Origin of the sequence: Solibacillus sp. FSL R5-0449 (genome assembly GCF_037975215.1) — a bacterium.
Classification (GTDB): Bacteria; Bacillota; Bacilli; order Bacillales_A; family Planococcaceae; genus Solibacillus.
In genome coordinates this window covers 3,410,001-3,525,343 of the sequence record NZ_CP150239.1, presented here as the reverse complement: position 1 = coordinate 3,525,343, position 115,343 = coordinate 3,410,001, and the positions used below count along the sequence as shown (strand labels likewise).

The following is a 115,343-nucleotide window of genomic DNA, read 5'->3' as shown; positions in this document are numbered from 1 at the left end:
TTGGAGACTATTTTCGTGCGGCAGGCTACCGTACATTTTGGAAGGGGAAATGGCATGCGAGCCCTCAGGATATTTTAATTCCTGGAACTCAAGATGCATTGCCTAGTTACGACTCAAATACAGGTATTCCTGACCGAAAACTTGAAAACTTTTACTTGGAATCTGATCGACTAAATGAATTCGGCTTTTCTGGCTGGCTTGGTCCAGAACCACATGGATCAAATCCCCGAAATTCTGCTTCATCTGCTGCCATCGGAACGAGTGGGCGTGATGAAGTGTATTCAAGAGAGGTAGTTGATTTACTTCATACACTTGAAGCAGATAGCATTAATGAAGGTCAGCCTTGGTTGATCGTATCTTCATTTTTAAATCCACATGATATTACATTGTTCGGCCAAACAACTGAATACCACCCGCTATTCAACTTTGAAGTAGACCCTTCTGTACCTTTTATTCCACCTGCTCCTACATCGGATGAATTACTGCACACAAAGCCAACTGCGCAACAAAGCTACAAGGAAACCTATCACAAAGCCTTCCAGCCAACAAGAGACAGTCTTTTTTATCGTCAGCTTTATTTTTCTCTCCATAAAAAAGTCGATCAAGAAATGGGAAAAGTATACGATAAATTAAAATCGAGCAAGTTTTATGATAATACGATTATTATTTTTACTTCTGATCACGGGGATTTATTAGGTGCTCATGGGGGATTATTTCAAAAGTGGTATAACGCATACGAAGAAGCGACTCATGTACCATTTATCATTCATAGTCCGAAGTTGTTTTCAAATAGGCAAACTACAGATATGCTGACGAGTCATGTAGATATTTTGCCAACTCTGCTGGGATTGGCAAAAATTGATGCCAAAAAAATTCAGCAGGAGTTAAGGAAAAATCATACTGAAGTACATCAACCAGTAGGAAGAGATTTAACGCCACTTCTCCATGGGGAAGATGCTTTCCTGAGGAGAAATGAACCAGTGTATTTTATGACCGATGATGATGTAACGAGAGGATTATCTCAGGTTAGTATTACTGGTCAACCGTATAATTCTGTTACCCAACCAAATCATATAGAATCAGTCATTGCTTATCTTTCAACAGGTCAAAATAGGGAAAAGGAGCTCTGGAAATTTTCCAGATACTTCGACAACCCCCAATTTTGGAGTAATCCCGGAGTAGAAGATCAAGTAACGGAAATCCAGAGCCAAACGCCAATTAATGAAGAGGTCACTGTTTCTCTGTCAAAAATAGTAACCAAAACAATTCCTGTGCCCGAACAATATGAGCTGTATAATCTTACGAAAGATCCTCTTGAAAGAAAAAATCTTGCAAATCCTATACACGCAAATGTCGTAACAAAGTTGATTCAATCATTAATGATGAGTCTTCTGGAAGAACAGCGGGAGCAAAAAAGGCTTATTCCAACGAACGGCACTGCAACGTGTATGGAAGATAGCGCTGGTTAATAAAAATAACATAAAAAAGCTTAGAGGAAATTAAATGCTAATAACCTCTAAGCTTTTTAAATTTTTCTGCAAAAAAAAGACAGCATCTCACTTGGAGATGCTGCGGTAGAATTCTTTGTTCCTGAAGAACTCTAATGGGTTTGGCACCCAATAATGCTGATTTAACCATTTTAAATAAACATTTTCGATGTCAAAAGAATGCTGGTCATTTACTACTATTCCAATATAACATAGGGAACCGCGGAACCTTTAATAATTATGTATTCTGTGTTTAAGTTTATAAGAAAAAATGTATCCGATAAAATAGGAAATAAACTATATCATAAGTTGGGATATTTTTAATGAAAACCACCTGGAACGTTAATTTTTCTTCGTACTAGGTGGTTTTAATTTTTGAAGCTTGTCTTTTTTAGTTATCCCTACTCAAATGATTTTTTTATTCTATAGTCGTTTTATCCTGGACATTTTTAACATACATTAAAAAAAACATAAAGACATAGGGGGAATTAGTTGCTTCTATTCATTATTCTTTTCTCCATTTGCTGTCTTGCTTATGGACTAATAAAAAAACGTTTTATCGCGCTCACCTTTCCTATAATAGGACTTATGATTTTAATGGTTGTTAAGGTGATTTTAGTACCACTTCCTTTAAAGGAAACAATTCTTTTTATTTTTGATTTACGATAAAAATTTGAAGAAAGAAGGTCTAGATGAAAAAAATTGACAAAAAAGTTGCTGATGCCTATTTCCGTGAGAAAAATAAGTACATGGCCGTTTATTTTGCTATCTGGTTTTTAGTGTCCTTTGTTATGGTAGCGCTTGCAGACTCATTAACTGATATTGAGTTTTTGGGATTCCCGTTCCACTATTTTATGGGGGCAATTGGAGCTTTGCTTACTTTCATTATTTTACTCTTTGTTAATGCAATTGTTGGGGACAAAATTGATAAAAAGTATGGTATTAGTGAAGCACGAAATGAAGAAATTGGCGCAAACAATATGATTAATCACTAATGGGGGGAGGTAATTCATGGATACTCAATTTATAGTTTCGATGTTAATTATACTGGCTACATTTGCTTTATATATTTGGATTGCCGTTTATAATACGGCTAAACAAACATCAGACTTCTATGTTGCAGGTCGTGGAGTTCCACCGATTTTTAATGGTATGGCAATCGGGGCAGACTGGATGAGTGCAGCATCCTTCATCGGGATGGCTGGTACGATCATGCTGCTTGGTTATGACGGATTGGCTTATATTATGGGATGGACTGGTGGTTATTTATTTTTAACGATATTACTTGCACCGCAACTTCGTAAATTTGGCCGCTATACTGTGCCAGAATTCATCGGAGACCGTTTCAATAGTAAGGCAGCACTAATAATAGCAGCTTTATGTACAATTATTATAAGCTTCACATATTCAATCGGACAGCTATCAGGTTCTGGTGTAGTAATCGGACGTCTCTTTGAAATTGATGCGAAAATAGGAACAATGATCGGCGTTGTACTCATTGCATTTTATGCAGCATTTGGTGGTATGAAAGGTATTACTTGGACACAAGTAGCCCAATATTTGATTTTAATTATCGCATATTTAGTACCTGTTATTTTTATGTCATTCCATTTGACTAGTAATCCATTACCATGGATTTCTTATGGTGAAATTTTAACGAAAATGGGTGAACTCGACAGGGAGCTCGGTATTTCGGAGTATTTTGCACCTTTTACAAATGGAACTAAGTGGCAGTTTTTAGCTCTTATGTTTACGTTAATGTGTGGTACGGCTGGACTTCCGCATGTAATCGTACGTTTTTATACAGTTGGTACTATGAAGGCTGCTCGCTGGTCAGGTGCATGGGCATTAGTGTTTATCGGGCTTTTATATTTTAGTGCACCAGCTTATGCAGCTTTTGCTCGCTTTATATTAATGACGGAAGTTGCCGGTAATAAAATTGCGGAGCTACCTGCTTGGACTCAATCATGGATAGATACAGGGAAATTGGGGATAGCCGATGCAAATGGTGACGGCATTCTTCAATGGCCTGAACTGCAAATTGCCAATGATATTGTTGTAATGGCTACACCTGAAATTGCAAATCTTGGTGTATTTGTTATTGGACTTGTGGCTGCAGGCGCAATGGCAGCCGCCTTATCTACAGCTGGTGGTTTAATGATTTCTATTTCCTCTTCATTTGCACACGATATTTATTACCGCATCATCAATCCACAAGCATCTGAACAAAAACGCCTGTTAATAGGACGTATTTCAATTGTTGTTGCAACATTATTGGCTGGTATTATTGCATTAAACCCTCCTGGTGCCATTACTCAAATTGTTGCATGGGCATTTGCGCTTGCAACAGGTACGTTCTTCCCGGCACTCGTATTAGGTGTATGGTGGAAACGAGCTAATGCAAAAGGAACAATAGCGGGAATGCTAGTTGGTTTAGCGGTAACACTTATTTATATCTTCAGTGCGAAGTATGGTGGCTATACAATATTAGGCATCATTGATACGGGTGCAGGTATTTTCGGAGCCATTGCTGCCTTCGCTACTAATATCATTGTTTCGCTTTCAACACGGGCACCATCACAAGAACTTCAAGATGCCGTTATAAATCTGCGTTACCCAGAACAAATGGTTTATAAAGGCGGCGAAGTTTATTTAAATGACGGATCAGCGAAAGAATAAAAATTGAGGGAAATAAAAAAACGTTATTTTGCACCGAATGCAAAATAACGTTTTTCTATTTGTTAGTTTTGTTGTTCTTTCACTTTTACTGGTTTGAAAACAGACAGTAAGAAAATAACTAAACCTGCAATGCCAATTCCTAAAATTGTATTGAAGGAAGCACCCGTGTAAAATCCGCTGCCGAAGTAGAAAATTTCTCGTAAACCTTCAGAAGCAAAGCGAATTGGTACCCAAGGACGAATGAAGTTTACAAAGAAACTTGGAAGCATTTCCTGTGGTGTCATAAGAACACCCATACCTAAAAGCATGACGACCATGAATAATGTAATCGCTGGTTTGCCGATCCATGCAGTAATTGCAGATACTAATAAATAGAAACAGAATGCCGCAAATGATACAAAGAAGGCAACCAGGAAATAGCCTGGCATATTAATTCCTGCGATTTGTGCAAGTGTTGCAACAGTAAAGCCCGAGAATAGGGCAATAATTACGCCGAATAAAATTTGCCCGCCTATGAGACGTAATGATTGTTTACGAGTTAACAGTTCTTTTTTCAAGATACCTGACGTTGCTAAAAATACAATGAATCCACCGATTAGCGCACCTACCCATGCAGGTACTGCCAATAAAGTTGGGGCACTCCCGTTAGCAGTGGATGCTGTAATAGGATTGTATATTTTTTCTTCAGCAACAATTGGATTTACTAAGATTGCAGCTTGTGTAGCATCAATTTTATCAGTACCAAGCTGTGCTAAAAAGTTTGCCGAATATTGGTCATTCACTCCAGAGACAAGCCCGTTTAAAGCAGTTTTCGCATAGTTTGCGCCTGTCATATTAAAGCCTTGGTTAATAGATATTTGCAGTTTGGCAGCTTCGTTATTCGATAGTGCATTTTGCAATGTGTCGTTGTAGCCTTCAGGGATGACAAGTGCTGCATAATACTTTTTATCTGCAAAAAGTGACTCAATATTTTCTTCCTTTTCATTTGTAAATGCCATAACCGGTTCTGTACCATCTACACCTTGACTCATTTGCTCAACGGCTTCAAGAATCGTATCAACGTGTTGACCCTCATCATTAACAATAAGAGCAACCGGCAGATTTTTTACTTGCGGATTCCCTTGTGCGAATAGGTTTACTGAAAATAGAGCAATAATTAATATAACAGCAATAGGAGCAGCCCATGCTAATTTTTCTTTAAATAATCTCATTTGAATTTCATCCTTTCTCAAATTTCAACATGTTGTTTATTATTACTCATTTATTTTATAATTTAAGGGGAAATCAAAGCAATCAACAAAATAAACAGATTGTTCAATTTTGAGGAAAGAGGGTGTTTTTTTGAGCGTTTATACGGAAAAAAATCGACGAACAAAAGAGCTTATTCAAAAATCATTTATGGAGATGCTGGAGAAGAAAACTTTTGATTCGATTACAGTGGGGGATATTGCGAAAACAGCCAAGATTAATCGTGGGACGTTTTATTTACACTTTATCGATAAATTTGATTTGTTGGATCAGATTGAAATACAACTATTTGAAGAGCTAGGGGATCATATTGATGAATTGCAATCGAACTATTCATCTACACATACGTTTGAAAAAGGACAGGAACAATTAGCTTCCTCGTTATTTAATTCGATAAAAATGCAGGCACCACTTTTGAAAATCTTTTTAAGCGAACATGGAAGAGCGGGCTTCCACCTTCGATTTAGAGCAGCATTTTCAGAAAAAGTACGAGTAAACCTGGAGGGGAATGAAAGCTTCATCGCAAACTTAAATGTGCCGATGGAATACTTTTTAGCATTTATCACATCTGCTTTCCTAGGATTAATTGAACAATGGGTTCAAAATGATTTAGACAAAACCCCTGAAGAGATGACTGCTTTATATATTAATATTATCTCCTTTATTAAAAGGAAGAGTACTTAAGGTACAGTTGATATATAGCTAATAGAACAAAATAAAAAAGAAGGTGCGATACCTTCTTTTTTTAAATACTGCTTGTACGTTGCTTTTTAATGAATCGGACTGCAACGATAATGGCTGCAATTGCAATAAGCACATAAAAAAGTTGTCTATATTGCTGTGAGACAGAGACAATTCCATAAGAAATAGAGGCTAATACTAGTCCATAAATCATGTTGCCAATTGTAGTAGCTGAAATAAAATACGATATTTTCATTTTGCTTAAACCGGATACGATGTTTATTAAATTCGTAGGAAGGAATGGCAAAATACGCCCTGACAGAACAAATAGGAATCCATTTTTATTAATTTGCTGCTCATATTTTTGTAGTTTCTCAGAAGTGAATAAATTTGCGAAAAAATAGCGAATCGAAAGGAAAATGGATGTACTTCCAATAACACTGCTGAATGTACTAAATAAATAACCGCGCCAAAATCCAAACAATGCAATATTAATCGTAATGACTAAAATTAACGGGATAAATGTAAATAAGTTCTGTAGGAACATTAATAATAGCATTATTAAAATAACGATAGTTAGATTGTTATGGGCAAGCTCCAAAATAAGCTGGGGTGACAGGTCCGAAACAGAGATACCGCTTTTGAAAAGTGCAAGGAACAAACCTATTATAATTGTTGCAAATAGAGCCCCTCGTATAAACAACGATTGTTTTTTCATTTTGTAACCTCTCTTAAAATAATTCCATTCGATAGTTTAAATGTATTTGATGAAAATTGCTATTAACAAGATTTGAAAAATATGAAAAGGATTACACATCGGCCGATATATGTTGTAATCACCTTTTATAATCTAACAAAAGTAGATAATTTGATATGATATTCTAGTATAAATATGGAAATTATAACTTTCCTCAATACAATAAGGGAGGAGGAGACGCCTTGAGTAAAAAAGATGAAGCATTAACACAAATTGAAAAAATACTGCAGGAATTGAAAAAGAGTGAGCAAGAAAGTGCTGCCACTGCGGTTATAGGACAACGCAGTGGAAACTCCAATATTTCCGGAGCAATATTTAAAGTTATATTTAAGTTTTGGGGATTTAAAATTTTATTAATTGCATTGCTCCTTATTCTTTTCACATTCGGGGGTACTTGGTTATTTTTCGGTACTACTTTTAAAAAAGAAAGTACAGTATTTGTGGAACAGGTTCAGGAATTAGCAATGCTCGCAACCGCTGAAGCTCATATGAAAGTAATCATTGAGCAAGAGGATAATAAACTGTTTGGGAACGATATTTCGGTTAATTTACCAGGTACAAAAAGAGAGTTATTATTGATAGTTCCTGCGACAGTCATTGCAGGCGTTAATCTGAAAGAAGTTACATCAGATGATATTAAAGTGAATGAAGATACCAAAGAGATAGAGATTGCCCTGCCTCATGCAACATTTATACAGGAACCTGCGATTCAGATGGAAGATGTCAAAACTTTTTCGGATGAAGGGCTGTTTCGTGGGGAAGTGAAATGGGATGAGGGATTTGACCTGGCAACGGAAGCGCAGAAGAAAATCAAAGATGAAGCTATGGAAGTAGGTTTGTTGGAGTCAGCAGAAAAAAGTGCCGAGAAAGTTCTCGCAGGTTTTTTCCGGAATCTTGGCTATACGGTGAAGATAATATTTAAATAAATTTTAGTTTAATATGTTGTAATAGAAGGATAAAATTTTCTGCTTCAAACAGTCTAATTACTATGATTAGGCTGTTTTTTTATGTAATGAAATACAGAATAGTCCGAAAAGGTTGCGAAGCATTTCTAGAATTATAAAAATCACTATTCATTTATCACGAATGTTATTATATAATCACTTTGTTAATGTTCGTAAAAATAAAATATTTAATCCGTAAATTACTTTTTATTATTAATAATTTTGGTAATATACGAACTATATTATAAAATATTGGTATAAAGTTCGTGTTTTGGATTGAATGAATAATGAGGAGTTTTGAAGTGGGAAAGTTTGATAACAAATGGGTGCGTGCGGTCATTCCAGCTTTATTGATTCATTGTAGTATTGGTACGGTTTATTGCTGGTCGTTGTTTAAGGGGGATATTGCCTCTTATATCGGCAAACCAGTCAGTGAAGTGGAATGGGCGTTCAGTATAGCGATTTTTGTTCTTGGTATGTCTGCGGCATTTGGCGGAAAGTTTGTCGAAAAGGATATTCATAAGTCTTCTTTGTTAGCGGCAATATTTTTTGTTGCAGGGATGGCAGCAACAGGTTTCTTTATTTATCAAAAATCATTGATCGGTATTTATATTTCTTACGGAGTTGTGATGGGGATTGGACTTGGAATTGGCTATTTAACACCTGTAAAAACACTGATGCTCTGGTTTAAAGAACAAAAGGGATTGGCAACTGGTCTTGCTGTTGCCGGCTTTGGTTTGGCAAAAGTGATTGCAAGTCCATTAATGGAAAAGCTACTCGGTAATCGAAATAGTGAAGGGGTGTTAGTAGACCCTACGAATATCTATACAATGTTTTACATTTTAGCAGCAATCTATTTAGTCATGATGGTTATCGGACACTTAATTTTAAAGAAACCGGCTGGATATGAAGAAGAAAATATTGAAATGCATAGCTTTAGTTATAGAAGAGTATTGACGAATAAAACGTTTATCGGTATTTGGTTAATGTTCTATATCAATATTACATGTGGTTTAGCGTTAATCTCACAGGAAAAAGGTATTTTAGCATTCATTGGTTTTGGAGCGATTGGGTTAGTTAGTTCGCTTACTGCCATTTTCAATGCTGGTGGAAGAATTGCATTTTCTGCATGGGGAGATCGTTTAACAGATCGTAACTCTATTTATAAAATAATTTTTATTTCTTCTATTAGCATTATTTTATGTACGGTTGTATTTGATGGAATAAATAACTCTATGGCCTTTCTGATCATTGCTTTACTTTGTATTGTGAATGCAGGTTACGGTGGAGGGTTCTCATCTTTACCGCCGCTATTATCAGACCGATTTGGTATCGACAGTATTTCAACTGTACATGGTTTAGCTTTATCTGCATGGGCATTTGCAGGATTGACGGGCAATCAGCTAAGCGCAATTATTCTTGAAAAAACACAATCATACGACATGGTATTATACGTAATTGCCGCTTTGTTCGCGGTTGCGACTTTAATTAGTATATTTGTTGTGAAGCCTGAAAAAGTGAACTTGGAGAATGAAGAGTTTAGTAAGAAAAAAGAAATAGTAATCGGATAAAATTTCGAAAGGGTGCTTTAATTTAAAGGCATCCTTTTTCTTAAGGATAAAAAAAGCTAAGTTTAAGCTCCATCGAGGGATGAAGTCTTAAACTTAGCAATACTAGCTAAAATATTAATTAAATTTCATATTCTGTAACGTCATTGTTATTTTTAGGTCCTTTACCATTGCCGTTGCCATTGCCATTGCCATTGCCGTTGCCATTGCCATTGCCGTTGCCATTGCCATTGCCATTGCCGTTGCCGTTGCCATTGCCGTTGCCGTTGCCGTTGCCATTGCCATTGCCATTGCCATTGCCATTGCCATTACCATTACCATTGCCATTGCCATTGCCAGGCTTTACAACGTTGACATCAAATGTAAGGGTATGCTCACCATATGTTACTGTAACAGAGGTAGTACCTGGGCCTTTACCTTTTACAGTACCTGCATTTACAGTAGCAATCTTATCGTTTTCAACTTGGTAAATTGCAAGGTTTGTAACATCTTTTTCTGTTGTTTCACCGTTTAATGTTGTTACTTCAGTAATTTTAACAGAAACTTCTTTACCAACTCTTGTCTCAACTTGAGCTTGGTCGATTTCCAGAGTTACAACTGGTTCTTCCACTACAGGTGCTTTAACAGTAACCGTTACTGTTGCTTCATTTTCGCCATGTGAAACAGTAATTGTCGTTGTGCCTTCTGCTACTGCAGTTACTAAACCATTTACAACTGTTGCGATATTTTCATCTGCCACACTATACGTAGCTTTTGAAGTTACGTCTTCTTCTGTTGCATCACCTTCAGCAGGTGTTGTTGTTTCTGTTACCGCAAGCTGTGCAGTTTCTCCAGCTGTCAGGTCTAGCTCAGTCGGATTTACAGAAAGTGTTACAACAGGTTCTACTACTTCATTTTCAAAGATAATCGCTTCGCCAACATTACCAGCAGCATCTGTAATAACTACTGTTACAGCATTTGTTTCTGCTGTTACCGGGAATGTGAAGCTGCCGTCCTGATTTAAGTTGAATGCAACTGGTGCTTGTACTTCGCCGTTTACAGTCGCAACATATGAAGCTTTTAGTTTGTCATTTAAATCATAGTCTAAACCGTATAAAAACAGTTCTTCATTGTAGTCGATATACTTATCTGTTACTTGTCCTGAAACAACACCTTCAGTTTCTGAACCTGTAATTTCTGGTTTTGTCGTTTTTACAACAATCGGTCCTACATAATCTGAAACTACTCCTGTAGCTGCCATACCAGTAAAGTCGATTGTATATAATCCATCCGGAATCGTAGTTGCCGGTTCATCGCTCCATGGTTTATATTGTCCACCGACATTCAGCGTGTAAGATCCTTTTCCTAATGAAGCGCCAGCATGCAGATAACCGATGTAGCCATCTCCATATTCTCCGCCTTCAGGATTCATAATATCCCAAAGCTCGATATAGTTCGTTCCAACATCACCCGTTAATGTGAATGAAAGTACAGCAGAATCCTTAATACCGTCACCGTTAAATGACAAATCAGTTTCTGTGATTTTTAAATCTTTAATTTCCGTTGATGCTGCCGCGCTGCTGAAATCGGCTGCGAATGGCAATGAAGCTTCCGTAGATCCACCGTTAATGTTGATGAAACCTAAAATCTCAGAACCGTTTGGTGCAACAGCTTGTGAAGCCGTTAATGTAATGTTTAAAAGCTGCTCACCAGCTAAAGTAAATGATGGCTGATCCACTGTAATAGCTGCATCGCCAAATGTTTTAGTCACATCTACGGATACGTTGTAGTTACCGCCGTTTCCTTTAATGTCTTTTACTAGTACTTGTTTTGTTACAGAAATATTTCCGTCCTTTAATGATTGAGGACCAAAAGTAACTGTCCCTTTTTTGTTTTCTACAATTGCACCATTGCTGTCTAAAACTGCCGTATCAAGTGCATATGCAAGAATTTCCGGATGAGCCGCCGCATAAGCATTGACGCGTCCAGCACCTTGAGAGAATACATCATATTTTGTAGTATCCAATACTTTTGCAGTATTCGAAAGTGCCACTTTTACATCGAATGCATTCCAATCCGGATTTGCCTGTTTTACTAATGCCGCGATACCAGCAATATGTGGTGTTGCCATAGATGTTCCCGTTTTACGATCATATGCTTCAGTATAAACCGCATCAGGGAAGTCCGATTTATACATAGGAATCGTTGACATAATGTTTGTTCCAGGCGCTGTTACGTCTGGTTTAATATCGAAATTCGGTGTAGAAGGACCACGTGAACTTGAAGAGTTTACATCATCTCCAGTTGTCGTAGTTGAAGCAAACTTGCCGAAGCTTACTTTTCCTGTAGCCCCTTCTAATGCCACGCGAATTGCCTCGCCGTCTGTTACTGACATATCAAATGTTGGCAGGAACTCAAAAGAATCACCAAGGAATGTGCCTGAAATGTTAGGTGCATTCGTTCCGCCTGCAAAGTTATGAATAATTGTAGCTACCGCCCCGTTTGCTTTAGCATTTGCAATTTTATCGACAAATGCGATATTACCACGGGAAATTAACGCTACTTTACCTTCAACATCAATTCCTTCAAAATCTTTTACTTCGCCGTTTCCAGGAATCGCAACTAAATCAAATTCACCTTGAAGCTGTGTTGATAAGTTTTTACCAAAAGTTGTTCCCATTAAAGGAAGCTGTTTAGTTAAGTTGTAGTCGCCTGCTGTAACGTTAACTTCACCGTTATACATTGTTTCGGGGTTTGTTGTATTACCGACTGCAATCCCTAAACGAGCAGTTGCAGGTGTGCCCATTGTTCCACGGTTTGGACCAGAGTTACCTGTTGCAACAACACCGATTGTTCCAGCCATCATGGCGTTATTGATTGCAAATGATCCTGCATCTGTTTCTGTATTTGCGCCACCGCCAAGTGAAAGGTTAATAACGTCCATTTCTTCTTGAACAGCTGTTTCAATTGCTTTAACAATACCTGATGTTGCACCGCTGCCGTATGCTCCAAGAACACGGTAAGCATAAAGGTCTACTTTTGGTGCAATCCCTTTAATGCCGAATTCGTTAGCACCAATTGCCGCAATTGTTCCGGCAACATGCGTACCGTGAGATGTATAGAACGAGCTTCCGTTAGCATTAAATTCAGGTGTTCCTGCTGGACGCTCTGAAGGTAATGTTTCCGATGCATCGTCATCTGCACGTGGTTTAGAGTATGTTGAAGAGTTAGGAATAAAGTTTTTTCCGCCTTTATAAATGCCGGCAAATTCAGGGTGATCAGCATCGATACCTGTATCAAGCACTGCCACTTTTACTCCTTGTCCTTCAATGCCTTCATTCCAAAGTTTTTCGATACCAAGGAAAGAAATACTTGTATTCATTTGTGCTTCCACAGGCACATCTTTAATAAGTTCTGATGGGTTTTTTGATTTTATTGGTTTTTTTGTAACCTCTTCTGATGCGTATACTGTTGCATCCGGTTCAATTAAAGTGATTCCCTCTACTGAAAGCAGTTTTGGAATATCATTTGCTTTAATTGTTGCAGCAAATCCGTTTAGTACCGTATCAAATGTGTATCCTTGTGTCATTTGCACTTGTTTGGCAGTTAATTCTTTTTTAACTTTTGCCTGTTGTGCTTTTACATTTGAACGTACTTCATTTGCACGGGCATTCGAGAATTTTTTGCCTTTAACTTGGCTGATTCCTTGTTCTAATGCCACCGGTTTTTCGGATAAATGAACGATGACTGCAACCTCTTGATTACCTGAAATATTTTGCAGGCTTTCATGAAGGACTGGGCCATCTTTAGACAAGCTAAGTTGTTCAGCGATTGCCGCCTTTAGCTGAATGATGCTTTCACTTTGTCCATCCTGTTTGAATGGTTTTGATTCTTCAGCGCTTGCATTCGAGAATGGTACCGATAAAGAGAGCACCATGACGAAAGCTAAAATACTACTGAAAAATCTCGTAAAATTAAACTTCTTCAATTCACATTTCCCCTTTGTATTAAATTTTCGCACTATTCTGTTTAATGCGGTATTACCAATTTATCACAATGGAAATTATCCGAATATCGAAACTTCTACTTTTTCCAAAAGATTGATAAAAAGTATTGGTTTGGTAGAGGTAGGTTAAAACTATCTTCCTACAAATTTTGTGAAATAGTAGAACTATCTTATGAGAGGAGGAGAATTGAAGGACCCCTAATTCACTAATAGGGGAAAGGAGATTGTATATTTCTTTAATAAAAGGAGTTAAGAATGGTTAAACTTTTTAATGAAAAGTTTAAAGCTGAAAAGGCTTTTATACTTTTCAATAAATTCAATGGGGGATGGCTATGTCAAATATGGATTTTAAACGCAACAATGCAAAAGCAAGAGGCAAGCAAAGTGCGAATAAGCTAGAAGTAAATCAAAGTCGTAAAATCTCACAGCAAGAAGAGTATTTATCAGAACTTGATTTTATTTTTAATGCAGCTCCGGCAAAAGAAAACAACGTTCCTTCTAAACGTAGTAAAACAGGCATGAACGAGCCTGAAAGTGAACGAACTGCCTGGAACTAATTTATATTTGATATCTATTCATTACATTGAGGTAAGAACTAAGGCTTTGACCTTGGTTCTTTTTATTTGAATGGTTTTTATTAATGTTTAATAGCTACTGGATCAGTCATGATTTTTCTTTTTTATTTTCTCTTCTGTTTCTTCAATCTCTTTCATGTATTCCTGATATTCAGTCTCCACCTCGGTTGTAGATGGGAGGAAATGTTCTTTTGATGCATCAATCCGCTGGCCGTAGCGAATCATTTTATAAATTATCATGCCGTTATTTGGTTTTCCGCTAAACGTGGTCATCGGGACGGCATCGAATAAAACATAATAAAATGCATAAAAGACAAACCGATCCCAAAATGTTTTATAATCTTCAATGATTCCGTTGGCAATCAGAGAATTAATTGTAAGACCGAATACTAGATTGATTAATATTGGCGCGGAATAAATACTAATAAAGGCAAATTTATTTTCATGCTTTAATTTGTCATACGAAAACCAGCTATAAAAATGATAGTATCTGCGGATATCGAACATACCAAACTTAAAAATTCTGCGCCCGGAACCAATCGTTACCCTTGGTTGAATTACGCCAAACAGCCGGCTGACAATTGCATATCCTAGCTCCCTAAGAAATACGACAGCAGGCAAAATAATAAATGCAGAAATGACTAATGAAAAGAGATCGGATATGCCAAACATATTGCTATCCCCTCCCAACGAATACTTGTAAGTTGATACCCCTCATTTATAAAACAAAACATAAGCAACCGTTCTGTTACCAACACTTACAATGTTTAGATTCCAGGCTTTATTACAGGAAAAACAGTATATAAAAATAGTATTAGAGGCACGAATTCCTACAGTTTCAATTTCATAGCCACAGCTTTCGATCCCCTTTTTTGGCAAAGAAATCGGCCTGAACTGAATAATTTCTTGCTACTTAGTATGGAAATTAACAATTAATTAACATTAAATACTTTTGAAAAAAGAAAAAACCGGGTAAGGATATGTTGTATTTAAAAACGAAAGGTGTGGAAGTGGAATGTCTGAAAAATTATTTACTGCGATTGCAACTGCTTCGGGAGGACGTGAAGGGAAAGTACAGTCGGATGATGGGGTAATTCAATTTGAAACAGCAATGCCAGGTACACCGAGAGCAAAAAAAATCGAAAATTCAACAAATCCGGAACAGCTGTTTGCTGCAGGGTACGCTGCTTGTTTTGACAGTGCCCTTCAATTAACAGCAAGTAAAGCCCGTGTTAAATTCACGTCTGAAGTAACAGCTAATGTCAGCTTATTAAAAGATGAAAAAGACCAAGGATTTAAGCTTGGTGTTGTGCTTCAAGTGAAAGGGACAGATATTGAGCGTGAACAGTTGGAAGAACTTGTGCATAAAGCGCACGAAGTATGCCCGTATTCAAAAGCAACAAGAGGCAATATTGAAGTTTCACTTGAAGTGATTTAAGTGATCTGGACTAAATACACTCATTATAGGTATTTATAACTGATATTGATTAATCTAAATAATAATAAAGTAATATTTTTGGTGGTTTTTAGAATATTTTGTTTAATTGTCAGTCAATCAGGGAACTTATCAATCGAGCTAAAAATTATTATTTCTTATAAAACCGTAAAATTCAACGTCCTTAATCTCTCTTCTATTATTTGCTAGGTAGTGTGAGGATGTTTGAATTTATCGAGAATAAAGGACAGCTTAAGAAGTTATAAATACTACCTAGCTAATGAAGAGTAATTTATGAAAAGTTACCATCATTTCATTAAAATCAGCAAGACAGCAGTAAAGTTTTACAGCTATGATTCGCTGCTTAAGAACGAAAGGATGAGATTTCATTTGAGAAAGATATTATTTATTTCTGATCATGGCGACCCTTTAATTCCGCTTGGAAGTAAACAAGCAGGTGGACAAAACAACTATGTAAAACATCTGGCCCTACAGCTTGATGGACTTGGCTACAGTGTGGATATTGTTACACATTGGAGCGATGAACAAAAACCGGCTGTCGAACAGTTGGGTGAGCACAGTAAAGTATACCGTTTTGCAGGTGGTCATAAAGGCTTTGTTGATAAGCGACAGATGTTTACTTTACTTCCTCGTTTATACGAAGAAATGACAGAAACCCTGGATATTAGCAGTTATGACGTTATTCATACTCATTACTGGCTATCAGGAGTACTTGCATATAATCTGCAGAAGGAATATTCATTCTTCTGGTGTCACACAAACCACTCCCTTGCAATTGCAAAAGAGCAAGGTACAGGCTTTATAGAAAATAAGCGTAAGCACTTTGAAAAGCTGATCATGGAACAAGCTGATGTAGTAATTGCTACTACGCCAAATGAGAAGCAACAGATCGAAGTTTTTACAAAGAAAAAAAGTACAGTTTCAGTTGTACCCGTAGGAGTTTCACCAGTGTATCTGGCTTCTACTGAAGAAGAGGAACAGTTTGCATTTCCGTACTATTTTTATGCCGGCCGTTTAGAAACATCAAAAGGGATTTTTGATCTTTTAAAAGGTTTCAGACATATGCTGGAAACGGAGGAAGTTCCTCAAAACGTGAAGTTACTAATTGCAGGTGGCTGTGGGGAAACGGTAGATGTAAAAAACTATCGCCCAAAAAGCGAACCGCTAAAAGAAGCGATTAAAGGAATGGAAGATCGTGTATTATTCCTTGGCCCCAAAAATGAAAAACAGTTAAAAAATCTTTATGCCGGTGCATTAGCCACTATTATGCCTTCACATTATGAATCGTTTGGTATGGTAGCAGCAGAAGCGCAGGCTTGTGGTTGTCCTGTAATTGCGACCCATGTAGGTGGACTGAAAAATGTCATTAAATCCGGGGTGACAGGTCTTCACATACCTAAAGCAGATGTGCAAAAAATAAGCGACAGCATGGCGTATTTCTTAAAGAACTCACCTAAACTATTAAAAATGCGTCGTGATGCAAAACAATATGCACTAAAAGAATTTAACTGGTCTCTTATTTCCCGCAAAGTAAAGGAGCTGTATGAACGAAAAAATGCTTACATTTCCTTACCTTAAACCTCGTGTTTTAGCAACAGATTTAGATAATACGATTGTTAGTGATAAGATTCCGCATACTGAACTGTGGGACACGCTGGCTCTTGAAAATACATCTCTTATATATATTACAGGAAGATATAAACAGTCCGCGATTGATTTAATCGAACGTGAACAACTGCCTAAACCGGACATTTTAATATGTGATGTTGGAGCTTCGATTTACCTTGGTCCCACATATGAGCTTGATCAGGAATGGGCAGGCAACATTAAGCAGGAAGACTTTGAACAGGTTAAAACGATAGCTAAATCCATAGACATTGCCAGACAGCCAATAGACACACCTTGGCGACTGGCCTATTTTGCAAGTAAAATGCAAGTTCAAATACTTAACCAAGCAATCAAGCAAAATGATTTAGCAGTTGACCTTATTTTCAGCAGTGAAAGGGATGTAGATATCCTGCCTGCAAATATTAATAAAGGTGCTGCTCTTAAATATGTACTTAATAAATGTCAATATAATGGAGAGGTTGTTGTAGCCGGGGATTCAGAAAATGATCTCAGTCTTTTCCAGCTCGGTTATCCAGCAATTGCTGTTGGAAATGCATGTGATGCTATATTAGCATTATCGGAAAATGAACATATCCATTATGCAAAGGGACATGCCTCTGCCGGTGTAAAAGAAATATGGGAAAAACTTTACACACCATTATCACAAAAGATTCAATAGGTTTTTACTAGAAATTATTTTTCCGATTTTACTTCCCTCTTTTGCATATTAATGCATATTCTTAAAATTTTTTTTTTAACAATAGGCAAGTAAATAGGTTATTCCGAATTCCCTTCATAAGTTAGTAGAGATACAACAACATGAAGGAAGGAGGATAAAATTGACTAATAGAAACTGGTTTAATTCATTTAATGATGAAAGAGGTCAATCGTTTTACAATAATGCTCAGCAATTGCCAACGCAAACATCACCAACACAATACGCATCACCGCAAATATCACCAACGAGACAATATGTTCAAAGAAATGTATCAAACACGGTGGTGCCACATGTGCATCCGTCCCACTTAACTACAGTCAACCAACATTATATTAACAACCAACACTATTTCCCTCATACACAATCTGTTGTGAATGAGTGTTTCGAAACTAATACGATGTGTGGAACACCGTTTAGACCGAATACTGGCGGATGTGGTTGTTCAAAACGAAGAGGCTGGTAAGTCATTCTTCAATCGTTGTGACTTATGTTAATAAAAAGATAATAGCACCATCCACTTAATGGATAGTGCTATTATTCATGGACAAGCCTTAAAATTTCCATCTATATCTGTATATTTTTATGACTTTATCAATACATTGAAATAAAATAACTCGTATAAGGAGAAATTACTATTCCAAAAATTGCTTCAGTTAGTACTCATACACCGCCTTTCACATTAGCTCAGACAAATATTGAGCAATTGACGAAAGAGCTTTTCCAACATAAAATTCCGAAGTTAGAACGATTATTGAAAGTTTTTGAGAATGGTGAAATAAAAACACGGAATTTATGTGTTTCACCTGAATGGTACCGTGAAGTACATACATTTGAAGAACGCAATGAGCTTTATATAAAACTGGCTACCGAATACAGTGTCGAAGTTATAAAAAAATGTTTATCAAACCGTTCCTTTTTACAACAGGACCTATCTACAGAAGATATTGATGCCATTATTTTCATCAGTAGTACAGGCATATCAACGCCAAGTATTGATGCCCGTGTTATGAATGTACTCCCTTTTTCCAATGAAGTGGTCAGAATTCCGATATGGGGGCTTGGCTGTGCAGGGGGAGCGGCAGGTATTAGCAGGGCGTATGACTATTGTAAAGCACATCCGGACGCCAAGGTGCTTGTCGTCTGTGTTGAACTATGCAGTCTTACATTCCAGAAAGATGATTATTCTAAAAGTAACCTCGTTGGTACTTCCTTATTTGCTGATGGAGCGGCTTGTGCCCTTGTATGCGGCGATGATGTCGAGCTAGAGCAGAATGGACCAATTCCATATATTAAAGGACGTGGCTCAAAGTGGATGCCGGACTCTGAAGATGTAATGGGTTGGGATGTAAAAAATAGCGGTTTGCATGTTGTATTTTCAAAGAGCATTCCGGTCATTATTTCTAAGTGGCTTGGGCCGTTTATTCATGAATTTTTAAATAAGCACGATGTTTCACCAGAACAAATTGTAAATTTTGTAGCACATCCCGGGGGGAAAAAAGTGTTACAAGCTTACGAGGAAACGTTGAATTTAACAACGGAACACACAGATGTTTCACGTGAAATATTACAGAAAAATGGAAATATGTCTTCTCCGACAGTTCTGTATGTTTTGGAGCAATTTATGTTAAATGAAAAAAGAGCGGATACTCTAGGACTATTAGTTGCACTAGGGCCTGGCTTTAGTGGAGAAGTCGTATTGTTGGAATGGAGGGAGTAAGCTGGTTTTTTATATTGTACTAGCTTTTGTAATTATTCAAAGATTAGTTGAGCTGGTTGTTGCAAAGAGAAATGAAAAATTAATGCTTGCTAAAGGAGCATACGAAGTAGGTGCTTCTCATTATCCATTCATGATTTTATTGCATACGAGCTTTTTCGTAAGCCTTCTTATTGAAGTAGTATTTTTCAGCGGACAATTTACACCCCATTATATTTGGCTCGTTTTATTTTTATTGCTGCAGATGTTAAGAGTATGGTGTCTAGTTTCACTAGGGTCTTTCTGGAATACGAAAATTATTATTTTACCGGGAGCGAATGTAGTTGCAAAGGGGCCATATTCTTTTATCCGTCATCCGAACTATTTGGTCGTATGTTTAGAAATTGCTATATTGCCACTAATGTTTCAGGCGTATTTTACAGCTATTTGTTTCACCATATTAAATTTTATTATCCTGTCTGTTCGCATTCCGATGGAGGAAAAAGCTCTGAAAGAAGGCACAGATTATACAACTTACTTAGAACGTAATAATGTAAAGCAATCGTAAATTGAAGCACGAATCCAATTAAACTGTTCCTCAACTGTTAGACACCTTTAATAATTGAGAAACAGTTTTTTTATGTTTGGCAATCGGTCAAACAACCATTAATAGTATGTATATTTTTTTAACTGGGGGGTATATACATACAGAATGACTTTACGAAGTTTAATTCTAATACTTTATCTACCAGGAGGGGTCTTTTTGAAAGCAGTAACGTATCAAGGTGCCAAAAAAGTAGAAGTAAAAGAAGTTCCGGATGCAAAAATTGAAAAGCCAGATGATATTATTGTACGCATTACCTCAACTGCCATTTGCGGATCGGATCTGCATATTTATCGTGGAGCTGTTCCGGCGCGAGAGGATTTTGTAATTGGACATGAGCCTATGGGGATTGTGGAAGAAGTAGGACCTGACGTAACAAAGGTTAAAAAAGGGGACCGTGTTGTTATTCCTTTTAACGTTGCTTGCGGCGAGTGTTTCTACTGTCAAAATCAGTTGGAAAGTCAATGTGATAATGCCAATGAAAATCCAGCACTTGATTCCGGCGCATATTTTGGATATACAGAGCGCTACGGTAACTTCCCGGGTGGGCAGGCAGAATATTTGCGTGTACCATACGGAAACTTCATACCATTTAAAGTACCTGACAACTGTGAACTGGAAGATGAGGCATTGCTATTTATATCTGATGTATTGCCTACAGCCTATTGGAGTGTGGAACATTCAGGTGTTAAAAAGGGCGATACGGTTATTGTATTAGGTTCTGGGCCAATCGGGTTAATGGTTCAGAAGTTTGCATGGATGAAAGGTGCGAAGCGTGTAATGGTAGTGGATCCTTTAAACTATCGTTTAGAGCATGCAAAACGTACAAATAATGTTGAAATCTTCAACTTCGATGATTTTGACGATGTAGGAAGTCATCTGCATGAGCTTACACATGGAGGAGCCGATGTAGTTATTGACTGTGTTGGTATGGATGGGAAAATGTCTCTTGTAGAAAAGGCACAGCAAAAGCTGAAACTTCAAGGGGGAACACTTAGTGCCATTGATGTTGGAATTAAGGCTGTCCGAAAATTCGGTACAATCCAGCTTACAGGTGTGTATGGTTCAAAATATAATATGTTCCCATTAGGCAATATTTTCGAACGTAATGTAACCGTGAAAACAGGACAAGCACCGGCAATTCATTACAGTCCGATGCTTTATGAAATGGTTGCTGAAGGGAAGATTGATCCAACAGAAATCATTACTCATAAAGTACCATTATCTGAGGCAAGTGAAGCATATAAGAAATTCCATGACCATGAAGATCAAAGCATTAAATTTATTTTAAAACCTTAATTCTCTTTTCAGTGAATTTAAATAATAACATTCTCTATAACATCTAAAACATTGCAACGGTTATGTTTTAGATGTTTTTTATTGAAAATGATGTTTCCTGGAGATGCCTGCGTTTATACTTCCGTAGTATGATGGAAGTATGTTGGAAAAGGAGATGAATTTAAGTGAAGAAGTTTTATCAGATGGTTTTATTTACAATGCTAATCGCCATTTTAGCAGCATGCGGTAAGGAAACGGCGGACAATAAAGAGCAGGAAAGTACTGTGAATTATGCTGAGGAAGTCGCAGAAAATCCAATTGTTACGATTACAATGGAAAATGATGAAAAGATTGTTATTGAGCTTGAACCAAAAACAGCTCCAAATACAGTGGCCAATTTTATCACACTTGTGGAAGATGGATTTTATGATGGCCTGATTTTCCACCGTGTCATTCCCGGTTTTATGATACAAGGCGGGGATCCGGATGGGACAGGTATGGGTGGTCCTGATTATGCAATTAAAGGGGAATTTACATCAAACGGATTTGAAAATACATTAACACATGAGCGTGGTGTAATTTCAATGGCCCGTTCCCAAGATCCGGATTCGGCAGGCTCACAATTCTTTATCATGACGGAGCAGGCAACACATTTGGATGGTGACTATGCAGCATTCGGCAAGGTAATTGAAGGAATGGAAACGGTCGATGAGATTGTTTCTGCTGAACGCGGAGCTAATGATAGACCGATGGAAGATCAAAAGATGAAAACAGTTGAAGTAGACACGAAAGGCTTTGATTATCCGGAGCCTGTCGTTCAAAAATAATATGTAAGGGAGTAGCCGTAATGAATTATTCGGTTACTCCCTTTTTCCATCCTGCACCTTCCAGCAAACTATGTGATGGCATGGACAGCAATTGTTTTACGTCATAAGGGCCTTTCTTTTGTAAAAAAGCTTCAACTAACCGATAACCAGTACAATATCCGATCCAAGGGGGTAAATTTAATGCCGTGTCCCCGAATAAAAAAGCTTGATGTGCATGTAAACCCGGTACATGTAAAGCTTTGGTGAAATGAGTATCCCAATAACTTAATACTTCCTCCATAGAATACCGCTTCGTCCAGGAACTTAATGCATATTCTCCATACAAGCTTTCCACCGCATGCTCGGCAAGTCCTTCCATAAGCAATGAATCAAGCAATGTAGGGGGTTCTATTAAAAATCTGCGCCTGCAAATATGATGATATTCATGGGTAAGCAGGGCATGAAGTTCTTTTATTGTGACGCGGGGTGAAACATACAAACAAATACCATAAGGATAGGCAACACCATTTTTCACAAACCCGTTTTTTATCGGCAAAATCGCAACTGGTATATCAGGTCCATCCCATAAACGTATCAACTCTTCTAATAATCTTTTTGATATTTGCCAAACATCCAGTGTTAAGTGGAGCTCATCATGTTGAAGCAACCCTTGCTGTAAAAGTTCAAATTGAACGGCCTCTGGCGGAAATCGAGGGAAAATGGATTGGATGATCGGATAGGCTGCCAGTTCACGGTGTTCTGTTTTTTTAAATAATAATTTTGTATCAAGAATAGGCATGACATTCTCCTTTTTCTTAGTGTATGAACTAGACGATGCGCATGTATGTGCAAAAAGCTTGAACATATAGTAGAAAAACTTACAGAAAGGAGGAGAACTTATGAGTCACCAAGAGGCGTATGATTTGTGCTGCAAACATCACGGGAAACGTGTGAGAATAAATGATAATAAAGGAAATGTCCATGTTGGAAGAATTACAAAAGTAGACAATCGTATGGTTTGGATTATGCCTGATAGAGCGGGCTATGGGATTGGATTCTGGGGATTTGGTGGAGGATATGGAGCACCAGGATTTGGTTATGGCATTGCATTAGGAGCAATTACAGGCATTGCTTTAGCATCAATCTTTTTCTGGTAAAAATAAAAAGGCTGACACAAAAATTGTGCCAGCCTTTATGTTATTTATCATTTGTAAAGTAAATTCCGACTGTGCCGCGGCCGACATGCGCACCGATTACAGAGCCGATTGTTGTTGTTTCAATTGCTTTAGGCTGAATCTTTTCTTCAATTGCAACTTTCACTTCATGCATCAGTTCCTCATCGTTACTATGAGAAATACCGACAATCTTATTCGTGAAGTCACCGCCACGTTCTTTCATAATATCTGTCATACGATTAATCGCTTTTTTGAATCCACGTGTTTTTTCTATTGGTACAAGCTTGCCATCATCCATATTTAAAATAGGCTTAATATTAAGCAATCCACCCATAAATGCGCTCGCTTTTGAAACACGGCCGCCTTTAGCTAAGTGGTTTAAATCGCCTACTGTAAATAAATGTTCCATTGAATTGGCCATTGCTGTCAATTTTTCAACAGCTTCATTAAATTCAATACCAAATTTATTTAAACGTACAGCTTCTTTTACTACTAAGCCTTGACCATAAGAAGCACATTTCGTATCAATAACTTCTAATTTCAAGTCCGGATAACTTTCCAATACTTGATTTTTTGCCAAAATAGCTGTTTGGCAAGTACCAGACAATTCAGATGAAAAGGCAATATAAACTCCCTCTTCTCCGGATTTTGCTAATTCTTCGAAAGCGTTAATAAATACTTCTAATGAAACTTGTGATGTTTTAAGTTGCTCACCTTCAGCAATTGCCGCATATACCTGGTCAGTTGTGATGCCAATAATGTCATCATACTCTACACCTTTCACTAATACGCGTAACGGAAAAAGATGCACTTCTTCAGTATCAAAAAATGATTTCGGTAAGTCAGAACCACTGTCCGTAAATATTTTCATAAACATCCCCCTTATCTCACTCTGATTGATTTTAGTTTTAAATTAAATTATGAACTATTTACATTTGTCATGTATTTCTTATGATAACTGTACTTATTATATAGTTTATGCAAAGAGCGATGCCTACTATTCTTACAAAATATTGCCGATATTTCAAGTTGATCTTAATAGAAATTCCATTAAATAAAAAGTATAGTCTTCTCATTGTAGCATAACTTAAAATAGACAAAATAGTTAGAAAAAAGTTGTTGGAAAATAAAGAAAACATAAATAAATGATTTTTGAGCTTCTACAAAATATGCTTAAAAATGTTTTACCTTTTCTCGCAAAAGACAACCTTTTCACTTGCTGGGCATGTCGCAGTTTGTATATATTTTAATCTTTTCACAATTGTGTTACACTACAATAAGGTAATAAATGATATAGAATCAATGGAATCGTCTCCTATATAGGGTTGTCGATAATAGAATAGAGCGCTTACATTATTCTAAAAATCTTAATATATATGTAAGGGAAGGTAAAAATGAGTAACAAGCATATCAAATCAGACGTTATCTTAATTGGTGCCGGAATTATGAGTGCTACTTTAGGTACAATGCTTAAAGAATTAGCACCGGATTGGAAGATCAAAGTATTTGAGAACTTAGCTAAAGCTGGTGAAGAAAGCTCTCACGAATTAAACAATGCCGGAACTGGGCATGCCGCTTTATGTGAGCTTAACTACACAAGCGAGAAGAAAGACGGAACAATCGATATTACTAAAGCGATTAACGTTAACACACAATTCCAAGATTCACTACAATTTTGGACTCACTTAGTTAACACAAAGCAAATCGAGAAACCGGAAGAATTCATTATGCCATTGCCACATATGAGTATGGTACAAGGTGCTAGCAATGTTGAGTACCTTAAAAAGCGTCATGCAGCAATGACAGCGAATCCATTATTCGAAGGTATGGAATTCTCAGATGATCCTGAAACACTAAAACAATGGATCCCTTTAATTATGAACGAACGTACATCAACTGAACCAATTGCTGCAACGAAAATTGATTCTGGTACGGATGTTAACTTTGGGGCGTTAACTCGTACGTTAATCTCGAACTTACAAAAGCAAGATGTAGATGTAAACTACAACCATAATGTTTTAGATGTAAAACGTTTAAAAGATGGTTCTTGGGAAGTAAAAGTTCACAACAAAGAAAACAGCAAAGTTGAATACCACACTGCGAAGTTTGTATTCCTTGGTGCTGGTGGTGGTAGCCTTGAGTTACTACAAAAATCTGGTATCCCTGAATCAAAACATATCGGTGGATTCCCGATCTCTGGTTTATTCTTAGTTTGTAACAATGAAGAAGTTGTTAACCAACACCATGCAAAAGTATACGGTAAAGCAGCGGTTGGTGCGCCACCGATGTCTGTACCACACTTAGATACTCGTTATATCGATGGTAAAAAATCATTATTATTCGGACCATTTGCAGGCTTCTCTCCGAAGTTCTTAAAAACAGGTTCAAATATGGATTTATTTGCTTCAATCAAACCACATAACTTAATGACACTACTTGCTTGTGGTGTGAAAGAAATGTCGTTGAGCAAATATTTAGTTTCTCAATTAGTTCTTTCGAAAGAAGCACGTATGAACGAGTTACGTCAATTCATTCCTACTGCTAAGTCAGAGGACTGGGAAATCAGTGTTGCTGGCCAACGTGTTCAGGTTATTAAAGACACTGACGCTGGTAAAGGTACATTACAATTCGGTACTGAAGTTGTAACTGCACACGACGGTTCAATTGCAGCATTATTAGGTGCATCTCCAGGTGCTTCTACAGCTGTATCTGTTATGTTAAAAGTGATCAACCAATGCTTCCCAGAAGAAATGAAAGCATGGGAGCCTAAGATTAAGGAAATGATTCCATCTTACGGTGAAAACTTAGTCGAAAATACAGAACTTCTTAAAGAAGTACATGAAACAACAACGAAAGCTTTAGGTTTAAACAAAGCATAATTGTTAATAGGAAGAACCTTTAATCATTGTCGGATTAAAGGTTCTTTTTTTAATGAAGAAATTACGCTATAGTAAATTTGTAGAAAAGAAGGAGGGATACGATGTATAAATTAGATTATGCTTCACCAATAGGTATTATTGAAATTACAGGCACCGAATATTTTATAACATCGGTATTATTTGCAGAACGAGAAGAAATGCTCAACCTCCCGGCTGATGATACCCCTCAGCATTTACTGGACTGCTATACAGAACTGGATGAATATTTTAAAGGCCAGCGCAAAGACTTTTCGGTACTTTATAAATTACAGGGAACAATGTTTCAAACGTCAGTATGGCAAGCATTAACTACTGTTCCTTACGGAAATACCGCATCCTATAAAGAAATTGCTCTAAAGATTGAAAATGAAAAAGCAGTTCGGGCAGTTGGGATGACAAACAGTAAAAATGTGATAAGTATTATTGTCCCTTGCCACCGGGTTATCGGACAAAACGGGAAACTTACAGGATATGCAGGCGGTTTATGGAGAAAGCAATGGCTGCTTGAACATGAGCTAAAATACAGCTTTAATTTAAATTAACGTTATAGTAACATAAAATTTCAATATACTTGTGAGGTGAACGAATGAACGAACAGCAATATGATCATATGCTAAACATTCAAACAACCGGTTATCAATACGGTTTTCCAAAACTAGCAAAATACCATCGCTATGAACCAACACCTTACAGCGGGCTTGAACAATTATTCGAATGCTACGAGTTACCGGATAATGCACGTTTTCTGGATATCGGATGCGGCAAAGGGCGAGTTCCTATTTATATATATCATCGCTTCCATATTCCCGTTATCGGTATTGAAATGGATCAGAAGTTTTTTACGGAAGCCATGCATAATGCAGAACAATACTTAAGAAAGGTAAAGAAGAAGCAAGCACCGATCCGATTTTTGAATATCATTGCCGAAACATATGAAATTACGAAGCACGATAATGTCTTTTTCTTCTTTAACCCCTTCTCAATCCATGTATTTCGTGAGTTTATGAAACATGTTATGGACTCAATCCTTGTTAATCCCCGATTGGTAGATATTATTTTATATTATCCATCTCCTGAATATATGGATTATCTGCAACAAGAGCAGTCACTTCAATGCTATTTAGATATAAAATTACGCCATGAAAAAAATGAAAATGAACGTATCGTCGTTTTTCGGATCCCGGAAAAATAAACGGCGATTTTTTTATTACCAGAAACTATTAGACTGTAAATTTTGAATACATAAAATAAACAGAATAATCGTACTAGACTAATAATTGCTATTCGTTTACAATACAGAAGTTGGAATAATTGTTTATATTATTCTCGTAAATTTTATTCTGAATATTGAAAATTTAGATTGTACGAATGTAGGGTATTAGTTATAATTATCAGAAATATCAAACATTTGGAGTATGACTAAGGGGGAAATGATGATGACAAATCACAAAAAGACAAAAAAGTATGGTTCATTATTCATGGCAACAGCATTATTAACAGGGGTATTAGCTGGATGCGGTGATGATACCTCTAGTTCTTCAGGATCAGGTGGCGGCGGCAATGCAGCTGGCGACACAATTAAAATCGGAGCAAACTTAGAATTATCAGGTGCTGTAGCTTCTTACGGATCATCGATTAATGATGGTGCAAAATTAGCGATTGAAGAAATTAATGCAGCAGGCGGTATAGATGGTAAAAAACTGGAGTATATTCCAGTCGACAATAAATCAGAAACAGCTGAGGCAACTTCTGCTGCGATGAAATTGGCAGAACAGGAAAAGGTAGTGGCAATGTTGGCGCCGGCTACTTCAGGTAACTCGGTTGCAACAGTACAAATTGCAGCACAGCATAAAGTTCCAATGGTTACAGGCTCAGGTACTGCGCCAAATGTAACGGTAAATGATGACGGTTCAATTAATGAATATGCATTCCGTACATGTTTCATCGATCCATTCCAAGGGACGGTAGCAGCAAACTTCGCGACTAATGAACTAGAAGCGAAAAACGTAGCTATTTTCGCGGATAACGCTTCAGATTATGCAAAAGGTTTAGCGGCATCATTCAAAGAGACGATTTCTGCAAATGGTGGAACAGTAGTCGCTGAAGAGGCGTATGTTGCAAAGGACGTAGACTTTAAATCTCAATTAACAAACATTAAAGGGAAAAATCCTGATTTCATTTTCATCCCTGGATACTATGAAGAAGTAGGGATTATCGTAAAACAAGCCCGTGAATTAGGTATTACCGTTCCGTTAATGGGTGCTGACGGTTGGGATTCGCCAACATTAATCGAATTAGCTGGTGCTGACGCGTTAAATAATACGTTTATTACGAACCACTACTCATCTGAAGATCCGGATTCAAAAATTCAGGACTTCGTTAAAGCATTTAATGATGAGTACAGCCAATCACCAAATGCTTTCCATGCATTAGGCTATGATTCTATTTACTTTATCGTAGATGCGATCAAACGTGTAGATGGAGACATTACAGGTGAAGCGATTCAGAAGCAGCTTGCAGCAACGAAAGATTTAAGCTTAGTAACAGGTACTTTCACAGTTGACGAAAACCACAACCCAGTAAAATCAGCAACAGTTCTAGAATTCGTAGACGGCAAACAACAGTTCAACTCTAAAGTTAATCCTTAATTTTTTACGAGTAAGGGGGGCGGAACTAGCCTCCCTTTTTTTTTTCATACATTAATAGAGAAAAAAGGAGTGAACTGTATGGAATGGATTCAACAATTAGTGAATGGTATTTCGCTAGGTAGTATTTATGCTCTAATCGCACTAGGCTATACGATGGTATACGGAATTATTAAGCTCATCAATTTTGCCCACGGTGACGTTTTCATGCTTGGTGCTTTTATCGGCTTTTATGCCATTGCACGTTGGGAAATGAATGTCTTTTTAGCACTTATTCTTGCAATGATATTATGTGCTGTCATCGGTGTAATTATAGAGCGTGTCGCTTATAAACGACTGCGTAACGCAACCCGAATCGCAGCTCTTATTACGGCAATCGGTGTCTCACTGTTAATCGAGTATACGGTAATTTTCTTTAGAGGTCCTTCTCCAGAGGCGTATCCGACAGTATTTGCAACGAAGAACATTGAAATTTTCGGTGCACAGATCAGTACACTGGCAATTTTTATTTTATCGGTTTCGATTTTCTTAATGATCTTATTACAATTCATTGTTCATAAAACAAAAATCGGTAAGGCGATGCGCGCCGTTTCCCATGATGCAGATGCAGCTCGCTTAATGGGCATTAACGTAGATAATACGATTTCAGCGACATTTGCAATTGGTTCTGCATTGGCAGGAGCTGCAGGCGTAATTTTTGGTATTTACTACACACGTATCGATCCGCTAATGGGGATTATGCCTGGTATTAAAGCTTTCATTGCAGCTGTTTTAGGTGGTATTGGCATTATTCCTGGGGCAATGGTAGGCGGTCTTGTACTAGGGGTTGTTGAAACAGTTGTTTCGGCGCTCGGATATTCATTATGGCGAGATGCAGCCGCATTTGTCATTCTGATTTTAATTCTAATATTACGTCCAGCGGGTATTTTCGGTAAAAATACGCGCGAGAAAGTGTAGGTGAACAGCATGAAAAAATCGAAAATCTTTTGGGGTTATGCCGTCCTAGCACTTGTGATTTATGCAGTTGTACAATTAATGATTTCCAACGGTGTCATCCAGTTCTACTATCAAAATATGTTCATCGCAATGTGTATCAATGTTATTTTAGCGGTAAGTTTACACGTCATTATCGGGGTTACAGGTCAGTTTTCGATAGGGCATGCAGGTTTCCTGGCTGTCGGAGCTTACATATCGGCTATTTGTACAATGAAATTTGGCATGCCATTTATTACAGCCATTTTAATCGGTGCTATTGTGGCAGCACTTGCCGGATTACTTGTAGGTATTCCATCGCTTCGTTTAAAAGGCGACTACCTGGCGATTGCAACGCTTGGGTTTGCTGAAATCATCCGTATTGTATTTGTAAATACAGATTATGTAGGTGGTGCAGCAGGCTTGCAAGTTGCCCATCAGTCTACATGGACATATGCCTTTTTCGCGACATTCATTACGATACTCGTCATCTCCAACTTTACGAATTCACGCCATGGTCGTGCGTGTATCTCGATACGGGAAGACGAAATTGCCGCAGACGCAATGGGAATCAACACAACGTATTACAAAGTTGTCGCATTTGCAATCGGTTCGTTCTTCGCCGGAGTGGCAGGTGCCATCTATGCTCACAACTATTATATTATCCAGCCGACTGCGTTCGGGTTTTTAAAATCATTTGATATTTTAATATTCGTTGTATTGGGTGGTTTGGGAAGTTTATCCGGTTCTGTTATAGCAGCAATCTTACTGACTTTCGTTTCTACGTATTTACAGGACTTCCCGGAAACGAGGATGATTATTTACTCACTGATTTTAATTTTAGTTATGCTTTATCGCCCAACAGGCTTATTAGGCTCAAAAGAGATCACAGCATACTTAAAATTTGGTAAAAAAGGAGGTTCACGCGTATGAGCAGTGCACTTCTAAAAGTAGAAAATCTGGGTATTCAGTTTGGCGGTTTAAAAGCTGTTCAAAATGTAGAAATGCATATGAATCAAGGAGAGTTGATAGGTTTAATCGGTCCGAATGGTGCAGGGAAAACAACAACGTTTAATATGCTGACGGGTGTATATGCACCTACGGAAGGCACGATTCTATTCAATGGAAAGTCAATAGGCGGCTTGGATCCATTTAAAGTAACACGACAAGGGATTAGCCGGACATTCCAGAATATCCGCCTGTTTAAAGAGTTATCAGTACTGGATAATGTAAAAGTCGCAAACCATGGTTTGGCAAAACATAATTTAGTTTCGAGCATATTCCGTTTACCTAGTCATTTTAGTGGCGAAGAGAAAATGGAACAGGAATCCTTGGCATTTTTGAAAATATTCGGGCTTGATGTATACCGGGATGAGCTTGCGAAAAACTTGCCTTACGGAATGCAGCGTCGTCTGGAAATCGCACGGGCATTGGCTGCTGCACCAAAGCTATTATTGCTGGATGAGCCTGCAGCCGGAATGAATGCAAAGGAAACACACGATTTAATGGAGCTTATCGCCTTCATTCGTAAAGAATTTGATTTAACGATTTTATTGATCGAACATGATATGAACTTAGTTATGGGGATTTGCGAACGGATTTACGTGCTTGATCACGGACAATTGATTGCTGATGGGACACCTGATGAAATACGTTCAAACCCGAAAGTTATTGAAGCGTACTTAGGTGAGGAGGTTACAGAATAATATGCTAATAATCAATGATATCGATGTCTTCTATGGTAATATCCAAGCATTGAAAGGAATCTCCCTCGAAGTAAAAGAAGGTGAAATAGTCACACTGATCGGTGCCAATGGGGCAGGGAAAAGTACATTGCTCAAAACGATTTCAGGTTTACTGAAACCTAAGCGCGGCTCGATTGAATATTTAGGTGCGGCAATTGATGGAAAGCCGGCACAGTCCATTGTGAAGGCAGGAATTTCCCATGTACCGGAAGGCCGTCGTGTATTCTCGAATATGACAGTGGAAGAAAATCTGGAATTGGGTGCCTATTTACGAAGTGACAGAGAGGCTATAAAGAAAGATTTAAACCATGTATTTGAGTTATTCCCTCGTCTGTTAGAACGACGCAAGCAGCTTTCAGGAACGTTATCAGGCGGTGAACAGCAAATGCTTGCGATGGGCCGGGCTCTAATGGCTAAGCCGAAGCTGATCATTATGGATGAGCCATCAATGGGTCTTGCACCGCTCATGGTAAAAAATATCTTCAACATTATAGAAATGGTAAACAAGGAAGGTGTGACGGTACTCCTTGTGGAGCAAAACGCACATATGGCGTTATCTGTTGCCCACCGCGCCTATGTTTTGGAAACAGGCAAAATCGTCCTGACCGGTTCAGCAAAAGAACTGCAGGAAAGCGATGAAGTAAGAGCCGCTTATTTAGGCGGATTATAAAATGAAAACAAGTCCGCTACTTTCAAATCGAAAATAGCGGACTTCTTTTATTTAGACTCTTTCAAGGGCTACCAAACGATCGTATCCTTTTCCGGATATTTAAATGTAAGCTCCACTTCATGGAATGATTGCTTTGAAATGCTTGTCACCCCTAAAAGCTGCTGAACAAGTACTTTATACGTCTCATCCTCTGCCAGAAAGCGAAAAGCAAACGATGTCATATGAGCTGCACGCTCTTCTTTGGTTAATGATAAATACTCCAAATTTAAAATATCAACATACTGCGTTGCATACTGATGGAACATAGGAGATTTTGTATGAAGCCTCGTTAAAAATGCCACGTAATGTTCCTTGGTCATGAAAGAGGCAATCGCATCAGCAACGAGTGCCTGAAATTTACGGACCGATGTCACCGCGATGCTCCACTCCGAATTATTTATCGTCTTTTTATAAAGTGAAATAAAATCATTTAATGCCAGTACTGCAAAAATAAGTTCAGGTAATAAAAAGTTGACCCCGTAATAAATATTTCGCTCTGGAATAATGGCATTCATTTTCTTTTTCGTCTCTTTATTCACACCATTCGGCAAAAAATCGATATGGTGTTCGCCTTTGGAAGCCTGGCGCAATTTTAAGCAAAACGATAATAGGCGTTGTCTTACTCCCTCATAATGAAAGTAGCGCTTTTCTTCCCCGATTACTTCATAAATTGCATGAATAATATCATCTAAATCCCAATAGTCTCCACTTACCGTTAATCCTGTTAAGTTTTCGGTTGGTTTAATTGTCAGCATGATGATACCCCCTTTGCATATAAAGGAACCTTCACAATATAAAAAGTCCTTATTGCTTTGGTGTGTAGTTCAGTAACTGGAACAGTTCATTTCGTTCTTTATCTGTAAGGTCACGCCACTGTCCGACTTTTAAATTGCCGATATGAATATTCATAATACGAATGCGCTGTAATCGCTGTACAGAATAGCCGAGAGCAGAACACATGCGGCGAATTTGGCGATTTAACCCTTGCTCTAAAATAATTTTAAATACTTTCGAGGAAACCTTTTCTACTTTGCAAGGTAATGTCGTTGTATCTAGAATTTCCACACCCGAGCTCATATCACGGATAAACTGATCGGTAATCGGCTTGTCCACCTGTACAACATATTCCTTTTCATGATGATTTTCTGCCCGCAAAATTTCATTGACGATATCACCGTCATTTGTAAGAAGCAGTAAGCCTTCTGAATCTTTATCCAGACGTCCGATATGGAAAATACGCAAAGGGTGGTTTACAAAATCCACGACATTTCCTTCGATATGTTTTTCCGTTGTACTTGTAATTCCAACAGGCTTGTTCAGTACGATATAGACTAATTCTTCCTGTCTCTTTACAGGCTTGCCGTCAACTAATACTTCATCGCCTGTTTCAACTTGGCTGCCGTTTGTCGCCACAACCCCATTGATTTTTACACGGCCGTCTTCTACCCATTTATCTGCACCGCGACGTGACACGATACCTGTTTCTGCTAAAAATTTATTGATTCTCATAATTTTTCACCTACTAATAGAATATCTTCAGTATACATGAATATATCTTTAATTTTGTATTACTTCATTTAAAATGACACTTGTTTCTATAGCGAACAAACCTATCTTTACTGGAATTTACCCGTTTTATACATTTTTATAATAGTATTCTCTTTTTTCAGTATAACAGAGTGGCGAATAATAAAATAATCAGAAAATTGTAGTTTAATATTTGAAATGATTCCACTTTTCTGACAATATAGTAGATGAAGATACCTCTCACAGAAGAGTGAGCTTTACAGCATGGATTTCAGCATAACCTTTTTATGAGAAGGTATGGTCACCATAATTTGTGCAAAGGGGAGAGATTTCAATGGCAGCAGTGTATCAAAATCCAAACACGGATGGCGCATTAGTAAATTTCAAGGAGCGTTACGACAACTTTATCGGTGGTAAATGGACACCGCCAGTAAAAGGGGAGTACTTCGACAATATTACTCCTGTAACGGGTAAAGTATTTACCAAAGTGGCGCGCTCTACGGAAGAGGATATCGAGCTTGCTTTAGATGCAGCACATGCAGCAAAAGATGCGTGGGGTAAGACATCAGCAACTGAGCGCTCGAATATTTTACTTAAAATTGCAGATCGTATGGAGCAGAATTTAGAAATGCTGGCCGTTGCAGAAACATGGGATAACGGTAAGGCAGTACGTGAAACATTGAATGCAGATTTACCTTTGGGCATTGATCACTTCCGCTATTTTGCGGGTGCTTTACGCGCACAGGAAGGGTCTCTTAGTCAGATTGATGAAAATACAGTGGCCTATCACTTCCATGAGCCGATTGGTGTCGTTGGACAAATTATTCCATGGAACTTCCCGTTATTGATGGCTGTCTGGAAATTGGCACCTGCATTAGCTGCAGGGAACTGTGTCGTATTAAAACCGGCTGAGCAAACACCGGCATCCATTTTAGTACTTGTTGAGCTAATTGAAGATTTACTTCCGCCAGGTGTGTTGAATGTTGTGAATGGCTTCGGTCTGGAAGCAGGTAAGCCGTTAGCATCAAACCCGCGCATTGGCAAAATAGCGTTTACCGGTGAGACGACGACAGGTCGCCTTATTATGCAATATGCATCACAAAATCTAATTCCGGTTACTCTGGAATTGGGCGGTAAATCACCGAACATTTTCTTTGAAGACATTATGGATGCAGACGATGCATTTTTGGATAAAGCGGTGGAAGGCTTTGTATTATTCGCTTTAAACCAAGGTGAAGTATGTACATGTCCTTCGCGTGCACTTATTCAGGAGTCAATTTACGAGAAATTTATGGAGCGCGTATTAAAGCGTGTAGAAGCAATTAAAACAGGTAACCCTTTAGATACAGATACAATGATGGGTGCTCAAGCATCATCAGAACAAATGGAAAAAATTCAATCTTATTTACAAATCGGTAAAGAAGAAGGGGCAGAATGCTTAATCGGCGGCGAGAAAAATAATCTAGGCGGCGACTTCGCAGAAGGCTACTATATTAAACCGACTGTATTTAAAGGTCACAATAAAATGCGTATTTTCCAAGAGGAGATTTTCGGTCCGGTTGTCGCTGTTACAACATTCAAAACGAAAGAAGAAGCTTTGGAAATCGCAAATGATACATTATACGGATTGGGATCAGGTGTTTGGACACGTGATATGAATACCGCTTACCGCTTCGGCCGTGGTATTCAGGCAGGGCGTGTATGGACAAACTGCTACCATGCATATCCGGCACATGCTGCATTCGGCGGCTACAAGATGAGTGGTATTGGACGCGAAACACATAAAATGATGTTAAGCCACTATCAGCAAACGAAAAACCTTTTAGTAAGCTATGATGAAAACCGCCTAGGCTTCTTCTAAGAGAGGGGGTGCGAAATTTGGTTGAACGCGTTATTGCAACCGATGCAGCACTGCAATTAATCGAGAAGTTGAAAGAACGTCACGGACCGATTATGTTCCATCAATCCGGGGGGTGCTGTGATGGTTCGTCCCCAATGTGTTATCCGGATGGCGATTTAATTATCGGCAACCAGGATATATTGCTTGGTCATATTGGTGGCAGTCCGTTTTATATGCACAAAAACCAATACGATTATTGGAAGCATACACAGATTATTATTGATGTCGTCGATGGACGCGGTGGAATGTTTTCATTGGAAGGCGTGGAAGGGAAGCGCTTTTTATCTAGATCACGGGCCTTCACAAAAGAAGAGCTTGATGAGCTTCAAGTATAATGGTGGAAAAGGGAATGCTGTTGCGACAATCAGCATTCTCTTTTTTTATTGGACATAAGCAAAATTTTTTTACTTCAAAATTTTAGGCGTATAATCATAAGTAGGAGTGTGAACTGATGGATCAAACAGCTTTTATACAATTACTTAAAAACAATAATGAGCGGATGGAGCTATTTTTCGGGTCAGATGTCCAAAGCAATGCCCGCATACCGCTAGCGGTACAATTTACATTTTCACGTGAAACATTTAATGGTCCTTTATTTGAGAAAAATGTAAAAGGTATACATAGTCAAAAATCGAAGCAATCATTTTTTGAGTTTTTCTCTACACCATCAAATAAATCGGTATTAACGTATAAAATGTTAGGGCATTTCGTATTGCATCCGCAGCCTGAACAGGAGCTTCACCGAGTAAGGTCCAATGAAAAGGCATTATTGAGCGCAGGGTTTAAAAGCAGCGGCTATCTACACATTGCATCCCTTTTTTTAACGGACGAAGCACATGCGAAAAGAGCAAAAATTTTACATAATGAGATGAAAAAGCATCATTACTTCCTGACGGGAAAAGATGATATCCCCTACGCGGTTTTACTGACAAAGAAGCAAAGTAATCCAGTTAATCTTGCCGAAACAATGCGGAAATACTATGATGCATTGCACAGCGAAGGATTTAAAAACGGTGATGCCCTGCAGGCAATGACTCAGCTATTGTCATTGTATGATGAAGAATTTCAGCCTGTATTGACTGAATATGTAGTTGCGATGAGGCAGTCATTTATAAATAGTGGTGTGAAAGTGAAGAAAAGATTTTATCCGTATATAGCGTTGCTTGCTGTAGCAGGCGCTACATCAGAAGTTGTCGATGAAATTGTAGAAATGGAAAGGATGCTCGCCAAACTTTCGATGTTTATGGGGATGCAACCGTATGCTTTAATGGTCGCTGTACAATTTGTGCTGAAAAATTTGATTGAAAACGATACATTATCTAATTTCAACGATAGTTTATTATTTATGCAGGCTCTTACAATGAGCGATTATATAGGCGATTTACCATTTCTATTGGCAATCGATATTCTCGATATAATTTTTTAAATTGGGTAAACAATAGTGAGGAGTGATTTAAATGAAACAGACTAAATTATGGATTAATGGCAAATGGGAAAGTACAAAAGAAACAACAGAGTTAAAAGCACCTTACACGGGAGAAGTGCTTGCAAATGTGGCAAAAGCTACAGCAGCGGATGTGGAGCGTGCGATTGAAGGTGCCCATCAAACATTCCAGTCATTCAAAAAAACGACTGCTTATGAACGTGCGGAAATTCTATATAAAGTTGTAACGATTATGCGTGAACGTAAACAGGAACTTGCAAAAATATTGGCGGATGAAGCGGCTAAACCGATTTCAGCAGGTATTGCCGAATTGGACCGTACGATTGCAACATATCAGTTCGCTGCAGAAGCGGCAAAACAAAGTACGGGCGAAACGATTCCGATGGATGCAGCACCTGGCGTTAAAGACAGAATCGGTTATACAAAACGGGTTCCATTAGGTGTAGTATCTGCAATTACACCGTTTAATTTTCCTTTTAATCTTGTAGCTCATAAATTAGGCCCAGCCTTTGCTGTAGGGAATACAGTTGTATTAAAGCCTGCCTCTCAAACGCCGTTAAGTTCTCTTGTAATGGCTGAAATTTTCAAAGAAGCAGGTTTACCGGATGGCGCATTGCAAATTGTGACAGGCAGCGGCGGCGAATTGAGCGAAACAATTGTAACACATCCACTTGTAAAAAAAGTGACATTTACAGGTAGTGGTGCGGTCGGACTGAAAATTAAAGAAAAAGTCGGCCTCCGAAAAATTACACTGGAGCTTGGTTCAAATGCGGCGCTCATCGTAGAACCTTCAACACCGCTTGAAAAAATTATGAAGCGCGGTGTAGGCGGAGCATTTGGGTTTGCCGGACAAGTATGTATTTCATTGCAACGCATTTATGTTCATAGTTCGATTTATGAGAAGTTCACAAAATTATTTGTTGAAGAGACAAAGAAACTCGTTGTCGGAGATCCGCATGATGAAAAAACGGATGTAAGTGCAATGATCCATCCTGATGAGGTTAGCCGTATAAAAAACTGGATTGAAGAGGCGAAACAGCATGGGGCAACCGTTGCAGCAGGAGCTGAATTTACAGAGCGCACATGCTCACCAACTGTCATGACAAATGTGAAGCCTGATATGAAAATTGTTTGTGAAGAGACGTTTGCACCGATTGTATCCATTGTACCTTATGAGACATTGGACGAAGCGATTGCCCTTGTCAACGGATCAGAACTTGCACTAAATGCAGGGATTTACACAAATGTGTTAACCGATGCGATGAAAGCTGCCGAAGAGATTGAAGCAGGTGCAGTCATCATTAATGATATTCCGACATTCCGTACAGATAATATGCCGTATGGAGGCGTCAAAATGAGCGGTTACGGTAAAGAAGGCATTAAGTATGCTGTGGAAGAAATGACCGATTTAAAATTTATTACAATGAAGTTGAATTATGAATAGTTTGGACTAGCACTTCCATCTTCTGAATAGTAACATGGAGTGTAGTTCAGAAAGGAGGAAGGTTATGAAAAATACTCTGCCGATGAGCTTTTCAAAATCTATCCAGACACGATTAGTACTACCTCCTGATACAAATCATCATCAGTCGATATTCGGAGGAAAAGTGTTAGCATATATTGATGAAATTGCAGCGATTGCAGCAATGAAACATTGCCAAGGCGAAGTCGTTACTGCTTCTTTTGACTCAGTCGATTTCGTATCCTCTGCCTATGCAGGTGATATGATTGAGTTGGAAGCTGTTGTTTCCGGGACAGGCCGTACTTCAATGGAAGTGTATGTACGGGTCGTATCAAGAAATATTAAAACAGGTGCAAAGAAATTAACGACGGAATCTTTCGTAACGATGGTTGCGATTGACGAAAACGGCAAGCCGAAAGAAGTGCCGGGTGTTGAACCAGAAACAGATTTCGAACGCCATTTATTTGAAACAGGCCCGATTCGTCAGGAACATCGAAAACAAAAGCGGGCATTATCAAAAAAACGCCGTGCATAATAAAAGGGATACCAAATGCAAATTAACATTTGGTATCCCTTTAGTATTTAAATAAAATTAATCATGCAGCTCCTGAACAATATGGAGCAATGAATCCGATGAAGTTAATACATTGTTTGTTGTATGTGTTAAACCGGTAATAACAGACGAAATGGCATGAATGTCTTCATTTGTATTTTCATATTGCGTTTTGATACCATGTACGGCTTCTGTGATGGATGTAAAGGAATCCGCCAAGCTTTTTTGTGTATCCACGCTCATTTTTACTTGTTCATCAACACTTGATACAGAATCGGACATTTGTGAAATACTCAGTTCCGTTTCTTTAATTAAATGGGAAACGTTCTGTACCGCATTTTTAGTTTCCTCAGCAAGCTTTCGAACTTCATCAGCTACTACGGCAAATCCTTTTCCGTGTTCACCTGCACGTGCTGCTTCAATAGATGCATTTAATGCAAGCAAGTTTGTCTGATCGGCAATTCCCGTTACTAATCCAACAATCTCGGCAATTTTTTTAGATGATTGACTCAGTTTAACCATTGATGATTCAAGTGTATCCACACGATCTAAAATGTTTGTCATAATAGCTGTTTGGTTAATTAAATAGGTAGTACCTGTCGTTGATTTATTTTCCGTTTCCGCAACAAAATTTAAGCCTTGAGTTGTATTCGAAGCAATTTCTTCAGATTGACTCGCGATTTCCTGTAACGAGGCATTTGTCTGATCACTAATATGCGTTAATTCTTGTGCTGTTTGTTGAATTCGCTCAACAATTCGGGATTTCATTTCCAAACTTTCAGTACTAATGCGCTGTTCTTCTTTTTCATAGGCTTCAATTACAAGCTGCTGCTCGAGGTTGATTAGCTTTGAAAAGGCATCTATAGCTTTAGCCATTTCTCCATTCGACATTTCAATTTTACTGATAAAGTCGATAAACGTTGTCATTAGCGATTGGAATGATGCAATATACCACTTTGATTGCAATCCGATTTTGACATGGACATGCGCAATCGTTTGTCGTTCCTCTATGTATTTAGAATCGATATTACAGTTGAACATCGCTTCTAAATGCTTTGTTAAAGTACCTTTAAGTCGCTCCATTCGAGCTGAGCTTCCTATAATATCTACGAGTTCAGGACTTAAGCTAATTGCACCGTAAAACTTTTCCACCATAACCGGAACTACCTGTTGTGCAAAAGGCTCCAGCTGTTTAATCACGGCTAAATCCTCTTTCGTTAATTTTAGTAATTGAAGCTGTTTATGTAAGTTAGGATAGTTTGAAACATCCAAATTTACTTGCTGACTGTACTCAGCTATATCAAAAAATGGCTTATTTGAAACTTTTGTTGCTCTTGAAAACAGAATACCCATGTTCTTCCTCGTTTCGTATATTTATTAAATAATACTATTTTACTGTTTATATCGGTTAGTATCAGTAATATTTCTATAAAGAATTAAAATTTACAGTAATTTGTATTTAAGGTAAGATAATAACTATTAAAATAGATGCAGTAAATAGTGAAAGGCGTTGTAAAGATGAAGTTTCATAAAGGGCGTTTGAAATTTGTTTTACCTTTGTCCCTAGGGGTGGCGATTGCATCGTATATTATGCTGGTTAATAATTACGCAGAAGTAGGCAGTCGTGACCGCATATTAATAGTTATCGGAGCAACAATCCTAACCGCGGTTATTTCCTACTTTTTATTTCCTCAGGAAGGCGACAACCCGAAGGATAGAGGCCCATACTGATTAAATATCGACGTTATTTAAAAATCTCGAAATAAAATTCGGGATTTTTGTCCTCTCTATGAAACTTTTATGAATATTATCCGTAAATAAGCTAATAAACTAAAGTGAGGTTGATATCAAATGGAATCTAAATGGTCGAAAATCATCATACATGCCAGTGCATTCTTTGCACCATTCCTAGTACCGATTCTGTTTTTCTTAATAAGTTCTGAAGATGAAGTAAAACGTACAGCAATCCAGGCATTGCTTTTCCAGATTGTATTCGGAATTTTAATAGCGATTGCAGGAGTTCTTTCTGTAGTTTTAATTGGTTTACCATTCCTGTTAGTATTTTTGGTCATCTTCTGGATTGCACCGATTATCGGTATTGTAAAAGCATTATCTGATCAGCACTGGAATTATCCAATTGTCGGACGCTGGGTATAATTTATCCTCATTCTGGCAAAGTTCATAAAAGCGGTAAGGTTTGTTTAAAAACACCTTATCGCTTTTTTTACATAAATAGGGATTTATTAATGTAAAAATAGGGAAACCTAAAACAAGAGTGATTAGTTGCATTACAAAAAATAAATGTTGTATATTTAAGTCAAAGATAGTCAAAGTCAGTTGATGAGAGGTGAGAGACAGCATGAGGAATATATCTGACATAATTGAAGGGTATTTGAAGGAAGTTATTGAATTAGAGGGACAGGGACTTATTGAAATAAAGCGTAACGAATTAGCTAAGCAATTTGCCTGCGCTCCTTCTCAAATCAATTACGTTATCAATACACGTTTCACGACCGAGCATGGCTACTATGTAGAGAGTAAGCGGGGTGGTGGCGGTTATATTCGGATTTTGCGTGTAACAATCCACTCTAAGAAAAATTTACTGGACGAAATGGAAACACAAATAGGTAATGCCATTGCTCAGACTAATGCTGAACGTATTATTTTCCGGTTATTGGAAGAGGATATTATTACAGAGCGAGAAGGAAGCATCATGAAAGCCGCTTTAGATCGGGTCACATTACAGGTAGCTTTACCGCTGCGTGATCAGCTAAGAGCACGTATTATGCATGCGATGCTACAAACGATTTCTTTTGAAAAGTAGAGGTGGATTATTATGATATGTGAGCATTGTAAACAGCGTCATGCCAATGTTACCGTTACTCAAGTTCACAATGGGCAAAAAGTAGAACGTCACTACTGTGAAGTATGTGCTACTCAATTTCATCCATTTCAATTTGATGTAAATGAAGAGCCAGCATCTCTTCAGCAGCTTATTTCAAATTGGTTCAATTTTGTACCTGTGAATGCAAAAAAAGAAAGTACGACAACGAATACAAACAGCCCAAAATCCTGCCCTTCCTGCGGGTTTACGTACCGGCAGTTTTTAAAGCAAGGTAAATTTGGATGCGGCCAATGTTACGAAACATTTAGCGAGCAATTACCACAGCTACTTGAACGACTTCAGGCAGGTACTCAGCATGTAGGGTATGTGGAAGAAGGGCCTTCAAAAGAAAAAGTAGAACAACAAATCCAAGAGCTCCGATCATCACTGCAGCAAGCTATTGCGGAAGAGCGTTTTGAAGATGCAGCTTCCATACGTGATGAGGTAAGGGAATTGGAAAGTAAAATAAAACAGGAAGGTGAGGGGAACGCATGAACATCGAGCATTTTTTAACGAATGCCAGTCCCAGCTGGATGCAGCACGAAAGCGATTCAGATATCGTCATTAGCACGCGCATTCGGCTTGCTCGTAATATTGCCAATACTCGATTTCCGATTAGTTTTACAGAACAGGAAGCACAACTGATTGAAGAAAAAATGATGCAGTCATTATTATCTTCGGATAACAATCCATATCAGTTTTCCTATTTCCAAATAAAAGATATGCCGGTTTTACAGCGCCAAATATTAGTGGAAAAACATTTAATCAGCCCGAATTTGGCACGAAGAAAAAAAATTGGATCATTTTTTTTAACAAAAGATGAATCCATTAGCATATTAGTAAATGAAGAGGATCATATTCGCATCCAGAGTCTTATGCAAGGCATGAACTTAAAAGAAGCATTTGATAAGGCTCGTAATATTGACCGCTTCTTAAGTAAGTCAATTACGTATGCATATGAAGACCGCTATGGTTATTTGACAAGTTGCCCAACAAATGTCGGAACAGGACTTCGAGCTTCTGTCATGCTCCATTTACCGGCACTCACAATGATGAAGCAGATGAATCCGTTAATTCAGATGATGACAAGATTAGGAATGGTAGTGCGGGGTATATATGGAGAAGGCAGTGAAAATTTAGGAAATATTTATCAAATATCAAACCAGATTACTTTAGGTAAATCAGAAGAAATGATTTTGCAGGAGCTTCAGGATGTTGTCGAGCAAGTAATCAAAAAAGAAGAACTTGCCCGCAAAAATTTGCTGATGCGTGCCCCTTCCGTGTTGGAAGACCGCCTAAGCCGCTCACTCGGTACTTTGAAGTATGCAAAAATTTTAACGAGTGAAGAAGCCGCAAGCTGTTTATCAAATGTGCGTCTTGGGGTAAGTTTAGGATTATTAGAAACAATTTCCCAGCGTAAACTAAATGAGTGCATGCTTATTATGCAACCTGGACTCATTCAGCAATATATTGGTACTACGTTACAACCGGCTGAGCGCGACATGTATCGTGCGAAGCTGTTGCAAGAAAAGCTAAACGAGCAAGATGAAGCTACAAACAATGGGGAAAAAGGAGAGGATTTTCTATGATGTTTAATCGATTCACACAACGTGCTCAAAAGGTATTACAACTTGCTCAAGAAGAGGCAATTCGTCTTAAGCATAAAGAAATCGGAACTGAACATATTTTACTTGGCTTAATTCGTGAAGGTGGCGGAATTGCCGCTAAAGCATTGGAAGCAATTAATATTAGCCCGCAAATGATTGAAAATGGCATTGAAGAACTCGTTGGAAAAGGAACTGAAGATGTAGGACCTATCGTACATTACACACCACGTGCTAAAAAGGTAATCGAGCTTTCATTGGATGAATCGCGTAAATTAGGGCATGCATATGTTGGAACAGAGCATATTTTATTAGCTTTAATTCGTGAAGGTGAAGGGGTTGCTGCCCGCGTATTGGCCAATACTGGTGTAAGCATCAATAAAGCACGCCAACAAGTTTTACTGTTATTAGGCAATAACGACTCAAATAATAGCGGTAATTCAAGCATGACGCAAACAGTGAATACACCAACTCTTGATAGTTTAGCCCGCGATTTAACAGCGGTAGCACGTGAAGGTTCACTTGACCCGGTTATCGGCCGCTCAAAAGAAATTACACGTGTTGTTGAAGTACTGTCACGCCGTACAAAAAACAACCCGGTACTGATCGGGGAACCTGGTGTAGGTAAAACGGCTATTGCAGAAGGCTTGGCACAACAAATCATCAATAATGAAGTACCGGAAACACTTCGCGATAAACGTGTAATGACGCTTGATATGGGTACAGTTGTAGCTGGTACGAAATATCGTGGGGAATTTGAAGACCGTCTGAAAAAAGTGATGGATGAAATTCGCCAGGCAGGCAATATTATTCTATTTATCGATGAGCTTCATACATTGATCGGTGCAGGTGGCGCGGAAGGTGCAATTGATGCATCGAATATTTTAAAACCATCATTGGCACGTGGCGAACTGCAATGTATCGGTGCGACAACATTGGATGAGTACCGCAAATATATCGAAAAAGACGCCGCATTAGAGCGTCGTTTCCAACCAATCCAAGTTGATGAGCCATCTGTTGAAGAAACAATCCAAATTATTAACGGTTTACGTGACCGCTATGAAGCACATCACCGTGTGAAAATTTCGGATGAAGCGGTAGAAGCGGCTGCGAAATTATCGGATCGCTACATTTCAGATCGTTTCTTACCAGATAAGGCAATTGATTTAATTGATGAGGCTGGTTCAAAAGTGCGCTTACGCTCTTACACTGTTCCACCTAATCTAAAAGAGCTGGAAGATAAGTTGGAAGGCATTCGATCTGAAAAGAATGCTGCCGTTTCAGGTCAGGAGTTTGAAAAAGCTGCTGCATTGCGTGATACAGAGCAGAAGCTGAAACAAGAGCTTGAACAGCTGAAAAAAGAGTGGAAAGAAAAGCAAGGCAAAGAAGAGTCTACAGTATATGTAGACGACATCGCGCAAGTTGTAGCGATGTGGACGGGAATTCCAGTTTCAAAAATCGCTCAGGCAGAATCTGCGAAGTTATTAAACCTTGAAGAAGAATTACACAAACGCGTAGTTGGTCAAGGTGAAGCAGTAGAAGCGATTTCCCGTGCAATCCGCCGTGCCCGTGCAGGCTTAAAAGACCCGAAACGTCCAATTGGTTCATTTATTTTCCTTGGTCCTACAGGTGTCGGTAAAACAGAATTGGCACGAGCACTTGCTGAAGTAATGTTCGGTGATGAAGATGCGATGATCCGTGTAGATATGTCCGAGTACATGGAGAAACATTCGACTTCACGTTTAGTCGGTTCACCTCCAGGTTATGTAGGATTTGACGATGGTGGCCAATTAACAGAAAAAGTCCGCCGCAAACCATATTCGGTTGTACTGTTGGATGAAATCGAAAAAGCACATCCGGATGTGTTCAACATTTTACTGCAAGTGTTGGAAGACGGACGCTTAACGGACTCTAAAGGTCGTGTTGTCGATTTCCGCAATACAGTTGTCATTATGACATCGAATGTTGGGGCAGATGCCCTGAAATACCGCAAACACGTTGGATTCGGTGCTGGTGTAAATGCATCGAAAGATAAAGACATGAAGAGCACAATGCTGGAAGAACTGAAAAAAGCGTTCCGCCCAGAGTTCTTAAACCGTATTGATGAAATGATTGTGTTCCATTCATTAGAAAAGGATCACTTAAAAGAAATCGTATCCTTAATGGCGAACTCTTTAACGAATCGCCTGAAAGAGCAGGATATCGAACTGCAGCTTACAGATGCAGCGCTTGAGAAAATTTCTGAAGAAGGCTATGATCCACAGTATGGTGCGCGTCCATTACGTCGTGCATTACAAAAACATGTGGAAGACCGCTTATCCGAAGAGCTGTTAAAAGGTACATTGGATAAGACGCAAACAGTCGTGCTTGATTATGCAGATGACGAGTTTGTTGTACGTACACAAGAAAAAGTAGCAACAAATTAATGTTAAACAGACGAAGCTGGATATTTCCTGCTTCGTCTTTTTTTGAAAAAATTGTTGGGGAAATGAAACTTTTTTTAAAATAATCCGTCAGTACAGGAATTTAAATTTCTCCAAATAAGGAAGGGTGACTGAAATGAAGAAATTAATAGGGGTATTCTTAGCGGTTGCGTTGATGACCATTTTCGTTGCACCAACAAGCATTAAGGGTAGTACTACAGATCAGCTGAGGTATGAAATTGTTGCAGGTAAGGAAATACATATTTTAGGCTGTAAAAGCGACTGTCCTGAAATATTGAATATCCCGGAGACAATCGAAGGGCTGCCTGTAACAGAAATTGCGGATGAGGCATTTTATATTCAGCGTACAGATTATGCAGATACAGACATAAAACCAACTTATATAAAGCAGGTCACGTTACCGAAAAGTTTAAAGCGAATTGGTCAGCGTGCATTTTACTGGCAAGATTTACAACACGTGATTTTACCTGAAGGGTTAAAGGAAATCGGACATCATGCATTTAGTGAAAATGAACAATTAGCAAATACAACATTGACTATTCCCAAATCGGTTGAAAAAATAGAGCTTCGTATCGGTCAATTTAAAAAAGTTGTATTTCCGTCTCAGTTTACAGATCAAATTGCAAAAACCTCAGGAGATTTTTATTATCAAGTATTCAAAAATAACGGTAAATCTGAAATACGTATTACAGACTACAAACGTCAGACATCGAAGACAACGATAACCGTTCCTGCTAAAATTGATGGTTTACCTGTAACCGAAATTGGCTTTGCGGCATTTTCAGAGGAGAACCGGTTCAATACGACCGATATGGTTTCTCCAGTCCGTACAGTCATATTACCGGATTCCATCAGAAAAATTGATGACTATGCGTTTTATACTTTTACCGGCAGAGAGAATGGAATAGAACTGAAGTTACCCGCTTCGCTGCAAAGCATCGGGAAATATGCATTTTACTATAACAGTATAAAGGGCACATTAACTTTACCGAAATCCCTGAAGACAATTGGGGAAGGGGCATTTATGTTAAACAGAATCTCTGCTGTATCCATCCCGGACAGCCTAACAAAAATTTCGGAAAAAGCTTTTTTTGAAAATGAAATAAAGGCATTAACGATTCCAAAATCAGTAACAGCGATTGAACCATATGCGTTTGCCAACAATCAGCTGTATGAATTGACAATTCCTTCAACAGTTAAAGAGCTGGGTGAGTATGCCTTTAATAGAAATCGACTGAACACCGTGCATATAAAAGGTGATATTAAAGTGATTCCAAGCGACGCCTTTTCTGAAAATCGGATTAGCGAATTATCTTTACCAAAGCGCTTGCAAACAATTGAAGATAACGCTTTTAGATTTAACCTTCTTGAAAATTTAGTTCTGGGAGAAACGGTGACAAAAGTTGAGTCTCATGCTTTTTACGGTAACAAGATAGGCGGGATTACACTGTTTGCGAATAATGCGCATATTGAAGAAGATGCCTTTTCATATAATGAGCTGAATATGATTGATGTAAGAGGAGAGAATGTTATTTTAGGCCGACAATCACATCCGGAACAATCGGAATTGATTGCATATGCTGATTATGAACTGAAAAAACCTTTTACAAATTGGGGAAGTGTCAATAAACAGCCGTTTAAAATTTACTTTTCTAAAAACGGAGAGAAACCGACAGAACCAACACCAACACCAGAACAGCCGCAAGTACCAGTTTTACCAACATTACCTGAAGAAGAACAGCCGATTCCGGCAAAACCGGTAACATTGAAAGATATTAAAGGCAACTGGGCTGAAGAGACAATTATTGAATTTGTCCAAAAAGGTATTGTTTCAGGCTATCCGGATAGTACATTCCGTCCAAATGAGCCAATGAAACGTAAACATGTTGCGGCATTGCTTGCAAAAGTATATGCACTCGAACCGGTAGTACCGGCTGTGACGTTTAAAGATGTATCTGCGAAGCATCCGAATGCGGCCGCAATTACAAAGCTGCAGCGTGCGAATGTAATTCATGGTTCAGATGGATATTTCAATCCGGAAGATACGTTAACACGTGGCCAATTTGCAAAAATTTTAAGTTTAACTATGGGAATAGAAGCGAAGGGGACTGCTACATTCCAAGATGTAAAACCGGATTATTGGGCAGCGGGCTACATTAGTGCTTTGGCAGATCGTAATATCGTTGGTGGAGATCGAGGCAATTACAAGCCTAACGCTCCTGTCACTCGTGCACAATTTGTAGCAATGCTGAAACGGGCTTTACCACAATAACTTTTCATGCAAAACGCTAACCGAAAAAGAAGTTTGCTGCAGATTAGTGGGTATTCGATATTGTTTCGTGTACAATTATAGGAACAAACATTCGAAGGAGCTAGCAAAATGGCAAAAAAGAAGTCTAAATTTATGTGCAGCAGCTGTGGCTATGAAGCGGCAAAATGGATGGGGCGCTGTCCTGGCTGTGGTGAATGGAATACGATGAATGAAGAAGTCGAAGTCATCACAAAAGGGCCGCGTGGTGCGTTCCAGCATTCTACAACGGCGACAAAGGCAACACCGATTATTCATGTGGAAGTACAGGAAGAAACACGTATCGCTACAGAAATGAATGAGTTCAACCGCGTACTTGGGGGCGGTATTGTACCAGGCTCCCTAGTACTAATAGGCGGCGACCCGGGTATTGGGAAATCGACTTTATTACTGCAAGTATCGGCGCTTCTTTCCAATCAGGGAAAACGTGTTTTATATATCTCGGGTGAAGAATCCGTACGTCAGACGAAGCTGCGGGCTGAACGTCTAGGGGTACATACGCCGGAGCTTTATATTTACTCGGAAACGAATCTGGAGTTTTTAAATCAAACAATTGATGAAGTACAACCGAAATTTGTCATTGTCGATTCGATTCAAACGGTTCATCATCCGGAAGTGACAAGCGCACCGGGCAGTGTTTCGCAAGTACGTGAATGTACAGCGGAACTGATGCGTATTGCAAAAACAAAAAACATCGCAATTTTCCTTGTTGGTCACGTTACAAAAGAAGGTCAGATTGCCGGTCCGCGTATTTTGGAACATATGGTAGATACGGTGCTTTACTTTGAAGGGGAACGCCATCATAACCACCGGATTTTACGCAGTCAGAAAAACCGTTTTGGATCTACAAATGAAATTGCGATTTTTGAAATGCTTCACGGGGGGCTAAAAGAAGTATTGAATCCATCCGAACTGTTTTTACAGGAACGATCGCAAGGTGCTCCCGGCTCAACGATCGTTGCATCGATGGAAGGGACACGTCCAATCCTGGTGGAAATACAGTCTCTTGTTACACCAACAAGTTTCAATTATCCGAAGCGTATGGCAACAGGGGTCGATCAAAACCGCGTACAGCTATTAATGGCGGTATTGGAAAAACGGATGGGCATGATGCTTCAGGCACAGGATGCATATATTAAAGTTGCCGGTGGCGTAAAGCTGGATGAGCCGGCGATTGATTTAGCTGTATTAACAAGTATTGTTTCAAGCTTTAAAGACCAGACAGTACGTCCGACAGACTGCTTTATCGGGGAAGTCGGGTTAACTGGTGAAGTACGCCGTGTTTCAAGAATTGAACAGCGTGTACAGGAAGCGGCAAAGCTAGGATTTAAACGCGCCTTTATTCCAGCTTCCAATATTGGGGGCTGGGAATTCCCGCCGGACATCCAAGTTGTTGGTGTCGAAACAATCAGTGATGCACTGCGGGAATCTTTCCAGAATTTATAGGGAATATGTTTTTAGTAAACCATTCAAAAAAAGGCATGAAAAGTGAAAATACTTTTCATGCCTTTTTACAGTTATGCTTTTACCGCTTTTTCTTTCTTTAAAAATGCTTCTCTTGTGAAAATGCCAAAAGGTTTGCCGATCGGCAGGAAGTTAAAGCCGAAATGCTTGTTCAGTACATTGGCTCCCGCACCGTAAAATGATAAAAGAGCAATGATTAACTCTGAGTAGGCAGCAAGTAAATGCATGCCGTGCTCCATAATTCCAAATGAGCTCAATGCCAGACCGATAAATAGGAAGTCGATCATTACAAAGATGGCGAATAGAACTTTATTTGTTTCAGCTGCACCAATCGTCATAAATAGGGTAAAGATTAAATAACCTAAATACACAACACCGAGCTGAGTTGTATCAGCAGATGCCTGCAATGTTGCACCAAATACACCGGCCTGAACGAACCAGCTCATACCTACACCCATCCAAAACAAGCCATATGCGCCAAATGCCGTCGTACCAAATGTATTATTATGCTTTGAGTCTAAGACCGATGCGTAAAATTGTGCAATACCGCCTAAAAATATTGCCCAAGGAATAACCAAACCTAAGCCTTCTGTCCAGCCTAATTTTTGAGTGGAAGCTACAAATGTTACAATCGCCAAACCGAATAAACCAATTGCAGACGGGTCAGCAGTAGAAATTTTTACTTCTTTTGTATTATTCAAACCGAATTCTCCTCTTCTAAGTTGAAATTTACTATTATAGTCAAATAATATATACATTAATTTTATTAAACTACAGGTTGTGGGGATTTAGAGTGAAGTACGTCATATTTGAATTAATATCGCGTAAATCTAACTAAAAAATAGAGAATACTTTAAAAAAATCGGGTAAAACACTAATATTGGAATTTAGTTACATTTTGTTGATTATTTGCCCTTGCTTTTGGTACCTGGGCTTCGCATGAATGAAACTTTAGATGTATAATTATTAGTAGGAGGTGAAAAAAATGTTGAAGAAAATAATTCAAGTAGCATTTTTATTTATCGGTGGAGCATTAGGCCTTATTTTCTTACCGCCCTTATATGCATTCATGAACTTATCATCCAATCCTTGGCTTAATAATCCATACTTCAGTGTTGCGATAGGTGCTGCTTTGTTATTCGTTTTATCGTTTGCGTTATCTGATTACTTTGTAAAATTAATTACTTGGTTAGAGGAAGTATTATTTAAATTACCTGCAGCGGATTTACTGTTTGGTACACTCGGTTTAATCGTGGGACTATGCGTAGCAACATTGGTCGGTGTCGCAATCAACCAAATGAACATTCCTGTTATTACCGATGTTGTTCCAGCTATTTTATCCATTGTTCTCGGCTATCTCGGTTTCCGGTTAGGATTCAGTAAACGGGATGAGCTGTTGCAGATCTTTTCCGGGAAGTCCACGAAAAAGCGTCAAAATGACGGTTCTATCAAGGAAGCTCAGGAGCAGCAGTACAAATTACTTGATACGAGTGTCATCATTGATGGACGTATTGCCGATATTTCAACAACAGGCTTTGTTGAAGGGATTTTGGTCGTGCCTCAGTTTGTATTAACGGAACTGCAGCATATTGCGGATTCGTCTGATACATTGAAGCGTACACGTGGCCGCAGAGGACTTGATATTTTAAAACGTCTTCAGGATGAACGTGCGTCTAAAGTGCTTATTACGGAAGTTGATTTTGAAGATGTATCTGAAGTGGACTTAAAGCTTGTTCGCTTAGCGAAAAATATGAGTGCTCAAATACTGACGAATGATTTTAACTTAAATAAAGTTTGTGAACTGCACCGGGTACAAGTATTGAATATTAATGATTTGGCAAATGCGGTGAAACCGGTCGTTATTCCGGGTGAAGATATGCAAGTTGTTGTCATAAAAGACGGAAAAGAACACAATCAAGGTGTTGCCTATTTAGATGACGGAACAATGATTGTTGTAGAAGGCGGCCGCAGTTATATTGGACAGGCGATTACAGTTACGGTAACAAGCGTCCTTCAGACATCAGCGGGGCGTATGATTTTCGCCAAGCCAAAAGAAGATTAGGATGTGAAGCATTTTGCGTTATGAAGTCGTTTTGCCGGCAGCAGGAAGCGGAAAGCGCATGGGTGCCGGGCAAAATAAACTATTTTTAAACTTAGTTGATAAACCAATTTTAATTCATACACTTCTTGTTTTTGAACAAGATGAAAACTGTACAGGAATTTGGCTTGCTGTTAAAGATGAGGAACGTCCATTTATTCAGTCGCTCATCGAAAAATATAATATTGCTAAAGTAAAAGGTATGCCTACAGGTGGTGAAGAACGCCAACATTCAGTGCATTCATGCATTAAAGAAATGAATGCAGTGGATGTTGTCCTTGTTCATGATGCGGCAAGACCGTTTATTACGATTCCGAAGATTGCCGAGCTTGCAAAAGTTGCATATGAAAAAGGGGCAGCGATTGCAGGGGTTCGGGCAAAAGATACGATGAAGGTCGTCCATAATGGCCTAATTAAAGAAACGGTTGACCGTGAGTCGTTATGGATGGTTCAAACACCGCAAGCGTTCCGTTACGATTTATTGGCAGAAGCTGAAGATGCAGCTGAAAAGGCAGGTTTTTTAGGGACGGATGAAGCGATGCTCGTCGAACGTTTAGGTCATGATATTCATATCGTGGAATGCAGTTATGAAAATGTAAAAATGACAACGCAGGAAGATCTGATTTTTGGGGAAGCTATTTTAAAACAGCGAAAATAAAAGTTACCTTGAAAAGAAAACAGCTTTGCGAAGGCTTTTTCAGCACAAGTCGATTATACTAATGATAATGAGATTACCAGAAAGAAGGTGAAGGCTGGCTTACTATGTAGGCTGGCAACGATATGTTTCGAATTGGACAAGGATTTGACGTTCACGAATTTGCAGAAGGACGTCCATTAATTTTAGGTGGTATTACAATTCCTCATGAGCGCGGCTTAGTAGGCCATTCGGATGCCGATGTACTTTTACATACAGTTACAGATGCTGCATTAGGTGCAATTGGTGAAGGGGATATAGGTCGTCACTTCCCTGATACAGATCCGGAGTGGAAAGATGCGGATTCGGCAAAGTTACTTGAATTCATTTGGAAAATGGTTGAAGAGCGCGGATACAAATTAGGGAATGTAGATTGTACGATTATGGCACAGCGTCCGAAAATGGCTCCATATATTTCACAAATGCAAAACCGAATCGCACAACTATTGAATGCGGAACCTTCGCAAGTAAATGTAAAGGCGACAACAACAGAGAAGTTAGGTTTTGTCGGACGTGAAGAAGGAATCGCAGCAATGGCAACAATTCTGTTAGTTAAAGCATAAAGTGAAAATTCCCTTACCGTTAATACGGGGTAAAATTGCGGGCGTGTGTCAAAAATCGGCACACGCTACTTTAATTTAATAACTTACAGTGGTAGAATGGTTAAAGTTTAAAAGACATCTATTGTGCCGATATTGGACAATATAATGTCCGGTTATATACATATAAAAGTAATTTTTTATATGTGAAAAAGGTCGAGCGTTTTTGACGCTAAAATTAGGAGGCAATATTTATGACGAAAACAGTTCGCGTTCGTTATGCACCATCGCCAACAGGATTTTTACATATCGGTGGCGCACGTACAGCTTTATTCAACTATTTATATGCAAAACATCACAACGGTACTTTTGTAGTACGTATTGAAGATACAGATATTGAGCGTAATGTAGAGGGTGGGGAAGCTTCTCAACTTGATAATTTACGCTGGTTAGGTATTATGCCGGATGAGTCTATTGATATCGGCGGACCATATGCACCTTACCGTCAAATGGAGCGTCTTGATATTTACAAAGAGCATGCAGAAAAAATGCTTGAAAACGGACAAGCGTATAAATGTTTCTGTACTTCAGAGGAGCTTGAAGCATCACGCGAAAAACAAAAAGCGCAAGGTGTTGCTGCACCTGCATATGATGGAAAATGCCGTCATTTAACAGCAGAGGAAGTTGCTGAAAAAGAAGCTGCTGGTATCCCGCACACAATTCGTATGCGCGTTCCTGAAAATGTTACGTATCAGTTCACTGACTTAGTTCGCGGTGAAGTATCGTTCGAATCAAAGGATATCGGTGACTGGGTACTTGTTAAAGCAAACGGTATCCCAACATATAATTATGCGGTAGTGCTGGATGACCACTTCATGGAAATTACACATGTATTCCGCGGAGAAGAGCATTTATCAAACACACCAAAACAAATGATGATCTTTGACGCATTCGGATGGGAATATCCGCAATATGGTCATATGACATTAATCGTAAATGAAGAACGCAAAAAATTATCAAAACGTGATGAGTCAATCATCCAGTTCGTTACACAATATAAGGACTTAGGTTTCTTACCGGAAGCGATGTTTAACTTCTTTGCATTACTTGGCTGGTCACCTGAGGGAGAAGAGGAAATCTTCTCACACGATGAATTTGTAAAGCTTTTTGATGAAAAGCGTTTGTCGAAATCACCATCAATGTTCGATAAAACAAAACTGACATGGATGAACAACCAATATATTAAAAAAATGTCTCATGAAGAGGTAGTTGCTTTAGCGTTACCACATTTACAAAAAGCAGGCTTACTTCCAGCAGAGCTATCAGAAGAACAACATGCATGGGCTTCTGAATTAATCGCTCTTTACCATGAGCAAATGAGCTTCGGGGCAGAAATCGTAGAATTATCGAGCCTATTTTTCACAGAAGAAATTGCATATGATGAAGAAGCAAAAGAAGTGTTAGCTGGTGAAACTGTGCCGGCTGTTATGGCATCATTTAAAACACAATTAGAAGCTTTAGAATCTTTCGATGCCGCTTCAATTAAAGCAGCTATTAAAGCTGTACAAAAAGAAACAGGCGTAAAAGGTAAAAATCTATTTATGCCAATCCGTGTTGTGACAACTGGTCAAACACATGGTCCGGAATTGCCGAATGCGATAGCTTTATTAGGCAAGGAAAAAACAATTGCTCGTGTTGAAAAATTTGCAGAGTAATTCATTTTAAGGTTTGGAACTAAACATCAAATTTTTAGAATGGATAAAATGATTGATTTTTCTGAAAATAGATGTAAAATGAATGTAAATTCCATAAGTGATAGCACGTTGAGAAGGAGAAGTATGCTGCGCACCCCTTGTTAGAGAGGATCATCACCGGCTGAAAGTGATCCAGGTTAAGGCAAAGCTGAAATGCACCTTTGAGTATTTAACTGAACTTGAAGTAGGTTAAATCGACTTGTCCACGTTACAGGACTTTAAGCGGAAAAAGTATTCGTACTTTTTCAACCAGAGTGGAACCGCGCATCGAGCGTCTCTGTCACCTTCTTGAGGTGATAGAGGCGTTTTTTTATTAAAATGACAATTTAAACCAATGACATTTAAAGAGTACTACGAAAAAGGAGAGGCAATATGACGATTCAAATTTTCAATTCGTTGACAAGACAAAAAGAACCATTTATTCCGTTGGAGGAAGGTAAAGTAAAAATGTATGTATGCGGACCAACTGTATACAATTACATTCATATTGGAAATTCCCGCCCGGTAATCGTCTATGATACTGTACGCCGCTATTTACAATATGCAGGTTATGAAGTGAAGTTCGTTTCAAACTTTACCGATGTAGATGACAAAATTATTAAAGCAGCGAATGAGTTGGGTGAAGAAACTTCTGTATTAACAAATCGTTTTATTGCTGCTTATTTTGAAGATATTACGGCACTGGGATGCCAAAAGGCGGATGCCCACCCGCGTGTAACAGAGCATATGGATGATATTATCGCGTTTATTAAAGTGCTGATCGACAAAGGCTATGCATATGAATCGCAAGGTGATGTTTATTACCGTACACGTAAATTTAATGGTTACGGAAAGTTAAGTCACCAATCGATTGATGATTTAAAAGTAGGAGCGCGTATTGAAGCGGGTGAGAAAAAGGAAGACCCGTTGGATTTCGCATTATGGAAAGCTGCAAAAGCAGGTGAAATCAAGTGGGCATCACCATGGGGAGAAGGACGTCCTGGATGGCATATTGAATGTTCTGTAATGGCGCGCGAGCACTTAGGCGATACAATCGACATTCACGCAGGCGGACAGGATTTAACATTCCCTCACCACGAAAACGAAATTGCCCAATCCGAAGCGCATAACGATACAACATTTGCGCGTTATTGGATGCATAACGGCTATATTAATATTGATAATGAAAAAATGTCAAAATCACTTGGTAACTTTATTTTAGTGAATGATATTCGCAAGCAAATCGATCCGCAAGTATTGCGTTTCTTTATGCTGTCAGTACATTACCGCAACCCGATTAACTTCGCTCAGGATTTGGTGGAAGCAGCGAAAAGCGGATTGGACCGTATTCGTACATCGTATACGAATGTCGAGCACCGTCTGTCTTCTTCTGCAAGTTTAGGGGATAACAGCGAACAGTGGCTTGAAAAAATCAGTCAGATTAAAGTTGATTTTGAAAATGCGATGAACGATGACTTTAATACAGCCAATGCGGTTTCGGCATTATTTGAACTTTCCCATATTGCTAATGTGTATTTAAACGAAGCGAATACGGATAAAGAAGTATTACAGGCAATTTTAACGATGTTTGATACAATTGGAAATGTATTAGGTATTCATATAAAAGTAGAAGCAGGCTTACTCGATGAAGAAATCGAGGCATTAATTGAAGAACGTAACCAAGCCCGTAAAAACCGTGATTTTGCCCGTTCAGATGAAATCCGCGACCAGCTTTTGGGCATGGATATTGTTCTTGAAGATACTCGTCAAGGTACACGCTGGAAACGAGGACAGTAAATGCAAAATTTAACACCACATGATGTCATACAGTTAAATGCACTGGCGCTCGCTTATATGGGCGACGCCGTGCTTGAACAAAGAATTCGTGAACATTTAATATTGTCGGGTCGTGCCAAGCCTAACACATTGCATAAAGAAGCAACGAAATACGTTTCGGCCAAGTCCCAGTCCAATATTGTGCATCGCATGATCGAAGAGAAATATTTAACAGAAGAAGAGCAAGCTGTATTCCGTAGAGGACGCAATGCCAAATCAGGATCTGTTCCGAAAAATACAGATGTCCGCACATACCGTAATAGTTCTGGATTTGAAGCGGTTTTAGGCTTCTTATTCCTGAGCAAAGAACATCAACGCGCAAATGAAATAATCGATTACGCAATCGAAATTGTCGAACAGGCAAAAGGAGTGTAACTATGGCAGAGAAAAGACAGCAAAATCGTAAACCAAGAGATTTTAAAGGACGCGATAAAAAAGCAGATACTTTTAAAACTCATGAGAAAAAGCAACAAGAAAAACCGCAATCTGCCCAGGAAGAACTGACAGGAGAAATGATTGCAGGGAAAAATCCGGTACTTGAGGCACTACGCGCAGGCCGAGAAATCAATAAATTATGGATAGCTGAAGGCGTCAAAAAAACAGGTGTCCAGGAGCTGATGGACTTAGCAAAAGAGCAAGGTGTCCTTGTTCAGTTTGTACCGAAGCAAAAAGTAGACAAGCTTGCAGAAAATCATCAGGGAATTGTGGCATCGGTTGCGGCATATGACTATGCAGAATTGGATGATTTATTTAATGCGGCGAAGGCAAAAAACGAAGACCCGTTCTTTTTAATTTTGGACGAATTGGAAGATCCGCATAACTTAGGGTCGATTATGCGTACAGCCGATGCGATCGGTGCGCATGGTATCATTATTCCAAAGCGCCGTGCAGTCGGTTTAACGGCAGTTGTCGCCAAAGCTTCCACAGGTGCCATCGAGCATGTCCCTGTTGTGCGGGTTACCAATTTAGCCCAAACAGTGGATGAGCTGAAAGACCGCGGTGTATGGATTGCTGGGACAGATGCAAAAGGTTCGGCTGATTATCGTAAAATGGATGCAACATTACCGCTTGCATTAATTATTGGTAGTGAAGGTAAGGGAATGAGCCGTCTTTTGAAAGATAAATGTGACTTCTTATATCACTTGCCAATGGTTGGTCATGTAACATCATTGAATGCTTCCGTAGCAGCGGCATTACTTATGTATGAAGTGTACCGCAAACGACAAGAAGCTAACGGATGAGGTCATGCAAAACATATTGCTAGTAGACGGCTATAACATGATCGGTGCATGGAGTGAGCTTCGTCCGTTACGCGAGCCTCACTTCGAAGATGCACGTGACCGGTTAATTGAACGAATGGCGGAGTATAAAGCACATACTGGCTGGCGTGTTATCGTTGTATTTGACGCCCATCTAGTACCGGGCACGGAGCAACTGTATATTCAGCATGCCGTGGAAGTGCTTTATACCCGTAAAAACGAAACAGCGGACGAGCGCATTGAAAAATTATCGAACGAATTAAAAGGACGGAAAATCCAAATACACGTCGCAACTTCAGATATGACTGAACAAAATGTTGTATTTGGTCATGGTGCATTAAGGAAATCGGCCCGTGAGCTTGAAATTGAAATGCAAATTATTCAATCTAAAATTTCATCCAAAGTAAAAGAATCAACCGACGAAAAACCGGCCTCAAGGATTAAGCTATCAAAAGAAGTAGAACTGCAGTTTGAAAAATGGAGAAGAGGGCTCAAGTAATAGATTGCCCGTAATTTCCAATTAAGTTATACTATTCCTAATTATTCTAGCGTAACTGAGGTGATTTTCATTGCTTAAAAGTGAGAAGTTACAAATGGTACTACGTTTTGAACATTTGACAGATGAAGAGCTTGTAGAACAAGTGCATCTTGGCAATACAGATGCGCTAGATTTTTTAATTTCAAAATACCGATTGTTTGTTAAGGCAAAAGCGCGGTCGTATTTTTTAATTGGTGCGGATAAAGAAGATATCATACAAGAAGGAATGATTGGCTTATATAAGGCGATTCGGGATTTCAAGGAGGACAAGCTGGCGTCGTTCCGTGCCTTTGCGGAGCTTTGCATTACAAGGCAGATCATTACCGCAATTAAAACGGCTACTAGACAAAAGCATATTCCGCTAAATTCATATGTTTCCTTAGATAAGCCAATTTACGATGAAGAGTCGGAGCGTACGCTTATGGATATTATTACGAGTCCGATTTCGGACGATCCGGAGTATTTGATGATCAATCGTGAAGATTATCTTTATTTGGAAGAGAAGATGGGTGAAGTATTGAGCGAACTCGAACAGCAAGTGCTGGTTCGTTATTTGGAAGGACAATCCTATAATGAAATTTCTGAAGAATTGGACCGCCATGTAAAATCCATCGATAATGCATTACAGCGAGTGAAGCGTAAATTGGAGCGTCATCTTGAATTAAAAGAAATGACTTAAACTCCACGAGCCTTTATTGACAGTGGGAAATTTAGGTGTTAGTCTTTAAAGGACAAACTGCCGAAAAGGTGATAAACATGGCAAAGAAAGTCGTTTTAAGTTGTGAAAAATGCGGTTCAAGAAACTACAATGTCCCGAAAAAAGAAGGGGCAACCGAGCGTTTAGAACTGAAGAAATTTTGCTCTCATTGCAATGAGCATACAATGCATAAACAAACGTTATAAATGAAACATAGATTAATTCGTTGTTCGGAGGTTAGCCAAAGATGAGTAAAGTAACAAACTTTCTGCAAGAAGTCGGCTCGGAAATGCGCAAAACAAGTTGGCCGAAACGTAAAGAGTTAACGAAGTATACGGTAGTAGTTATTTCAACGGTTATCGTGATGGCGTTATTCTTTACTGTAATAGATTTAGGAATCTCAGAATTATTCCGTTGGTTCTTGTCTCTGTAAGCAATATCATGTTAATATTTCGAAATAGCCCGTCCATGCCATATAACGGGTTTTTTCATTTGTTAAAAAATGCTGACAGCTTAATTTAAGAAATAGATTATTGAAGTTTTGTGAAAAGGGAAATATATACCCTAACACACTTAATGTAAAGGAGGGACGGACGATTTAGTCCTACCTATATGGAGAAAAATTGGTATGTAGTTCATACGTATTCTGGTTATGAAAACCGAGTAAAAGCAAATCTTGAAAAACGTGTTGAAACGATGGGAATGCAAGATAAAATTTTCCGTGTAATCGTAGCTGAGCATGAAGAAATCGATGTAAAAGAAGACGGTAAGAAAAAAGCGGTAATGCGTAAAATCTTCCCTGGTTACGTTTTAGTAGAATTGATTATGACAGATGATGCTTGGTATGTCGTTCGTAATACACCTGGTGTTACAGGATTTATCGGTTCTTCAGGCGGCGGTGTAAAACCGACTCCATTATTACCGGAAGAAGCGGAACGCCTGCTTGCGCAAATGGGTATGAATGAAACATTATTAGGTGAAGTTGAAATTACTGTTGGTGAAGTTGTGGAAGTTCTTGAAGGACCATTTGCACATTTCCAAGGCCGCGTAGAAGAAGTAGACGTAGAAAAAGCGAAATTAAAAGTTCTTGTTGATATGTTCGGTCGCGAAACGGTAATGGAACTGGACTTTAACCAAGTTCAAAAAATATAGAATTATTTAGACTTGATTAAGTAATTTAAAAGTGTTATCATTTCAAAGGTCAGACTGTCCAAGTTTTGGACGTATGATTATAATTAGTTTTAATGTTATCGGCAAGTTAGCTGACGAACAGATATTTGAGTGGGAGGGGCAACCCAGTTACCACATCACGGACTTAAGGAGGTGTGTCTCGTGGCTAAAAAAGTTATTAAAGTTGTAAAACTTCAAATCCCTGCTGGTAAAGCAAACCCAGCGCCACCGGTTGGTCCTGCATTAGGTCAAGCAGGTGTAAACATTATGGGATTCTGTAAAGAATTTAACGCTCGTACTGCTGATCAAGCTGGTCTTATCATTCCAGTTGAAATTTCAGTATTTGAAGACCGTTCATTCACTTTTATTACAAAAACTCCGCCAGCTGCAGTACTACTTAAAGTAGCTGCTGGTATCCAATCTGGATCTGGTGAACCAAATCGTAAAAAAGTCGCAACGGTTAAACGTGATAAAGTTCGCGAAATCGCTGAACAAAAAATGCCAGACCTTAACGCTGCTTCAGTTGAAGCTGCTATGTTAATGGTTGAAGGTACTGCGCGAAGCATGGGTATTACGATCGAAGACTAATCCCATCTTCAACACTTGATGATGTTTTTGTTTTTGGAAGGTTGCTGCACTCGGATACTTGTTTGATGAGTGCGCAACCTTTATTCGTGGGAGGTCAAATCCGTTACAACCACAATCAAGGAGGAAATTATAATGGCTAAAAAAGGTAAAAAACTGCAAGAAGCAGCTAAATTAATCGACCGCGCAACTTTATACTCTGTTGAAGAAGCAGTAGCATTAGCGCAAAAAACAAGCACTGTAAACTTTGATGCAACTGTAGAAGTAGCATTCAAATTAGGTATCGATACTCGTAAAAACGACCAACAAATCCGTGGTGCGGTAGTATTACCACACGGTACTGGTAAAACTCAACGCGTATTAGTTTTCGCTAAAGGCGAAAAACTTAAAGAAGCAGAAGCTGCTGGCGCAGACTATGTAGGCGATGCAGAATACATCCAAAAAATCCAACAAGGTTGGTTTGATTTCGATGTAATCGTTGCAACTCCTGACATGATGGGTGAAGTTGGTAAATTAGGTCGTGTATTAGGTCCTAAAGGTTTAATGCCAAACCCTAAAACAGGTACAGTTACATTTGACGTAACAAAAGCTATCGAAGAAATCAAAGCTGGTAAAGTAGAATACCGTGCTGAAAAGTCTGGTATCATCCACGCTCCAATCGGTAAAGTTTCTTTCGATACAGAAAAATTAGTAGAAAACTTCTTAGCTGTATTTGAAGTAGTTCAAAAAGCTAAGCCAGCTGCAGCAAAAGGTACTTACATGAAGTCTGTAAACGTTACAACTACAATGGGTCCTGCTGTAAAAGTTGACGCTGCTAACGTAACAGTTAAATAATTTCCGGTTTTTTAAAACCGTTTTATAAAATTTGTTGACAACGCGCTTCTTACTTGGTAAGATGAATGCTGTTGTGAATCATCCATTTGTACCGTAGACAGTAGGGGTGCCATGTAGCACTTAATGATCCTACCGAGGACATAGGAGTTCGGATTCTTTTTAAGATGATGTACTTTCAGCCTCTATGTCTATTATTGATATAGAGGCTTTTCTTTGTCGGTATAAATGACTCATTCTAATAGGAGGTGTCATCATGAGCAAAGCAATCGAAACTAAAAAAGTTCAAGTTCAAGAAATCGCTGATAAATTCTCTGCTGCTGGTTCTGTAGTAGTAGTAGATTACCGTGGTTTAACTGTAGCGCAAGTAACTGAATTACGTAAGCAATTACGTGAAGCAGGTGTTGAGTTCAAAGTTTACAAAAACACTTTAACTCGCCGTGCTGCTGAAGCTGCTGGTTTAGAAGGAATCAATGAATTTTTAACTGGTCCTAACGCTATCGCATTCTCTAACGAGGACGTAGTAGCTCCTGCTAAAATTATTAACGAGTTCGCTAAGAAAAACGAAGCGTTAGAAATTAAAGCTGGTATCATCGAAGGTACATTGGCATCAGTTGAAGACGTTAAAGCTCTTGCAGAACTTCCATCTCGCGAAGGTCTATTATCAATGCTTTTATCTGTACTTCAAGCTCCAGTGCGCAACTTCGCACTTGCAACAAAAGCTGTTGCAGAACAAAAAGAAGAGCAAGGCGCTTAATAGTAGCCTCATAACTTCAAAAATCAGGCAAACTGCCTAAAACTAATAAACATTCCATAGGAGGAAATTAAAATGAACAATGAGCAAATCTTAGAAGCTATCAAAGCTATGACAGTTCTAGAATTAAACGATTTAGTAAAAGCAATCGAAGAAGAATTCGGTGTAACAGCTGCTGCTCCAGTAGCAGTAGCTGCTGGTGGTGCTGCAGGCGCTGCTGAAGAAAAAACTGAGTTTGACGTAGTACTAGCTTCTGCTGGTGGAGAAAAAATCAAAGTAATCAAAGTGGTTCGTGAAATCACTGGTTTAGGCTTAAAAGAAGCTAAAGAAGTTGTAGATAACGCTCCTAAAGCTCTTAAAGAAGGCGTTTCTAAAGACGAAGCTGAAGCTATCAAAGCTAAACTTGAAGAAGTTGGCGCTTCAGTAGAAGTTAAATAATTTCAGTTTAACTTTAATTGCTAGGCTCTGAGCTTAGTTTAATAAGGAAAGCTCGTCACATTTTTGCGGCGGGCTTTTCTTTATTTAACTTTTGTGGATATGAAAATATTGATTTTTTATAGTAATCCACATGAAAAGACATCATTTTGCACAAATTACCGCAAAATGTATTTTTTCTAAGGAGGCGTGTTGCATGTCTGAACATTATTATTCAAATAAGCCTCAAACTGAGAGTAAACCACGCCAATGGAAATTCACTTTATTAGGCAATACATTTACGTTTGAAACGGATACGGGTGTATTCAGTAAAAGCGAAGTAGATTTTGGTTCCCGTGTACTAATCGATGTGTTTGAAATGCCTAAAATTGATGGTGTTTTGCTTGATGTAGGTTGTGGCTATGGACCGATCGGATTATCGATTGCAAAAAACAACCCTGATCGTGAAGTGTACATGATGGATATTAATTCACGAGCAGTTAGTTTGTCTCAAAAAAATGCCCAGCTTAACGGGGTTCAAAATGTACGTATTTTTGAAAGCGATGGATTAGCCGCTGTAGAACCTGGAACAAAAGTAGCCGCAGTATTAACAAACCCTCCAATTCGTGCTGGTAAAGAAACGATTTTCAAGTTTTATGACGGTGCATACGAATTGTTGGCGGAAAATGGTGAGCTGTGGATTGTCATTCAGAAGAAGCAAGGCGCTCCATCAACTATGAGTCATTTAGAAGGAATGTTTTCAGAAGTAGATGTCGTTGAGAAGAAAAAAGGATACTGGATTATTCGAGCAAAAAAATAAGTAAGATTAGTTTCCATTATTGACTTGACAAATCGAGTATGATAACATAATAAAATGCAAAATTATTATTTTGAGGTAGTATGCCCTTTTGCATTAAATATTCAAAGTTACGGGTATACTGCTAAGAATAAGTTGAGTTTAACCGAAAATGAGGTTTAAAAAAAGTCTCGTTTTCTTTTTGTCTTTCGAAATCATACACTATTTGTATGTTTTTGCAAAGACCTATTATCGCTTTATTGAGGGGTGAATGAGTTGACAGGTCAACTAGTTCAGTACGGACAACACCGCCAGCGTAGAAGCTTTGCGCGTATTAGTGAGGTGCTGGAACTTCCGAATCTAATCGAAATCCAAACAGCATCTTATGAGTGGTTCCTTGAAGAAGGGTTGCGCGAGATGTTCCACGACATTTCTCCAATCGAAGATTTTACAGGTAATCTTTCATTAGAATTCGTCGACTATACTTTAGGAGATCCTAAGTATGATGTGGATGAGTGTAAAGAGCGTGACGTTACTTATGCTGCACCATTACGTGTAAAAGTGCGTTTGCACAACAAAGAAACAAACGAAGTGAAAGAGCAAGACGTCTTTATGGGTGATTTCCCATTAATGACAGAAACAGGTACGTTTATTATTAACGGTGCTGAGCGTGTTATCGTTTCACAGTTAGTTCGTTCTCCAAGTGTATACTTCCACGAAAAAACGGATAAAAACGGTAAAAAAGGCTTTGGTGCAACGGTTATTCCAAACCGCGGTGCATGGCTTGAATATGAAACAGATGCTAAAGACGTTGTATATGTACGTATCGACCGTACACGTAAATTACCGGTAACAGTACTTTTACGTGCATTAGGTTTTGGCTCGGATCAAGAAATTTTAGATATCATTGGTGACAATGAATATTTACGTAATACGTTAGAAAAAGATAATACAGAAGGTACTGAAAAGGCCCTTCTTGAAATCTACGAACGTTTACGCCCAGGTGAACCACCAACAGTCGAATCTGCGAAGAACTTATTATATTCTCGCTTCTTTGACGCAAAACGCTATGATTTAGCAAATGTTGGTCGTTACAAAATGAACAAAAAGCTTCACATCAAAAATCGTTTATTCAACCAAACGATTGCAGAAACGTTAGTGGATCCTGACACAGGAGAAATTATCGTAGAAGCAGGTACATTATTAGACCGCCGTAATTTAGATAAGTTAATTCCTTATTTAGAAAGTGGTGTTGGATTCCGTACATTAAACCAAGTTGGTGGAGTATTGGAAGATGATATTACTATTCAATCGGTTAAAATCTTTGCACCAAATGATGAAGCACAAAAAGAAATTAACGTTATTTCAAACGCTTATGTAGATGAAGAAGTGAAAAACATTACTCCGGCCGATGTATTGGCTTCTGTATCGTACTTCTTCAATTTATTATATGACGTTGGTAACACAGATGATATTGACCATTTAGGTAACCGTCGTTTACGTTCTGTTGGTGAATTACTACAAAACCAATTCCGTATCGGTTTATCTCGTATGGAGCGTGTAGTACGTGAGCGTATGTCAATTAACGACACAGCTGCAATCGTACCGCAACAATTAATCAATATCCGTCCTGTTATCGCTTCAATTAAAGAGTTCTTCGGTAGCTCTCAATTGTCTCAGTTCATGGACCAAACTAACCCATTAGCAGAGTTAACGCACAAGCGTCGTCTATCTGCATTAGGGCCTGGTGGTTTAACACGTGAGCGTGCTGGTATGGAAGTACGTGACGTTCACTACTCTCACTATGGTCGTATGTGTCCAATCGAGACTCCAGAGGGACCGAACATCGGTCTTATCAACTCATTATCATCATTCGCAAAAGTTAACAAGTTTGGCTTCATCGAAACTCCTTACCGCCGTGTTGATCCAGAAACAGGTGCTGTAACGAGCGAGATCCATTACTTAACTGCTGACGAAGAGGATAACTATGTAGTTGCACAAGCGAACTCAATCTTAAATGAAGACGGTACTTTCGCGAATGAAGAAGTTGTTGGACGTTTCCGTGGTGACAACACTGTATTCTCTAAAGACCGTATCGACTACATGGATGTATCACCTAAACAAGTAGTATCTGCTGCGACAGCGTGTATTCCGTTCTTAGAAAACGACGACTCAAACCGTGCGTTAATGGGAGCGAACATGCAACGTCAAGCTGTTCCATTACTATACCCAAATGCACCATTCGTTGGTACAGGTATGGAGCACGTAGATGCACGTGATTCAGGTGCTGCTGTAGTAGCGAAATTCGATGGTATTGTTGAACATGTAGAAGCACGTTCAATTCACGTACGTCGTATTGAGCTAGTAGATGGTAAAGAAGTAAAAGGCGATTTAACAAAATATAAATTACAAAAATTCATTCGTTCTAACCAAGGTACTTCTTATAACCAACGTCCAATCGTAAAAGTTGGCGACCGTGTAAAACCTCGTGATATTTTAGCTGATGGTCCATCAATGGAAAAAGGCGAATTAGCACTTGGTCAAAACGTACTTGTTGCGTTCATGACATGGGACGGCTTCAACTACGAGGATGCTGTAATTATGAGTGAACGCCTTGTTAAAGACGATGTATATACTTCTGTTCATATTGAAGAATATGAATCAGAGTCTCGTGATACTAAGCTTGGACCTGAAGAAATCACACGTGATATTCCAAACGTGGGTGAAGATGCACTTCGTAACTTGGACGACCGCGGTATTATCCGTATCGGTGCAGAAGTTCGCGATGGTGATATTCTAGTAGGTAAAGTTACGCCTAAAGGAGTTACAGAGTTAACTGCGGAAGAGCGTTTATTACATGCTATCTTCGGTGAAAAAGCGCGTGAAGTACGTGATACTTCTCTACGTGTACCACACGGAGCAGGCGGTATCATTTTAGATGTAAAAGTATTCAACCGTGAAGACGGCGATGAATTACCACCAGGTGTAAACCAATTAGTTCGTGCTTATATTGTTCAAAAACGTAAAATTCGCGTTGGTGACAAAATGGCCGGACGTCACGGTAACAAAGGTGTAATTTCACGTATCTTACCGGAAGAGGATATGCCGTTCATGCCGGACGGAACACCAGTTGATATCATGCTTAACCCACTAGGGGTACCTTCTCGTATGAACATCGGACAAGTGCTTGAGCTACACTTAGGTATGGCTTCTCGTTACTTAGGTATTCATATGGCGTCACCAGTATTCGATGGTGCCAACGAAGCCGATGTTTGGGAAACAATGGAAGAAGCTGGTATGAACCGTGACGGTAAAACAATTCTTTATGATGGACGTTCAGGTGAGCCATTCGATAGCCGCGTTTCTGTTGGTATCATGTACATGATCAAACTGGCGCACATGGTTGACGATAAACTTCATGCACGTTCAACTGGACCTTACTCATTAGTAACGCAACAGCCGCTTGGTGGTAAAGCACAATTCGGTGGTCAGCGCTTCGGTGAGATGGAGGTTTGGGCACTTGAAGCATACGGTGCTGCTTACACGTTACAAGAGATTTTAACTGTAAAATCAGATGACGTTGTAGGTCGTGTGAAAACATACGAAGCAATCGTAAAAGGTGAAAGTGTTCCAGAACCAGGTGTTCCAGAATCATTCAAAGTATTAATTAAAGAACTTCAATCATTAGGTATGGATGTGAAGATGCTTACAATCAACGACGAGGAAGTGGAATTACGCGACCTTGACGATGAAGATGAAGTAGCTGCACCAGTCGAACGATCTAATGACAAAGAAGAAGACCCAGTAGAATCATTTGAATAACTTCAATTGAATCGGGCAGGTATATGCCCTGCCCGGTTTTTCTATTTTCATTCTTAGAATGAAAATAGGCTCTGGCAGATGTCGCAGATTTTATAAAGGAAACTTTATGAGTAAACTCATAAAAATCTGGACGCAATTATGCCAAGGCATAATTGAATAATTTTAGATACAAGTTTCATTATGGCCTAATATGAAATTTTGTAAGTGTAGAGCTACATTAAAAGTCGTTTATGACTTATAACTAAAGGGAGGTAGGCTCCTTGATCGATGTTAATGAATTTGAATATATGAAAATTGGTTTAGCTTCACCTGACAAGATCCGTTCTTGGTCATACGGAGAAGTAAAAAAACCAGAAACAATTAACTACCGTACATTAAAACCAGAAAAAGATGGTCTATTCTGTGAACGTATTTTCGGACCAACAAAAGACTGGGAATGTCACTGTGGTAAATATAAGCGTGTACGTTATAAAGGTGTCGTTTGTGACCGTTGTGGCGTAGAAGTTACACGTTCAAAAGTTCGCCGTGAACGTCAAGGACATATCGAACTAGCAGCACCTGTATCACATATTTGGTACTTCAAAGGTATTCCAAGCCGTATGGGTCTTATTTTAGATATGTCTCCACGTGCTTTGGAAGAAGTAATTTACTTTGCTTCATATGTAGTAGTTGACCCAGGTCAAACGTCTTTAGGCTATAAAGACTTACTTTCTGAAAAAGAATACCGTGCATACCGTGAAAAGTATGGCAACGAATTCGAAGCAGCGATGGGTGCTGAAGCGATTAAACGTCTTTTAGAGAAAATTGACTTAGAAGACGAAACACAAGTTTTAAAAGAAGAGTTAAAATCTGCACAAGGCCAACGCCGTACACGTGCGATTAAACGTTTAGAAGTAGTAGAATCATTCCGTAACTCGGGCAACAAACCAGAGTGGATGATCTTAGATGTACTACCTGTAATTCCACCAGAGCTTCGTCCAATGGTGCAATTAGATGGTGGACGTTTTGCTACATCTGACTTAAATGATCTTTACCGTCGTGTTATTAACCGTAACAACCGTTTAAAACGTTTACTTGACCTTGGTGCACCAAGCATTATCGTTCAAAACGAAAAACGTATGTTACAAGAAGCGGTTGATGCATTGATCGATAACGGTCGTCGCGGTCGTCCTGTAACAGGTCCTGGTAACCGTCCTTTAAAATCACTTTCACATATGCTGAAAGGGAAACAAGGTCGTTTCCGTCAAAACTTACTTGGTAAACGTGTAGACTACTCTGGTCGTTCAGTTATCGTAGTAGGTCCTAACTTAAAAATGTACCAATGTGGTCTTCCAAAAGAAATGGCGATCGAACTATTCAAACCTTTCGTAATGAAAGAGTTAGTAGAACGTGGCCTTGCCCATAACATTAAGAGTGCAAAACGTAAAATTGAGCGTTTACACAATGAAGTTTGGGATGTTTTAGAAGATGTAATTCGTGAGCATCCGGTTTTACTTAACCGTGCACCGACACTACACCGTCTTGGTATCCAAGCATTTGAGCCTACACTAGTAGAAGGCCGTGCAATCCGTCTTCACCCATTAGTATGTACAGCTTATAACGCTGACTTCGATGGTGACCAAATGGCGGTTCACGTTCCACTATCAGCTGAAGCACAAGCAGAAGCTCGCTTACTTATGTTAGCAGCACAAAACATCCTTAACCCGAAAGACGGGAAACCGGTAGTAACTCCATCTCAGGATATGGTATTAGGTAACTATTACTTAACACTTGAGCGTGAAGGTGCTCGTGGTGAAGGAGCAATATTTAATGATTCAAACGAAGTGTTAATCGCCTACCAAAACGGTCATGTACATTTACACTCTCGTATTGCGATTAAAGCAAGCTCATTAAATAACCCGACATTTACTGAAGAACAAAATAAAATGTTCTTATTATCGACTGTAGGTAAAGTTATCTTCAATGAAATTTTACCAAGCTCATTCCCTTATATTAATGAGCCAACAGCATTTAACTTAGAGCAAAAAACACCTGAGAAATACTTCGTAAACTTAACAATTGACGAAGAATTACTGAAAGAAATCGAAGCGACAGAAGGCTATGCTGATTTATCTGAATCAGAAAAAGTTGAAGCACAACGCCGCGCTATTTTAGCGAAGCACTTCACAAATATGCCTGTAGTAGATCCTTTCCGTAAGAAATTCTTAGGAAATGTTATTGCTGAAGTATTCAAAGAGTTCCACATTACAGAAACTTCTAAGATGCTTGACCGCATGAAAAACTTAGGTTTCAAATATTCTACTCGTGCTGGTATTACAGTAGGTGTATCTGATATCGTCGTATTACCTGATAAAGGTGTCATCTTAGAGGAAGCCCAAAGCAAAGTAGATAAAGTAATGATCCAGTTCCGCCGCGGTTTAATCACTGAGGAAGAGCGTTATAACCGAGTTATTAACGTATGGACAGCTGCCAAAGATGAAATTCAAGGCAAGCTGATGAAATCTTTACAAAAAACGAACCCAATCTTCATGATGTCTGACTCTGGTGCCCGTGGTAACGCATCGAACTTTACACAGTTAGCTGGTATGCGTGGTCTGATGGCCAACCCGGCTGGTCGTATTATCGAGTTACCAATCAAGTCTTCATTCCGTGAAGGTTTAACAGTATTAGAGTACTTCATCTCTACACATGGTGCGCGTAAAGGTCTTGCCGATACAGCACTAAAAACTGCCGACTCAGGTTACTTAACTCGTCGTTTAGTAGACGTAGCACAAGATGTTATCGTTCGTGAAGATGACTGTGGTACTGACCGCGGTTTATTAATCGGTTCATTAATGGAAGGAAACGAATTGATCGAAGCGTTAGACGAACGTATTGTTGGTCGTTACGTGAAGAAAACAGTTCGCCATCCAGAAACAGGAGCGGTTATCGTAGAGCGTGATGGTTTAGTTACACAAGATATTGCTCGTGTAATTATCGATGCTAATATCGATGAAATTACAATCCGTTCTGCATTTACATGTAATACAAAACACGGCGTATGTAAAAAATGTTACGGTATGAACTTAGCTACTGGTGAAGAGGTAGAAGTTGGTGAAGCAGTTGGTATTATTGCTGCACAATCTATCGGTGAGCCAGGTACACAGTTAACGATGCGTACATTCCATACAGGTGGTGTAGCCGGTAACGATATTACACAAGGTCTTCCACGTATCCAGGAAATTTTCGAAGCGCGTAACCCTAAAGGTCAAGCGGTCATTTCTGAAATTACTGGTACAGTAATCGAAATCGAAGAGATTCGTGAAGGTCTTAAAGAAGTAACGATCCAAGGTGATGTGGAAACACGTAAATACCAAGCACCTTACAATGCGCGTCTGAAAGTAGCAGAAGGCGACACAATTGTAGCGGGTCAAACATTGTCTGAAGGTTCTATCGATCCGAAGCAATTATTAAAAGTAAAAGATGTATCGACAGTTCAAGAATATTTATTAAAAGAAGTACAGAAAGTATACCGTATGCAAGGGGTAGAAATCGGAGACAAACACATCGAAGTAATGGTTCGCCAAATGCTTCGTAAAGTGCGCGTGATTGAAGCGGGTGACACAGAGTTATTACCAGGGTCACTTCTTGATATCCACCAATTCTCTGAAGCAAATGCTGAAGCCGTATTAAGCGGAAAAACTCCAGCAACTTGCCGTCCTGTCATCTTAGGTATTACAAAAGCTTCTCTTGAAACAGAATCATTCTTATCAGCTGCATCATTCCAGGAAACAACACGTGTGTTAACGGATGCTGCAATTAAAGGTAAACGTGATGAGCTTCTAGGTCTGAAGGAAAACGTAATTATCGGTAAACTAGTTCCGGCTGGTACAGGTATGCAACGTTACCGTCAAATCCGTATGGAGCAAGAAGAATCAGCAGAAGTAATTACAGCTGAATAGCAGTATATATTAATGAAGAGATCCCGACAGAGACCATTTTCTGTCGGGAGATTTTCTTGGAATTTCCTTGGATTAAATATTAACCAACATTCTTTCATAAGAAATCTGTTGACAGTGTAAGTTTGGAATGATAATATATTGAAGGTTGATAGTTAACTGTCTGTACTTAGGAGGATATGAAAATGTCTTACGATCAAGTAAAACAGGCCAGTAAAACAATCATAGGTATAAAGCAAGCAGTGAAAGCAATGTATGCTGGACAAGTAACAGCTCTTTTTGTCGCAATCGATGCAGACAAATGGGTAACCGATCCGGCCATTCTTCTCGCGAAAGAAATCGGTGTACCAGTTAATTACGTCGATTCAAAGAAAGAACTTGGTAAAGCTTGCGGCATTCATGTTGGAGCTGCAGTTGTTGCGATTACTGCGATGTAGTTTTTGTGTGAAATACACAAAGACTTTGTTTTTACCCAAAAAATGAACCACCTGGATGTGTGGTATTGAAACAAGGAAAAAATGAAGGGAGGACAAATCGATGCCTACAATTAACCAATTAGTACGTAAGCCTCGTCAATCTAAAAGCACGAAATCAAAATCTCCAGCGTTAAACAAAGGATATAACTCATTTAAAAAATCTTTAACTGACGTTAAGTCTCCTCAAAAACGCGGAGTTTGTACTCGTGTAGGTACAATGACACCACGTAAACCGAACTCGGCTTTACGTAAATACGCTCGTGTACGCTTAACTAACCAACTTGAGGTTACTGCGTATATCCCAGGTGAAGGTCACAACTTACAAGAACACAGTGTAGTTCTTATCCGTGGCGGACGCGTAAAAGACTTAGCTGGAGTACGTTACCACATCGTTCGTGGTGCACTTGATACAGCTGGTGTTAACGGTCGTTTACAATCTCGTTCTAAATACGGTACTAAACGCCCTAAAGAAAAAAAATAATTTAAGTTTAAATATACAACGATTTGAAAGGAGGAAAACACATGCCTCGTAAAGGTCCTGTTTCCAAACGTGACGTGTTACCAGATCCACTTTATAATTCAAAACTAGTAACTCGTTTAATCAACAAAATGATGATTGATGGTAAAAGAGGTACTTCTCAAAAGATTTTATACGGAGCTTTCGAATTAGTTCAAGAGCGTTCGGGTCAAAATGCTTTAGAAGTATTTGAAGCTGCATTAAACAACGTAATGCCTGTATTAGAAGTACGTGCTCGTCGTGTTGGTGGTTCTAACTACCAAGTACCAGTAGAAGTTCGTCCAGAACGTCGTACAACTTTAGGTTTACGTTATTTAGTAAACTACGCTCGTCTTCGTGGAGAAAAAACGATGGAAGAGCGCTTAGCTAACGAAATCTTAGATGCATCTAACAACACTGGTGCTTCAGTTAAGAAACGTGAAGATATGCACAAAATGGCAGAAGCGAACAAAGCATTCGCTCACTACCGTTGGTAATTTGATCTTTGCTCTAGCAATGCTGGGGCCAAGATTTTTACCATCTATACAGTTAACCCAATATGGAAGGAGAAATTTCCTATGAAACGCGAATTCTCTCTAGAGAATACTCGTAATATTGGGATCATGGCTCACATTGATGCTGGTAAAACAACAACTACTGAGCGTATCCTTTATTACACTGGTAAGATTCACAAAATCGGTGAAACACATGATGGCGGTTCTCAAATGGACTGGATGGAGCAAGAGCAAGAGCGTGGTATCACGATCACTTCTGCTGCAACAACAGCTCAATGGAATGGTCACCGTATTAACATCATCGATACTCCAGGACACGTAGACTTCACTGTTGAAGTTGAACGTTCTTTACGCGTACTTGATGGTGCTGTAACAGTATTAGATGCTCAATCAGGTGTTGAGCCTCAAACTGAAACAGTATGGCGTCAAGCTACAACATACGGAGTTCCTCGTATCGTATTCATCAACAAGATGGATAAAATGGGAGCTGACTTCCTATATTCTGTAGGTACGTTACACGAGCGTTTACAAGCTAATGCTCACCCAATCCAATTACCAATCGGTGCTGAAGATGCATTCTCAGGAATTATCGACTTAATCGAAATGAACGCAACGTTCTATGGTAACGATTTAGGTACTGAAGTAACTGTAGGAGAAATCCCTGCAGAATTCATGGACCAAGCTGAAGAGTACCGTGAGAAACTAATCGACGCTGTTGCAAGTGTTGATGAAGAGCTTATGGAGAAATACTTAGAAGGCGAAGAAATTTCAAAAGAAGAATTAAAAGCGGCAATCCGTAAAGCGACTATCGCGGTAGAATTCTACCCAGTACTTTGTGGTACAGCATTCAAACACAAAGGTGTTCGTAAAATGTTAGATGCTGCTGTTGATTACCTTCCAGCTCCAACAGACGTAGAAGCTATTAAAGGTACTGACGTTGACGGCGAAGAAGAAATCATCCGCCATTCTTCTGATGAAGAGCCATTCGCAGCTCTTGCATTCAAAGTAATGACAGACCCATTCGTAGGTAAGTTAACATTCTTCCGTGTGTACTCAGGTACATTAGAAGCAGGTTCTTACGTACAAAACTCTTCTAAAGGTAAACGTGAGCGTGTAGGACGTATCCTGCAAATGCACGCTAACTCTCGTGAAGAGATCGCAAAAGTATACTCTGGTGATATCGCTGCTGCTGTAGGTCTTAAAGATACTACAACAGGTGATACTCTATGTGACGAGAAAAACCTTGTTATCTTAGAATCAATGGACTTCCCAGAGCCAGTAATCTCTCTTTCTGTAGAACCAAAATCTAAAGCTGACCAAGATAAAATGGGTCAAGCATTAGCTAAACTACAAGAAGAAGATCCAACATTCCGTGCACATACTGACACTGAAACAGGTCAAACAATCATCTCTGGTATGGGTGAACTTCACCTTGATATCTTAGTTGACCGTATGAAACGTGAATTTAAAGTTGAAGCTAACGTGGGTGCTCCAATGGTATCTTACCGTGAAACATTCCGTAGCGAAGCGAAAGTTCAAGGTAAATTCTCTCGTCAATCTGGTGGTCGCGGTCAATACGGTGACGTAACGATCGAGTTCTCTCCAAACGAAGAGGGTAAAGGTTTCGAATTCGAAAACGCTATCGTTGGTGGTGTTGTACCTCGTGAATACATCCCTGCAGTAGAAGCGGGTCTACGTGACTCTCTTGACCGCGGTGTTGTTGCGGGTTACCCACTAATCGACATTAAAGCGAAATTAGTATTCGGTTCTTACCATGATGTTGACTCAAGTGAAATGGCGTTCAAAATCGCTGCATCTATGGCTTTAAAAGAAGCAGCTAAAAAATGTAACCCAGTAATCTTAGAGCCAATGATGAAAGTGGAAGTTGTAATTCCAGAAGAGTACCTTGGTGATATTATGGGTAACATTACTGCTCGTCGCGGTCGCGTAGAGGGTATGGAAGCTCGTGGTAACTCTCAAGTAGTACGTGCTATGGTTCCACTATCTGAAATGTTTGGATATGCAACAACTTTACGATCTGCTACTCAAGGTCGCGGTGTATTCTCAATGACGTTCGATCACTATGAAGAAGTACCAAAATCAATTGCAGAAGATATCATCAAAAAAAATAAAGGTGAATAATTGAAATTTCACCTTGCATCAAGTATAAATAATTTGTAAGCTATGATTGACTGACTATAGATGGGGCCCGTTTATAGTCGGCATCTTAGAATAAATAATTTCAAAAAAATAAAACATATCTCTGAGGAGGCATTTTCTAATGGCTAAAGAAAAATTTGACCGTTCAAAAACGCATGCTAACGTTGGTACAATCGGACACGTTGACCATGGTAAAACAACTTTAACTGCTGCTATCGCAACAGTTCTTTCTAAAAAAATGGGTGGTGCAGCTAAATCTTACGCTGACATCGACAACGCTCCAGAAGAAAAAGAGCGCGGTATCACAATCAATACTTCTCACGTAGAGTATGAAACTGCAACTCGTCACTATGCACACGTTGACTGCCCAGGTCACGCTGACTATGTTAAAAACATGATCACTGGTGCTGCACAAATGGACGGCGGTATCTTAGTAGTATCTGCTGCTGATGGCCCAATGCCACAAACTCGTGAGCACATCTTACTTTCTAAACAAGTAGGTGTTCCTTACTTAGTAGTATTCATGAACAAATGTGATATGGTTGACGACGAAGAATTATTAGAGTTAGTAGAAATGGAAATCCGTGACTTACTATCTGAATATGACTTCCCAGGCGACGATGTTCCAGTAATCAAAGGTTCTGCATTAAAAGCTTTAGAAGGCGAAGCAGAATGGGAAGAAAAAATCGTTGAATTAATGGACGCTGTAGACTCTTACATCCCAACTCCAGAACGTCAAACTGACAAACCATTCATGATGCCAGTAGAGGACGTATTCTCTATCACTGGTCGTGGTACAGTAGCAACTGGCCGTGTTGAACGTGGTCAAGTTAAAGTTGGTGACGTTGTAGAAGTTATCGGTATCGAAGAAGAAGCTAAAACTACAACTGTAACTGGTGTAGAAATGTTCCGTAAATTATTAGATTACGCTGAAGCTGGTGACAACATCGGTGCTTTATTACGTGGTATTGCTCGTGAAGATATCCAACGTGGTCAAGTATTAGCTAAACCAGGTTCAATCACTCCACACACTAACTTCAAAGCTGAAGTTTATGTATTATCAAAAGAAGAGGGTGGACGTCATACTCCATTCTTCTCTAACTACCGTCCTCAGTTCTACTTCCGTACAACTGACGTAACTGGTATCTGCATGTTACCAGAAGGCGTAGAAATGGTTATGCCTGGCGACAACATCGAAATGACTGTTGAATTAATCGCTCCAATCGCTTTAGAAGAAGGTACTAAATTCTCTATCCGTGAGGGTGGCCGTACTGTAGGCGCTGGCGTAGTAGCATCTATCCAAAAATAATTTTAGCTAATCGCTAATTTTCAAAAACACCTTGCAGGGACGCTTGCAAGGTGTTTTTTTGTACCCTTTATAGCGTAAAAGCATAATGTTTATTCAATATATGTATTTCATTTATATATCATGACTCTTGTATAATGAAACGTAAGAACAGGGGATTCTAATGAATTATTAGAAATGTTCATTTAAAAGGGGGATTTATAGTGACAAATTATGTGCAAGTGGGAAACTTACAAGTAGCAGAAGTATTATTTCAGTTTATTAATGAGCGAGTTTTACCGAATAGCGGAGTAGAGCAAACGGCATTTTGGAACGGATTTGATCAGCTTATTCATGAGCTGGCACCGGAAAATAAGGCATTGCTTGCTAAACGGGATACACTGCAAACACAAATTAATGAATGGCATAAAGGAAATAAGGGGAATTTCCAATTTGCCGACTATAAATCATTTTTAGAAGAAATCGGTTACTTAGAACCAAAAGTAGAAGATTTCAAAGTGGAAACAGAGAATGTGGATACAGAAATTGCATATCAGGCAGGTCCGCAGCTCGTTGTACCTGTTAGCAATGCACGTTATGCGATCAATGCAGCAAACGCACGTTGGGGAAGTTTCTATGATGCCCTTTATGGTACGGATGCTATCAGTAGTGAAGATGGTGCAGAAGCAGGCAAAGGTTATAATCCGATTCGTGGTAATAAGGTAATTGCGTATGCTAAAAAGTTTTTAGATCAAGCTGCTCCTTTAACAGCAGCTTCACATAAAGAAGCGACATCCTATAAAATTGTAGAAGGTAAACTAGTCATTACACTTACAAATGGTGAAACAACGTCATTGAATGAACCTGAAAAGTTAGTTGGCTATCAAGGAACGGCAGAACAGCCGACTGCAGTTTTACTGAAAAATAATGATTTACACATTGAAATTCAAATAGACCGTAACCATCTAATCGGAAAAGATGATGCAGCTGGTGTAAAAGATATTTATTTAGAGTCTGCAATCACAACAATTATGGACTGCGAAGACTCGGTAGCGGCAGTAGATGCAGAAGATAAAGTGGAAGTTTATGCGAACTGGTTAGGCCTAATGAAAGGCGACTTGACGGCAACTTTTGAAAAAGGCTCTAAAACCGTAACACGTACATTAAATCCTGACCGTGTATATACGGGAGTTAATGGTGAGACAGTAACATTAAACGGACGTTCGTTAATGTTTATCCGCAATGTAGGACACTTAATGACAAATCCGGCTATTTTAGATAAAGATGGCGGTGAAGTGCCTGAAGGAATAATGGATGGTGTCGTAACGAGCTTAATCGCGAAGCATGAAGTGATTGGCAATGGTCAGTATAAAAACTCGCAAAAAGGTTCTATTTATATCGTAAAACCGAAAATGCATGGCTCAAAAGAAGTAGCCTTTGCGAATAAACTGTTTGAGCGTGTAGAAGATTTAATTGGGTTGGAACGTTTCACTTTAAAGATTGGTGTTATGGATGAGGAGCGTCGTACATCACTTAACTTGAAAGCATGTATTCGTGAAGTGAAAAACCGGATCGTATTTATCAATACCGGATTCCTGGATCGTACTGGTGATGAAATTCATACATCGATGGAGGCAGGCCCAATGATTCGCAAAGGCGATATGAAAACTTCAACATGGCTTACTTCATATGAGAAATCGAATGTCATTGTTGGGTTAAATGCAGGCTTGCAAGGACGTGCACAAATCGGTAAAGGAATGTGGGCAATGCCGGACTTAATGGCGGATATGATTGAGCAAAAAATCAATCATCCGAAAGCAGGGGCAAATACTGCCTGGGTACCATCGCCGACAGCCGCAACGTTACATGCAACGCATTACCACGAAGTAAATGTAAAAGATGTTCAAAAAGGTATTGTGACATCGGAAGATTTACAGGATGCGATTTTGGAAATACCGGTAGCGGCAAATACAGACTGGTCACCGGAAGAAATTCAAAACGAGCTTGATAATAATGTACAGGGAATTCTAGGCTATGTTGTTCGCTGGGTAGAACATGGAGTGGGTTGTTCGAAAGTGCCGGACATTAATGATATTGGCTTAATGGAAGACCGTGCAACACTGCGTATTTCAAGTCAGCATGTAGCAAACTGGCTGCATCACGGAATTTGTACGAAAGAGCAAGTAGAGGAATCATTGAACCGCATGGCAAAAGTTGTTGATGAACAAAATGCCGATGATCCGGATTACTCGCCTATGTCAGCAAACTATGAAGGTTCCGTAGCATTCCAAGCGGCAAGTGAATTGATATTTAAAGGTTATAATCAGCCAAACGGCTATACAGAACCGATTTTACACAAAAAGCGTATTGAAGCTAAAGCAAAACAAAAAGTAAACGCGTAATTTTCTATGTGACTACTATTTCTTCTGAAATAGTAGTCTTTTTCATTTAAATGATAAAAATAAGTGCGGATTCACTTAATATATAGGTGAAATGGTATAATAGTCATAATATAGTAATTTAAGTAATAGGAAAGAAGAGGATCAAAATGCAAAACAGAATAGAATCCTTAGGTGCGCTTATTTCAATGATTTCAGTTATGAAAGAAGCAATTCCGACAGAATTATCAATTGCCGTATGTGATCTTGAAAAGTTTATAGCCTATTTCCCTGCAAAAGATTTAGATCTGAAAATACAAGTAGGTCAACAATTGAATCATGATGAACCGCTCATGATTGCATTGAAGAAAGGCCGACGTTTAGAAGCAGTTGTACCCGCGGATTATTATGGTTTTGAATTTATCGGAACTGCAACGCCATTATACGATCAAACAGGTAAAACCATTGGAGGAATTGCTGTCCAAGTAAGAAAGCATTCGGAATTAATAGAAATTTCCCAAGCAATAACGGGTTCTTTAACAAATGCAAATGAACAGATCGTAAATATAGCGGGTGGTTCTACAAGCTTAAAAGAGTCGGCAAATGAGTTACTGCAACAATCGAAACAGGCTGAAAAGAATGTTCAACACACTTCCGAAATTTTATCATTGTTGAAGCGTATGGCAGACCAAACGAATCTGCTCGGTTTAAATGCCGCAATAGAAGCTGCCCGTGCAGGCGAAAAAGGGAAAGGTTTTGAAGTCGTAGCGACGGAAATCCGAAAGTTTTCAAAAGAAACAATTGAATCTACACAAAAAATTAGAGAAACGATGGATCAAATCAACGAGGCTACACAAAAAATTACAACCTCCATTGCTCAAATTTCCACTATCGGAACATTACAGAGCGAGTCCATTCAACAAGTTTCCGATTTTGTGAAGGAAATTCAAGTAATGTCTACACAGTTAAATGAATATGCCAATAAATTATAAAATGGTTGCCTAGAGATACTGAAACTTTCTAGGCAACCATTTTATTTAGAAACGAATTCACGGGCAAGTTTAATAAATTCCCGTACTGCAAAAGGTAAGTATTTATTTTTCTTCCACGTAACCCCCAGCTCAAGATAAATCTCTTCTTCCTGAAAAGGGATGCATTTAATCGATGTGTAAGGGATTTTTTCAGCTAGCTTTTTCGGAAGCAGCGCAATCCCCAGTTTTGCCTGAACCATTTCGATAAATAAATCTTTTTGCGTTGTTTCACAGGCAATTGTAGGGAAGAATCCATGTTTTGAGCATTCCTCGATAATGCGGTCATATAAAATGAAATCTTTCCGGTAAATAATAAAAGTTTCGTTTGCCAGTTCACTTAGCTGGATCGTCTCCTTTATTGCCAAAGGGTGACTCTCATGGACGATTAACATTAATGGATCTTTTAAAAATCGGATCGTTTCCAAAGACTCGTTCGTCGAAGTCACACTGCATACTAATCCGACATCCAGTTCACCTGCTTCAATTTCCTGGCGTATGCGCTTTGTTCCGACTTCTGTTAATAAAATTTCGATATATGGATTAAGCTCTTTATAATAGCTGATTAATTTTGAAAAAAATTCGGCGCCTACGATTGGTGGTATCCCAATGCGAATTTGGCCTTTCTTTAATTCCATCAAATCCGTTAATTCGGAGCGCAGGTTTTGAAATGATTCAAGTACTTGCATCGAATTCACGAGAACGGCCTGACCGGCATCCGTCAGCTCAAGCTGTTTGGATGAACGGTAAAATAAAGGTACGCCCAGTTCTGACTCAAAGTTTTGAATTGCTTTACTAATGGATGGCTGTGATACGTGCAGGGTTGCCGCTGCCTTCGTAAAACTTAAATGCTTGGCTACTTCAACAAAGTATTCGATTTGGCGTAAGTCCATTTTTCTTTTCCACCTCTTCACCTGTAATTCCTTTAATTGAATTGATTATAGCAAAGTTTGTAACGGTTGGATTGCTTGTTTTTGTATAATGGGAGTATATAGAAGGAGTGATGTTCTTTGAAGGTACTATTAATAGAAGATGATGTCTCCATATTTGAATTGATAGGCGAACGATTAGCACAGTGGAATATACAAGTAATTGGACCGAAAGATTTTCAACATATAATGGTAACTTTTAATGAAGAAGAGCCTCAGCTTGTTATTATTGATATTCAATTGCCAGCATTTGACGGTTTCCATTGGTGTCGTGAAATAAGGGCAGTATCGAACGTCCCTATTTTATTTCTTTCCTCACGTGATCATCCAATGGATATGATTATGGCGATGCAAATGGGAGCGGATGACTTTGTGCAAAAACCTTTCCATACTGAAGTATTAGTCGCAAAAGTACAAGCGTTGTTGCGTCGTGCTTATAATTATCAGGAAACACAGCAAAGTGATTTTGAAAGATGGAATGGTGCCGAAATTCATTATGACCGCGCGACTGTTCATTATAAAGAGCAACAGATCGAGTTAACAAAAAATGAGCTGTTTATATTAAAGGTGCTGGTCAAGGCAAAAGGACAAATCGTCTCCCGTGATGAACTTATGCGTAAATTATGGGATGATGAACGCTTCGTAAATGATAATACATTAACGGTCAACGTAAACCGTTTACGCCAACGTTTAGAGGATATTGGTCTTTTCAATGTCATAGTGACGAAAAAAGGTCTTGGCTACATGGCGGTGAATGAATGATCCGTTTGTTTATAAGACAATATTTATCCGCCATCCTCTTTGTTATCCTGCTTCAGCTGCTGATGAATCTGATATTATTCCTCGACACTGGATTCCATGGGGTTTCTTTACTTTATTTAAACATTATCTGGTTTACACTTGTAGCAGGTTATTTCAGTTTACGCTATGTGAAAGACAGGAAGTTAATGAAGCCCTATTCGAAGTATAGTGGAACTTACTATGATGTTATTCATGAAGATTATAAAGAACAGCTCGCTGATAAGAATATAAAAATACAAGAACAAAAGCAGATCGTATTAGAAAGACAGGACGAGCTTTTAGCATGGGTTCATGAAATGAAGTCCCCATTAACAGCAATGCAGCTGTTGATGGAAAAAGTCGAGAATGGTGAAGTGAAGGAGCGCATCGAAAATGAATGGCTGCGCCTTTATTTATTATTAGATCAGCAGCTTCATGCAACACGTCTAATGACGATCGAGCTTGATAACCGTATTGAAAAAGTAAAGGTGAAGGATGTACTGATTCAGGAAATTAAAGCATTGCGCAGCTGGTGTTTTGAAAAGCAGCTCGCCATTGATCTGGAAGTGGATAATCTAACTGTACATTCAGATGCAAAGTGGCTAGGTTTTATCGTAAGGCAAATTTTATCGAATGCGGTTAAGTATAGCCATATCGGGGGAGAAATTAGAATATCATCTCAAATCGTTAAGGAGCAGGCAGTTCTTATCGTTCAAGATGACGGAATCGGTATAAAGCGTGAAGATTTGCCGCGAGTATTCCGGAAATCCTATACGGGAACAATTGGTCGTGAAACGAGTGCTGCAACAGGAATGGGGCTATACCTTGCTAAACAGGCAGCACAATCACTGCTTATTGTTCTGGCAATCGAATCAACAGAAGGGGCAGGTACCACTGTTAAGATTACTTTCCCTATTATGAATGACTATCAAAAAACGCTTGGAATGTGACGAACTTGTCACTTACCACGCGTTTTTGTCATGTAAATCAAACGATTTCAGGTAACGGAACATGTAGAATGAAAGTAACAAGAAAGGGTGGAAACGATGAGCATTTTAATCGCACGTAAAGTTCGAAAAACATATGGCAAGCGCTCTCTTGCACAGGAAGTTTTAAAGGGCATAGATTTGGAAGTGGAAAAAGGTGAATTTGTCGGTATTATGGGTGCTTCAGGCTCAGGCAAAACAACATTATTAAATGTACTGTGCTCCATAGACCAGGTGACAGACGGATTTGTTGAAATCAATGGACAAAAGCTCCAAGGAATGAAGGAGCGTACATTGGCGAAGTTCAGACGCGATGAACTCGGTTTCATCTTCCAGGATTATAATTTACTGGATACATTGACGGTAAAGGAAAATATACTGTTGCCGTTATCGCTCAGCTCTATTCCAAAAGCGGCGGCGGAGCAACGTTTACAGGAGCTCGTAACAATTTTAGGGATTGGTGATATTTTAACGAAATACCCGAATGAGATATCCGGTGGCCAAAAGCAGCGAACATCGGCAGCAAGAGCCCTGGTAACCAATCCATCACTTGTATTTGCAGATGAGCCAACAGGGGCACTTGATTCAAAAGCCGCTACAGCACTGCTCGATAATTTAGAGAAAATCAATAAAGCAAAAAACGCAACGATCATGATGGTAACACATGATGCCATTGCAGCAAGCTTCTGTTCGCGTGTACTGTTTTTAAAAGACGGACAAATTTATACGGAACTGTATAAAGGGGATAAATCGCGCAATGAATTTTTCCAGCAAATCTTGAATACGCAAAGTGTTTTAGGCGGTGAGCAGAGTGAAGCTTAGTCAGCTTGTTTTTAAAAGCATGATAAAGAATATGCGTCACTATTATTTATACTTTTTCGCACTCATTTTCAGTGTGACGCTGTTTTTCTCGTTTGTAACACTGCAGTATAATGAGTCGGTCATGGAAGCGACAAAAGCTAGCGGAACGGCAGCTTCAGGATTTGAAGCAGCATCTTATATGCTGTATTTTATCGTTCTGTTCTTCGTACTGTATGCCAATCACTTATTTATTAAGCGACGCAGCAAGGAAATTGGATTGTATCAATTGGTCGGTATGACAAAAGGGCTTGTGACACGACTGATCGCCTTCGAAAACATTCTATTATTTGCCGGAGCGGTAAGCGTCGGAATTTTATTAGGCTTTTTAAGTTCACGTTTATTTGCGATGATCTTACTGAAGCTATTAAAATTTGAAGCGGTTGTCACATTAAGTATCAATAAAGTCGCAGTTGTGAATACGTTAATCGTTTTTGGCATTCTGTTAGTAATTATTTTAATGCAAATGGCATTTATGGTGTACAGAACAAGTTTGCTTTCGCTATTTAACGCATCCAAGCAGGCAGACGAGCGTGTCAAACGCTTTAGCGTATTCCCTATGGTAATGGGTGCTATTGGATTAGCATTGATTATTTATGGCTACTATGAGAGTACGTTATTATTTACAGGACATACAACAAACTTATTTTTAAGCATGGTCATTATATTAGCGACGACAATCGGCGGAACTTACTTTGTCTTCCGCTATTCGGTTGCATTCATATTAAATCTGTTCCGTCTAAGAAAGAAAGGACATTTGAATTTAACCGATGTTCTGGCGCTTACACCAATTATGCACCGTATGAAGGGGAATGCTAAATCCCTGACACTCATTACTGTTATTACGGCAGTGTCTCTTGCCATCACGACTCTTTCCTACATTAGCTATTATTCGGCAAATAGTACTGCTGAAAATTCAGTACCAGCAGATTATATAATAGTAGATGGACGTGGAGATGCATTTATTAAAGAATTGAAGCAGAATGAGGTTGCATTTGAGGAAAAGACATTTAGACTAACAAGCGCACAATTTGATATGTCAAAAATTTTCTCTGGTGAATTGGTCGATATGCTTCAAGGCAATACAATGGCAGATGTGCTAATGATTCCGGTTTCGGACTACAAGCAGCTTGATCCTAATGCCCAGCTTTCCGAGAACGAAGCAATTATTGCCGGGTATAACGGCTTTCAGGCAAATATTATGCCGCTGGAAGCACCTTTGGATTTATCGTTCCTGCATCAAGAGCAACAATTTCCTTTGAAAATCAAGGAAGTTAACGAAACATCTGTTGTGGCATGGCGTATTACGGCAGGTGGCTTTGTTGTTATCGTTGAAGACCATGTGTTTGAACAGTTACAACAGCTAAACAAGGAACAAGCAATCGGCTACACAACACAAGAGCAGATATCGATTAACCTGGTTGATGCGGATGATGAAACCTACAAGCTCACGGAAAAGCTTTATAAACAAACGGGTGCGAATTTATTTGCTGAAGGTGAAGATGGCGGAGAATTGAATAAAATCAGTTCACAAAAAGCTACAGTTGAATACAATTTAAACCTTTATGGAACGACAATCTTCACAACGGCGTTTTTAGGTTTAGCCTTTTTACTGGCAACGGGCAGCATTTTATACTTTAAGCAAATGTCTGAAGCGGATGAAGAGATGGAATCCTATAAGATTCTTCGTAAAATCGGTTTTACACAAGAGGAGTTAACGCGCGGTATAATGATGAAACAGTTATTTAACTTTGGTGTTCCTCTACTGATCGGACTGTTGCACAGTTACTTTGCAGTTAAATCAGGCTGGTTTTTGTTCGGTACAGAACTGACAACGCCTCTACTTGTTACAATGGGATTATATATCACCATGTATATCATATTTGCTGCATTAACAATCAATTATTACAGAAAAATAATAAAACAGGCTTTATAATACTTCAAACCGTCAATTTTCTCTTATTTGACGGTTTTATTTTCTATCTATCCGTTGACTCACAATCAATTTTCTTGTAACTTTAACACATTAGTAATTTAGCAGACGAAAGTGAAGTGTACAACATGAATGCTGTTTTAATAGCGGTAGGAGTAATGCTTATTTTAAGCCTGCTGCGTATAAATGTAGTTTTATCCTTAACGATTGGGGCAATTATCGGTGGCCTAGTCGGCGGATTAGATATAACAGAGACAATCAAGGCCTTTGTTGACGGTCTTGGCGGGGGAGCAACAATTGCGTTAAGCTATGCACTGCTTGGTGGATTTGCACTCGCAATTTCTCGCACTGGTATACCTGAAGTATTAGTAAAAGCGATTTTAAAAATTGTACAGCGTGAAGGCGATTCCCAAAAGAAAGGGGCTGCCAAAGCATTAATCTTCTTAGTATTGCTGGCAATGGCAATCATGTCGCAAAACCTGATTCCGGTGCATATCGCATTTATTCCATTAATCGTACCGCCAATGATCAAAATTATGAACATGCTGCAAATTGACCGCCGTTTAATCGCATGTATTTTAACGTTCGGTTTAGTTATGCCTTATATGTTCATACCAGCAGGGTTCGGTTTAATCTATCAAGGAATTATTGTCGATCAGATGGCTATAGCGGGGCTTGACGTTGCTTTGAGCGATGTTCCTAAGGCAATGGCTATTGTAGCGTTAGGGATGGCTGTAGGGCTTGCAGGAGCCTTTGTTGCCTACCGTAAACCAAGACAATATGAAAACATCGAAATGGAAACAACGAATGATTTAAATAAAGAAGTAAATACATTACACATTATTTTTGCGGCTATCGCATTGATTACTTCTATAGTAGTACAAGTAATGACAGATTCAATGATTGTCGGGTCGATTGCCGGTATTCTCATTTTATATATTACTGGTGCACTGAAAGTTAAAGAAGCCGACCAGGTTCTATCGGATGGAATGCGTATGATGGCATTTGTCGGATTCGTTATGATATCAGCGAACGGGTTTTCAGCTGTTATCAATGCTACAGGGGATGTTGAAACACTAGTATCCGGTGCAATGGACATTTTCAACGGGAATGTAAGTATAGCAGTTTTAATTATGTTGATTGTCGGCTTAATCGTAACAATGGGAATTGGTTCTTCATTTGCGACGATTCCAATCATTGCAGCTATCTTTGTGCCAATCGCAATGGAACTGGGACTAAGTGAATTAGCTATCATCTGTTTAATCGGAACAGCGGGTGTTCTGGGTGATGCTGGTTCCCCTGCATCAGATTCAACATTAGGTCCGACAGCTGGTCTAAATGTCGATGGACAGCACAACCATATTTGGGATACATGTGTACCAACATTTATCTTCTATAATATTCCACAGATTATTTTCGGCTGGATTGCAGTCGTTTTCTTCCTATAGTAATAGTCGTCGCTTTCAGCAAATAGAAAGCGACGATTTTTTCGTTTTCTGAACCGTTAGTTTTCAGAATAATATATTTAAAACATATTACTCCCTTTTCAGTTGCTTTCATCGTCAGAAACTTATATACTAATAAACGGCTCAAAAAGAGCGAACCTATTTATAAAGAATAAAACATTATGAAAAGAATTTTGCTAAAAGACTTGCGAACTTCTTTTTTATTGTATATAATGTTGAATGTTGGTCTTTGACTGCGATGAAGCGAGAGGTTGCCGACACACCCGGCCGCTTTGCCATGGCGGTGTGTAGGAGAAATTTTCGTGGAGAATGTCTAGAAAATAGGCGAGAAGGAGGGAAAGTAATGGCAAAACAAAAAATTCGTATTCGTTTAAAAGCATATGATCACCGTATCCTTGATCAATCTGCTGAGAAAATCGTTGAAACTGCGAAACGTTCAGGTGCTGGAGTATCGGGTCCGATCCCACTACCAACTGAAAGATCTGTATACACGATCTTACGTGCGGTTCATAAGTACAAAGATTCTCGTGAGCAATTTGAAATGCGCACACATAAACGTCTTATCGACATCGTTAACCCGACACCACAAACTGTTGATGCGTTAATGAAGCTTGATTTACCATCTGGCGTTGATATCGAAATCAAACTTTAATGGTAAAAACAAATATAAAACTTTTTCTAAAATTTACAGGAGGTGTGACAAATGACTAAAGGAATCTTAGGTAGAAAAATTGGTATGACTCAAGTTTTCGCTGAAAACGGAGATCTTATCCCAGTAACAGTAATCGAAGCTACTCCAAACGTAGTTTTACAAAAGAAATCTGTTGAAACTGATGGCTACGAAGCGATCCAATTAGGTTTTGAAGACAAGCGCGTTAAGCTTTCAAACAAACCTGAACAAGGTCACGTAGCAAAAGCAAATACTGCTCCTAAGCGCTTCATCCGTGAGTTCCGCAACTTAGAAGCTGCGACTTACGAAGTTGGTCAAGAAGTCAAGGTTGAAATTTTCGCTGAAGGCGATGTAATCGATGTAACAGGTGTAACAAAAGGTAAAGGTTTCCAAGGTGTTATTAAACGTCACGGACAATCTCGCGGCCCTATGTCTCACGGTTCTCGTTACCACCGTCGTCCTGGTTCAATGGGTCCAGTTGCCCCGAACCGCGTATTCAAACAAAAGAAATTACCTGGTCAAATGGGTGGCACAGTTGTTACTATTCAAAACCTTGAAATCGTTAAGGTTGACGTAGAGCGCAACTTACTACTTGTTAAAGGTAATGTTCCTGGTTCTAAAAAAGCATTAGTAACAGTTAAAACTGCTATTAAATCAAAATAATTCTCTTAAAGAAAGGAGGAAACAGGAATGACAAAGGTTTCAGTACTTAGTCAAACAGGTGCTTCAGTTGGTGAAATCGAATTAAACGATGCGATTTTCGGAATCGAGCCAAACGAAGCTGTATTATTCGACGCTGTAGTTGCACAACGTGCTTCTTTACGTCAAGGTAATCACAAAGTTAAAAACCGTTCTGCAGTTGCTGGTGGTGGTCGTAAACCATGGCGTCAAAAAGGAACTGGTCGTGCTCGTCAAGGTTCGATCCGCTCTCCACAATGGCGTGGTGGTGGTGTTGTATTCGGTCCTACTCCACGTAGCTACTCTTACAAACTACCTAAGAAAGTTCGCCGTTTAGCAATTAAATCTGCTTTATCTGCGAAAGTATTAGAACAAAACGTAGTAGTACTTGATGCATTATCATTTGATGCACCAAAAACTAAAGATTTCAAATCAGTATTAGCTGCTTTAGAAATCAACAAAAAAGCATTATTCGTAACTGCTGAAGTTAACGAAAACGCTATTTTATCTGCTCGTAACATCCCTGGTGTTACAGTGTTAACAGCTGAAGGAATCAACGTATTAGACTTATTAGGTCACGATAAAGTTGTATTCACTCAAGATGCTGTAAAAAAAGTTGAGGAGGTGCTTGGATAATGGAAGCACGTGATATCTTAAAACGTCCGGTCATTACTGAGCGTTCTTCAGAAATTATGGCAGAGAAAAAGTATACTTTCGAAGTAGACACTCGCGCTAACAAAACTCAAGTTAAAGACGCTGTTGAAGAAATCTTCGGTGTTAAAGTTGAGAAAGTAAACGTAATGAACTACAAAGGTAAGTTCAAACGCGTTGGTAAATTCGGTGGATACACTAACAAACGTCGTAAAGCGATTGTTAAATTAACTGCTGATTCAAAAGAAATCGAGTTATTCGAAATCTAATTCTAAATTTATATAAGTAACCTTTAAGAAGGAGGGAATACAAATGGCGATTAAAAAGTATAAGCCAACCTCAAATGGTCGTCGTAACATGACGTCATCTGACTTTGCTGAAATCACTACTAATAAACCTGAAAAGTCTTTATTAGAACCGACTAAACGCAAAGCTGGTCGTAACAACCAGGGTAAAATTACTGTTCGTCATCACGGTGGCGGTCACAAGAAACAATACCGTGTTATCGATTTTAAACGTCTTAAAGACGGCATTCCAGGACGCGTTGCTACAATCGAGTACGATCCAAACCGTTCTGCGAACATCGCTTTAATTAACTATGCTGACGGTGAAAAACGTTACATCTTAGCTCCGAAAGGTCTTGAAGTAGGTCAAACTATTTATTCAGGTCCAGAAGCGGATATCAAAGTAGGTAACGCATTACCATTAGCAAACATTCCAATGGGTACAACAATCCATAACATCGAAATGAAACCTGGTAAAGGTGGACAATTAGTACGTTCAGCTGGTACTTCTGCGCAAGTATTAGGTCGTGAAGGCAAGTACGTAATCGTTCGTTTACAATCTGGTGAAGTACGTTTAATCCTTGCTACTTGCCGTGCAACAATCGGTCAAGTTGGTAACGAACAACACGAACTTATCAACATCGGTAAAGCAGGTCGTTCTCGTTGGTTAGGTAAACGCCCAACAGTACGTGGTTCTGTAATGAACCCTAACGATCACCCACACGGTGGTGGTGAAGGACGTTCTCCAATCGGACGTAAATCTCCAATGACACCATGGGGCAAACCAGCTCTTGGTTACAAAACTCGTAGCAAGAAAAATAAATCATCTAAATTTATTATTCGTGGACGTAAAAAATAATGTGGTAAAACTACGGTTCAGTTCGAGAGCCGTGGTCGTATCACGGAGGGAGGTTCCTAAATGGGTCGCAGCTTAAAGAAAGGACCTTTTGTTGATGACCACCTAATGAAAAAGGTGGAAGCACAAGAGGCTTCTGAGAAAAAACAGGTTATTAAAACTTGGTCTCGCCGTTCTACTATCTTCCCAAACTTCATCGGTTTAACAATCGCTGTATATGATGGACGTAAACACGTTCCTGTATACGTAACTGAAGATATGGTAGGTCATAAACTTGGTGAGTTCGCACCAACTCGTACTTATAAAGGTCACGGTGCAGATGACAAGAAAACAAGACGCTAATTTTGAGAGGAGGTAAATCCTAATGACACAAGCTAAAGCTATCGCTCGTACAGTTCGCATCGCTCCTCGTAAAGTACGTCTAGTAGTAGACTTAATCCGAGGCAAGCAAATTGGTGAAGCAGTTGCAATTTTACGTCATACTCCAAAAGCGGCGTCTCCAGTCGTTGAGAAAGTATTAAAATCTGCAGTTGCTAACGCTGAACATAACTATGAGTTAGATGTTAATAACTTAGTTGTATCTGAAATCTTTGTTGATGAAGGTCCAACATTAAAACGTTTCCGTCCACGTGCACAAGGTCGTGCGTCGGCAATCAACAAACGTACAAGCCACATTACAATCGTGGTATCTGAGAAGAAGGAGGTTTAATCCGTGGGTCAAAAAGTACATCCAATAGGACTACGTGTTGGTGTTATTCGTGACTGGGAGTCAAAGTGGTTCGCTGAGAAAGACTACGCTAACTTATTACACGAAGACATCAAAGTACGTAAATATATCGAATCTAAACTTAAAGATGCATCTGTATCTAAAGTAGAAATCGAACGCGCTGCAAATCGCGTAAACATCACTATTCACACTGCGAAACCAGGTATGGTTATCGGTAAAGGTGGTACGGAAGTTGAAAACTTACGTAAACACTTAACTGAAGTAACTGGTAAACGTGTGCATATCAACATTATTGAAATCAAACGTGCAGATCTTGACGCTAAATTAGTAGCTGAAAACATCGCTCGTCAACTTGAGAACCGCGTATCATTCCGTCGTGCTCAAAAACAATCAATCCAACGCACAATGCGCGCTGGTGCAAAAGGTATTAAAACACAAGTATCTGGTCGTTTAGGTGGCGCTGATATCGCGCGTGCTGAACACTATAGTGAAGGAACTGTTCCGCTTCATACATTACGTGCTGACATTGATTATGCACATGCTGAAGCTGATACTACTTACGGTAAACTAGGCGTTAAAGTTTGGATCTACCGTGGTGAAGTCCTTCCTACTAAAAAGAACTCTGTGGAAGGAGGCAAATAATATGTTATTACCTAAACGCGTAAAATATCGTCGTGAACACCGTGGTAACATGCGTGGAGAAGCGAAAGGCGGTAAAGAAGTATCTTTCGGTGAGTTTGGCTTACAAGCTACAACAGCATCTTGGATTACAAACCGTCAAATCGAATCTGCTCGTATCGCAATGACTCGTTACATGAAACGTGGCGGTAAAGTTTGGATCAAAATCTTCCCACATAAACCTTACACGAAAAAGCCTCTAGAAGTCCGAATGGGTTCTGGTAAAGGTTCTCCTGAAGGTTGGGTAGCAGTAGTAAAACCAGGAAAAGTAATGTTCGAAATTGCTGGTGTATCTGAAGAGGTAGCACGTGAAGCACTTCGTTTAGCATCACACAAACTTCCTGTTAAATGTAAGATCGTAAAACGTCAAGAAACTGGTGGTGAATCTAATGAAAGCTAATGAAATCCGTGACCTTGCCACTAACGAAATCGAATTAAAAGTGAAATCACTGAAAGAAGAGCTTTTCAACCTTCGCTTCCAATTGGCGACTGGTCAATTAGAAAACACAGCTCGCATCCGTGAAGTTCGCAAAGCGATCGCACGTATGAAAACTGTGATTCGTGAAAGAGAAATCAGTGCAAATAACTGATAAAGGAGGGTTTTAAGTATGACTGAGCGTAACCAACGCAAAGTTTACACGGGCCGTGTTGTTTCTGACAAAATGGATAAGACAATTACTGTTTTAGTTGAAACTCACAAAAAGCACAAGCTTTATGGCAAGCGTGTAAAATACTCGAAAAAGTTTAAAGCTCATGATGAGCAAAACACTGCGAATATCGGTGATATCGTACGTATCATGGAAACTCGCCCGCTATCAGCTACTAAACGCTTCCGTTTAGTTGAAGTTGTAGAAAAAGCGGTTATTATTTAATAACACATTTCGGAATAAAATATATTTCCGAAGGGAGGTAACCTAAGTGATTCAACAAGAAAGTCGTATGAAAGTTGCTGACAACTCAGGTGCACGTGAAGTTTTAACTATTAAAGTACTTGGTGGTTCTGGTCGTAAAACTGCAAACATCGGTGATATCGTTGTTTGTACGGTTAAGAAAGCAACACCAGGTGGCGTTGTCAAGAAAGGTGACGTTGTTAAGGCTGTTATCGTTCGCACAAAATCAGGTGCACGTCGTAAAGACGGTACTTACATTAAGTTTGATGAGAATGCTTGCGTAATTATCAAAGATGATAAATCACCACGCGGAACTCGTATTTTCGGACCAGTTGCACGTGAGTTACGTGATGGCAACTTCATGAAAATCGTTTCTTTAGCTCCAGAAGTTCTTTAATTTCATGACAGTACCAATCAAGGAGGTGCGACACATAATGCATGTTAAAAAGGGCGACAAAGTAAAAGTAATTACTGGTAAAGACAAAGGTAAAGAAGGCGTAATCTTAGCTGCTTTCCCTAAACAAGACCGAGTTCTTGTTGAAGGTGTAAACATCGTTAAGAAACACGTTAAACCTAACCAGCTTAACCCACAAGGTGGAATTGTATCTCAAGAAGCTGCAATCCACGTTTCGAACGTAATGCTAATCGATCCTAAATCTGGCGAGCCGACTCGTGTAGGTATTGAGATCAAAGATGGCAAAAAAGTTCGTGTTGCAAAAAAATCAGGTGTAGTAATCGACTAATAAGTAAATTGAGAAGGGAGGTACACACATGAGCCGCCTAAAAGAAAAATATTTAAACGAAGTTTCACCTGCTCTTATGAGCAAGTTCGAATATAAATCAGTAATGCAAGTTCCAAAAGTGGAGAAAATCGTAATCAACATGGGTGTTGGTGACGCTGTTCAAAACTCTAAAGCTCTTGATGTAGCTGTTGAAGAATTAACAACAATCACTGGTCAAAAACCAGTAGTAACTAAAGCGAAAAAATCTATCGCAGGTTTCCGTTTACGTGAAGGTCAAGCGATCGGTGCTAAAGTTACACTACGCGGTGAGCGTATGTATGAATTCCTGGATAAATTAATCTCTATCGCACTTCCACGTGTACGTGACTTCCGTGGTGTTTCTAAAAAAGCATTCGACGGTCGCGGTAACTATACATTAGGTGTTAAAGAGCAACTAATTTTCCCAGAAATCGATTACGATAAAGTTTCAAAAGTACGCGGTATGGACATCGTGATCGTAACTACTGCGAATTCTGACGAAGAAGCTCGCGAGTTATTAACACAGTTCGGTATGCCGTTCCAAAAGTAATAAAATAAGGAGGGCGAAGACGTGGCAAAAAAATCAATGATCGCTAAACAACAACGCACGCAAAAATTTAAAGTTCAAGAATATACACGTTGTGAACGCTGTGGCCGTCCACACTCTGTATACCGCAAATTTAAACTTTGCCGTATTTGTTTCCGTGAACTTGCATATAAGGGACAAATTCCTGGCGTTAAAAAAGCCAGCTGGTAATCCCCTAATTTGGGAAGGAGGTAAATTTTCATGACAATGACTGATCCGATTGCAGATATGCTTACACGCATTCGTAATGCGAACATGGTTCGTCACGAGAAGTTAGAGGTTCCTGCTTCTAACGTAAAGAAAGAGATCGCTGAAATTTTAAAGCGTGAAGGTTTCGTACGTGATGTAGAATATGTAGAAGACAACAAGCAAGGTATCATCCGTATTTTCTTAAAATACGGTAAAGAGAACGAGCGTGTTATCACTGGTCTAAAACGTATTTCTAAACCAGGTTTACGTGTATATGCTAAAACAAACGAAGTACCTAAAGTATTAAACGGTCTTGGTATCGCTTTAGTATCTACTTCAAACGGTTTATTAACTGACAAAGAAGCTCGCGCTAAACAAGTTGGCGGAGAGATCTTAGCATACATTTGGTAATTAGTAAGAAAAGAACGGAGGTGCAATATAAATGTCTCGCGTAGGTAAAAAAGTTATCGAGGTACCTGCTAACGTAACAATTGAAGTCGCTGCTGGCAACTTAGTTACTGTTAAAGGTCCTAAAGGCGAATTAACTCGTCAATTCAACCAAGATATGAAAATCGAGCAAGAAGGCAACACACTTTCTGTTGTTCGTCCTTCTGATTCTAAAGAACACCGTACAAACCACGGTACAACTCGTGCGTTACTAGCTAACATGGTAACTGGTGTTTCTGAAGGTTTCACTCGTACTCTAGAACTTGTTGGTGTAGGTTACCGTGCACAGTTACAAGGTACTAAGCTTGTACTAAACGTTGGTTACTCTCACCCAGTTGAGTTCACACCTGAGCAAGGTTTAGAGGTCGAAGTTCCTTCGAACACTAAGATCGTTGTTAAAGGTATTTCTAAAGAGCGTGTTGGTGCATTAGCATCTAACATCCGTGACGTACGTCCACCAGAGCCATACAAAGGTAAAGGGATCCGTTACGAAGGTGAATTCGTTCGCCGTAAAGAAGGTAAAACAGGTAAATAATGCGGCGTAAAACCGCATTAAATTTTGAAAGGAGTGACCACTGTGATTACGAAACAAGATAAAAATCAAGTTCGTAAAAAACGTCATGGGCGTGTTCGTTCTAAAATTTCGGGTACTGCACAACGTCCACGTTTAAACGTATTCCGTTCTAACAAGAACATCTATGCACAACTAATCGATGACGTAGCTGGCGTAACTTTAGTTTCTGCTAATACTCAAGAAAAAGCTTTCGAAGGTATGGGCTCAAACGTAGAAGCTGCTGCTAAAATCGGTGAAACAATCGCTAAACGCGCTGCTGAAAAAAATATTACTACAGTAGTATTTGACCGTAGCGGTTACTTATATCACGGACGTGTAAAAGCTTTAGCTGAAGCTGCACGTGAAAACGGCTTAGAATTTTAATAAGAAGGAGGGACATACTTCATGAGTCGCATTGACGCAAACAAATTAGAACTTGAAGAACGCGTAGTTACAATTAACCGTGTTGCTAAAGTTGTTAAAGGTGGTCGTCGCTTCCGCTTCTCTGCTCTAGTAGTAGTAGGAGATAAAAATGGTCATGTAGGATTTGGTACTGGTAAAGCCCAAGAGGTTCCAGATGCAATCCGTAAGGCTGTTGAAGACGCGAAGAAAAACTTAATCGAAGTACCACGCGTGGGTGGAACTACTCCACACTTAGTGCAAGGTCGCTTCGGTGCAGGTTCAATCTTAATCAAACCTGCAGCTCCTGGTACAGGAGTTATCGCTGGTGGTCCAGTACGTGCTGTACTTGAACTTGCTGGTATTACTGATATTCTTTCAAAATCTCTTGGTTCAAACACACCAATCAACATGGTGCGTGCAACTGTAGCAGGTTTAACTGAATTAAAACGTGTAGAAGAAGTTGCAAAACTACGCGGTAAATCAGTGGAAGAGTTATTAGGATAAGGGGGGGAATTATAATGGCTAAATTACAAATTACCCTTAATAAATCTGTCATTGGTACTAAACCTAACCAACGTAAAGTTGTTGAGGCATTAGGATTACGTAAAGTAAACCAAACTGTGGAACAAGCTGATAACGCTGCAATCCGCGGTATGATTACAAAAGTAGCTCACTTAGTTACTGTTAAAGAAATTTAATTTCAATTATACGAACAAGGAGGTGCCACCCAAATGAAACTTCATGAGTTAAAACCAGCAGAAGGTTCACGTAAAGTACGTAACCGCGTTGGTCGTGGTATCGGTTCTGGTAACGGTAAAACTTCTGGTAAAGGTCATAAAGGTCAAAACGCTCGTTCTGGCGGCGGCGTTCGCCCAGGATTTGAGGGGGGTCAAAACCCACTTTTCCGTCGTTTACCTAAACGTGGCTTTACGAACATTAACCGTAAAGAATACGCTATCGTTAACCTTGACGCGTTAAACCGTTTTGAAGATGGTGCAGAAGTAACACCTGCATTATTATTAGAAACTGGTATCGTGAGCAACGAAAAAGCTGGAATCAAAATTCTAGGTCATGGAACGTTAAGCGTTAAGCTTAATGTTAAGGCTCACAAATTCTCAGCTTCTGCAAAAGAAGCAATTGAGAACGCTGGCGGAACAACTGAGGTGATCTAATGTTTCAGACAATCTCTAACTTTATGCGCGTTCGAGATATACGAAATAAAATCATCTTCACACTTTTAATGTTAATCATTTTTCGTATCGGGACATTCATCCCGGTACCAAATGTTAACGCAGATGTATTAAAGGCAACTGATGAGTTCAGCTTAGTAGGTTTCCTTAATACGTTTGGCGGTGGTGCATTGGCAAACTTCTCGATCTTTGCGATGGGGATTATGCCGTACATTACAGCCTCAATCATTGTCCAGTTACTTCAAATGGATGTTGTTCCTAAGTTTGCAGAATGGGCGAAACAAGGTGATGTAGGTCGACGCAAGTTGGCTCAATTCACTCGTTACTTCACGATTGTATTAGCATTCATTCAATCTTTCGCAATGAGCTTTGGGTTTAACCAATTTTATGGCGGATCATTGATTACGGATACTAGTATTCAATCATACTTAACGATTTCAATCGTATTAACTGCAGGTACAGCTTTCCTATTGTGGTTATCTGAACAAGTTACTGCATATGGTGTTGGTAATGGTATTTCAATCATTATCTTCGCTGGTATCGTAGCTGCGATTCCTAACGCAGTAAACCAAATCTATGCACAACAAATTGATGGAGCGGGCGATCAATTGTTTATCAATATTGCCATTCTAGTTCTATTAGTTCTAGTGCTGCTTGCTGTTGTCGTTGGAGTTATTTATATTCAACAAGCGTTGCGTAAAATTCCAATTCAATATGCAAAACGAGTTGCTGGGAATTCACCTAAAGTTGGTGCACAGCAAACGCATTTACCGTTAAAAGTAAATGCTGCAGGGGTTATTCCGGTAATCTTTGCGGTTGCGTTTATTGTTACACCTCAAACTTTAGCAACTTTCTTTGGAGATAATAATGTAACAGCGTTTATTACGAACACGTTTGACTATACTAAACCTGTTGGTATGTTAATCTATGTTGCTTTAATTATCGCCTTCACATATTTCTATGCATTCATTCAGGTGAATCCGGAAAATGTGGCAGACAACTTGAAAAAGCAAGGTGCTTATATCCCGGGTATCCGCCCAGGTAATGACACTCAAGCTTACTTAACAAAAGTTCTTTATCGTTTGACATTAGTTGGAGCTTTATTCTTAGTAGTTATTTCAGTAATGCCGATTTTATTCATTAACTTCATGAACCTGCCGGCTTCGGCTCAAATCGGGGGAACAAGTATGATTATCGTAGTCGGTGTTGCACTTGAAACGATGAAACAGTTAGAGTCACAATTAGTGAAGCGTCATTATAAAGGCTTTATGAAATAATGCAGGTTTAGGAAACATTCTCGTTTCCTTACCGGCTTATGCTATAAAGGGGAGTATTACGTATGAATATCGTTTTAATGGGTCTTCCAGGTGCCGGTAAAGGTACTCAGGCTGACAAAATTGTTGAGAAGTACGCAATCCCTCATATTTCTACAGGCGATATGTTCCGTGCCGCTATTAAAGAAGGTACAGAATTAGGTTTACAGGCCAAATCATTTATGGATCAAGGTGCATTAGTACCCGATGAAGTAACGATTGGTATTGTTCGTGAACGTCTTTCACAACCAGACTGCGAAAAAGGTTTCTTATTAGATGGATTCCCACGTACGGTTCCTCAAGCTGAAGCTTTAGATAGCATCCTTGAAGAATTAGGGCGCCCAGTTGAGCATACAATTAATGTTCAAGTTGAAAAAGAAGAGTTAATCGCACGTTTAAGTGGTCGTCGTATTTGTAAGACTTGTGGTACATCATATCATTTAGTGTTTAACCCACCAAAAGTGGATGGCATTTGTGATAAGGATGGCGGCGAGTTATACACGCGTGCAGATGATAATCCTGAAACTGTTACAAACCGTCTGGAAGTAAATATGAACCAAGCACAACCTTTACTTGATTTCTACGAAGCAAAGGGAGTACTTACAAATATTAATGGACAGCAAGAAATTTCAAAAGTATTTGCTGATCTTGATGCTCTATTGCAGGGCAGCCGCAGCTGATATCCGTCCGGGCGCTAGACAGCTTCCGCGGTAGTCATGCGGAGGCAACAACGAAACATAATTTTTTGAGAGTTGCAAAAGCATATTGTGCCCGGTATATACTATAAAGGTTGAGCACTAAATTAGTGTGATGACATCTTTGTAACGTATAATGGGTTTCGTGGAAGCATCTGTGTAACGGGTATGAATCTCTCATCAAGACATTCCGGCTATCGTGTTAACATAAGGATGCGGTTCCTTATAGGATACTGTTTCCATGGATTGTGTGAAGCGAAACCAGACGAGCGTCTTATTCTACATCTCTCATGCAATCCAAACCATATGTTGAAACGAGTTGCTTCTTAATTAGGAGAAACAGTTGCAAGAGCTCGCATGAGTTTTTTGATATAAGCATATAGAAGGGAGTCGAGAAGATGGCGAAAGACGATGTAATTGAAGTCGAAGGGACAGTTCTTGAGACTTTGCCAAACGCGATGTTTAAGGTAGAATTAGAAAATGGGCACACTGTGCTTGCACACGTATCTGGAAAGATCCGTATGCACTTTATCCGTATCCTACCTGGAGATAAGGTTACTATTGAGTTATCTCCTTATGATTTAACTCGCGGTCGTATCACATACCGTTTTAAATAATCTTTTGCACTCCGGACTATTAAGGAGGTTAGGTTAGATGAAAGTGAGACCATCTGTGAAACCGATCTGCGAAAAATGTAAAGTAATTCGCCGACGCGGTAAAGTAATGGTAATCTGTGAAAATCCTAAACACAAACAAAAACAAGGATAATTAATCAAGGAGGTGCACTAACGAATGGCACGTATTGCTGGTGTTGATATTCCTCGCGACAAACGCGTTGTAATTTCATTAACATACATTTACGGTATTGGTAAAACTACTTCTCAAAAAGTATTAGCAGGTGCAGGTATTGACGAAAATACTCGCGTTAAAGACTTAACAGAAGATCAATTAAACCAAATCCGTGAACAATTAGATTCATACAAAACTGAAGGTGACTTACGTCGTGAAGTTTCTTTAAACATCAAACGTTTAATGGAGATTGCTTCTAACCGTGGTATCCGTCACCGTCGTGGTTTACCTGTTCGTGGTCAAAATACGAAAAACAATGCGCGTACGCGTAAAGGTCCACGTAAGACTGTAGCGAACAAGAAAAAATAATTAAGTAAAGGAGGTTCCTTCTTAACATGGCTCGTAAACAACAAACTCGTAAACGTCGTGTGAAAAAGAACATCGAATCTGGTGTTGCTCACATCCGTTCTACATTCAACAATACAATCGTAACGATCACTGATATGCAAGGTAACGCATTATCTTGGTCTTCAGCTGGTGCTTTAGGTTTCCGTGGTTCACGTAAATCAACTCCATTCGCAGCTCAAATGGCTGCTGAAACAGCTGCAAAAACTTCAATGGAACATGGTTTAAAAAACATTGAAGTAACAGTTAAAGGTCCTGGTTCAGGTCGTGAAGCTGCAGTACGTGCACTTCAAGCTGCTGGATTAGAAGTAACTGCTATTAAAGACGTTACTCCAGTTCCTCATAACGGTTGCCGTCCGCCAAAACGTCGTCGTGTGTAATGGGTGCAGCTTAGAAGTTTAATTACTTCTACGTACATCATGTTACTTTGTACAAAAGTCTTGTGCATTTTATAGTCTAACTTAGATTAACAACTATGATGATAAGAACCTATACATTAGATGTTTTGAAGGAGGGTAAATTGGAATGATCGAAATTGAAAAACCAAAGATTGAAACAGTGGAGATTAGCGAAGATGCCAAATACGGCAAGTTTGTTGTAGAACCGCTTGAACGTGGTTATGGTAATACTTTGGGAAATTCTCTACGTCGTATCCTTCTGTCTTCATTACCTGGAGCTGCTGTTACGTCAATTCAAATTGACGGCGTATTACACGAATTCTCAACTGTAGAAGGCGTTGTAGAAGATGTCGCTTCGATTATCTTAAACGTGAAAAAGCTAGCTTTAAAAATCTACTCTGACGAAGAAAAAGTTATTGAGATTGATGTAAAAGGTGACGGAACGGTTACTGCAGCTGACATTACACATGACAGTGATGTAGAAATTTTAAACCCAGATCTATATATCGCAACAATCGCTAAGAACGGTCATTTACGTATGCGTATGTACGCACAACGTGGCCGTGGTTATACTCCTGCTGATCAAAACAAACGTGAGGATCTTCCTATCGGCGTGATCCCGATCGACTCTATTTACACTCCAGTTTCACGCGTCAACTTCCAAGTAGAGAACACTCGTGTTGGACAAAACTCTGACTACGACAAGTTATCACTTGATGTATGGACAGATGGAAGCATCGGTCCTAAAGAGGCGATTTCACTTGGAGCGAAAATTTTAACTGAACACTTAAATATCTTCGTTGGCATGACGAACGAGGCACAAACTGCTGAAATCATGGTCGAAAAAGAAGAAGACCAAAAAGAAAAAGTATTAGAGATGACTATCGAAGAACTTGATCTTTCTGTTCGTTCTTACAACTGCTTGAAGCGTGCTGGTATCAATACGGTACTAGAATTAGCCAACAAGTCAGAAGACGATATGATGAAAGTACGTAATCTTGGTCGTAAGTCTCTTGAAGAAGTTAAGCATAAGTTAGAAGAGCTTGGTTTAGGATTACGTAAAGAAGACTAAGCGAAAAATTATAAAATTTAGCTAGATCAGATATATTTAAAAGGAGGGAAACGTCCATGGGTTACAGAAAACTTGGTCGTACAAGTTCTCAACGTAAAGCATTATTACGCGACTTAGCTACTGATTTAATCATCAACGAGCGCATCGAAACTACTGAAGCGCGCGCTAAAGAAACTCGTAAAGCTGTTGAGAAAATGATTACTTTAGGTAAACGCGGAGATTTACACGCTCGTCGTCAGGCAGCATCATTCATCCGTCGTGAGCTAGTAACAGTTGGAGAAGGCGAAGAAGAAAAAACTGTTTTCGCACTTCAAAAATTATTTGACGATATCGCACCTCGTTATGCGGAGCGTCAAGGTGGTTACACTCGTATTCTTAAAGTAGGTCCTCGTCGTGGAGACGGCGCACCAGTAGTAATTATCGAATTAGTTTAATTCTTAATAACATACAGGTGGAAAAGGGGTGTCCGGTTCACCGGTTGAACCCGCACCCCTTTTTTATATAAACAAAATTGATTTATACGACATAATAAAGCTGAGCGTTATGATGAGCGGAGTATTTTATATACTGGCGTCTCGTTTAGCTCTCCGCACCTCATTCAACGAATTTTCGGGCTTGAGCACCCGTAAATTTTGTAAATGTAACGACAAGCGCATTTCTCTGAATGAGGTGCGCGCTTTTTTATTTATGGAATGAAGGGTTGAGCCCCTAAATTCCCTATACATATGCAAACATAAAGTACGTTTAAATAGGTGGCCGTTCGCGCAAAACTTGTTTGAAAACGTGCTTTATTTTTATATAGGTATCATTTCCTGGGAAATTCAAATTAACAATATAATATGTCATACTTAAGCGAAGCAGAGGGGAGATTAGCTGCGTATGAGTGAAATTTTATCATTTAATCAAGTAACCTATTCATATACACCGGAAGAACCTCAAACTCGAAATGCGGTAGAGGATGTTTCCTTTGTCATTAACAAAGGGGAATGGATTACGATTGTCGGTCATAACGGCTCCGGAAAATCGACGATGGCCAAATTGATGAGTGGTCTTCTAATACCACAGCAAGGCGAAGTCCGTATTAAACGTGAGCTTCTTACAGAAGAGAATATATGGGATATTCGCTCGCAGATAGGTATTGTCTTTCAAAATCCGGACAATCAGTTTGTCGGGGCGACTGTGCAGGATGATGTTGCTTTCTCGCTTGAAAACAACGGTGTTCCGCATGAAGAGATGGTTAAACGTGTGCACAATGCCCTCAGACAAGTGAAGATGGAAGAGTTTATCAACCACGAGCCACACCATTTATCGGGCGGACAGAAGCAGCGTGTCGCTATTGCAGGAGCATTGGCAATGCATCCGCAAATATTAATATTGGATGAAGCAACATCTATGCTGGATCCTCAAGGTCGTGAAGAAGTGTTAACAATCGTGGAAGCACTGCGAAAAGAAATTGGACTTACGGTATTGGCGATCACACATGATCTTGAAGAAGCTTTACTGGCAGACCGCATTATTTTTATGAATGCCGGCAAAAAATACGCTGAAGGAACGCCTGAGGAGATTTTTGCATTGGGTGATGAACTTGTACAGTTTGGTTTGGATATGCCGTTTGCGATGAAAATGACGAAGCTGCTACAGGCACAAGGTGTACATCTTGTAGGACAACATATGACAGAAGAAGAGCTGGTGAATGACTTATGGACATCCAACTTCAACAAGTAAGCTATGCCTATGCAAAAGGCACACCATTTGAAAAGAAAGCTTTACATGAGGTTGACTTAACAATTAAAAGTGGAACATTTCAGGCGATTATCGGACATACAGGATCAGGGAAATCAACAATTCTCCTGCACTTTAACGGATTGTTAAAACCTTCGAGCGGTACCGTGAAAATCGGAGACCGATTGATTGAAGCAGGAAAAAAGGCAAAAGACTTAAAGACAGTGCGTCAAAAGGTAGGCATCGTGTTTCAGTTTCCTGAGCACCAGCTTTTTGAAGAGACTGTATTAAAGGACATTATGTTTGGCCCGATGAATTTTGGGGTGTCTGAGGAAGAAGCGGAAAAACGGGCGCGTGAGCTAATCTTATTAGTAGGATTGCCGGAAGAAATACTGGACAAATCCCCATTTGACCTATCTGGTGGTCAAATGCGCCGTGTCGCCATTGCAGGAGTACTGGCAATGGACCCTGAAGTAATCGTTTTGGATGAGCCAACAGCGGGTCTTGATCCACGTGGTCAAAAAGAAATTATGGACTTATTTTATAAGCTACATAAAGAGCGCGGTTTAACAACGATACTCGTTACACATAGTATGGAGGATGCGGCACGCTATGCAGATGCTGTTGCAATAATGCATGAAGGACGCTGTGTGTTGACCGGAGATCCGCGTGCAATTTTCAGCGATCGTCAAACACTTGCCCAATTTCGTCTGGAGCCGCCACGTATTGTTCGCTTTCAGCATCAGGTCGAGAAGATGATGGGGAAACCATTGGCGAAAGTATGCTTAACTGAAGAAGAGCTTGCCGTGGAAATTGGACAGGCAATTCCAAAGGGGCGTGAACAGCAATGATGGAAAAAATGATATTTGGGCGCTATATACCAGGAAATTCATTTGTGCATAAGCTGGATCCGCGTTCAAAGCTGCTTTTTGTTTTTGCCTTTATTATCGTCGTCTTTTTTGCCAATAATGCAGTAACCTATGCGCTGCTTTTGGCGTTTACATTACTCGTTATTCTACTTTCGAGAATCCGCCTTTATTTTCTAATCAACGGTTTAAAACCCGTCATATTTTTAATGCTCTTTACTTTGATTTTGCATTTGTTTATGACGAAGGAAGGGCCTGTATTAGTTGATCTTGGCTTTATGAAAATATACGAAGAAGGTTTACGACAAGGGATGTTCATATCCATGCGCTTTTTAATGCTCGTATTTATGACATCAATCTTAACGTTAACGACTTCCCCTATTTCAATTACGGACGGTCTGGAAGTACTGCTCAATCCATTTAAAAAGCTGAAGCTGCCTGTACATGAACTTGCATTAATGATGTCGATTTCTTTACGTTTCATACCAACGTTAATGGATGAGACGGATAAAATAATGAAAGCGCAGATGGCCCGTGGTTCGGATTTAAGTGCAGGACCGATTAAAGATCGTCTCAAGGCAGTTGTACCGTTGTTAGTACCGCTCTTTGTCAGTGCATTTAAACGTGCAGAAGATTTAGCGACTGCGATGGAAGTGCGAGGCTACCGCGGAGGCGAAGGACGTACAAAATACCGTCAGTTAAAATGGATGGGAAGAGATACGGCTATTTTAGTCATACTTGTATTATTAGGCGTCCTTTTATGGATGCTGCGCAGTTAGAGGAGTAAAAACATGGTGAGATTAAAAGCAACGATTAGCTATGACGGTACAGGATTTGCCGGATATCAGGTGCAGCCGGGTGAGCGCACAGTACAGCTTGAAATCGAAAAAGTATTAACAAAAATGCATAAAGGGACACACGTAAAAATTACAGCGAGCGGCCGTACAGATGCGCGTGTCCATGCAACAGGCCAGGTAATACATTTTGATACAGCTCTTGCGATTCCCTCTGATAAATATCAAAAAGCATTAAATGTCCAATTGCCGCGTGATATTCGTGTACTTCATATGGAACAGGTAAGGGAAGACTTCCATGCACGCTATGATGTATGTGGCAAGCGTTACCGCTATATTTGGGATTGCCGCGCTGTTCAAAGCCCGTTTAGAAGACATTACGCAGTCGAAACAGGCGGAGTGAAGCCGAATGTAGAAGCGATGCGTGAAGCAGCCCAAGCAATTGTCGGGACACATGACTTCAGTTGCTTTTGCGCGGCAAATACGAGTGTAGTGGATAAAGTGCGTACGGTTGAAGCACTGGAGCTTGCCTGGCATGGGGAAGAGCTGCATATGACCATTAGCGGCAACGGCTTTTTATACAATATGGTACGGATCATTGCAGGGACATTGTGGGAAGTGGGCATCGGAAAAAGGGAAGCAGCGTCACTGGAAAAGGCAATCGCTTCAAGGGACCGTGCACAAGCAGGTAAAACAGCACCAGCACATGGTCTGTATTTGGAACAAGTTTTTTATCAAGATTTATAAAAATTTATTTGAAAAAATTTTCCTCTTCACTATAAAAACCTAGAGAAATCGGCTTGTGAAAAGGGTTAACAACCTCTCCAGGTGTTCAATTAAATATCTTGACTTTAAACGCGATCCAGTATATGATGATGTATGGTATTTTCATTACCACCACAATAATAAGCCCCGAAACTTATAAAAGTGTATATAATGAAAAATAACGGTAATTCATATCGATTAGGAGGATACAAACATGCGCACAACTTTCATGGCTAAAGGTCAAGAAGTAGAACGTAAATGGTTAGTAGTTGACGCAGAAGGCCAAACGTTAGGTCGTTTAGCTTCTGAAGTAGCTTCTATCTTACGCGGTAAACATAAACCAACATTCACACCAAACGTTGATACAGGAGATCATGTGATCATCATCAACGCTGATAAAATTGAGTTAACAGGTAACAAATTACAAAAGAAAATTTACTACCGTCATACTCAATTCGCTGGTGGTTTAAAACAACGTACAGCTGGTGAAATGAAGGAAAAATACCCAACTCAAATGCTTGAGTTAGCAATTAAAGGTATGCTTCCAAAGAACTCTTTAGGTCGTCAAATGTTCACTAAATTGAACGTTTACACTGGTTCTGAACATCCACATGCTGCACAAAAACCAGAAGCTTACGAGTTACGTGGTTAATCAATAAACTATAATAGGAGGAAATAACTTTGGCACAAGTACAATATATCGGCACAGGTCGCCGTAAAAGCTCAACTGCTCGCGTACGTTTAGTACCAGGCGAAGGTAAAGTAGTAATCAACAACCGTGATGTTTCAGATTACCTACCATACGAAACTTTACACTTAATTATCAACCAACCATTAGTAGCTACAGAAACTAAAGGTTCATATGACGTTCACGTTAACGTAAACGGTGGTGGATTCACAGGTCAAGCTGGAGCAATCCGTCACGGTATCGCACGTGCATTATTACAAGTTGATCCAGACTTCCGCCCAGCTTTAAAAGCAGCGGGTCTATTAACTCGTGATTCACGTATGAAAGAACGTAAAAAACCAGGTCTACGCGGCGCTCGTCGTGCACCTCAGTTCTCAAAACGTTAATCTATACGATTATTATTTTGCGAAACTACAAAACCCTTTCTTGGAATTATCCGAGAAAGGGTTTTTTCTTTATTCATTTGCAAAGCCGTTTGTCGCATGAAGTTTTCCTTTAATTTTTGAAAGAGGCAAATGAGTACCGCTTAGCCACGATTTAAAATCAATCACTACAGGCAGTGCATCGCCACCTAAAGCAAAAATACATTTCCCTTCACCCGGTAAATAGCCAACCGTATGGAGAGTCCCATCCCATGCACCGTATTTTGTCGCAAAGACGCCATTTTCGATACCATTCAATAATGTATATGCCTTTTCAAAACTAAGTGGATTTGCCTGGGCACTCGAAATAATATGTTCACGCGCTAAGGAATCTTCTGTTCGGTACCGGTTTTCTTCTGTCAGCACTTTAAAGTGATTCGTACAGGCTGCTGCGTCGCGCACGGCCACATTGCGCGGAGATGCTTCTACTGCCACCATCGTTTGCTTCGCATCCAGTAATACATAATTAAATGAATGCTTATGGGGAATATCTTTTAACAGTGAAATGCCCTCTTCAACAGTAGCGCAACGTTCAAGTAAAAGACGCGCAATCATATTGCACACAAAGCCATCCGCACTGTTTTTCGTATTGACAAAGTTATAACCGACGACAAGTCCTTTTTCATTCATTCCATCCATACGACCTGTAATTTGCATTGAAGGACCGAGTGCCGCGTAGCCACCGTCAGTTGGAGCATATAGCACAAAGCGTCCATCATAGCTTTTAGGGTCATTATCATAGTTTCGGATCATATAAGAAGGACTTGTCGTAATCGAGCAGCCACTTTTTCTATGTGCGGCATAATAGCCTCCATAATGGAGTAAAGCCTGTTCTTCTGTATAACCAAGTGTATAAGCGAGCCCTTCAATTTCCTCTATTATTCCTGGAGCGAAACGGGCTAATAGTTGATTAACATATGATTTATCTATAGAAAATCTATGATCCAGTTGTTTATAAAGTTCTTCTCTATTAGAAAAAAGCGGAGAGTTCTTTAAAAGCTCTCCCTGATATATACCAAATTCATAATGCGATCCTCTAAATTGTATAATATCGCTCGTCACGTTTTTCAATTTTATGTACCCCTTTAATGAAACTGTTTGTTTTATAGTAACGATATTTAAAGAGCAAACAAAATAAAACGGTTTGAAAAAAGTACTTCTCCTGAGTACTTTACCGGGAGTGTTACTTTTGTATACAATAGTATACGATAGTATTCAAAAGGGATGGGGTGATAAATTTGAAATCAGAAGGTAGAAGGAGACACCGAGGAGAAGGAGAACATAGTATTCGCCGTCCAAAGGGTGCCCAAACTTTCCGTCGTGGGCGTGCATTGGAGTTTTACCGCCAACTCGAAATGAAGCGTTCAACTTTGAAACAACAGCTGGAGTCTACGGAATTGCAGTCGATTCATTCTGTCATTGCAGGAGAACTGAAAGCGACTGAAGCAATTATGAATGATTTTGTAGGGTTGTTCCAATTAAATGAACTGTTGGAAGAAACAAAGCCAACAGAAGAGGATTAATTTTTCACAACATAAGGAAGTGAACTTGTTTAATGCAAGCAGTATGGAAACTCTCAAAATATATTAAGCCATATATATTATTTGCGATCATCGCTCCCGTAATGATGGTTATTGAGGTAAGCATGGATTTACTGCAGCCTACAATATTACAGCATATTATCGACGATGGGATTGCTCAAAATGATACGTCATATATTGTGAAAATGTTTGGCTTAATGATAGCGACATCTTTAATCGGTTTAATCGGAGGTGTAGGGTGTTCGATTTATGCGTCACGGACGGCTGTTAACTTTTCAACCGATCTACGTCTCGATTTATATGAAACGATTACGTATTTTTCAAATAGCAGTAAAGATAAATTTACGCTCGGAAAGCTTGTTACGAATTTAACGAGTGATATGGAAATGCTTCAGCGTGCACTGACGATGTTATTAAAAATATTTGTCCGTGGACCGATGATGTTTATCGGGGCCATCGTCATTGTCTTTATTACAGCGCGCGAATTATTTCCGATTTTGTTGGTCGTTGTGCCGATTTTGGCATTTTGCATGTACTACTTTACGGCACTATCAGGCAAGCTTTTTCATAAAGTGCAAAAGGTTGTCGACGTAGTAAATACGAAAGTCCAGGAAAACTTGGCAGGTATTCGGGTCATTAAGGCTTACAACCGGAAAAATCATCAGATCGAGCAGTTTACCGGAGTAAACACACAACTGATGAAGCGCAGTATGGCAGCTGATCAAATTATAGGCGTACTTGCACCGCTTACAATGTTTGTCGTGAACTTAGGTATAGTAGCAGCACTTTGGATGGGTGCGATCAAAGTAGACAACAATACGTTACAAGTTGGGGTTATTCTGGCCTTTATCAACTATTTAATGATGGTCATGCAGGGGCTGATGAGTTCTTCGATGGTACTTGTACAGCTGGCACGTGCAATACCAAGCGCGGGGCGAATCGTAGAAGTGCTGGAAGAGACAACAGACTTAACGGGTCCTTCAAAACCGGTGGGAAAAGAAATTCAAGGAAGTATAAGTTTCGAAAATGTAAGCTTCTCCTATTTAAAAGAAACAGAATCGGTATTGAAAAATATTAGCTTCGACGTGAATGCGGGAGAAACCCTCGGCATTATCGGAATGACAGGAAGCGGGAAATCGACATTAGTTAAAATGATTCCGCGCCTGTTTGATCCTGACAGTGGTGTAGTAAAAATTGATGGGCTACCGATCGGGAACTATTCATTGGAACATTTACGCCAGTCAATCGGTTTTGCGCCACAAAAAGCTACACTGTTTTCGAAAACGATTGCCGACAACTTACGCTATGGCAAAACCGGTGCAACTACAGAGGAAATTTTGCAGGCATTGCAATCAGCAAACGCCAAGGAGTTTGTCGATAAACTGGATGCAGGGACAGACCACTTGCTCACACAAGGGGCAACAAACTTATCAGGCGGGCAAAAGCAGCGTTTGGCAATGGCGCGGTCATTTATCCGTAAACCAAGTATTTTGATTTTGGATGATGTGACAAGTGCGGTTGACAGTATTTCTGAAAAAACGATTCAACGGGCGATTGAAGAACAATTTAGTAATGCCACAAAAGTGATTGTCTCATCTAAAATCTCTTCAATTCGTCATGCCGATCAAATACTCGTAATGGATGACGGAAAAATTGCCGCAGCAGGGACACATGAGCAATTATTGCAGGAAAGTCCATTATACCAAGAGATGGCGAAAACACAGGCAGAAAAAGGGGTGACCTTAAGTGAATAAACATCAAGGGGAACCGCCTACACCAATGAGGCATCCAGGTGGTCGCTTTACAGGTCCGGTTGTGAAGCCGAAAAATCAAAAAGAAACACTGCTGCGTATTTGGAGCTATTTACGCATACAAAAGGTAGAACTGATCAGTGTTGTCATTTTCGTTATTATTAGTACATTGCTAAGCTTAGTCGGCCCATTTCTGATCGGGAGAACAATCGATGATTATATTGTGAAGCTCGATGTTCCAGGTGCGATTCGGATGGCCCTTATTTTAGCCGGCGTCTATATCGCGTCATCGTTACTGACTTGGCTTCAAACCTTTGTCATGATTCGTGTTTCACAAAAGACGATTCGCAGGTTGCGACAACAATTGTTTGAACAGTATCAGTCATTGCCGCTCGCCTTTTACGACAAAAGACAGCAGGGCGATTTAATGAGCCGGATGACAAATGACATCGAAAACTTAAATGCCGCTTTGTCACAGAGTGTCATTCAAATCGTTTCAAGTTTCTTAACGATTGTCGGAACGGCCTTTGCCCTCTTTTATTTAGATTGGCGATTAGCGCTTGTTACGCTCATTATTATTCCGCTCATCGTTTATGCGACAAAGCAGATTATTAAACGAAGCAGTGTGAACTATAAGGCACGTCAACGGGATTTGGGCAATTTAAATGGGTATATTGAAGAAACCATTTCAAACGCGGATATTATTACGCTTTTCGGTCAGGAAAAATCAACGCTTGCTGAGTTTAAAGAGGCCAATGAGCGATTGCGCGGTTCGGCAATGCGAGCCGATATAATTTCCGGCTTCATGGGTCCAATCAATAACTTCATGAACAATTTAGGTTTAAGTCTTGTAATAGGCGCCGGTGCAATCATGGCAGTAACAAGCGGACTAACAATCGGTGTAATCGCATCATTTGTTACGTATACCCGACAGTTTTTCCGACCGATCAATCAGCTATCGAACTTGCTCAATACGTTCCAATCGGCTATTGCTGGTTCAGAACGTGTTTTTGAAGTGCTGGATGAAGCAAAAGAAGTAGCGGATATTGAAAATGCAAAAGCTAAGAAACAGTTTAGTGGAAATGTTAAGTTCGAAAAAGTTCAGTTTGCTTATGAAACGGGCAAGACAGTATTACACGGAATCGATTTTGAAGCAAAAGCAGGAGAGACAATTGCCATTGTTGGTCCGACTGGTTCAGGGAAGACGACAATCATTCAGCTGTTAACCCGCTTTTATGATGCGACAGGTGGCCGGATCTTATTGGACGGTGAACCAATTCAACATTATAAGATGTCGAATGTGCGAGATCATGTCGGAGTCGTACTGCAGGATACATACCTGTTTTCAGGAACAGTACGTGAAAATATCCGTTTCGGTAAGCTCGATGCAACAGATGATGAGGTTGAACAGGCAGCAAAAATTGCATATGCACATAATTTTATCAAGTATTTGCCTGAGCAGTACGATACTGTACTGACAAGCGGGGGCTTAAATTTAAGTCAGGGGCAGCGTCAGCTTATAGCGATTGCCCGCGCAATTCTAGAAGATCCCGACATCTTAATCTTGGATGAAGCAACTTCAAGTGTTGATACAATGACAGAAGTGCATATTCAAAAAGGCTTGAACAATTTGATGGAAGGGCGTACGAGCTTTGTGATTGCACACCGTCTTAAAACGATTGAAAATGCAGACCAGATCCTTGTCATTAAAGATGGGCGGATTTCAGAACAAGGAACTCATGACTCTTTAATGAATGAACAAGGTTTTTATGCAACATTACAGCGTCAGCTTTTGTCTCAATGATAAGGTGAATATTCCACCGTCCTTTTGCGTATAGTAGGCAAAAAGGACGGTGTTTTTTTTGAGACGTTGGCTTGCACTCATATTCGTAATTTTTTGTTCGATGCTTGTCGTTGTATATGAAACGAACGCATCCGACCGGCGATTTTTTTTACCCGAGCCATTAGGTGGGGTAAAAATTGTATTAGATGCTGGTCATGGAGGAGTTGATGGTGGTGCTTCAAATGGAGAGGTGATCGAAAAAGATGTGACATTGGCAATTACAAAAAAAGTAGCTCGTCAATTGACACGTTTGGGAGCAGAGGTAGTATTAACACGTTCCACAGATGGGGATGTACTGAGTGAACATGCACCAAGTGAGACATTTCCAACACTTCGTGAGCGTAAAAAACAGGACATTTTTTTACGTGAAACGTTAGTAGAATCACATGAACCGGATCTATTCATTACGATTCATGCAAATGCAATACCAAATAGCAAGTGGAGAGGCGCCCAAGTGTTTTACCATCAGACTGGACATGAAAAAAGTGCGGCACTTGCACAGGCAGTTCAGCAATCAATTCGAGAGACGATGGAAAATACGGAACGCGAAGCACTGGCAATTAAAAATGTTTATTTATTAAAGAAAATTGAAAAACCGGCTGTATTAGTTGAAACAGGTTTTTTAAGTAATGAGGAAGAGCGTGATTTGCTGGCAAATGACAGCTATCAGGAAAAAATGGCATTTGCAATTGCACGTGGCATTGAAAATTATATTCACGTAAAATACGAGTAGGCAACATGTAATAACAATACGAATCGATTATGATATACTAACAAATGTAATTTCATTCAGGGGAGTGTTTGATATGTTAAATGAGGAACAAGTCCGAGAACTATTAGGAGAACTACAAGATCCGTTTTTACATAAATCACTAGCAGAAACAAAAGGTGTAACAAACGTTTCGATTAAAGCAGAAAAAGCGCATGTGAGTGTTCGTATTGCAATCGCAAAAACTAATACGCCTGAACAAATGACACTTCAAATGAAAATTGTTGAAGTGTTAAAGGAAAATGGCGCAGCTTCAGTTGGAATTCGTTTTGAAGAGCTGCCGGCAGAAGTACTGCAGTCATTCCGTGGACAAGCGACGGAATCGGAAGCACAAGATATTTTATCACCATTATCAAGCGTACAATTTATTTCAATTGCATCAGGTAAAGGCGGAGTAGGGAAATCTACGGTATCTGTAAATATGGCAGTTGCACTTGCTCGCCTAGGCAAAAAAGTCGGTTTAATTGATGCTGATATTTATGGTTTCTCTGTACCGGACATGATGGGTGTTACAGAAATGCCGGTCGTAAAAGATGACCGTATTTACCCAGTAGAGCGTCTTGGTGTAAAAGTTATCTCTATGGGATTCTTCGTTGAAAACAATGCACCAATCGTTTGGCGCGGACCGATGCTTGGGAAAGTATTGGACCAGTTCTTCCGTGATGTAGAGTGGGGCGATTTAGACTACTTACTATTGGATTTACCACCAGGAACAGGAGACGTAGCTCTGGACATTCACCAAATGCTGCCGTCTTCAAAAGAGATTGTTGTAACAACACCTCACCCGACAGCCGCTTTCGTAGCAGCCCGTGCAGGTGCGATGGCATTACAGACAAATCATGAAATCCTTGGTGTTATTGAGAATATGGCTTGGTATGAAAGCAAATCAGGGGAAAAAGAATTCGTATTTGGTCAAGGTGGCGGTCCAAAGCTGGCTGATGAACTGCGCACAAAATTACTTGGTCAAATTCCGTTAGGACAACCAGATTGGACAGAGGAAGATTTTGCGCCATCTATCTATGCAGAAAGTCACCCGACAGGTAAAATCTATTTGCAAATCGCTGAAGAAATCATTTCAGAGTTAAAAAAATAAAAAAAGAACAACCAGTTGTCCCGATTGAGACGACTGGTTGTTTTTTTATGATTCTCCACCACTTTCTTTACCGCCGCCGCTTTCCTTCTCAGAGCCGGATCCCGATTCAGATCCCGATTCTTTTTCGGATGAAGCTTCACCGCTCTTCTTAATAAGATCCTGCCATTTTGTTTGCATAAGCGGATTTTCGATTGTTTCCATTACGATTTTTTCCAGCTCTTTTCGCATGACGGCACCTTTCATTATACTTTCGAGCTGCTTTTGCATATCCGGCTGGCCGAAGAAAGATGTTAAAGCTTCTTGGTAACTGGCGTCGTTCAGTAGGTTTTTCATTAATTCTTCCTGCTGATCCTGCATACTCTTGGCGAATGTTTCTTTGAATTTCGGGTCTTCAAATGTTTTGATCCAAAAATCCATTGCCTCTTTTGATAACATTGTCTCCTCGGTCGCTTTTTTTACTTCTTCTGTATTTAAAATAAGCAACTCCCGGAAATTCTTATCTTCAAACATTTGGCGAATTGCTTTTTTCCCATCCTCTGTTTGAATGGCATCGACCATGATTTTTTTCACTTCATCATAAGACATTGTCGTCGATTTGGCGTCACTACAACCGGTAAGGAGAATGAGGAAAAAGGTAAGTATGATTAATCGTTTCAATTTTCTCACGACCTTTCTTCATTTATGCGCTTTCGCTTATTGTTCACAATTTTACAAATTGTATGTAACATCTTTTAAGAGAGGTCGCTTTTTTGATACCAAATTGATAAAATATACAAGATATATTAAAAAATGGGGGAATTTGTTCGTGACGATACGGAACTGGGTGAAGTTTGCTTTTTGGGCATTAGTAATCGGTGGTTTAGTTAATGCAGCTGCCTCGTTAATTATTCGTTGGGACTTTTACCAGCCATACTTAGCGAATGGAGAAATCTCAGAATTTCTTGCAGCAGTAGTTTGGAATATCGTATTAGGGATGACAATGAGTGTAATGGCACAAGCAGGATTTTTTGCATATTTGACATTACATCAAGTCGGGGTCAATATATTTAGAACGCTAACACTTTGGAATTGGATTCAAATTTTATTAATCATTATCGTGTTAGTGGATATTATTGTTTTCCGTTTTGCACCAGGAGCTAATGCAGCGGGAGACTGGATTTTCTATGGTTTCTTACTTGCAGTGCTAATCGGTGCGGCCGTCTGGACAGCAATTAAAAAAATCAAAATGACGCAAAAGCCGCATGTGTTGATTTCAACATTATTTTTCATGATTGTTATTACATCTTTGGAGTGGATCATCGCTTTAATGGGAAGACAAGATAATATTGATGTATATGTTGCACTATTATTATTCCCATTAGTGGCCGTTAATGCATACCAAATTTTAATGTTGCCAAAATACAATGCACAATCAGAAGAAGATCGAAAACGATTGGAGCAGCGTCGCAAAGCACGAAAAGAAACAACAAAAACTACAAAAGCATAAAAAAAGGGCGATCACAGAAATGAAAAATTTCGTGGCAGCCCTTTTTTAGTTTTATAGTAGAATAATAAAGTTTAAGGATAACGCTTTGTAGAAGTTTCATAGCCAAATATATTTTGTTCAATTGAAACAAATTTATGCGCTTTTATAAATTCATTTATTTCTTCAAATGAAACTTCCTTGTCTCGGTGCAAAGGAATACTTACAAACGAACCTTCAGGAATTTTACTCTCTTCTATAGGAAACGTATAAGTCGGAGCGACAATGTTGATTCCCTGATCATGCAAAGCAGTTTGCATGGAAGTATCGACTTTATAATCAGAGGTAGCAAACCAAAGCGGTTTTTTGTAAAACGTTTTTTCATAGATTGCGATTTCTTTTTTTAATAGATTTTCATCTTCGTATTGTTCACTATTGGAACCAAGCAAACCGACTCGAATATTTTTTTCCCTCAGCATCTTTACCAAATCGGGACTTCGTAACAACCAGTCACTATCAGCCAATATAAGCGGATATGGTTCACGAAGGTTGGTAACC

General features: G+C 39.4%; 122 protein-coding genes and 2 other annotated features (2 of these 124 cut by a window edge). Of the genes, 108 read left to right on the top strand and 14 right to left on the bottom strand.

The window, feature by feature from the left end; genetic code table 11:
• The 3 genes from MKY27_RS17670 to MKY27_RS17660 all read left to right on the top strand — a co-directional run.
• Positions 1-1,469, top strand: the 3' portion of a protein-coding gene (locus MKY27_RS17670; RefSeq protein WP_339196669.1) for a sulfatase-like hydrolase/transferase. 328 nt of this gene lie to the left of the window's left edge; the window shows 1,469 of its 1,797 coding nt (coding positions 329-1,797); its start codon lies beyond the left edge, outside the window; the stop codon is at positions 1,467-1,469.
• A gap of 710 nt (positions 1,470-2,179) precedes the next feature.
• Complete coding sequence (locus MKY27_RS17665; RefSeq protein WP_339196667.1) at positions 2,180-2,482, top strand: sodium/substrate symporter small subunit; 303 nt, start codon at positions 2,180-2,182, stop codon at positions 2,480-2,482.
• Between the two features lie 16 nt (positions 2,483-2,498).
• Positions 2,499-4,166: a sodium:solute symporter family protein gene (locus tag MKY27_RS17660; RefSeq protein ID WP_339196665.1), complete on the top strand. Its 1,668-nt coding sequence runs from the start codon at positions 2,499-2,501 to the stop codon at positions 4,164-4,166.
• 62 nt (positions 4,167-4,228) lie between these two features.
• Here the strand turns inward: MKY27_RS17660 and MKY27_RS17655 are convergent, their stop codons facing one another.
• Positions 4,229-5,377 carry an ABC transporter permease gene (locus MKY27_RS17655; RefSeq protein WP_339196662.1) on the bottom strand — a complete coding sequence of 383 codons (1,149 nt, stop codon included), beginning with the start codon at positions 5,375-5,377 and terminating at the stop codon, positions 4,229-4,231.
• 130 nt (positions 5,378-5,507) lie between these two features.
• Between MKY27_RS17655 and MKY27_RS17650 the strand changes: the two genes are divergently transcribed.
• Positions 5,508-6,098: a TetR/AcrR family transcriptional regulator gene (locus tag MKY27_RS17650; protein ID WP_339196659.1), complete on the top strand. Its 591-nt coding sequence runs from the start codon at positions 5,508-5,510 to the stop codon at positions 6,096-6,098.
• A gap of 61 nt (positions 6,099-6,159) precedes the next feature.
• Here the strand turns inward: MKY27_RS17650 and MKY27_RS17645 are convergent, their stop codons facing one another.
• A complete protein-coding gene (locus tag MKY27_RS17645) occupies positions 6,160-6,813 on the bottom strand; it encodes a VTT domain-containing protein (RefSeq protein ID WP_339196657.1) in 654 nt (217 codons plus the stop codon).
• 221 nt (positions 6,814-7,034) lie between these two features.
• Between MKY27_RS17645 and MKY27_RS17640 the strand changes: the two genes are divergently transcribed.
• Positions 7,035-7,778, top strand: a complete 744-nt coding sequence (locus MKY27_RS17640; protein ID WP_339196654.1) for a DUF4230 domain-containing protein — start codon at positions 7,035-7,037, stop codon at positions 7,776-7,778.
• A 320-nt stretch (positions 7,779-8,098) separates the two neighbouring features.
• A complete protein-coding gene (locus tag MKY27_RS17635; RefSeq protein ID WP_339196651.1) occupies positions 8,099-9,367 on the top strand; it encodes an OFA family MFS transporter in 1,269 nt (422 codons plus the stop codon).
• A gap of 118 nt (positions 9,368-9,485) precedes the next feature.
• On the opposite strand, the gene MKY27_RS17630 is transcribed toward MKY27_RS17635, so the two are convergent.
• A complete protein-coding gene (locus tag MKY27_RS17630; protein WP_339196649.1) occupies positions 9,486-13,331 on the bottom strand; it encodes a S8 family serine peptidase in 3,846 nt (1,281 codons plus the stop codon).
• A gap of 350 nt (positions 13,332-13,681) precedes the next feature.
• Here MKY27_RS17630 and MKY27_RS17625 point away from each other — a divergent pair, with 350 nt between their 5' ends.
• A complete protein-coding gene (locus MKY27_RS17625) occupies positions 13,682-13,906 on the top strand; it encodes a hypothetical protein (RefSeq protein WP_339196647.1) in 225 nt (74 codons plus the stop codon).
• A 102-nt stretch (positions 13,907-14,008) separates the two neighbouring features.
• On the opposite strand, the gene MKY27_RS17620 is transcribed toward MKY27_RS17625, so the two are convergent.
• Positions 14,009-14,596, bottom strand: a complete 588-nt coding sequence (locus tag MKY27_RS17620) for a hypothetical protein (protein WP_339196645.1) — start codon at positions 14,594-14,596, stop codon at positions 14,009-14,011.
• 343 nt (positions 14,597-14,939) lie between these two features.
• Here MKY27_RS17620 and MKY27_RS17615 point away from each other — a divergent pair, with 343 nt between their 5' ends.
• The 8 genes from MKY27_RS17615 to MKY27_RS17580 all read left to right on the top strand — a co-directional run bounded on the left by MKY27_RS17615 (position 14,940) and on the right by MKY27_RS17580 (position 22,108).
• The gene (locus tag MKY27_RS17615) at positions 14,940-15,362 is read left to right on the top strand and encodes an organic hydroperoxide resistance protein (protein ID WP_339196644.1); all 423 of its coding nucleotides are present in this window, start codon (positions 14,940-14,942) and stop codon (positions 15,360-15,362) included.
• A gap of 387 nt (positions 15,363-15,749) precedes the next feature.
• Positions 15,750-16,958 carry a glycosyltransferase gene (locus MKY27_RS17610; RefSeq protein ID WP_339196643.1) on the top strand — a complete coding sequence of 403 codons (1,209 nt, stop codon included), beginning with the start codon at positions 15,750-15,752 and terminating at the stop codon, positions 16,956-16,958.
• Positions 16,924-17,667 (top strand): HAD-IIB family hydrolase, encoded by a 744-nt coding sequence (locus MKY27_RS17605; RefSeq protein WP_339196641.1) that lies wholly within the window; start codon positions 16,924-16,926, stop codon positions 17,665-17,667. The genes MKY27_RS17610 and MKY27_RS17605 overlap by 35 nt, the downstream gene beginning before the upstream one ends.
• Before the next feature lie 274 nt (positions 17,668-17,941).
• A complete protein-coding gene (locus tag MKY27_RS17600; protein WP_339199776.1) occupies positions 17,942-18,169 on the top strand; it encodes a CotD family spore coat protein in 228 nt (75 codons plus the stop codon).
• A gap of 240 nt (positions 18,170-18,409) precedes the next feature.
• A complete protein-coding gene (locus MKY27_RS17595; RefSeq protein ID WP_339196639.1) occupies positions 18,410-19,423 on the top strand; it encodes a 3-oxoacyl-[acyl-carrier-protein] synthase III C-terminal domain-containing protein in 1,014 nt (337 codons plus the stop codon).
• A gap of 82 nt (positions 19,424-19,505) precedes the next feature.
• A complete protein-coding gene (locus MKY27_RS17590; protein WP_339196637.1) occupies positions 19,506-19,967 on the top strand; it encodes an isoprenylcysteine carboxylmethyltransferase family protein in 462 nt (153 codons plus the stop codon).
• Positions 19,968-20,162: 195 nt separating this feature from the next.
• The gene (locus MKY27_RS17585; RefSeq protein WP_339174503.1) at positions 20,163-21,302 is read left to right on the top strand and encodes a zinc-dependent alcohol dehydrogenase; all 1,140 of its coding nucleotides are present in this window, start codon (positions 20,163-20,165) and stop codon (positions 21,300-21,302) included.
• A 164-nt stretch (positions 21,303-21,466) separates the two neighbouring features.
• On the top strand, positions 21,467-22,108 hold the full coding sequence (locus MKY27_RS17580; RefSeq protein ID WP_339196636.1) for a peptidylprolyl isomerase: 642 nt from the start codon (positions 21,467-21,469) through the stop codon (positions 22,106-22,108).
• Positions 22,109-22,133: 25 nt separating this feature from the next.
• On the opposite strand, the gene MKY27_RS17575 is transcribed toward MKY27_RS17580, so the two are convergent.
• Positions 22,134-22,886 (bottom strand): DUF2268 domain-containing putative Zn-dependent protease, encoded by a 753-nt coding sequence (locus MKY27_RS17575; protein ID WP_339174500.1) that lies wholly within the window; start codon positions 22,884-22,886, stop codon positions 22,134-22,136.
• Positions 22,887-22,986: 100 nt separating this feature from the next.
• On the opposite strand from MKY27_RS17575, the gene MKY27_RS17570 reads away from it, so the two are divergent.
• Positions 22,987-23,244 carry a hypothetical protein gene (locus MKY27_RS17570; RefSeq protein ID WP_339174498.1) on the top strand — a complete coding sequence of 86 codons (258 nt, stop codon included), beginning with the start codon at positions 22,987-22,989 and terminating at the stop codon, positions 23,242-23,244.
• Positions 23,245-23,284: 40 nt separating this feature from the next.
• Here the strand turns inward: MKY27_RS17570 and MKY27_RS17565 are convergent, their stop codons facing one another.
• Entirely contained in the window at positions 23,285-24,133 is an 849-nt protein-coding gene (locus tag MKY27_RS17565; RefSeq protein ID WP_339196633.1) for a DegV family protein, read from the bottom strand.
• A 523-nt stretch (positions 24,134-24,656) separates the two neighbouring features.
• Here MKY27_RS17565 and mqo point away from each other — a divergent pair.
• The 8 genes from mqo (at position 24,657) to MKY27_RS17525 (ending at position 32,212) form a co-directional block, all read left to right on the top strand.
• Complete coding sequence (gene mqo, locus MKY27_RS17560) at positions 24,657-26,141, top strand: malate dehydrogenase (quinone) (protein ID WP_339196630.1); 1,485 nt, start codon at positions 24,657-24,659, stop codon at positions 26,139-26,141.
• A 101-nt stretch (positions 26,142-26,242) separates the two neighbouring features.
• Positions 26,243-26,722: a methylated-DNA--[protein]-cysteine S-methyltransferase gene (locus MKY27_RS17555; RefSeq protein WP_339196627.1), complete on the top strand. Its 480-nt coding sequence runs from the start codon at positions 26,243-26,245 to the stop codon at positions 26,720-26,722.
• Between the two features lie 44 nt (positions 26,723-26,766).
• Entirely contained in the window at positions 26,767-27,372 is a 606-nt protein-coding gene (locus MKY27_RS17550) for a class I SAM-dependent methyltransferase (protein WP_339196624.1), read from the top strand.
• Between the two features lie 244 nt (positions 27,373-27,616).
• Complete coding sequence (locus tag MKY27_RS17545; RefSeq protein WP_339174491.1) at positions 27,617-28,828, top strand: ABC transporter substrate-binding protein; 1,212 nt, start codon at positions 27,617-27,619, stop codon at positions 28,826-28,828.
• Positions 28,829-28,906: 78 nt separating this feature from the next.
• A complete protein-coding gene (locus tag MKY27_RS17540) occupies positions 28,907-29,782 on the top strand; it encodes a branched-chain amino acid ABC transporter permease (RefSeq protein ID WP_339174490.1) in 876 nt (291 codons plus the stop codon).
• Positions 29,783-29,791: 9 nt separating this feature from the next.
• On the top strand, positions 29,792-30,730 hold the full coding sequence (locus MKY27_RS17535) for a branched-chain amino acid ABC transporter permease (RefSeq protein WP_339174489.1): 939 nt from the start codon (positions 29,792-29,794) through the stop codon (positions 30,728-30,730).
• A complete protein-coding gene (locus MKY27_RS17530; RefSeq protein WP_339196622.1) occupies positions 30,727-31,503 on the top strand; it encodes an ABC transporter ATP-binding protein in 777 nt (258 codons plus the stop codon). The genes MKY27_RS17535 and MKY27_RS17530 overlap by 4 nt, the downstream gene beginning before the upstream one ends.
• Position 31,504: 1 nt before the next feature.
• On the top strand, positions 31,505-32,212 hold the full coding sequence (locus MKY27_RS17525) for an ABC transporter ATP-binding protein (RefSeq protein WP_339174485.1): 708 nt from the start codon (positions 31,505-31,507) through the stop codon (positions 32,210-32,212).
• 68 nt (positions 32,213-32,280) lie between these two features.
• Here the strand turns inward: MKY27_RS17525 and MKY27_RS17520 are convergent, their stop codons facing one another.
• Both MKY27_RS17520 and rluF read right to left on the bottom strand, forming a co-directional pair.
• The gene (locus MKY27_RS17520) at positions 32,281-33,006 is read right to left on the bottom strand and encodes a hypothetical protein (RefSeq protein WP_339196620.1); all 726 of its coding nucleotides are present in this window, start codon (positions 33,004-33,006) and stop codon (positions 32,281-32,283) included.
• A gap of 49 nt (positions 33,007-33,055) precedes the next feature.
• Positions 33,056-33,760 carry a 23S rRNA pseudouridine(2604) synthase RluF gene (rluF, locus tag MKY27_RS17515; protein WP_339196617.1) on the bottom strand — a complete coding sequence of 235 codons (705 nt, stop codon included), beginning with the start codon at positions 33,758-33,760 and terminating at the stop codon, positions 33,056-33,058.
• A 352-nt stretch (positions 33,761-34,112) separates the two neighbouring features.
• Here rluF and adh point away from each other — a divergent pair, with 352 nt between their 5' ends.
• The 5 genes from adh (at position 34,113) to MKY27_RS17490 (ending at position 39,119) form a co-directional block, all read left to right on the top strand.
• Positions 34,113-35,639 (top strand): aldehyde dehydrogenase, encoded by a 1,527-nt coding sequence (adh, locus tag MKY27_RS17510; RefSeq protein WP_339196614.1) that lies wholly within the window; start codon positions 34,113-34,115, stop codon positions 35,637-35,639.
• Positions 35,640-35,656: 17 nt separating this feature from the next.
• Complete coding sequence (locus tag MKY27_RS17505; RefSeq protein WP_339196611.1) at positions 35,657-36,013, top strand: DUF779 domain-containing protein; 357 nt, start codon at positions 35,657-35,659, stop codon at positions 36,011-36,013.
• Positions 36,014-36,129: 116 nt separating this feature from the next.
• The gene (locus MKY27_RS17500; RefSeq protein WP_339196609.1) at positions 36,130-37,104 is read left to right on the top strand and encodes a DUF4003 family protein; all 975 of its coding nucleotides are present in this window, start codon (positions 36,130-36,132) and stop codon (positions 37,102-37,104) included.
• 31 nt (positions 37,105-37,135) lie between these two features.
• Positions 37,136-38,566: an aldehyde dehydrogenase family protein gene (locus MKY27_RS17495; protein ID WP_339196606.1), complete on the top strand. Its 1,431-nt coding sequence runs from the start codon at positions 37,136-37,138 to the stop codon at positions 38,564-38,566.
• 64 nt (positions 38,567-38,630) lie between these two features.
• A complete protein-coding gene (locus MKY27_RS17490) occupies positions 38,631-39,119 on the top strand; it encodes an acyl-CoA thioesterase (RefSeq protein ID WP_008407032.1) in 489 nt (162 codons plus the stop codon).
• Between the two features lie 57 nt (positions 39,120-39,176).
• On the opposite strand, the gene MKY27_RS17485 is transcribed toward MKY27_RS17490, so the two are convergent.
• Entirely contained in the window at positions 39,177-40,490 is a 1,314-nt protein-coding gene (locus MKY27_RS17485) for a globin-coupled sensor protein (protein ID WP_339196603.1), read from the bottom strand.
• A 498-nt stretch (positions 40,491-40,988) separates the two neighbouring features.
• Between MKY27_RS17485 and MKY27_RS17480 the strand changes: the two genes are divergently transcribed.
• The 7 genes from MKY27_RS17480 (at position 40,989) to radA (ending at position 49,823) form a co-directional block, all read left to right on the top strand.
• The gene (locus tag MKY27_RS17480; protein ID WP_339174467.1) at positions 40,989-41,294 is read left to right on the top strand and encodes a DUF4870 domain-containing protein; all 306 of its coding nucleotides are present in this window, start codon (positions 40,989-40,991) and stop codon (positions 41,292-41,294) included.
• Positions 41,295-41,496: 202 nt separating this feature from the next.
• Positions 41,497-41,961: a CtsR family transcriptional regulator gene (locus tag MKY27_RS17475; RefSeq protein ID WP_339174464.1), complete on the top strand. Its 465-nt coding sequence runs from the start codon at positions 41,497-41,499 to the stop codon at positions 41,959-41,961.
• Between the two features lie 12 nt (positions 41,962-41,973).
• A complete protein-coding gene (locus MKY27_RS17470; RefSeq protein ID WP_079523516.1) occupies positions 41,974-42,516 on the top strand; it encodes a UvrB/UvrC motif-containing protein in 543 nt (180 codons plus the stop codon).
• On the top strand, positions 42,513-43,610 hold the full coding sequence (locus tag MKY27_RS17465) for a protein arginine kinase (RefSeq protein WP_339174460.1): 1,098 nt from the start codon (positions 42,513-42,515) through the stop codon (positions 43,608-43,610). The genes MKY27_RS17470 and MKY27_RS17465 overlap by 4 nt, the downstream gene beginning before the upstream one ends.
• On the top strand, positions 43,607-46,051 hold the full coding sequence (locus MKY27_RS17460) for an ATP-dependent Clp protease ATP-binding subunit (protein ID WP_339196600.1): 2,445 nt from the start codon (positions 43,607-43,609) through the stop codon (positions 46,049-46,051). The genes MKY27_RS17465 and MKY27_RS17460 overlap by 4 nt, the downstream gene beginning before the upstream one ends.
• 133 nt (positions 46,052-46,184) lie before the next feature.
• Positions 46,185-48,341, top strand: coding sequence for a leucine-rich repeat protein (locus MKY27_RS17455; RefSeq protein ID WP_339196597.1), 2,157 nt, complete (start codon positions 46,185-46,187; stop codon positions 48,339-48,341).
• A 108-nt stretch (positions 48,342-48,449) separates the two neighbouring features.
• Entirely contained in the window at positions 48,450-49,823 is a 1,374-nt protein-coding gene (gene radA / locus MKY27_RS17450; RefSeq protein ID WP_079523513.1) for a DNA repair protein RadA, read from the top strand.
• A 71-nt stretch (positions 49,824-49,894) separates the two neighbouring features.
• Here the strand turns inward: radA and MKY27_RS17445 are convergent, their stop codons facing one another.
• Positions 49,895-50,542, bottom strand: coding sequence for an acetate uptake transporter (locus MKY27_RS17445; protein WP_339196595.1), 648 nt, complete (start codon positions 50,540-50,542; stop codon positions 49,895-49,897).
• A 284-nt stretch (positions 50,543-50,826) separates the two neighbouring features.
• Between MKY27_RS17445 and MKY27_RS17440 the strand changes: the two genes are divergently transcribed.
• From MKY27_RS17440 to MKY27_RS17315, 26 genes are all read left to right on the top strand, one after another.
• Positions 50,827-51,903, top strand: coding sequence for a PIN/TRAM domain-containing protein (locus MKY27_RS17440; protein WP_339174449.1), 1,077 nt, complete (start codon positions 50,827-50,829; stop codon positions 51,901-51,903).
• 13 nt (positions 51,904-51,916) lie between these two features.
• A complete protein-coding gene (gene ispD / locus MKY27_RS17435; protein WP_339174446.1) occupies positions 51,917-52,597 on the top strand; it encodes a 2-C-methyl-D-erythritol 4-phosphate cytidylyltransferase in 681 nt (226 codons plus the stop codon).
• Positions 52,598-52,719: 122 nt separating this feature from the next.
• The gene (gene ispF, locus MKY27_RS17430) at positions 52,720-53,196 is read left to right on the top strand and encodes a 2-C-methyl-D-erythritol 2,4-cyclodiphosphate synthase (RefSeq protein WP_339196592.1); all 477 of its coding nucleotides are present in this window, start codon (positions 52,720-52,722) and stop codon (positions 53,194-53,196) included.
• Between the two features lie 230 nt (positions 53,197-53,426).
• The gene (gene gltX / locus MKY27_RS17425) at positions 53,427-54,887 is read left to right on the top strand and encodes a glutamate--tRNA ligase (RefSeq protein ID WP_339196589.1); all 1,461 of its coding nucleotides are present in this window, start codon (positions 53,427-53,429) and stop codon (positions 54,885-54,887) included.
• A gap of 99 nt (positions 54,888-54,986) precedes the next feature.
• Positions 54,987-55,208, top strand: a binding site (T-box leader).
• Between the two features lie 90 nt (positions 55,209-55,298).
• Complete coding sequence (gene cysS, locus MKY27_RS17420) at positions 55,299-56,702, top strand: cysteine--tRNA ligase (RefSeq protein WP_339174441.1); 1,404 nt, start codon at positions 55,299-55,301, stop codon at positions 56,700-56,702.
• Positions 56,703-57,116 carry a Mini-ribonuclease 3 gene (locus tag MKY27_RS17415; RefSeq protein ID WP_339196586.1) on the top strand — a complete coding sequence of 138 codons (414 nt, stop codon included), beginning with the start codon at positions 56,703-56,705 and terminating at the stop codon, positions 57,114-57,116.
• A gap of 2 nt (positions 57,117-57,118) precedes the next feature.
• Complete coding sequence (rlmB, locus tag MKY27_RS17410; RefSeq protein WP_339196584.1) at positions 57,119-57,982, top strand: 23S rRNA (guanosine(2251)-2'-O)-methyltransferase RlmB; 864 nt, start codon at positions 57,119-57,121, stop codon at positions 57,980-57,982.
• 4 nt (positions 57,983-57,986) lie between these two features.
• Entirely contained in the window at positions 57,987-58,499 is a 513-nt protein-coding gene (locus MKY27_RS17405; RefSeq protein ID WP_008407006.1) for an NYN domain-containing protein, read from the top strand.
• A 94-nt stretch (positions 58,500-58,593) separates the two neighbouring features.
• Positions 58,594-59,217, top strand: a complete 624-nt coding sequence (gene sigH / locus MKY27_RS17400) for an RNA polymerase sporulation sigma factor SigH (protein ID WP_169797433.1) — start codon at positions 58,594-58,596, stop codon at positions 59,215-59,217.
• 77 nt (positions 59,218-59,294) lie between these two features.
• Positions 59,295-59,441: a 50S ribosomal protein L33 gene (gene rpmG / locus MKY27_RS17395; RefSeq protein WP_079523505.1), complete on the top strand. Its 147-nt coding sequence runs from the start codon at positions 59,295-59,297 to the stop codon at positions 59,439-59,441.
• A 41-nt stretch (positions 59,442-59,482) separates the two neighbouring features.
• Entirely contained in the window at positions 59,483-59,668 is a 186-nt protein-coding gene (secE, locus tag MKY27_RS17390; RefSeq protein WP_339174426.1) for a preprotein translocase subunit SecE, read from the top strand.
• A gap of 179 nt (positions 59,669-59,847) precedes the next feature.
• The gene (nusG, locus tag MKY27_RS17385; protein WP_339174423.1) at positions 59,848-60,387 is read left to right on the top strand and encodes a transcription termination/antitermination protein NusG; all 540 of its coding nucleotides are present in this window, start codon (positions 59,848-59,850) and stop codon (positions 60,385-60,387) included.
• A 180-nt stretch (positions 60,388-60,567) separates the two neighbouring features.
• Positions 60,568-60,993, top strand: a complete 426-nt coding sequence (gene rplK / locus MKY27_RS17380; RefSeq protein WP_008406998.1) for a 50S ribosomal protein L11 — start codon at positions 60,568-60,570, stop codon at positions 60,991-60,993.
• Positions 60,994-61,125: 132 nt separating this feature from the next.
• Complete coding sequence (gene rplA / locus MKY27_RS17375; RefSeq protein ID WP_087617866.1) at positions 61,126-61,824, top strand: 50S ribosomal protein L1; 699 nt, start codon at positions 61,126-61,128, stop codon at positions 61,822-61,824.
• 73 nt (positions 61,825-61,897) lie between these two features.
• Positions 61,898-62,045 (top strand) — a sequence feature (ribosomal protein L10 leader region).
• Positions 62,046-62,077: 32 nt separating this feature from the next.
• Positions 62,078-62,578 carry a 50S ribosomal protein L10 gene (gene rplJ, locus MKY27_RS17370; protein WP_339174420.1) on the top strand — a complete coding sequence of 167 codons (501 nt, stop codon included), beginning with the start codon at positions 62,078-62,080 and terminating at the stop codon, positions 62,576-62,578.
• A gap of 72 nt (positions 62,579-62,650) precedes the next feature.
• On the top strand, positions 62,651-63,013 hold the full coding sequence (gene rplL, locus MKY27_RS17365; RefSeq protein WP_339174418.1) for a 50S ribosomal protein L7/L12: 363 nt from the start codon (positions 62,651-62,653) through the stop codon (positions 63,011-63,013).
• Between the two features lie 193 nt (positions 63,014-63,206).
• Positions 63,207-63,809, top strand: a complete 603-nt coding sequence (locus MKY27_RS17360; RefSeq protein ID WP_339174416.1) for a class I SAM-dependent methyltransferase — start codon at positions 63,207-63,209, stop codon at positions 63,807-63,809.
• 243 nt (positions 63,810-64,052) lie between these two features.
• Positions 64,053-67,607 (top strand): DNA-directed RNA polymerase subunit beta, encoded by a 3,555-nt coding sequence (gene rpoB, locus MKY27_RS17355; protein WP_339196582.1) that lies wholly within the window; start codon positions 64,053-64,055, stop codon positions 67,605-67,607.
• A gap of 260 nt (positions 67,608-67,867) precedes the next feature.
• A complete protein-coding gene (gene rpoC, locus MKY27_RS17350) occupies positions 67,868-71,548 on the top strand; it encodes a DNA-directed RNA polymerase subunit beta' (protein ID WP_339174411.1) in 3,681 nt (1,226 codons plus the stop codon).
• 182 nt (positions 71,549-71,730) lie between these two features.
• Positions 71,731-71,982, top strand: a complete 252-nt coding sequence (locus MKY27_RS17345; protein ID WP_008406985.1) for a ribosomal L7Ae/L30e/S12e/Gadd45 family protein — start codon at positions 71,731-71,733, stop codon at positions 71,980-71,982.
• Positions 71,983-72,082: 100 nt separating this feature from the next.
• Positions 72,083-72,502: a 30S ribosomal protein S12 gene (gene rpsL / locus MKY27_RS17340; RefSeq protein WP_008406983.1), complete on the top strand. Its 420-nt coding sequence runs from the start codon at positions 72,083-72,085 to the stop codon at positions 72,500-72,502.
• 41 nt (positions 72,503-72,543) lie between these two features.
• On the top strand, positions 72,544-73,014 hold the full coding sequence (gene rpsG / locus MKY27_RS17335) for a 30S ribosomal protein S7 (RefSeq protein WP_008406982.1): 471 nt from the start codon (positions 72,544-72,546) through the stop codon (positions 73,012-73,014).
• Positions 73,015-73,095: 81 nt separating this feature from the next.
• On the top strand, positions 73,096-75,174 hold the full coding sequence (gene fusA / locus MKY27_RS17330) for an elongation factor G (protein WP_339196580.1): 2,079 nt from the start codon (positions 73,096-73,098) through the stop codon (positions 75,172-75,174).
• A 139-nt stretch (positions 75,175-75,313) separates the two neighbouring features.
• The gene (gene tuf, locus MKY27_RS17325) at positions 75,314-76,501 is read left to right on the top strand and encodes an elongation factor Tu (protein WP_079523494.1); all 1,188 of its coding nucleotides are present in this window, start codon (positions 75,314-75,316) and stop codon (positions 76,499-76,501) included.
• A gap of 200 nt (positions 76,502-76,701) precedes the next feature.
• Positions 76,702-78,879, top strand: a complete 2,178-nt coding sequence (locus MKY27_RS17320; protein WP_339196578.1) for a malate synthase G — start codon at positions 76,702-76,704, stop codon at positions 78,877-78,879.
• Between the two features lie 146 nt (positions 78,880-79,025).
• Positions 79,026-79,847, top strand: coding sequence for a methyl-accepting chemotaxis protein (locus MKY27_RS17315; RefSeq protein ID WP_339196577.1), 822 nt, complete (start codon positions 79,026-79,028; stop codon positions 79,845-79,847).
• A 41-nt stretch (positions 79,848-79,888) separates the two neighbouring features.
• On the opposite strand, the gene MKY27_RS17310 is transcribed toward MKY27_RS17315, so the two are convergent.
• Entirely contained in the window at positions 79,889-80,776 is an 888-nt protein-coding gene (locus MKY27_RS17310; protein ID WP_339196575.1) for a LysR family transcriptional regulator, read from the bottom strand.
• A 117-nt stretch (positions 80,777-80,893) separates the two neighbouring features.
• On the opposite strand from MKY27_RS17310, the gene MKY27_RS17305 reads away from it, so the two are divergent.
• The 40 genes from MKY27_RS17305 (at position 80,894) to rpsI (ending at position 106,290) form a co-directional block, all read left to right on the top strand.
• Entirely contained in the window at positions 80,894-81,574 is a 681-nt protein-coding gene (locus MKY27_RS17305) for a response regulator transcription factor (protein ID WP_339196573.1), read from the top strand.
• Complete coding sequence (locus MKY27_RS17300) at positions 81,571-82,542, top strand: sensor histidine kinase (RefSeq protein WP_339196571.1); 972 nt, start codon at positions 81,571-81,573, stop codon at positions 82,540-82,542. The genes MKY27_RS17305 and MKY27_RS17300 overlap by 4 nt, the downstream gene beginning before the upstream one ends.
• Positions 82,543-82,638: 96 nt before the next feature.
• The gene (locus tag MKY27_RS17295) at positions 82,639-83,400 is read left to right on the top strand and encodes an ABC transporter ATP-binding protein (protein WP_339196568.1); all 762 of its coding nucleotides are present in this window, start codon (positions 82,639-82,641) and stop codon (positions 83,398-83,400) included.
• Positions 83,390-85,372 (top strand): FtsX-like permease family protein, encoded by a 1,983-nt coding sequence (locus tag MKY27_RS17290; RefSeq protein WP_339196566.1) that lies wholly within the window; start codon positions 83,390-83,392, stop codon positions 85,370-85,372. The genes MKY27_RS17295 and MKY27_RS17290 overlap by 11 nt, the downstream gene beginning before the upstream one ends.
• A 125-nt stretch (positions 85,373-85,497) precedes the next feature.
• Positions 85,498-86,817, top strand: a complete 1,320-nt coding sequence (locus tag MKY27_RS17285; RefSeq protein WP_339196563.1) for a Na+/H+ antiporter NhaC family protein — start codon at positions 85,498-85,500, stop codon at positions 86,815-86,817.
• A gap of 361 nt (positions 86,818-87,178) precedes the next feature.
• Positions 87,179-87,487: a 30S ribosomal protein S10 gene (rpsJ, locus tag MKY27_RS17280; protein ID WP_008406970.1), complete on the top strand. Its 309-nt coding sequence runs from the start codon at positions 87,179-87,181 to the stop codon at positions 87,485-87,487.
• 51 nt (positions 87,488-87,538) lie between these two features.
• Positions 87,539-88,168: a 50S ribosomal protein L3 gene (gene rplC / locus MKY27_RS17275; RefSeq protein ID WP_008406969.1), complete on the top strand. Its 630-nt coding sequence runs from the start codon at positions 87,539-87,541 to the stop codon at positions 88,166-88,168.
• Between the two features lie 27 nt (positions 88,169-88,195).
• Entirely contained in the window at positions 88,196-88,819 is a 624-nt protein-coding gene (gene rplD / locus MKY27_RS17270; RefSeq protein ID WP_339174388.1) for a 50S ribosomal protein L4, read from the top strand.
• Positions 88,819-89,103, top strand: coding sequence for a 50S ribosomal protein L23 (rplW, locus tag MKY27_RS17265; RefSeq protein ID WP_008406966.1), 285 nt, complete (start codon positions 88,819-88,821; stop codon positions 89,101-89,103). Before rplD ends, rplW begins: the two co-directional genes overlap by 1 nt.
• A gap of 43 nt (positions 89,104-89,146) precedes the next feature.
• Positions 89,147-89,977 (top strand): 50S ribosomal protein L2, encoded by an 831-nt coding sequence (gene rplB / locus MKY27_RS17260; protein ID WP_008406964.1) that lies wholly within the window; start codon positions 89,147-89,149, stop codon positions 89,975-89,977.
• Positions 89,978-90,037: 60 nt separating this feature from the next.
• The gene (gene rpsS, locus MKY27_RS17255) at positions 90,038-90,316 is read left to right on the top strand and encodes a 30S ribosomal protein S19 (RefSeq protein ID WP_004233637.1); all 279 of its coding nucleotides are present in this window, start codon (positions 90,038-90,040) and stop codon (positions 90,314-90,316) included.
• 22 nt (positions 90,317-90,338) lie between these two features.
• The gene (rplV, locus tag MKY27_RS17250; protein ID WP_008406963.1) at positions 90,339-90,683 is read left to right on the top strand and encodes a 50S ribosomal protein L22; all 345 of its coding nucleotides are present in this window, start codon (positions 90,339-90,341) and stop codon (positions 90,681-90,683) included.
• Between the two features lie 3 nt (positions 90,684-90,686).
• Positions 90,687-91,343 (top strand): 30S ribosomal protein S3, encoded by a 657-nt coding sequence (gene rpsC / locus MKY27_RS17245; RefSeq protein WP_339174384.1) that lies wholly within the window; start codon positions 90,687-90,689, stop codon positions 91,341-91,343.
• Between the two features lies 1 nt (position 91,344).
• Positions 91,345-91,779 (top strand): 50S ribosomal protein L16, encoded by a 435-nt coding sequence (gene rplP / locus MKY27_RS17240; RefSeq protein WP_008406960.1) that lies wholly within the window; start codon positions 91,345-91,347, stop codon positions 91,777-91,779.
• Entirely contained in the window at positions 91,769-91,969 is a 201-nt protein-coding gene (gene rpmC, locus MKY27_RS17235) for a 50S ribosomal protein L29 (protein WP_008406958.1), read from the top strand. Before rplP ends, rpmC begins: the two co-directional genes overlap by 11 nt.
• Before the next feature lie 18 nt (positions 91,970-91,987).
• Positions 91,988-92,251 (top strand): 30S ribosomal protein S17, encoded by a 264-nt coding sequence (gene rpsQ, locus MKY27_RS17230; RefSeq protein WP_079523483.1) that lies wholly within the window; start codon positions 91,988-91,990, stop codon positions 92,249-92,251.
• Between the two features lie 46 nt (positions 92,252-92,297).
• On the top strand, positions 92,298-92,666 hold the full coding sequence (gene rplN, locus MKY27_RS17225; protein ID WP_008406955.1) for a 50S ribosomal protein L14: 369 nt from the start codon (positions 92,298-92,300) through the stop codon (positions 92,664-92,666).
• Between the two features lie 37 nt (positions 92,667-92,703).
• On the top strand, positions 92,704-93,012 hold the full coding sequence (gene rplX / locus MKY27_RS17220) for a 50S ribosomal protein L24 (RefSeq protein WP_191701161.1): 309 nt from the start codon (positions 92,704-92,706) through the stop codon (positions 93,010-93,012).
• 28 nt (positions 93,013-93,040) lie between these two features.
• Positions 93,041-93,580 carry a 50S ribosomal protein L5 gene (rplE, locus tag MKY27_RS17215; protein ID WP_079523482.1) on the top strand — a complete coding sequence of 180 codons (540 nt, stop codon included), beginning with the start codon at positions 93,041-93,043 and terminating at the stop codon, positions 93,578-93,580.
• Positions 93,581-93,601: 21 nt separating this feature from the next.
• The gene (rpsN, locus tag MKY27_RS17210) at positions 93,602-93,787 is read left to right on the top strand and encodes a 30S ribosomal protein S14 (protein ID WP_076496371.1); all 186 of its coding nucleotides are present in this window, start codon (positions 93,602-93,604) and stop codon (positions 93,785-93,787) included.
• 30 nt (positions 93,788-93,817) lie between these two features.
• Positions 93,818-94,216 (top strand): 30S ribosomal protein S8, encoded by a 399-nt coding sequence (gene rpsH / locus MKY27_RS17205; protein WP_008406947.1) that lies wholly within the window; start codon positions 93,818-93,820, stop codon positions 94,214-94,216.
• Between the two features lie 31 nt (positions 94,217-94,247).
• Positions 94,248-94,787, top strand: a complete 540-nt coding sequence (gene rplF, locus MKY27_RS17200) for a 50S ribosomal protein L6 (RefSeq protein ID WP_339174377.1) — start codon at positions 94,248-94,250, stop codon at positions 94,785-94,787.
• A gap of 42 nt (positions 94,788-94,829) precedes the next feature.
• The gene (rplR, locus tag MKY27_RS17195) at positions 94,830-95,189 is read left to right on the top strand and encodes a 50S ribosomal protein L18 (RefSeq protein ID WP_339174375.1); all 360 of its coding nucleotides are present in this window, start codon (positions 94,830-94,832) and stop codon (positions 95,187-95,189) included.
• Between the two features lie 21 nt (positions 95,190-95,210).
• Positions 95,211-95,711 (top strand): 30S ribosomal protein S5, encoded by a 501-nt coding sequence (rpsE, locus tag MKY27_RS17190; protein WP_008406937.1) that lies wholly within the window; start codon positions 95,211-95,213, stop codon positions 95,709-95,711.
• 11 nt (positions 95,712-95,722) lie between these two features.
• Positions 95,723-95,905, top strand: coding sequence for a 50S ribosomal protein L30 (rpmD, locus tag MKY27_RS17185; RefSeq protein WP_339176669.1), 183 nt, complete (start codon positions 95,723-95,725; stop codon positions 95,903-95,905).
• Positions 95,906-95,938: 33 nt separating this feature from the next.
• The gene (rplO, locus tag MKY27_RS17180; protein ID WP_008406935.1) at positions 95,939-96,379 is read left to right on the top strand and encodes a 50S ribosomal protein L15; all 441 of its coding nucleotides are present in this window, start codon (positions 95,939-95,941) and stop codon (positions 96,377-96,379) included.
• Positions 96,379-97,674, top strand: coding sequence for a preprotein translocase subunit SecY (gene secY / locus MKY27_RS17175; protein ID WP_339174370.1), 1,296 nt, complete (start codon positions 96,379-96,381; stop codon positions 97,672-97,674). The genes rplO and secY overlap by 1 nt, the downstream gene beginning before the upstream one ends.
• Positions 97,675-97,736: 62 nt before the next feature.
• Positions 97,737-98,390 (top strand): adenylate kinase, encoded by a 654-nt coding sequence (locus tag MKY27_RS17170; protein WP_079523477.1) that lies wholly within the window; start codon positions 97,737-97,739, stop codon positions 98,388-98,390.
• Between the two features lie 413 nt (positions 98,391-98,803).
• Entirely contained in the window at positions 98,804-99,022 is a 219-nt protein-coding gene (infA, locus tag MKY27_RS17165; protein ID WP_008406932.1) for a translation initiation factor IF-1, read from the top strand.
• Between the two features lie 37 nt (positions 99,023-99,059).
• Positions 99,060-99,173, top strand: coding sequence for a 50S ribosomal protein L36 (gene rpmJ, locus MKY27_RS17160; protein WP_000868344.1), 114 nt, complete (start codon positions 99,060-99,062; stop codon positions 99,171-99,173).
• Positions 99,174-99,197: 24 nt separating this feature from the next.
• Positions 99,198-99,563 carry a 30S ribosomal protein S13 gene (gene rpsM, locus MKY27_RS17155; protein WP_008406720.1) on the top strand — a complete coding sequence of 122 codons (366 nt, stop codon included), beginning with the start codon at positions 99,198-99,200 and terminating at the stop codon, positions 99,561-99,563.
• Positions 99,564-99,589: 26 nt separating this feature from the next.
• On the top strand, positions 99,590-99,979 hold the full coding sequence (rpsK, locus tag MKY27_RS17150; RefSeq protein WP_008406718.1) for a 30S ribosomal protein S11: 390 nt from the start codon (positions 99,590-99,592) through the stop codon (positions 99,977-99,979).
• 145 nt (positions 99,980-100,124) lie between these two features.
• Positions 100,125-101,069 (top strand): DNA-directed RNA polymerase subunit alpha, encoded by a 945-nt coding sequence (locus MKY27_RS17145; RefSeq protein WP_008406717.1) that lies wholly within the window; start codon positions 100,125-100,127, stop codon positions 101,067-101,069.
• A 56-nt stretch (positions 101,070-101,125) separates the two neighbouring features.
• The gene (rplQ, locus tag MKY27_RS17140) at positions 101,126-101,503 is read left to right on the top strand and encodes a 50S ribosomal protein L17 (protein WP_339174364.1); all 378 of its coding nucleotides are present in this window, start codon (positions 101,126-101,128) and stop codon (positions 101,501-101,503) included.
• 445 nt (positions 101,504-101,948) lie between these two features.
• Positions 101,949-102,794, top strand: a complete 846-nt coding sequence (locus MKY27_RS17135; protein ID WP_339196558.1) for an energy-coupling factor ABC transporter ATP-binding protein — start codon at positions 101,949-101,951, stop codon at positions 102,792-102,794.
• On the top strand, positions 102,770-103,642 hold the full coding sequence (locus MKY27_RS17130; protein WP_339196555.1) for an energy-coupling factor ABC transporter ATP-binding protein: 873 nt from the start codon (positions 102,770-102,772) through the stop codon (positions 103,640-103,642). Before MKY27_RS17135 ends, MKY27_RS17130 begins: the two co-directional genes overlap by 25 nt.
• Positions 103,639-104,436, top strand: a complete 798-nt coding sequence (locus MKY27_RS17125; RefSeq protein WP_339174357.1) for an energy-coupling factor transporter transmembrane protein EcfT — start codon at positions 103,639-103,641, stop codon at positions 104,434-104,436. The genes MKY27_RS17130 and MKY27_RS17125 overlap by 4 nt, the downstream gene beginning before the upstream one ends.
• Positions 104,437-104,448: 12 nt before the next feature.
• Entirely contained in the window at positions 104,449-105,198 is a 750-nt protein-coding gene (gene truA, locus MKY27_RS17120; RefSeq protein ID WP_339196553.1) for a tRNA pseudouridine(38-40) synthase TruA, read from the top strand.
• Positions 105,199-105,430: 232 nt separating this feature from the next.
• Entirely contained in the window at positions 105,431-105,868 is a 438-nt protein-coding gene (gene rplM / locus MKY27_RS17115; RefSeq protein ID WP_191701173.1) for a 50S ribosomal protein L13, read from the top strand.
• Between the two features lie 29 nt (positions 105,869-105,897).
• Positions 105,898-106,290, top strand: coding sequence for a 30S ribosomal protein S9 (gene rpsI / locus MKY27_RS17110; protein WP_339196551.1), 393 nt, complete (start codon positions 105,898-105,900; stop codon positions 106,288-106,290).
• A gap of 69 nt (positions 106,291-106,359) precedes the next feature.
• Here rpsI and MKY27_RS17105 read toward each other — a convergent pair whose 3' ends face one another.
• Positions 106,360-107,397: a C45 family peptidase gene (locus tag MKY27_RS17105; RefSeq protein WP_339196550.1), complete on the bottom strand. Its 1,038-nt coding sequence runs from the start codon at positions 107,395-107,397 to the stop codon at positions 106,360-106,362.
• Positions 107,398-107,564: 167 nt separating this feature from the next.
• Here MKY27_RS17105 and MKY27_RS17100 point away from each other — a divergent pair, with 167 nt between their 5' ends.
• The 5 genes from MKY27_RS17100 to MKY27_RS17080 all read left to right on the top strand — a co-directional run bounded on the left by MKY27_RS17100 (position 107,565) and on the right by MKY27_RS17080 (position 113,323).
• Entirely contained in the window at positions 107,565-107,849 is a 285-nt protein-coding gene (locus MKY27_RS17100; RefSeq protein WP_339196548.1) for a 2-keto-3-deoxygluconate kinase, read from the top strand.
• Positions 107,850-107,881: 32 nt separating this feature from the next.
• Positions 107,882-109,621 carry an ABC transporter ATP-binding protein gene (locus tag MKY27_RS17095; RefSeq protein WP_339196545.1) on the top strand — a complete coding sequence of 580 codons (1,740 nt, stop codon included), beginning with the start codon at positions 107,882-107,884 and terminating at the stop codon, positions 109,619-109,621.
• Between the two features lie 25 nt (positions 109,622-109,646).
• Positions 109,647-111,422, top strand: coding sequence for an ABC transporter ATP-binding protein (locus MKY27_RS17090; protein ID WP_339199773.1), 1,776 nt, complete (start codon positions 109,647-109,649; stop codon positions 111,420-111,422).
• Between the two features lie 58 nt (positions 111,423-111,480).
• Positions 111,481-112,194 carry an N-acetylmuramoyl-L-alanine amidase gene (locus tag MKY27_RS17085; RefSeq protein ID WP_339196543.1) on the top strand — a complete coding sequence of 238 codons (714 nt, stop codon included), beginning with the start codon at positions 111,481-111,483 and terminating at the stop codon, positions 112,192-112,194.
• 73 nt (positions 112,195-112,267) lie between these two features.
• Entirely contained in the window at positions 112,268-113,323 is a 1,056-nt protein-coding gene (locus MKY27_RS17080; RefSeq protein ID WP_339174343.1) for a P-loop NTPase, read from the top strand.
• Between the two features lie 45 nt (positions 113,324-113,368).
• On the opposite strand, the gene gerD is transcribed toward MKY27_RS17080, so the two are convergent.
• Complete coding sequence (gene gerD / locus MKY27_RS17075) at positions 113,369-113,980, bottom strand: spore germination lipoprotein GerD (protein ID WP_339174339.1); 612 nt, start codon at positions 113,978-113,980, stop codon at positions 113,369-113,371.
• Between the two features lie 148 nt (positions 113,981-114,128).
• Between gerD and MKY27_RS17070 the strand changes: the two genes are divergently transcribed.
• Positions 114,129-114,809: a KinB-signaling pathway activation protein gene (locus MKY27_RS17070; protein ID WP_339196540.1), complete on the top strand. Its 681-nt coding sequence runs from the start codon at positions 114,129-114,131 to the stop codon at positions 114,807-114,809.
• A 71-nt stretch (positions 114,810-114,880) separates the two neighbouring features.
• Here the strand turns inward: MKY27_RS17070 and MKY27_RS17065 are convergent, their stop codons facing one another.
• Positions 114,881-115,343, bottom strand: the 3' portion of a protein-coding gene (locus MKY27_RS17065) for a hypothetical protein (protein WP_339196537.1). 182 nt of this gene lie beyond the right edge of the window; only the last 463 of its 645 coding nucleotides appear in the window; its start codon lies off the right edge, out of view; it ends in the stop codon at positions 114,881-114,883.

Coding starts and splice junctions, on each gene's coding strand:
- MKY27_RS17665 (WP_339196667.1), top strand. CDS start 2,180: ATGAAAAAAATTGACAAAAAAGTTGCTGATGCCTATTTCCGTGAGAAA.
- MKY27_RS17660 (WP_339196665.1), top strand. CDS start 2,499: ATGGATACTCAATTTATAGTTTCGATGTTAATTATACTGGCTACATTT.
- MKY27_RS17655 (WP_339196662.1), bottom strand. CDS start 5,377: ATGAGATTATTTAAAGAAAAATTAGCATGGGCTGCTCCTATTGCTGTT.
- MKY27_RS17645 (WP_339196657.1), bottom strand. CDS start 6,813: ATGAAAAAACAATCGTTGTTTATACGAGGGGCTCTATTTGCAACAATT.
- MKY27_RS17625 (WP_339196647.1), top strand. CDS start 13,682: ATGTCAAATATGGATTTTAAACGCAACAATGCAAAAGCAAGAGGCAAG.
- MKY27_RS17620 (WP_339196645.1), bottom strand. CDS start 14,596: ATGTTTGGCATATCCGATCTCTTTTCATTAGTCATTTCTGCATTTATT.
- MKY27_RS17615 (WP_339196644.1), top strand. CDS start 14,940: ATGTCTGAAAAATTATTTACTGCGATTGCAACTGCTTCGGGAGGACGT.
- MKY27_RS17605 (WP_339196641.1), top strand. CDS start 16,924: ATGAACGAAAAAATGCTTACATTTCCTTACCTTAAACCTCGTGTTTTA.
- MKY27_RS17590 (WP_339196637.1), top strand. CDS start 19,506: ATGCTTGCTAAAGGAGCATACGAAGTAGGTGCTTCTCATTATCCATTC.
- MKY27_RS17575 (WP_339174500.1), bottom strand. CDS start 22,886: ATGCCTATTCTTGATACAAAATTATTATTTAAAAAAACAGAACACCGT.
- MKY27_RS17570 (WP_339174498.1), top strand. CDS start 22,987: ATGAGTCACCAAGAGGCGTATGATTTGTGCTGCAAACATCACGGGAAA.
- MKY27_RS17565 (WP_339196633.1), bottom strand. CDS start 24,133: ATGAAAATATTTACGGACAGTGGTTCTGACTTACCGAAATCATTTTTT.
- mqo (WP_339196630.1), top strand. CDS start 24,657: ATGAGTAACAAGCATATCAAATCAGACGTTATCTTAATTGGTGCCGGA.
- MKY27_RS17555 (WP_339196627.1), top strand. CDS start 26,243: ATGTATAAATTAGATTATGCTTCACCAATAGGTATTATTGAAATTACA.
- MKY27_RS17550 (WP_339196624.1), top strand. CDS start 26,767: ATGAACGAACAGCAATATGATCATATGCTAAACATTCAAACAACCGGT.
- MKY27_RS17545 (WP_339174491.1), top strand. CDS start 27,617: ATGACAAATCACAAAAAGACAAAAAAGTATGGTTCATTATTCATGGCA.
- MKY27_RS17540 (WP_339174490.1), top strand. CDS start 28,907: ATGGAATGGATTCAACAATTAGTGAATGGTATTTCGCTAGGTAGTATT.
- MKY27_RS17535 (WP_339174489.1), top strand. CDS start 29,792: ATGAAAAAATCGAAAATCTTTTGGGGTTATGCCGTCCTAGCACTTGTG.
- MKY27_RS17530 (WP_339196622.1), top strand. CDS start 30,727: ATGAGCAGTGCACTTCTAAAAGTAGAAAATCTGGGTATTCAGTTTGGC.
- MKY27_RS17525 (WP_339174485.1), top strand. CDS start 31,505: ATGCTAATAATCAATGATATCGATGTCTTCTATGGTAATATCCAAGCA.
- MKY27_RS17520 (WP_339196620.1), bottom strand. CDS start 33,006: ATGCTGACAATTAAACCAACCGAAAACTTAACAGGATTAACGGTAAGT.
- rluF (WP_339196617.1), bottom strand. CDS start 33,760: ATGAGAATCAATAAATTTTTAGCAGAAACAGGTATCGTGTCACGTCGC.
- adh (WP_339196614.1), top strand. CDS start 34,113: ATGGCAGCAGTGTATCAAAATCCAAACACGGATGGCGCATTAGTAAAT.
- MKY27_RS17500 (WP_339196609.1), top strand. CDS start 36,130: ATGGATCAAACAGCTTTTATACAATTACTTAAAAACAATAATGAGCGG.
- MKY27_RS17495 (WP_339196606.1), top strand. CDS start 37,136: ATGAAACAGACTAAATTATGGATTAATGGCAAATGGGAAAGTACAAAA.
- MKY27_RS17490 (WP_008407032.1), top strand. CDS start 38,631: ATGAAAAATACTCTGCCGATGAGCTTTTCAAAATCTATCCAGACACGA.
- MKY27_RS17485 (WP_339196603.1), bottom strand. CDS start 40,490: ATGGGTATTCTGTTTTCAAGAGCAACAAAAGTTTCAAATAAGCCATTT.
- MKY27_RS17480 (WP_339174467.1), top strand. CDS start 40,989: ATGGAATCTAAATGGTCGAAAATCATCATACATGCCAGTGCATTCTTT.
- MKY27_RS17475 (WP_339174464.1), top strand. CDS start 41,497: ATGAGGAATATATCTGACATAATTGAAGGGTATTTGAAGGAAGTTATT.
- MKY27_RS17470 (WP_079523516.1), top strand. CDS start 41,974: ATGATATGTGAGCATTGTAAACAGCGTCATGCCAATGTTACCGTTACT.
- MKY27_RS17465 (WP_339174460.1), top strand. CDS start 42,513: ATGAACATCGAGCATTTTTTAACGAATGCCAGTCCCAGCTGGATGCAG.
- MKY27_RS17460 (WP_339196600.1), top strand. CDS start 43,607: ATGATGTTTAATCGATTCACACAACGTGCTCAAAAGGTATTACAACTT.
- MKY27_RS17455 (WP_339196597.1), top strand. CDS start 46,185: ATGAAGAAATTAATAGGGGTATTCTTAGCGGTTGCGTTGATGACCATT.
- radA (WP_079523513.1), top strand. CDS start 48,450: ATGGCAAAAAAGAAGTCTAAATTTATGTGCAGCAGCTGTGGCTATGAA.
- MKY27_RS17440 (WP_339174449.1), top strand. CDS start 50,827: ATGTTGAAGAAAATAATTCAAGTAGCATTTTTATTTATCGGTGGAGCA.
- ispF (WP_339196592.1), top strand. CDS start 52,720: ATGTTTCGAATTGGACAAGGATTTGACGTTCACGAATTTGCAGAAGGA.
- gltX (WP_339196589.1), top strand. CDS start 53,427: ATGACGAAAACAGTTCGCGTTCGTTATGCACCATCGCCAACAGGATTT.
- cysS (WP_339174441.1), top strand. CDS start 55,299: ATGACGATTCAAATTTTCAATTCGTTGACAAGACAAAAAGAACCATTT.
- MKY27_RS17415 (WP_339196586.1), top strand. CDS start 56,703: ATGCAAAATTTAACACCACATGATGTCATACAGTTAAATGCACTGGCG.
- rlmB (WP_339196584.1), top strand. CDS start 57,119: ATGGCAGAGAAAAGACAGCAAAATCGTAAACCAAGAGATTTTAAAGGA.
- MKY27_RS17405 (WP_008407006.1), top strand. CDS start 57,987: ATGCAAAACATATTGCTAGTAGACGGCTATAACATGATCGGTGCATGG.
- sigH (WP_169797433.1), top strand. CDS start 58,594: ATGGTACTACGTTTTGAACATTTGACAGATGAAGAGCTTGTAGAACAA.
- rpmG (WP_079523505.1), top strand. CDS start 59,295: ATGGCAAAGAAAGTCGTTTTAAGTTGTGAAAAATGCGGTTCAAGAAAC.
- secE (WP_339174426.1), top strand. CDS start 59,483: ATGAGTAAAGTAACAAACTTTCTGCAAGAAGTCGGCTCGGAAATGCGC.
- nusG (WP_339174423.1), top strand. CDS start 59,848: ATGGAGAAAAATTGGTATGTAGTTCATACGTATTCTGGTTATGAAAAC.
- rplA (WP_087617866.1), top strand. CDS start 61,126: ATGGCTAAAAAAGGTAAAAAACTGCAAGAAGCAGCTAAATTAATCGAC.
- rplJ (WP_339174420.1), top strand. CDS start 62,078: ATGAGCAAAGCAATCGAAACTAAAAAAGTTCAAGTTCAAGAAATCGCT.
- rplL (WP_339174418.1), top strand. CDS start 62,651: ATGAACAATGAGCAAATCTTAGAAGCTATCAAAGCTATGACAGTTCTA.
- MKY27_RS17360 (WP_339174416.1), top strand. CDS start 63,207: ATGTCTGAACATTATTATTCAAATAAGCCTCAAACTGAGAGTAAACCA.
- MKY27_RS17345 (WP_008406985.1), top strand. CDS start 71,731: ATGTCTTACGATCAAGTAAAACAGGCCAGTAAAACAATCATAGGTATA.
- rpsL (WP_008406983.1), top strand. CDS start 72,083: ATGCCTACAATTAACCAATTAGTACGTAAGCCTCGTCAATCTAAAAGC.
- rpsG (WP_008406982.1), top strand. CDS start 72,544: ATGCCTCGTAAAGGTCCTGTTTCCAAACGTGACGTGTTACCAGATCCA.
- fusA (WP_339196580.1), top strand. CDS start 73,096: ATGAAACGCGAATTCTCTCTAGAGAATACTCGTAATATTGGGATCATG.
- tuf (WP_079523494.1), top strand. CDS start 75,314: ATGGCTAAAGAAAAATTTGACCGTTCAAAAACGCATGCTAACGTTGGT.
- MKY27_RS17315 (WP_339196577.1), top strand. CDS start 79,026: ATGCAAAACAGAATAGAATCCTTAGGTGCGCTTATTTCAATGATTTCA.
- MKY27_RS17310 (WP_339196575.1), bottom strand. CDS start 80,776: ATGGACTTACGCCAAATCGAATACTTTGTTGAAGTAGCCAAGCATTTA.
- MKY27_RS17300 (WP_339196571.1), top strand. CDS start 81,571: ATGATCCGTTTGTTTATAAGACAATATTTATCCGCCATCCTCTTTGTT.
- MKY27_RS17295 (WP_339196568.1), top strand. CDS start 82,639: ATGAGCATTTTAATCGCACGTAAAGTTCGAAAAACATATGGCAAGCGC.
- MKY27_RS17285 (WP_339196563.1), top strand. CDS start 85,498: ATGAATGCTGTTTTAATAGCGGTAGGAGTAATGCTTATTTTAAGCCTG.
- rpsJ (WP_008406970.1), top strand. CDS start 87,179: ATGGCAAAACAAAAAATTCGTATTCGTTTAAAAGCATATGATCACCGT.
- rplC (WP_008406969.1), top strand. CDS start 87,539: ATGACTAAAGGAATCTTAGGTAGAAAAATTGGTATGACTCAAGTTTTC.
- rplD (WP_339174388.1), top strand. CDS start 88,196: ATGACAAAGGTTTCAGTACTTAGTCAAACAGGTGCTTCAGTTGGTGAA.
- rplW (WP_008406966.1), top strand. CDS start 88,819: ATGGAAGCACGTGATATCTTAAAACGTCCGGTCATTACTGAGCGTTCT.
- rplB (WP_008406964.1), top strand. CDS start 89,147: ATGGCGATTAAAAAGTATAAGCCAACCTCAAATGGTCGTCGTAACATG.
- rpsS (WP_004233637.1), top strand. CDS start 90,038: ATGGGTCGCAGCTTAAAGAAAGGACCTTTTGTTGATGACCACCTAATG.
- rplV (WP_008406963.1), top strand. CDS start 90,339: ATGACACAAGCTAAAGCTATCGCTCGTACAGTTCGCATCGCTCCTCGT.
- rplP (WP_008406960.1), top strand. CDS start 91,345: ATGTTATTACCTAAACGCGTAAAATATCGTCGTGAACACCGTGGTAAC.
- rpmC (WP_008406958.1), top strand. CDS start 91,769: ATGAAAGCTAATGAAATCCGTGACCTTGCCACTAACGAAATCGAATTA.
- rpsQ (WP_079523483.1), top strand. CDS start 91,988: ATGACTGAGCGTAACCAACGCAAAGTTTACACGGGCCGTGTTGTTTCT.
- rplX (WP_191701161.1), top strand. CDS start 92,704: ATGCATGTTAAAAAGGGCGACAAAGTAAAAGTAATTACTGGTAAAGAC.
- rplE (WP_079523482.1), top strand. CDS start 93,041: ATGAGCCGCCTAAAAGAAAAATATTTAAACGAAGTTTCACCTGCTCTT.
- rpsH (WP_008406947.1), top strand. CDS start 93,818: ATGACAATGACTGATCCGATTGCAGATATGCTTACACGCATTCGTAAT.
- rplF (WP_339174377.1), top strand. CDS start 94,248: ATGTCTCGCGTAGGTAAAAAAGTTATCGAGGTACCTGCTAACGTAACA.
- rpsE (WP_008406937.1), top strand. CDS start 95,211: ATGAGTCGCATTGACGCAAACAAATTAGAACTTGAAGAACGCGTAGTT.
- rplO (WP_008406935.1), top strand. CDS start 95,939: ATGAAACTTCATGAGTTAAAACCAGCAGAAGGTTCACGTAAAGTACGT.
- secY (WP_339174370.1), top strand. CDS start 96,379: ATGTTTCAGACAATCTCTAACTTTATGCGCGTTCGAGATATACGAAAT.
- MKY27_RS17170 (WP_079523477.1), top strand. CDS start 97,737: ATGAATATCGTTTTAATGGGTCTTCCAGGTGCCGGTAAAGGTACTCAG.
- infA (WP_008406932.1), top strand. CDS start 98,804: ATGGCGAAAGACGATGTAATTGAAGTCGAAGGGACAGTTCTTGAGACT.
- rpmJ (WP_000868344.1), top strand. CDS start 99,060: ATGAAAGTGAGACCATCTGTGAAACCGATCTGCGAAAAATGTAAAGTA.
- rpsM (WP_008406720.1), top strand. CDS start 99,198: ATGGCACGTATTGCTGGTGTTGATATTCCTCGCGACAAACGCGTTGTA.
- rpsK (WP_008406718.1), top strand. CDS start 99,590: ATGGCTCGTAAACAACAAACTCGTAAACGTCGTGTGAAAAAGAACATC.
- MKY27_RS17145 (WP_008406717.1), top strand. CDS start 100,125: ATGATCGAAATTGAAAAACCAAAGATTGAAACAGTGGAGATTAGCGAA.
- rplQ (WP_339174364.1), top strand. CDS start 101,126: ATGGGTTACAGAAAACTTGGTCGTACAAGTTCTCAACGTAAAGCATTA.
- MKY27_RS17135 (WP_339196558.1), top strand. CDS start 101,949: ATGAGTGAAATTTTATCATTTAATCAAGTAACCTATTCATATACACCG.
- MKY27_RS17130 (WP_339196555.1), top strand. CDS start 102,770: ATGGACATCCAACTTCAACAAGTAAGCTATGCCTATGCAAAAGGCACA.
- MKY27_RS17125 (WP_339174357.1), top strand. CDS start 103,639: ATGATGGAAAAAATGATATTTGGGCGCTATATACCAGGAAATTCATTT.
- truA (WP_339196553.1), top strand. CDS start 104,449: ATGGTGAGATTAAAAGCAACGATTAGCTATGACGGTACAGGATTTGCC.
- rplM (WP_191701173.1), top strand. CDS start 105,431: ATGCGCACAACTTTCATGGCTAAAGGTCAAGAAGTAGAACGTAAATGG.
- MKY27_RS17095 (WP_339196545.1), top strand. CDS start 107,882: ATGCAAGCAGTATGGAAACTCTCAAAATATATTAAGCCATATATATTA.
- MKY27_RS17090 (WP_339199773.1), top strand. CDS start 109,647: ATGAGGCATCCAGGTGGTCGCTTTACAGGTCCGGTTGTGAAGCCGAAA.
- MKY27_RS17080 (WP_339174343.1), top strand. CDS start 112,268: ATGTTAAATGAGGAACAAGTCCGAGAACTATTAGGAGAACTACAAGAT.